The sequence below is a fragment of the Pigmentiphaga sp. NML030171 genome, from assembly GCF_002188635.1.
Taxonomy (GTDB): domain Bacteria; phylum Pseudomonadota; class Gammaproteobacteria; order Burkholderiales; family Burkholderiaceae_B; genus Pigmentiphaga; species Pigmentiphaga daeguensis.
The window spans coordinates 1-111937 of record NZ_NINX01000015.1; the positions used below are offsets into that span (position 1 = coordinate 1).

Below are 111937 nucleotides of genomic sequence, written 5' to 3' on the forward strand. Positions count from 1 at the left end.
TATTCGTCCCGATGCTCCTGAACCAGCCGTACCGCACGTTCACGTACTTCAGGGGAAAACTTGTTGTTCTTGCTCATGGCTCCATTTTCTCAAGAATTGGAGCCTCCTCAAAAACCGGTTCGATTCACAGCCTCCACATCGATACCAGCCGAGACAATCTTGGCTACTCCGACTTTCCCATTCCTTCAAGCCACCCCGACTTTCTCTCTCATTTCGAGGTGATCGAATATCTCGAGTCTTACGCAGAGCACTTCAAGGTAAGAGACAGGATCCGCTTCAACACGCGAGTTGAACACGTCGAGAAGAACCCCGACGGAACCTGGAGGGTCAGGCTCTCTACGGGCGAAAGCAAGAGATACCGTGCGGTGCTGGTGGCAAACGGGCACCTGTGGGATCCGAGATGGGCTCAGTTCCCGGGTACTTTCGACGGCATGAGCCTGCACGCTCATGACTACAAGGAACCAGAGCCATTCCTGGGGAAGAATGTCCTGGTGATTGGAATTGGCAACTCGGCAGTGGACATCGCGGTTGATGTCTGCAAGCTCGCAAAGAGCACTTTCATCTCCACACGCCGTAGCGCCTGGGTCATGCCCAAGTACATCATGGGACGCCCCACCGACCGCTGGTCTTCCTTTCTGGGCGGCAAGCTCGGGCTTCCGACTCGCCTGGTGCGGACGGCCATGCGTCACCTGATGTACCTATCCATCGGCGACCAACAACGATTCGGTGTGCCTCGGCCCAAGCATCCCATCTGGCGCGAGCATGCAACCCTGAGCCAGGAACTGTTGCCGTATGTCGGCCACGGGTGGATCAAAGTCAAGCCAAACATCAAGTCGTTGAAAACCGATCGCGTGGCTTTCGACGATGGCTCGGAAGAACAAATCGACGTGATCATCTATGCCACGGGCTACAAGACCACGTTTCCGTTCATCGACAAGCAAGTATTTCAGGTACGGGATGGCCAGGCCGATCTCTATAGGCGCATGCTTGTACTGCATCAACCAGGGCTCTACATGATGGGCCTGGTTCAACCGATCGGCCCCACGATTCCCCTGGTGGAGATTCAGGGACAGTGGGTCGCCCGGGTGCTGGCCGGGAAAATCCAGCTACCTGAACGCAAGGCCATGGAAGCGGAAATCGCCCGGCACCAGGCCACCATCTCAAAACGATACGTCGGTTCCGCTCGCTACACCCTTGAAGTCGACTTCAAGGAGTACGCACGCCAGATGCGAGAAGACATGCGGCGGGGAAAAGCGGGGAAGTAGACGTGGATACGACACATCAGTTGATGCTGAAGGCGGTACTGCCATGCGCATAGGCGTTCCCAAGGAAGCGGCAACGGGCGAAACCCGAGTGGCCGCAACGCCGGAGACGGTGAAGAAATACGTGGCGCAAGGCCATGTCGTGCGCGTGCAATCCCGTGCGGGAGTGGCCGCTGGCTTGTCCGACGAGGCATATGCCGCGGTGGGTGCCGAGATCACCGACGCGGACGGCGCACTTGGTACCGATCTGGTACTCAAGGTACGCGCTCCGAACGACGACGAATTGCGCCTCATGAAATCGGGCTCGACGCTGGTCGGCATGCTCAACCCCTTCGACAATGGCGGCCTGCAGCGCATGGCCGCTGCGGGGCTCACCGCGTTCGCACTGGAGGCCGTGCCGCGCACCACGCGCGCGCAGAGCATGGACGTGCTGTCCTCGCAGGCCAACATCGCAGGGTACAAGGCCGTGATGCTCGCAGCACACCGCTATCAGCGCTTCTTCCCCATGCTGATGACGGCGGCGGGCGCGGTCAAGGCCGCGCGAGTGATTGTTCTTGGCGTGGGCGTGGCTGGCCTGCAGGCCATCGCGACCGCCAAGCGGCTAGGCGCGGTCATCGAGGCTTCCGACGTGCGGCCAAGCGTGAAGGAGCAGGTCGAATCGCTGGGCGCCAAGTTCATCGACGTGCCCTACGAGACCACAGAAGAGAAGGAGGCGGCCGAAGGTATCGGCGGGTACGCACGGCCGATGCCTCCGAGCTGGCTGGAACGCCAGAAGGCAGAAGTGGCCAGGCGCGTGGCGCAAGCCGACGTGGTCATCTCCACCGCACTTATTCCGGGCCGCGCCGCCCCCGTGCTGATCACGGAGGACATGGTCAGGTCCATGAAGCCGGGCAGCGTGATCGTGGATATCGCCGCCGGCAAGGGCGCCCCCAATCCGGACGGCACGGTCGGTGGGAACTGCCCGCTGACCGTGCCCGACCAGACGGTGGTCAAGCACGGGGTGACGCTGGTAGGCGAAACCAACCTGGCCGCGCTGGTCGGTGCCGATGCCTCGGCCTTGTACTCACGCAACGTGCTCGAATTCCTCAAGCTCGTATTGCCAAAGGACGCGGCCAGCGTCCAGGTACCGATGGACGACGACATCGTGGCCGCTTGCCTGATGACTCGCGGCGGCGAGGTCAGGCGCAAATGAGCCGCGCGAGGCCAAGTAAGAGCCACCGCGCCTGCGAATCAAGGAACCCTGAAGCGGAAGTTTCCATGGAAGCCGTATCCCCTCTCATCCTCTACGTCATCATCTTCGTACTGGCCATCTACGTGGGCTACCACGTGGTCTGGAACGTCACCCCTGCCCTGCACACCCCGCTGATGGCCGTCACCAACGCCATCTCCGCCATCGTTATCGTTGGCGCCATGTTCGCAGCCGCGCTCACCGAGTCGTACCTGGGCAAGACCTTGGGTGTGACCGCCGTGGCGTTGGCCGCGGTCAACGTCTTCGGCGGCTTCCTCGTCACGCGGCGCATGCTGGAGATGTTCAAGAAGAAGGAGCGCAAGACACCGGCGGCCAAGGGAGCCCACGAATGAGCATGAACGCCGTCACGCTGCTATACCTCATTGCCAGCGTCTGCTTCATCCAGGCCCTCAAGGGGTTGTCTCATCCCACCACTTCCATCCGTGGCAACGTCTTCGGCATGACAGGCATGGCCATCGCCATGCTGACCACCTCCGCGCTCATCGTCGAACTGTCCGGAGGCAAGACACAGGGCATGGGCTGGGTGCTGGGCAGCCTGATGGCCGGTGGCTCCTTCGGCGCCCTCATGGCCAAGCGGGTCGCGATGACTAGGATGCCCGAGCTGGTAGCCTTCATGCACAGCATGATCGGCCTGGCCGCGGTCTGTATCGCGGTCACCGTGGTAGCCGAGCCCTGGGCCTTCGCCATCACCGCCAAGGGCTACCCCATCCCGGGCGGCAATCGCATTGAACTGGCGCTGGGCGCCTTCATCGGCGCGGTTACGTTCTCGGGCTCGGTCATCGCCTTCGGCAAGCTCTCGGGAAAATACAGGTTCCGCCTCTTCCAGGGCGCTCCGGTCACTTTCCCAGGCCAGCACAAGCTCAACCTGTTGCTGGGCCTGGCCACGGGCTTCTTCATATTCGGCTTCTGGCACTCGCAGAGCTGGCTCGACATCGTGCTGGTGATCGCACTCGGCTTCATCCTGGGCGTACTGATCATCATCCCGATCGGTGGAGCCGACATGCCGGTGGTGGTCTCCATGCTCAACAGCTACTCCGGCTGGGCGGCGGCCGGCATTGGCTTCAGCCTGAACAACGCGATGCTGGTCATCGCCGGCTCGCTGGTGGGCGCCTCCGGTGCAATCTTGAGCTACATCATGTGCAAGGCGATGAATCGCTCGTTCTTCAACGTGATCCTGGGTGGCTTCGGTGGCGAAGCCTCCCACATGGCGGCGGAAGGCGGCATGCAGCGCACGGCCAAGAGCGGCAGCGCCGACGACGCGGCCTTCATCCTGGGCAATGCCGAAACCGTGGTGATCGTGCCCGGCTACGGACTGGCGGTGGCACGCGCGCAGCACGCGGTGAAGGAACTGGCACAAAAGCTGACCGGGAAGGGAATAGCAGTGAGGTACGCCATCCACCCGGTGGCCGGCCGCATGCCCGGCCACATGAACGTGCTGCTTGCCGAGGCCGAAGTGCCGTATGACCAGGTTTTCGAAATGGAAGATATCAACGGCGAGTTCGGTCAAGCCGACGTGGCGGTCATTCTGGGCGCCAACGACGTGGTGAACCCGGCAGCGCTGCAGAAGGGCAGCGCGATCTACGGCATGCCGATCCTGGAGGCCTACAAGGCCAAGACCGTCATCGTGAATAAGCGCTCCATGGCGGCCGGCTATGCGGGGCTGGATAACGAGCTCTTCTACATGGACAAGACCATGATGGTCTTCGGCGACGCGAAGAAGGTCGTCGAGGACATGATCAAGGCTATCGAGTAGCTCCGTGTAAGAAAACCGCTTCGCCCCCGGGAGGATGGATTCTCGAAGCTACAGCACGCCTTGAGTTTCATCGCTCCATCAACCACGCTGCACCTCAGCGCCTAACAGCAGAGACAAAGATGACCTTCAAGCTCGTACACAAATCAAAGAACCCCGCAACTTCCATCGACCGCCGCCGTTTTCTGTTGAAAGCCACCGCCACCGTGGGTGGCGCATATCTCGTGCTGAACGGCACGCAAGCTTCGTCCAGCGAAGCATGGCCGCTGAAGCCGGTACGCATCGTGGTCCCGCTTGGTCCCGGCAGTGCCAGCGATATCCATGCCCGGATGGTCGCAGAGGAGTTGCAATCGGTATACAAGCAGCCCTTCATCGTCGAAAACAAGGCGGGAGCATCCGGCATTCTGGGCGCCGAGTTCGTTGCCCGGTCCGCCCCTGACGGCTACACCCTGCTTCAGACATCGAACACCGTCAGCTCAATCAACCCGTTCCTGTTCAACAAGCTGCCCTACCACCCCATTAAGGACTTCACCCCCATCGCCCGACTGAGCTTCATGCCGTTCGTGTTCCTGGTCCGCGCAGACCTGCCGGTCAGGAACCTCTCCGAACTGGTCGCCTATGCGAGATCCAGCAAGCAATATGTCAGCTACGGCTACGCCAACGCCACGGGCCAGGTGGCCGGCGCCATGTTGATCGCAAGAACAGGGCTCGACTGCGTTTCGATTCCCTACAAGGGAACGCCGGCGGCAATGACCGACCTTCTCGCTGGCCAGATTACGTTCATGACCGGTGACTTTGCTTCCGCAAGATCCTTCATCGAATCCAACAAGGTACGCCCGATCGCCGTGCTCACTCGACAACGGTCATCACTGGCCCCTGCGTTGCCATCGGTCGCCGAATCCATCGGCGCACAGGATTTCGACCTTCAAACCTGGCTTGGCGTCCTGGGACCGGCGAATGTTCCACCAGCCATCGTTCAATCGCTGAACACCAGGATCAACGCATTTCTCTCCCGCAAGGAAACCATTGACCGCCTTGCTTCGATAGGCGCCGAAATGGCCTCGGCAACGCCGCAGGAACTCGGATCGTACATGCAGCAGCAGCTGGACATCTCCCGCGAGAAGGTGAAAGAAGCGGGCATCAAACCAGATTGAATGCGAGGAAAGAAAATGGAGTCAACCTATCTGCATGGCATTCGAGTACTTGACCTCACGTCGATGATCGTCGGGCCCGCCTGCACCATGCGCCTGGTCAGCTACGGCGCCACGGTTACCAAGATCGAATCTGCGGACGGAGACCTCATCCGAACCTTGGGCGGCCCGTCACCAAGCGGCAGACATTCCGGCACCTACTTGCACCTCAATCGAGGAAAGCGCTCCGTTTGCCTGGACCTCAAACACCCGAAGTCAAAGGCGATCATGGAACGCCTCCTCGACGCCTCCGATGTCGTGGTTACCAACATGCGCCCCGATGCCCTTGCGCGTCTCGGGCTCGACGCCGAGAGCGTACGAGCAAGGCGCCCCGATATCGTGCATTGCACCTTGACCGGATTTGGTCCCGGAGGCCCGTATCGAGGGCGGCCGGCCTACGACAGCGTGGTGCAAGGCGCGTCGGGAATTGCCGGCCTGTTCGCAGAGCGCGACGAGGCTCCCTCCTACGTGCCGTTGATGATGGCGGACCACGTAGTGGGCGAGATCGCGGCGGGCGCGATATTGGCCGCACTGTGCCGCCGGCTTCAATCGGGCCAGGGGTCGGCCATTGAAGTCCCCATGTTCGAAACCATGGCGGCTATGGTCCTGCAAGAGCATCTCGGCCCCGAGACCTTTGTCCCAGCGCTGGACGAGGTGGGAGATCGAAGAATTCTGAGCGCGCACAATCGTCCGATGAGAACGGCCAATGGCTGGATCAGCGTAACGGCCAACACCGACGCACAGGCTCGGGGAATGCTCAAGGCGATCGGACGCGACGATCTGCTTGACGACCCACGTTTCGCAACGGCTTCAGCCCGATTCAGGAACATCGACGATTGGTTCTCCATTCGCACCGAGGCGCTAGCGACGGAGACCACGGAGAAGTGGCTCCAGACCCTCAATAGCTTCGATGTGCCATGCATGCCCTGCCATTCGCTGAAGTCGCTCCTGGACGATCCCCACCTAAGTGCGGTGCAACTGATAGAGCCTGTGGTGAAACACACCAGCGAAGGTTTCATTCGCAACCTTCGAAGCACCGTGCTGCAGGACGCGCGCCCTCTACCAACGGATCATCTCGCGGAGGCGGGCGCGGTCGGTCGCGATACCGAAGCCGTCCTCCGCGAGCTTTCGTTCAGCGCCGAAGAGATACTCGACCTGCTCGCATGCTCAGCCGCTGCCACTGAGGTCCGCTAGCCCAAAGCCTCGAAGCAGTCCCTTCGAATTCAAAGGAATCCAAATGCACGAAATCAAATTTCTCAACGAAGAGGTGGAGGAGCTGTCTCACCTCCTTGAGCGACTGTCCGCGTCCGACTGGGATCGTGTGACCGCGTTCAAACAATGGACCATCAACGACGTGGTTCTCCATCTGTACGCAAGCGACTACATGGGTATTGCGTCGACAACGTCGGAAGATGCCTTCAAGACTCTCAGAAGCGACATGATGAGAATCCGGAACGAAGGCCGCTCTCCCATCGAGGAATCGAGACTGAGATTTCCGGGATTGAAAGGTGCAAGCCTTTACACGAAGTGGATCGACCAGGCGCGAGACCTGAGCAACCGCCTGGCAGCGCGCAGTCCCGACGAAAAACTGCCGTGGGCCGGACCCAGCATGACAGTGCCTTCGTTCGCCGCTGCCCGACAGATGGAAAACTGGGCTCATGGACAAGAAATCTACGATGTGCTGAACCTCGAGCGCACCCCCACAGACAGGCTCAAGCCGATCGCGACGCTTGGCGTCAAGACTTTCAAATGGGCATATGTGAACAGGGCAATCGCCGTCCCGGGCATTCTTCCTCAGGTGCGATTGACTGCCCCCTCTGGCGAAGTCTGGACGTGGAACACCGATACGAAATCAGACATCATCGAAGGAGCTGCTGACGAGTTCTGCCAAGTGGTGACTCAGGTGAGGAATATTCGCGACACCCACTTGAGGGTAAAGGGAGCAATTGCCACCGAATGGATGTCCATCGCGCAGTGCTTTGCGGGCGCTCCGTCAGACCCACCTCCTCCCGGCTCCCGGCGAAAGGGTGTTTAGTCAGATAGTCGATGGTGCCCCGGGGCCGGAATCGAACCGGCCCGCCTTGCGGCGGAGGATTCTGAGTTGGGGATTTACCGTGTTTCTACAGGGAAATGGGGCGAATGCCAGCGTAGATTGAAACAGAAAACTATTTTCAAATCAGCAGGTTAGCGTATTTCAGCTGAATTAGTGGAAGCTGCTTGACCTGCCCCCCCTTACCGCTCCCCTTTCCCCCGCCACTCGCATTACTTCAGCTCTGGAAAGTCCACCACTGTGTCATTCGCACGATTGAACACGTTCGTGAACGTGATGACGGCGATGGCCAGTGCGATATCCACGACAGCCTCGTCCGGAAAGCCCGCCGAGCGCAAGACCGAAAGTTGCTCGGCGTCGAGGGTGCCCCGGCCTTCTTGAAGGCGCCGTACAAATTGAATCAGCGCATCGCGTCTTGAGTCGCCGGTCGGCTGCAGCGCCCTGATCGCGCGCACGGTGTCCACGGGCAGGCCGGAGGCCTTGCCCGCCAGGCTGTGGGCAGCGACGCAGTAGTCACAACCGGCAATCGCGCTCACCACCAGCTTGATGGTTTCGCGGTCCTGCGCGGAAAGAACGCCACGCGCAAGAACCGCGTCGGCGGACAACATCACCTTAAGCGCCGGCGTATTCAAGGCGCCAATGGCCGCATAGGCGTTGGGGACCATGCCCATCCCTTTGCGGATAGCGGCGAAAACGTCGGCGGTTTCGCCGGAGGCGCTAGCGGCGGCGGGAGTGTTGATACGGGAGACCATTATCTTGGGTCCTTTCAAAGGAGTTTTACTGGAATACGGGCGCGGCAGACCCGCGAATATCGAGAAATTCAAGCTCTTCGCGCTACGACGGCGTTCAGGCCCAAAGCGATCAGTTCCGCCATAGCCGCCACTACGCCAATTGCCCAGATGGCTCCAGCGCCCAACACGGTGGCCCCGAGGGCACTGCCGATTGAGAACCCGAAATACATTGTCGAGGTATTAAGCGCTAGCGCAACGGGCGCTTGCGACGAGATGCCCGCTCCGATAAGGCGTGCCATCTGTGCCGGAAAGAACGACCACACGGTGAAGCCCCACACGGCCACGGCGACCATGACCAGGCCCAGCGAAACTCCCGGTGGTAGCGCCGTTGCCATGGCTAAAGCCAGGAAGGACAGTACTAACAGCATGAGCGACCCGCGCACCACCGTGCCAGCCCCGAAGCGATCGTTGAGGATCCCACCTGTCATAACACCCGCTGCTGCACAAAGCCCCCAGAGCGAGACAGACGCGGTGATCTCCATTGGGCCGAAGGCCAACACGGCGCTTAGGTACTCGGCGATGTAGGGATAAGCGGCAAAGGCGCCGATCGACCAGAACAGGCTAACCGCCAGCAGACGCAGCACCGAACGCTGACCGACCACCGAGACACGTTCGCGCAAACTGGCCACTGCGATGCCTCGCCCAGCATCACGGTCGATGCCCGTCAAAATGCCTGCAATGGCCACGAGGCTCATCGCGCCGACGAGTAGAAAGGTGGCACGCCAGCCGAAGGCATGGCCGATGAATCCGCCAAGCGGCAGGCCCAGTGCGATGGCCAATGTTTGGCCCGCGCTGACAAGGGCAAGCGCACGCCCTCGCATCGTGGGTGGGACGATGACACCGGCGAGGCCATTGGCGGCCGGTACATAAAGCCCCGCTGCGATGGCCATCACTACGCGTGCGGCGATCAGCACGGCGAATGACGACGATAGCGCTGCCGCGACGTTGCCAATGGCGAACAAGGCCATCGCAATCAGCAGCACCCGCTTGCGCGCCATTCGGCCGGTCGCCACGGTGATCACCGGCGATGACAATGCCAGCACCAGCGTGAACACGATCACCAACAGGGCGATCGTGGGGACGGGCAGCGCAAAATCCTTCGCCATGACCGGTAGCAACGGCGCGATCATGAAGCCTTCGGTGCCAATTGCGAACGTTCCCAAGGCCAGGAATCCCGCCGGCAACAACACGGTGCGCGAATCGTCGGCAAGCGTTGCGGTCATGAGGTAACTCTCCTGAAAATGCAGTTGCGCGGGCGCGGGGCTCCTGAATCAGGCGCCTTAGACTGGGATGGGATTGGCGGCGATTTCAGTGTTGAAACCGTCAATCAGCGCATGTTCGTCAATGCCGGGGTTATCGCGCAGGGCACGAATGGCCTCAACAAATACTTCCGGTGCGTCGGTGGCCAGCCCCTTCATCGTTTCGGCGATAAAGGCATCGAGCGGCATGGCGCGAGGATCACCGCTCTTTTTGATCAGATCGGTGTCGACCCACGGAGGCGCGATTTCCTGGACGGACACGCTGGTGTCTTTGAGCATGAAGCGTTGCGACAAGGCATACGAGTGCAGCGCCGCCTTCGAGGCGGAATAGACGGCATTGGTGGCAATAGGCACATAGGCCAGAACCGAGGTGTTGTGAATGATCGTCGCGCGCGGCTGCGCCTTCAGGTGTTCGACCAGCGCAGAGGTCAGCCGGATCGGGCCAAGCAGGTTCGTATCGAGGATTTGGTGCGACACGGCATCATCGATCCTGCCCGAAGGATCGTCGAACGGCATGATCCCCGCATTATTGACCAGTACGTTCAGCGTCGGGTAGTCGCGGATCAGTTGCGCGGCAACGCGGTCGATGTCGGCGGCATCCGAGATATCCAGCGCGACGCCGTCGATCCCCGGATGGGCCGCGGCCACTTCATCCAGCAGGGCCTGACGGCGTCCGGCGATGATGACCTTGTTACCCAGGGAATGAAACTGCTCGGCGAGCGCTCGACCAATACCCGAGGTACCGCCCGTGATAAAGATTGTGTTGCCCGTCATTTGCATGATTTGTCCTTGTCTTGCGCCTGGATGGCGCCTTCGATGGACGTACTATGCGCGGTTCGGATCAAGTCTCAAATGTCATAGATCCGGCAAAAACGGACACGGACAATTAGTACGACGCCCCAAGTCAGTCAAGCGACGTCGTCTTGCATCGACATCAGGCCCCGCTTCACGCTGGCCGGGGGCTGGCCAAGGTTGCGCAGGAAGGCGCGCCGCATTCGGTCACGGTCGGCAAAACCCGCGTCACGCGCCACGATCTCCAAGGGGTGACGGCCGTCTTCCAGCATGACGCGCGCGGCCTCCAATCGCAGCATTTCCACGGCCTTGGCCGGAGACCGCCCGGTTTCCTCGCGGAATACCCGGCTGAACTGACGCGCTGACAGGTTGGCAGCTTCGGCCAGCTCCTCGACAGACAAGGGATTGCGCAGGTTTTCACGAGCGTAGGCCAGCGCGCGTTTTACCCGATCAGAGCGAGGCTCTAGCGCGAGCATCGCCGAAAATTGCGATTGCCCCCCATGGCGACGATGGTAGACGACCAGTTTGCGAGCCAGTGCCCGAGAAAGCGCAGACCCATGGTCGTCCTCGATCAGCGCAAGCGTCAGGTCGATGGCCGATGACATTCCCGCCGACGTCCAGATGTTCCCGTCACGGACGAAAATACGGTCCTCTTCGACCCGGACCTTCGGAAAGCGCGCCTGAAGCGCTCGCGCATGCGCCCAATGCGTGGTGGCGGTGCGGCCATCAAGCAGACCGGCGTGCGCCAGCACAAAAGCGCCTGTGCATACCCCAGCTACCCGGCGGGCTTGTTCCCCCGCACGGGCGAGATACGCACGCAGCCCGGGCGAAATATCCTGAGGCGCCAATTGGCCGGCAACCATCAGCGTATCGGGTATCACACCTAGCGGCGTCGTTTCGATACCTGCGTTCATTGAGGACCTGATCGTGCCGCCCTTTTCGGATAGCACCGTCAACCGATAGCCCATATCGCCCAGCTCAGTATTGGCGAATTCAAAGGCAGAAAGCGCCGCCAAAGCCATAAGCTGGAAGCCATCTTCCAGGATCAAACCAACGTGCCGCATCATGCTTCCTATTCAGGCTGTGTAGGATCAGCTTAATCTGGTACGGGGACGGCATCCACGTCGTTGACAAAAATCGGCCCACTTTATTGCCATTTTGGTGTCGGAAGCCGCCCTTCGTTAATTCTGTTTCCGACAATCGCGCAACAGCGCGTACACTCCCGCCGTGCCAAAAGCCGCCATACCCAAGCCCACGCTGACGAACAGCCCGGTCTGCATGGCGGCGATCAGTCCCCCACCCAACGCCACCACCGTGCGCGCCAACGCGCCTACCAACGGTACCGCCATCTTGCCGGTGCCTTGTGTGGCGCAGTACTGGGTGAAACCAAGGCCGAAGAAACCAAAGAAGGGGCCAACATGGCGCAGGTAAACGCTTCCCGTCGCCACGCTTTGAGCGTCGTCAAAAACGCGTTGAGCCATAACAGCTAGCCGATCTTGCGATCGTAGCCATGAGTACTCCGTATGAGGCGAGCGCCGCAGCACTGTACCTGACCACAATTCTAGGAAAATCCCCCCGGTGCGGGGCTTGTATTGCGAAATCCTCTAATGGCTTGAATTAGAAGATTTGGAGATGGTGCCCGAGGCCGGAATCGAACCGGCACGCCTTGCGGCGGGGGATTTTGAGTCCCCTGCGTCTACCAATTTCACCACTCGGGCAGGTTCTTCCGGCGCGAAGGGCCGAAAGGAAGGGAGCCGCAAATTATACCCGTAATTTGCGGTACTCTGCTTCCTCTTATCAAGGAGCAAATCATGGCCCATGCCAGCGCCCGTCACATCCTGGTCTCCACCGAGGCCCAGTGCAACGAACTGAAAGCCGCCATCGAAGGCGGTGCCGATTTCGCGCAGGTCGCGCGCGAGCACTCCAACTGCCCGTCGCGCGCCCAGGGCGGCGATCTGGGCACCTTCGGCCCCGGCCAGATGGTGCCGGAGTTCGACCGGGTGGTGTTCAGCGCCCCCGTCAACGTCGTCCAGGGCCCGGTCAAGACCCAGTTCGGCTATCACCTGGTGGAAGTGACCAGCCGCCAGGACTGACCCGCACCGCCCGCGGCCACGCCGGGGGTTCACCCCTCAGCCCGCCGCGACGACCCGTTGTGTCTGGGACCCCAGCACGCCGCCGCCCAGCGTGACCACGTCACCCGCTTCCAGGTAGCGCGGCGGGCGGGCTCCCATCCCCACCCCGGCCGGGGTGCCGGTGATGATGACGTCGCCAGGTTCGAGCGTCATCACGCGGCTGCACTCGCTGACTAGGCGGGCGCAGGAAAAGATCATGTCGCCGGTATGTCCTGTCTGCCGGCGTTCGCCATTGAGTTCCAGCCACAGTTCCAGGTCCTGCGGGTCGGGCACTTCGTCCGCCGTGACCAGGTAGGGCCCCAGCGGGCCGAAGCTGTCGAAGCCCTTGCCCTTGCCCCACTGGCCGCCGCCGCGGTCGATCTGGTATTGGCGTTCGGACACGTCGTTGGCCAGGCAGTAGCCGGCCACGTGGCGCAAGGCGCCGGCCTCGTCGACGGCCCGCGCGCGGCTGCCGATGACGATGCCCAGTTCCACTTCCCAGTCGACCCGGGTGCAGCCGGTCGGAATGACGATGTCGTCGTCCGGGCCCGAGATGCAGCTGGTCCATTTGCAGAACAGCGTGGGTTCGGCCGGAATGGCCATGCCGGCCTCGGCCGCATGGCGCCCGTAGTTCAGCCCGACCGCGACGAATTTGCCGATGCCGCGCCAGGGCGTACCCAGGCGCGGCGCGCCGTCCACCACGGGCAGGCGCTGCGGGTCGAGCGCGGCCAGCGCTTGCAGGGCGGCCGGCGACAGGGTGTCGGGCCCGAGGTCGGCCAGCAGGCCGGACAGGTCGCGGATCACGCCGCCGGCGTCGAGCAGGCCGGGCCGCTCCAGGCCCGGCGGGCCGTATCTCAACAGCTTCAAGGAAACTCTCCGTATGGACGCGTTCAGTTGGGGGTGATGTCGGCCAGCTTGACCGCTTTGCCGAACTTGTCGAGGTTGTTGCGGATGTTGGCGGCATAGCCGTCAGGGCTGCTGCCGATGGCGGTGGCGCCCATGGCCTTCAGGCGGACGACGGTATCGGGCTGCTTGAGCGCCCGTGCCACGGCGGCCGAAAGCCGCTGTACCACGGTCTGCGGCGTGCCGGCCGGCACCACGATGCCCATCTCGGAACTGAAGTCGTAGCCGGGCACGGTCTCGGACACGGCCGGGATGTCGGGCGTCATGGCCGGACGGTCGAGCGTGGTGACGGCGATGAATCGCGCCTTGCCGGTCCTGACGTATTGCTCCAGCGCCGGATAGGCGGCGATCACCAGGGAGGTCTCGCCGCCCATGAAGGCGGGCACCGACTGGCCCGACCCCTTGTACGGCACGTGCACGACGTTGATGCCAAGGCCGTGCAGCATCGATTCCATGGCGATGTGGTGGATGCTGCCTATGCCCGACGAGCCGTAGGTCAACGCCCCCGGCCTGGCCTTGGCCAGGGCGACGAGCTCGGCCAGGTTGTGCACGTTCAGCGACGACTGCACGGCGATATAGAGCGGAATGGTCGCGGCCAGGGTCACGGGCGTGAAGTCCTTGTCGGCGGCATAGGGCAGCTTCGCGAACAGGTAGGGGTTGATCGCAAGCTGTTGGATGTCGGAGAAGAACAGCACGTGGCCGTCCGGGGCGGCGCGGACCACGCTTTCGGCCGCGCCGATGCCGCCCGCGCCGGGCCGGTTCTCGATCACGAACTGTTGCTTGAAGAACTCCGACAAGCCCGGCGCCAGCGAGCGCGCCAGCACGTCCGGCGCGCCGCCGGGGGCGTACGGCACGATCATCCGCACGGGGCGGGTCGGATAGTCATCGGCCTGGACGGCCGGGGCCGCGGACGCCAGGATCGACATACAGGCCAGCACGCGGCCGATGCGCAACAGGGATTTCATCGTGAACCTCCAGGGGCAAGAGCGCCGATGCGCATCCTCAGAACGGCTGGGTCAGTTGCGGGAAGCTCTGGTCGCAGTTGGTGAGCCGCACGCACTTCTGGACGATTTTCAAATGCGTGCCGTCGAACCGCAGCGTGTGCAGATAACGTCCGCCGTACACGCGGCGGTCGGCGCCTGGCCGGTCCTCCAGCATGATGAACTTGCTGCGGACGCGGAAACGGTCACCGTCAGCGGCTTCCAGACCGAAGTTCGACAGCACGCGCACCGTCGTCGAAGGCGGGTCCTGGCAATGGATCATCGGGTGCTTGAGCCGCGCCACACGCGTCTTCATGGTGTGTTTCTCGTCATAGTAGAGCGACACGTGACTGATCCAGTCGGCCTGGTCCTGCGCGGCCGGCGCCCAGTACACGGCATCGTCGCTGTACAGGTCCAGCCACTCGTCGAAGCGGCGGTTGTCCAGCAGATCGGCCTCGTGTTCGACAAAGTCGCGCAGGGTGTCCAGGGACGGCGCGGCATGGCCCGCGGGGGTGAGTCTTGCAAGCGTGTTCATGGTGGCTCTCTGGTGGAATCAGGCGCTCATCAGGTCGCGCCAGGCATAGTGTTTGGCGCGCTGGCCGACTTCGCTCGAACGCGCGCCGAACAGCACGCCGTCGCCTTCGTCGACCTCGGCGCCCATGCCGCGCGCGACCAGCACCCAGTCGCTGCCCTGCGCCTTCAGTCCTTCCTGGCAGCGCTCGAAGGCTTCGAGATCGTCGGTCTGGATGAACGACGACGCGGAGTGAGTCATGTTGACGTACTTGACCAGATCGTCCGAGATCACGGCCGGCGCGCCCGCCAGCCGGACCGGCCAGATCTCGACCTCGGTCAGGTCCACCGCGATCGGCTTGACCACGCGCACCGAGGTCTGGGCGATCAGGATGTCCAGTGTCGGAAACAGCGTCAGGCTGTGCCGGCGGTTCTTCAGGATGTCGGCGGTGCGTTCCTCGCCGTAGCGCGCGACCATCAGGGCACGGTAGTCGTCCCAGACGCCGCCGGCCTGCTCCTTGTCGAACAGCGACTGTTCCGAACTATGGCCATGCGGGAAGCCGCGCACGCCCAGCTGCGACACCACCGCCTCGCCGTTGGGCGCGAAGAACAGCGCCGCTCCGCCCTGGTCACCCGCACGCCGCTGGAACTGGCGACCGTCCGGACCGACGGTCGAGCCGTGGGCGGCCGCGGGGTGGTAGGTGTCGGCCATGTTGTCCATCTGCAGCTTCCAGTTGCCGCGGAAGTGGTAGCGATGGCAGCCGGCCGCGAACTCGACCCGCCCTTCGGGCGAGCGGTCGACCAGTTCGTCGATGCCCTTGCGCGCCTCGCCCAGGAAATCGAGCAGCGGCATCACGCCGGGATCGAGCGAAGCGAATACGAAGCCGCGATAGCTGTCGACACGCGGCAGCGGCTCCATGCCCGCGCGCGGCTCGCGCAGCGCTTCCTCGGGAAAGTCGGCGCGCATGGGCACGCCCGCCAGCTCGCCGTTGGGGCGGAACGCCCAGCCGTGGTACATGCAGGAAAATACGCGCGCGTTGCCGCGCGTGCGGGACAGCACCTTGGCGCCGCGATGGCCGCAGCGGTTGTACAGCACGTGTACCGAACCGCTCTCGTGGCGGCTCAGCACCACCGGCTGTCCGGCCAGCGTCGTGCAGTAATAGTCGCCCGGATTGGGCACCAGGCTGTCGTGGCCCACATAGACCCAGACCTTGCCGAACACTTTGGCCATCTCGGCCTCGAACACGGCCGGATCGGTGTAGTAGGCCCGGTGCACGCGATCCGCCTGGACCAGGCCGGCGAGTTGCTCTTTGCTGTACGTCATCGAGTTTCCTGCTGGAGAATGAAGAAGGGTCAGCGCCGCAGGACGCCGTGGCCGGCTTCCTGGTCGTAGTGGAAAATGCCATTCAGGAACATCTTGTGCCGTTCGTAGTGCATGGGCCTGCGCGGCGCGGGCGGCGTGCGGTCCACCGGGTGCCCGGCCTTCAGGATGAGGTCGAAGCGCGACGGTTTCTGCAGCAGCCCGATGTCGGCCAGCGGATCGCCGTCGACCACGATCAAGTCGGCATAGCGTCCGGCCTCAAGCTTGCCGACCCGGTCGCCGAAGCGGCGGAACAAACGCGTGGCGCCCAGCGTGCCCGCATGCAGAGCCTGCCCGGGCGACAGGCCCAGGTCGTCCACGAATATCTGCATCTCGCGGGCGTGCCACTGGCCGTAGGGCACCGGCGACCAGCCGCTTTCCGACCCAGGCACCAGCGGAACACCGGCACGGCTGGCGCGGGCCAGGTTGGTCAGCGCCGCGTCGACCTCGCGCTGGAACCCGGCATTGGCCGGATTGGCCGACCCGCCCGTGGCCTCGATCGCGTTGACCAGCAAGGGCAGCGTCGGCACGATCACGCAGCCGTTGCGCAGGCACAGATCGATGCCTTCGTCGTCGATGAACGACGCATGGAAGATCACGTCGAAACCGGCGCGCGCGGCATCGGCCACGGCATCGCGGGAACGCGCGTGCACCGTGCACATGCGGCCGAGCCGGTGGGCCTCGTCGGCCACCATCCGGTATTCGTCATAGGTGAAGGCCGAGCCGTCGAGCGAATCAGGGGTGATGAAGGAATCGTTCGATCCCGACACCTTGATGGCATCGACGCCGTCCTTGACCTGGTAGCGGATCTGCTCGACCAGTTCGTCGCGGCTGCGGATCAGCACGCCCGCCTGCCCCGGCGGGAATTCCATCCAGTTGGGGAAGGAATCCTCCAGCCCTTGGTGGGAAGTCAGTTGCCGGCCCGACACCGCAAGGCGCGGCCCCTCGAACATGCCGCTGTCGATCGCGTCGCGCACCGACTGCGCGATGTTGAACGTGGTCGCGGCATCGAAGGCGCTGGTCACACCCGCCTGCAGCACCTTCTTGGCGTTCCACACCGCCTTCAGCGTGCGGAACTCCACCGGCGTGTACAGCGCCAGTTCCTCTTCCGAGCGCGCCTCGCCGAACGAGATGTGGATGTGTCCGTCGACCAGGCCGGGCAAGATGCTGCGGCCGGGCAGGTCGACCACCTGGGCGCCGGACTGCGCGTAGCGCGGCGGCAATGCCGCCGCCTCGCCCACCCATGCGATCTCCTCGCCCTGCGTCACGACCGCACCGCGCGCGATGGGTGCATCGAGCGTGCCGTCGATCACCTTGCCCTTCAGAATGTAGGCCGGCTCACCCATGCGCCACCCCGGTGAAGAACGGGACGGCCAGCGCCAGGAACTTCTCCGGCCACTCGAAGGCGACCGAATGGCCGCAGCGGCTCAGCAGGTGCACGTCGGCCCGGGCGATGAATCGCGACATCGGGAGCGTAAGAACATCGGCGGGGAAGCCGCGATCGTCGCGGCCGTGCAGCATCAGTACCTCGCAGCCGATGGCGCCCAGCTCGTCCGCCGTCAGCGCGACGGCATCGATGAAGCGCTGCTTGTCGCCCGCGAACATCTGTTCGAAACGCCGGCCGTGATCGCCCTCGCGCAGGATGCGCTCGCGACCGTCCAGATAGGCCTCGTCGATCAGCGCCGGATCGTGCACCAGCAGGCGCGAGGCCCGCTTCAGCGCCTCGCGGTCGCCGGGAAAGCTCCAGGCGGTTTCCGTGGCGGGATTGGCGGCGAACGACGCGCCCATGGTCGCCGTCGTCATCACGCGCGCCACACGCGGTTCGCAGGCCGCCAGACGCAGGGCCAGGGTGCCGGACAGGGAATGCCCGATCACGCCTATCCGCTCTCCCGGCATGCGCGCGATCATTTCGCGGCACTGGCGCAGCCACAGGGCATAGTCGAAATGCGGCCCGGCGGACTTGGCGCCCGACCGGCCGAAACCGATCAGGTCCATCGCATGCACGTGGTGCAGCTCGGCCAGCCGCGGCAGTACGCGCTGCCAGTTGCCGTGGCTGGACGCGCCGGCACCCGAGCCATGCAGCAATAGCAGCGGCAGGCCCGCGCCGCCTTCGGCGTAGTGGACGGGGATGCCGTCCAGCTCGAACCTGCCCTCGCGCAGACGCGAACTCATAGCGCCGCGACCGCCTGCACTTCGATCAGCAGATCCTCGCGCACCAGGCGATCGATCATCAGCAAGGTGTTGGTCGGATAGGCGCGGGTGCCGAACATGCCCGGAAAGGCACGCTCGCGGTAGGCGCCCAGCCTGGGAATGTCCTGCGAGTGCACCAGGTAGGTCGTGAACTGCAGCACGTTCTGCCAGGTGGCGCCCACTTCCTTCAACGCGATGTCGATGTTGCGGAAGACCTGCACGCACTGGGCATCGAAGTCGCCCGCGCCGACGGTGTTCCCGTGCTGATCGGTCGCGACCTGCCCCGCGATGAAGACGAATTCCGAGGCCTTGACACGGGCCACCTGGGAATACTGGGCAAGCGGGGTACCAAGGCCAACGGGATTGAGGATCTGGATATCGGGCATGGCGTGTCCACGGGTGGTTTTTCAGATTAGACGCACTAACTTGATGCATCCGGAAGATGGCTTGGGCGCGGAATATGGCGCTCTTGTTTGCAGGTCACTATAGGCATGCCCTTCAGGCCTGTCACACGAATTCTCTTCCCATATGAAGTTAGAAAAACTAATCTAAAAACATGAGTCATCCACTGCCTCCCCTGACCGCGCTGAGAGCCTTCGAGTCGGCCGCCCGCCACCGCAGCCTGAAGAAGGCCGCCGAGGAACTGAACGTCACGCCAGCCGCCGTCAGCCACCAGATCCAGACCCTGGAGGACATGCTGGGCGTGCGTCTTTTCCGCCGCGTCCACCGCGGCATCGAACTGACCGCCAGCGCCGAGATCTTCTTTCCCAAGCTGGAAGAAGGCTTCGACTGCCTGCGCCAGGCGGTGGGACGGCTGCGCGACCACCGCGGCGCCGACGTGCTCGAGGTCGGCGCGCCCCCGTCCTTCATCTCCAACTGGCTGATGCCGCGCCTGCATCGCTTCGTGACCGCCTTCCCCGACATCGACGTGCGCGTCTCCACCCGGGTGCGGCAGTTCCCGCGCCTGCCGCGCGGACCGCGCGGGGACGTCGCCAGCGTGATGGGCTGGGTGGACGAGGTCGACGTGCTGGTCGTGTTCGGCAACGGCGGCTACCCGGGCATGCGGGTCGACCAGTTGATGCCGCTGACCCTCACCCCGCTGTGCAGCCCCGCCCTGCTCGAAGGCGACAACCCCCTGCGCGAGCCCGACGACCTGCGCCGCCACGTGCTGCTCCACGACGATCGCGGCGTGCTGTATGAAGGCCCGTCGTTCTGGGACATGTGGCTGGAGAAAGCCGGCGTGGAGGGCATCGACACCTCGCGGGGGCCTCACTTCTGGCACTCCATCCCCGCGATGGAAGCCGCCGTCGCCTGCAAGGGCGTGGTCGCGACCACCAAGGAACTGGCCCGCCTGGACCTGGCGACCGGCCGACTGGTGGCACCCTTCCCGCTGGAAATCCGGCTAGCGTCCAGCTACCACATCGTCAGCAACGAACCGGCCTCGAAACGCGAGGTCGTCAAGCAGTTCCGGGAGTGGCTCAAGAAAGAAGCGCGGACAGCGTGACCCGGTGCGGCGCATTGGCATTGAAAACTAGAACGACATGGCCAGGCGCATGCCGGAGCTGATCGCACGCAGCGCGTCGATCTCTGCCGCCGTATGGGCACCGCCGATCAGATGTGCCGGAAAACCTCGCGCAATGAGTGCGTGGTAAAGGTCGTTGACCGGCTCCTGTCCCGCGCAGATCACGACGGTATCGACTTCAAGGCAGCGCAGGTTTCCTTCGACCCGGACATGCAAGCCGGCATCGTCCATGCGCTCGTAGGTACAGCCCGCGACAAACTCGACGCCGGCCCGTTGCAGATTTCCTTTCAAGACCCATCCGGTTGTCAGACCCAGCGTCCGGCCCGGTTTTTCGAGACGCCTCTGCAGCATGATGACCTGCCGTGCCGGGGCGGCGGATAGCGGTGTGGCCAATCCCCCTTTGGCGCGCAAGCTGGGGTCTACGCCCCAGTAGGCTTGAAACTGGCGTATTGCCTGGTCTCCTTCGGCAGGCCACTGCTGACCAAGAAGGAACTCCGCTACGTCAAAACCGATGCCGCCCGAGCCTATGACCGCCACACGGCGGCCAGCCTGCGCTTTACCATCGAGCAGGTCGGCATAGGTGATGACCTTCGGATGCGACACGCCGGGAAAGTCGGGAATACGAGGGCGAACGCCTGTCGCGACAACGATCTGGTCGTAGTCTTGCGCGGCCAGTTCCTCATCCGTTGGCGACGCCTGCAATCTCAGGTCGACGCCCAGCACGTCGAACCGCCGGGCGAAGTATCGCAACAGCTCCCTGAACTCCTGCTTTCCAGGCACCGCCTTCGCGTAATTGAGCTGCCCCCCCAGGCGCTTCGATGCCTCATAAAGCGTGACGTCATGACCCCGCTCCGCCGCCGTGACCGCGCAGGACATCCCAGCGCCGCCGCCCCCCACAATGGCAATGCGCTGCCGCCGGCGCGAGGCATGCCATTCGGCATAGTCAAGCTCCCTGCCAGCCCGTGGATTGACCAGGCAGGTCACCGGCTTCCCTTTGAAGATATAGTCGAGGCAGGCCTGGTTGCAGGCAATACAGGTATTGATCTCGTCCGCGCGGCCCGCCGCGGCCTTACTGACGAAAGCCGGATCCGCCAGAAGAGGACGGGCCATGGAAATCATGTCGGCCACGCCCTCGGCCAGGATCTGCTCCGCGACTTCGGGCGTATTGATGCGGTTCGAGGCAACGACCGGAATCCCGACGACGCCTTTGATCGCGGCGACGGCGAATCTCCAGGCTCCCCGGGGAACGGCATACATGATGGTCGGAATGAGCGACTCGTGCCAGCCGATCCCGGTGTTCAGAATGTCGGCACCGACACTTTCCACCGCCTGCGCCAATTGAACGGTTTCCGTCCGGGAAGCGCCGTCTTCAACCAGATCGACCGCCGAGATCCGGTACATGACCAGGAAATCCGGCCCCAGCGCCGCGCGGATCCGGCGGACGATCTCGACCGGCAGCCGATGCCTGTTTTCCATGCTGCCGCCGAATACATCGCTGCGAGGGTTCGTGCGCTCACTCGTAAACTGATTCAGAAGATAGCCTTCCGAACCCATGATTTCGACGCCATCGAAGCCGGCCGCCCTCGCCAGTTCGGCGCAGCGGACGAAACCCTCGACCGTCCCCCAGACCTCCCGGGTATCGAGTGCGCGCAGGGGACGCCTGTTGATGCGTGACGGACGCTCCGAGGCTCCCACAGGCCGGGCGATGCGGGCATACCGCCCCGCATGAAGGATTTGCAGGAGTATCTTTCCGCCTTCCCGGTGGACCGCGGCGGTGATGGGCTTGAGCTTCTCTGCGTCGATCGGACTGGCCAGAACGGGCGCGGACTCGTCCATGCGCCCATCGGGGTGGGGAGCAAAGCCGCCGGTGACCATCAGGGACACCCCCTCTCGCGCCCGGGCGGCGTAGAACAACGCCAGACGCTCCGTGTGACGGTCGAGAAGCTCCAGCTGCATATGCATCGCTCCCATCAGGACACGGTTCCCCAGCAGATGGGTGCCGGCCCGTAGCGGCGACAGCAGTATCGGGTAGCGGGTCGGCGTGCAGAGAGTCATAGCCTTCTCGAAAAACGGGGAATCGACGGCGGCTCCGGGCCGAGTTCTTCACATTTCGGGGTAGTTCGGACCGCCGCCGCCCTCGGGCGCAACCCACACGATGTTTTGCGTCGGATCCTTGATGTCGCAGGTTTTGCAATGCACGCAGTTCTGAGCGTTGATCTGCAGGCGTTCGCCATTGCTTCCCGGTTGCGTATCGTTTTTCACGAACTCATAGACCCCTGCCGGACAATAACGCGATTCCGGGCCGGCATACCTGGCCAGGTTGATGTCGACAGGAACCGACGGGTCCTTGAGCGTCAGGTGCACCGGCTGGTTCTCTTCATGAGCCGTGTTCGAGATGAACACCGAAGAAAGGCGATCGAAGCTGATCTTGCCATCCGGCCTGGGATAAGTGATCGGCCTGAAATCCGAGGCGGGCTTCAGGCACTCGTGGTCGGCGTGCCTGCGGTGCAAGGTCCAGGGCACCTTGCCGCCGAAGAGCTTCTGCTCGATACCCACCATCATGGCCCCCGCGTACAAACCCTTGCTCATCCACTGCTTGAAGTTTCGCGCGCGATTCAGTTCCGAATAGAGCCAGCTGCGCTTGAACGCTTCCGGATAAGCCAGGAGTTCGTCCCGCGCGCGGCCGGCGCCGATGGCATCGAAAGCAGCCTGGGCCGCCAGCATGCCGGTCTTGATCGCGGCGTGGCTACCCTTGATGCGCGAAGCGTTCAGGAACCCCGCATCGTCGCCCACCAGCACGCCGCCCGGAAAGATCAACCTGGGCAACGAGAGCAGGCCGCCGGCGGTCAATGCGCGCGCGCCATAGGCGAGCCGCTTGCCATCCTCGAAGAAGGGCTTGATCATCGGATGCAGCTTGTAGCGCTGGAACTCGTCATACGGACTGAGGTAAGGATTCTGATAGGCCAGGCCGACAACGAAACCCGCGGCCACCAGATTGTTTTCCAAATGGTAGAGAAAAGAGCCGCCATAGGTATCGCTTTTCAGAGGCCAGCCGGCGGTATGGATTACCAGGCCCGGCCTATGTCTGGCCGGATCGATCTCCCACAATTCCTTCAGGCCTATGCCGTAGGCCTGCGGATCCGCCCCTTTGTTCAGATCGTACTTGGCCATCAGCCTTTTGCCGAGGTGACCGCGGCACCCTTCGGCGAACACGGTGTACTTGGCAACCAGCTCCATGCCCTCCTGGAAGCCGGCAGTTCGCTCACCATCTCGACCCACGCCCATATTGCCGGTGGCCACGCCGCGTACGGCGCCTCCCTCGTCATAAAGAATCTCGGTGCCGGCGAAGCCGGCATAGATCTCCACGCCGAGTTCCTCGGCCTTGGAGGCAAGCCAACGGCACACGTTTCCCAGGGAGACGACGTAGTTGCCATGGTTCTGGAAGTTTCCGGGCAAGGCGAAGCCGGGTACTTTGAAACCGCCGGACTCGGACAGGAACAGGAACCGATCCTCCGTAACCGGCTGGTTCAGCGGCGCACCGTCTTGCTTCCAGGCCGGCCATAGCTCGTCAATGGCTATCGGATCCATCACCGCGCCGGAAAGGATATGGGCACCGATCGTCGAACCTTTTTCGATCAGGCAGACGCTGATCTCGCCGCCGCTCTCCAAGGCAAGTTGCTTGAGCTTGATCGCCGCGGCCAGTCCCGCCGGACCGCCGCCAACGATCAGCACGTCATACTCCATTACTTCCATGGTCATGCTTTCCAGTCGTTTCCAGTCAATAGATGGTCGATTCGAGGTGGCGCCACGTTCCCACCGTCTCTCGAAAACTCGGGGCATGTTCCAGGGCGCCGATCGCGCGGCAGAAACCGGCAACCCGGCTCGCTTCGCAACGCCCTGCGGTCAACTTCCCGAACTTGGTCCGCAGATCGCCGAAATCCATCGGATTGTCCGCATGGCCCTTGGCCGAATCGATCCGGACATCGAAACGGTCACCGCTGGCAAGACGCACCGATAGTCTGCAAGGCGCGGATTGCGGATACCCGTCGGATAGTGCCGGGTCGACGGTAACCCGGGTTTTTCTCATCAAGCCCGCCAGTACCGCATCGTCGAGGCGCGCATCATTGAATGAATCCCTATCCACGTCGCCGTAGACGAGCATGGTCGCGACGACAAAGGGCAGGCTGTGATCGGCGGTTTCCGCGGTTCTCGGCGCCCACTTCAATGATTCACTCGCCATTTCATTGAACGATTGCTGATACGTCGCCACGTCGATACTTTCGATCTGATCCGGCCGGACCACACCGAACAGCCGTTGCGCCGCCCAGGCGGCAGCTTGTCCGTGGTAGCACAATGGGAAACTCTTGAAGTTGACCCGCGCGATGCGGTTCGACTCGCTGGCGATCGACGGCAAGTCCCAATCGAAGGCTCCGGTTATTTCGAACAAACCATGCGGTCCCTCAAACACCTCTTCGGGACCGGTATACCCCTCCCTTGCCAACAGGACGGCGAACACACCATTGCGGGCGGCGTTCGCTCCCGCACAGTTCTTCCAGCTCGAAAGACTCCCACGCCGGGTTTGCAGCAATGCAAGATTGGGGGCCAAGGCAAGGGACAGCGCCTGCCCCATTTGTTCCCTGTCCAGACCGAACAACATGCCCGCCCCCATCGCCGATGCGACCACGCCGTAGACGGGCTGGTCCCATCCAAGGGCGTTCAAATCGACGGCATCGCAGCAGGCGCAGTAGATCTCGTACGCCGCAATAGTCGCCGCGATGACTTCCGCGCCGCTCGAGTTACAGGCATCCGCCGCGGCGGCGATGGCGGCAACGACGTCGCTGGGATGTCCGCCGCATTTTTTCCTGTAGGCGTCGCTCAGATCGAGCAGGCGTAGCATCACGCCGTTGGCATAAGCCGCCATCTCCACGCTGGCGGTCCAGTCGCAGCCCCAGACCTGGGCGGCCGGCTGCCCCCCCTTGTAGCGGCCGGCGGTATGGCGGGCTTTGTGCGCCAGGGGCGTATCAAAAGCCCCCAGCGCGCATGCGAAGGTATCCACCAGACTGCGTTTGCACGCATCCACCGCGGAGGCGGAAAATGAAGCGTCTCTGGCGGAGATCGCGAAATCGACGATTCTGGACGAGGTCTTATCCATTCCCTGCCCGGCCGCTTGCGCGGATCGGGTCATCGATGATTGCAGGCCCTAGACCTGGATGCCGCTCGCCTTGATGATGGGAACGAATCGGGCGACCTGCTCTCGAACGAACCTGGCAGTGGACTCCGGCGTCGAATCCGTGACCGGGTCGATCGCAAGGCCTTGCAGGTCCTTCTGGAACGCCACGTCGCTCATGATCTTGTGAGACTGATCGCCAAGATAGCCCACGATGGCCGCCGGCATGGCGGGAGGCCCGAAAAGCGCGTTGAACGTGTAGGACAGCAGGTCGGGCATCCCGCTCTCGACCGCCGTCGGCACTTCGGGGGCAATCGGCGAACGCTTGTCCATCGTTATGGCCAGAATGCGGACTCGCCCCATGCGCTGCGCGGCCTCGACCGACGAGAAGGTCGCCATCAGGACCGGAATCTGTCCGCCGATCAGGTCTTGCACGCTGGTCCCGCTTCCCTTGTAGGGAACATGGGGGAGTTCCAGCCCCCCGGCCTGGGTCTTGAACATTTCGCCGGTCAAGTGGTTGATGCTGCCGACACCTGCGGAACCATAGGCATACTTGCTCGGATTGGCCTTGATCAACGCGATCAACTCTTGAAGATTCCTGGCTGGAACACTCGGGTGCACCGCGATCACCATGGGAATGATGCCGAGCAGGGCAATGGGCGTGAAATCCTTCACCGGATCATACGGCGGCTTGCTCATGATGAACGGACTGATCGCGTGGGTCGACGACGTCCCGATTTCCAGCGTATATCCGTCCGGCGCCGCGCGAACGACCTCCAGGCTGCCGATCGTGCCCCCTGCCCCGCCTTTGTTTTCCGGCACGATCGACTGGCCTGCGGCGGACTCCAGTTTCTGTGCAAAACGGCGGCCCAGGATGTCGGTCTGGCCTCCCGGCGCAAAGGGGATGATCAAGCGTACGGGACGATTCGGATAGGTGCCTTGTGCCAGCGCAAGCCTTGGTGCGACAAGAGATTGCCCGGCAGCCATACCTGCCGTGGCGAGAAAGACGCGGCGATCCATGAGTGTCTCCTAGGTTGTATGACGCTTGCTCAGGGCACAGAGATGGCTCATTTGGCGTCTTTTGTGAAACCGGATTTGGTTCGGCGATTCAACCACCACCCATACTGCTTGGGCATCAACGAAAACTCGGCGTCGTAGCCCAGGGCATGGGCTGCGTGGGCGGCCCAGAACGGGTCATAGAGCATTTCGCGGCCGATTGCGATCAGATCGGCCTGCTGCCGTCGAAGAATCTCGTCCGCCTGCGGCCCATCGATGATCAGGCCCACCGCGGCAGTAGCGATGCCCGCGTCCCGTCGTATCGCTTCGGCATACGGCACTTGAAATCCGCGATTGGCGACATTGCGCGAAGCAGTCGGAGAGCGGATCGCAATGCCGCTCGCCGAGCAGTCGACGAGATCCACGCCGCACTTCTTCAGTTCCCTGGCCAGTACGATGGAGTCCTCGATCGTCCAGCCGCCCTCGTCGACCGAAGAAACACGGAAGAACAGCGGTTTGCCTTCCGGCCAGGCCTTGCGCACCGCCCGCGAAATTTCCAGGGCGAATCGCATCCGGTTTTCCAGACTGCCGCCGTATTCATCCGTTCGATGGTTGGAGGCCGGGGACAGGAATTGATGGATCAGGTAGCCATGCGCGCCATGAACCTCGAGAATGTCGAATCCGGCCTTCTCGGCACGCTGCGCCGTGGCGACCCATGCATCGACCACATCGGCTATGTCGCTCTTGGACATGGGACGGGGGATGGGCCATCCTTCCAGGTAGCTTGTCGCACTGGGGCCGATCACCTCCCAGTGCTCCTCGCCTTCAACTGGCATCGAACGATCGAGCGGACCGAATCCGTCCCACGGCTTGAGCGTCCCCGCCTTGCGCCCCGCATGATTGACCTGGATCGCGGGAACCGACCCCTGCGCACGGATGAACTGCGTGAGGCGCTTGAGCGGCGCTATCTGCTCGTCCTTCCACAAGCCCATGTCACCGACGGTGCCCAGGCCCCGACGCTCGACTTTGGTCGCCTCCACGAAGACCAGCCCCGCACCGCCCATGGCGAACTTGGCGAAATGGGCGAAATGCCAGTCCGTGATGAAGCCGTCCACCGCGCTGTACTGGGCCATGGGGGACACCATCACGCGATTCGGAATCGTGACGTCACGAAGGGTCAACGGGGTAAACAGCAGAGGGATTTTCATTGGGGCAAGAGTTTCATATCCGATCGACAAATGACCAGCGCCTTTCCTATCACTCGGCGCTCGCGAACATCTTCCAAGGCCTCTTTCGCCTTCTCCAGCGGATACTCGGAAGCAATGGCGGGAAGCAGCTTTCCGCCGGCGATGGCTTCGGCCAGTTCCCGGATGTTCCGGGCCCCGCCTTCCGGGAATTTCCTGGAATACGTGTCCCATGACACGCCGATCACGGAAGCGCCTTTCAGCAGGGGAAGATTCAGTGGCAGGCGCGGAATCTCCCCGGCCGTGAAACCCACCACCAGATGCCTTCCGTTCCAGCCCAGACTCCTGAAGGCTGCCTCCGTATACCTGCCCCCGACCGGGTCGAGCACGACATCGACACCACGTTCGCCAACAATCGCCTTGATCGCGCTACGCAGGTCGTCTTTCTCGTAGTTGATGGTGTAGTCGGCGCCGCACTCGGTGCACCGTTTCAGCTTGTCGTCCGATGACGCGCAGGCAATGACCGTGGCCCCCAGCATCTTTCCAAGTTGGACGCCGGCGATGCCCACGCCGCCGGCGGCGCCAAGAACGAGCAGAATGTCCCCTCGGGCAAGCTGCGCACGGTCTTTGAGCGCGTGGTAGCTGGTGCCATAGGCCAACGGGAATGCAGCGGCATGCCGCATGTCCATGCCCGCGGGAAGCTTCCAGAATCGATCGGCGGCAACCACGGCCGACTCGGCAAAGCCCCCCGAGCGCGTAATGGCGACACCGGCATCGCCGGGTTCGATACCCGTCACGCCGGGCCCGATCTTTTCGACCACGCCGGAAAATTCATAGCCTGGAATGAACGGCAGGGCGGGACGATGCTGGTACAGATTGTCCAGCATCAAGAGATCCGGAAAATTGGCGGACGCGGCGTGCACCTGGACAAGCACCTCGCCCGCCTGCGGCACGGGTGTCTCGACATCACTCACCGCCAGGGACGCAGGCGAATAAGACCCGCGTTCGCCGGAGCCATGCTCTCCAAAGGCCGTACAGACAAGGGCACGCATCATCAGGCCTTCTTCTTGCGGTCCAGAAATGCCGCCACACGCTCGCGGTGGTCGGGCGTCTCGCGCAGGATGGAGGTATGGGACGACACCATGTCCAGATGCGATGCGAGCGTCATCGTCATGCCCTGGTAGATGGAGCGTTTGTAGGCACGCACCGCCTCGAAGGGCTGCGCCGCGATGGTCCGCGCAAGTTCTTTGGCGGCGTTCAATGCCTCGCCTTCCGGGACGACGCGATTGACCAGGCCGATGCGCTCGGCCTCGGCCGCATCGATGACACGGCCGGTCCAGCACAACTCCAGCGCCCGGGCGGTTCCGATCAGGCGCGGCAAGTACCAGGTGCCCCCGTCCCCCGCGATCAGCCCGACGTTGATGTAGCTCTCGGCCATGGTTGCCGTCTGCGCCATGATGCGCAGATCGCACATCAGCGCCATATCCATGCCTGCACCGCGCGCGGTGCCATTGACCGCGGCAATAACAGGCTTGTCCATTCGTTCAAGCGCGAAGGCAATCTTGTGCACGTGGCGAAAAAGAAAATCCTTGCGTTCGAGCGCATCGTTGTTCGCGCGCTCTTTCTGGGCATTGACGTCGCCGCCGGTGCAAAACGCCTTCCCGGCGCCGGTCAGGATGATCGCCTTCACCGCCGGGTCTTCGGCCGCCTCTTCGAGGATCGCGTTCCACCGGATGATCATTGCCTTGGTGAAGGCGTTGTACTTTTCTGGACGATTCAGGGTCAGCACGGCAATGCCGTCCGTATCGACCTCGAACAAGATCAGGTTGTCTTCGCTCATGACTCGGTCTCTTCCGCAGTAGGTCGGGTACTTGCGCGTGCCGCGCATTGTTTGATTTGCGCGGGCGCATATCCCAGCAGTCCGCCCAGGATTTCCTGGCCGTGCTCGCCCAGCTGCGGGATGTGCGGCTTCGGCGCCGCATCCGTACCGGGCATGGCGAACGGGGCATTGGGGATCAGGTAGCTGCCCGCCGGATCCACCACTTTCGTCATGGAACCCCGGTAGACGACCTGGGGATCGGCGATCGCCTCCGCGACGGTCATATAGCGGCTGCACGGCACGCCGTCGGCCAGAAGGTGGTCCTCGCATTCAAGGCCGGTGCGGACCTTCGTCCATTCTCCGATCAGATCCATCAGTTCGCCCCAGTGCGCCTCCCTGGCGCGCGTACGGGAGAACCGCGGATCTTCGATCCACTCCGGATGGCCCACGGACCGGGCCAGGAGCTCGAAGTTCTTTTGGCTGGTGGGAGCCAGCACGATATGGCCGTCGATGGTCTTGAGAGGTTGGTAGACACGCACCTTCTCGTTGGTGGGCGCTTGCGCTTCCTGAACTTCATAGACCAGGATGTTCAGCATACCGTCGAATAGCGAAACGTCCAGGTATTGGCCCCTGCCCGTGCGCAGACGCTGGATGTACGCAGCCTGGACGGCGCTGAAGGCGGATATCCCGCCGAACAAATCGCCGGTAAAGGTGGCGGTGTTGGCCGGCTGATCCGCCTTCTGGTAACCCATTTGCGCATGATCGAAGCCGGAGGCCGCATGCACCATGGGAGCATAGGCCGGGCGCAATGATTTGGGGCCGGTCTGGCCAAAACCCGAAATGGAACAATAGATCAGATCGGATCGCCCCTCGGAAAGCGCCTTGTAGCCGACGCCAAGACGGTCGGCAACACCCGGCCGCCAATTCTCCACCACGATGTCGCACTTCTGCGCCAGGGCTTTGGCGGCGGCAACGCCCGCAGCGCTCTTGAGATTGAGCACGACGCATTTCTTGCCGGCGTTCAACTGCCCGAAGAAGCTGCTGTAGCCATTGCGGACAGGACGCCTCGAGCGATTGTGATCGCCTTCCGGTGGCTCGACCTTGATGACTTCTGCACCCAGGTCCGCAAGCAGACGGGTGCAATACGGCCCCGACATCATGTTTGTGAAATCAAGAACTCTCACCCCCGCAAAGGGACCGGGATGAAGAGTGGGTTGCGTAGCTGCTGACATGAGGACTTCGGCTCCGAAAATTCCTATTTGGAAAACGGCGCGGGAATGGGGGCGATCACGCTCCAAAGCGCCTCGCCGCCCAGCGTCGCGACATGCCGTCCAATCCACTCGGCCCATTCGCGCTCGTCTCCGAATTCCTCGCGCCAGGACCAGACGCGCCGGGTCGACAGGTGCAGCGCGTGCTCCTTGGTGAATCCCATGGCCCCGTGAATTTCGTGGGCGATGGCGCTGACGATGCCGGCGGCTTCGGAAGCCCGGACCTTGGCGACCGCAATGGCGAACGGAGAGGCCTGTTCGGTCAGGCCCTCGACGGCGGCTTGCACAGCCGCAGAGGCGGCTGCCACTTCACCTGCAAGAACGGCCGCCTGCTGTTGGATAGCCTGGAATTTCGCAATGGGTTTGCCAAACTGGATCCGCTCTTGGGCATAAGTAACCGAACTATCAAGAATGGTCTCAAGAGCGCCGGAAATGGCACATGCCCGCGCCAGCGCGCCAAACGCGTGGACTTCGCCGGGCGACATCCCGCGCTCGATCGCCACATCGCCTTCGTCAACGATGGCATCGCCGAAATCCACGGTATCGCGCGGCTCGTTGGCAAAATTCTCCGCCTGGTGCCGGACGGCCGGCTTTCTGACCACGACGGTCGCCGGCTTTTGCTCATGCATCGCGGTAAGGACGACAGAAGAGGCATGCCGCGCCCAGGGAACGCGGTGCGCCACCCCGCTGAGTCGCCACTGCCGATTCACCCTGTGCAATTGCACCTGTGCTCCCGCTGGCGTGGACGCAATCGTGGCCGGCCCCTCCACGGGCGGCAGGCCAGCCGCCGACAGCAGCATCTCGGCCAGCAGCGTTTCAGCCAAGGGGGCATGCAGGGAATAGGCGCCGGCGACTTTCAACAAGGAGAATGCATCGGCCAGGTCGCACCCCGGTCCGCCGCGCGCTTCCGCCGTGGCCGCAAGAGTCAGTCCGGAATCTTCGAGAGCCGTCCAGACAGCTTCTGGCCACCCTCCTCGTTCTGCCGTTTCGATGGCCTGGCGGGTGCAGTAATCCCCGAAAAGACGTCTTGCGGGGTCCAATAACAGTTCGCGTTCGGTAGTCATCGGGTGCCGTCTCAGCGAAGTCCAAGCCCACGTGCGATGATCCCGCGGAGAATTTCCGCAGTACCCCCGCGTATCGTGTGCGACGGGGCATAGAGGATGGCCCTGGCGAGCATGTCGTGGAAACCGTCGGCCGGATCCAGGCTGGCCCTCGCCCACTCGGGGACGACGCGGCGCGCCACGGCGGGAATCTCCTGGTCCAGATGAGTGCCCAGGTCCTTGACCAGGGCCGCTTCCACCATGGGCGATTCGCCCCGCTCCAGGAGCCCCGCGATGGAAAAAGACATCTGGTGCAGTGTGGAGAGGTGGGCAACGAGACGTCCCACTTGCTCGGCATCGTATTCGGTCGCACCCTTCCCGATGTGATCCACCAATGCAACGAGAAGACCGTAGGCGTTCATCCATCGCTCGGAGCCGCTGCGCTCATGGGCAAGTTCGCCGGTGACCTGGCTCCATGCGCCGTCTACTTTGCCGATCACGGCATCCTCCGGCAGGAAGACCCGGTCAAAGATGACTTCGTTGAAATCGTGGTCATCCGCGAGGTTGTAGATCGGGCGAATAGTGATGCCTTCGGTCTTCAAGTCCACCATGAACTGTGTGACACCCGCGTGCCGATCCGCCTCGGTTCGCGCGCTCGTTCGTGCAAACAGATTCATCTTGTGTGCCATATGCGCATAACTGGTCCAGACCTTGGTGCCTTCGACCAGCCACCCGCCATCGACCTTGGTCGCTTTGGTCCGGATGGAAGACAGGTCGGAACCCGAATCCGGCTCGCTCAATCCGACACAGATGTAGCACTCTCCCTTGGCGATCAGGGGCAGGATTTCGCTTTTCTGCTTCTCGGTCCCCACGGCAAGTAGCAGCGGTCCTATCTGGCGATCGGCCAGCCAATGCGCGCGCACCGGCGCACCGGCGGCGAGCAACTCCTCGGCCACCACATAGCGTTCCAGGTAGGAGGACTCCTGGCCACCATATTGCCTTGGCCACGTCATCCCGATCCAGCCTTTGGCGGCGACTTTGCGGCTGAACGCGGGATCGTAGCGATCCCATCCGGCAGCTGTACGGGTATAGCCGCCCGATGCATGCTCGTCCGCGAGAAAGTCGCGGGCCTGTCGGCGCAGGGCGGCCAGCTTCGGCGCCAGCTCTGCGATTGGCGGAATGAAGTTAGTGAGTTTCACGTGTTTCGTACATCGGCGTTGCCGGGGGTACGGCTCCGCCGAAATGTCTCCGAAAAAATTCTTCTGGAAAGCTTGCCAGGCGTTCATTCGTTCATATTTATGAACGTTGTTCATATTATTAAATCTAACGAGCACCCTGTCAACAGAAACCAGGCCACCGGCGGAGATTCCTGGATGAGAGGACGGAGGCGACGGCATGCCCGCCCGACAAGGCGGAACTTATTCCTTGCCTTCGTAATATTTCCGGAACTCGGGTTTCCTCTTTTCCAGGAACGCCCGCACACCCTCATGCGACTCTTCCGTACCGTAATAAAGGCTGAGCGCCTGCATGCCGAGTCCCCCGATACCGCGAATCGAATCGGAGTCAGCATTGAACGAGCGCTTCGCGATGGAAATCGCCGTCGGGCTCAAGGCCAGGATCTCGTCACACCAACGCTTCACCTCGGCATCCAGTTGATCCGCCGGCACGACCGCGTTCACCAACCCCATTTCCAAAGCCTGCGCCGCCTGGTAGCGACGGCATAGAAACCAGATCTCGCGCGCACGCTTCTCGCCGACGACTCGGCCAAGGAGCGCAGTGCCGAACCCTGGATCCACCGAGCCGACCTTGGGGCCGACCTGGCCGAAGATTGCGGTCTCTGACGCAATGGCCAGATCACAACACGTGACCAGCACGTTGCCGCCGCCGATCGCATAACCGTTGACTCTTGCGATCACGGGCTTGGGCACTTCGCGGATCAACCCCTGCAGTTCCTCGACAGGAAGCCCGATCATGCCTCGGCCGTCATATCCGCCATCGTGCGCCGACTGGTCGCCGCCAGTGCAAAACGCCTTGTCTCCCGTCCCCGTCAGGACGATCACGCCGACCGACCTGTCCCACCCGGCGCGGTTGAAAGCGTCGATCATCTCGTCGCAGGTCTTGCCTCGAAAGGCGTTGTATTTCCCGGGACGGTTGATCGTGATCGTCGCAACGCCGTCGTCCTGACGGTAAATGATGTCGCTGTACTCGCCCATGTCTGCTCCTCGGTTGTCGTGGCAAAAAATATTCAACGAATCATGGCATAGAACCTTTCGTCAGTGTATATTTACGAACATCGTTCATATATAAGAACGAATCAGGAATAGTCCCCCGCCCCGGACAGTGCGGCCGCCCCTCGGAACAAAGCCCTACTCACATCGCAGATAGACATGGCTGGACCTCTCTCACATCTCCGCATCCTCGACCTGACGCGCGTCCTGGCCGGCCCCTGGTGCACCCAGATGCTTGCCGATCTGGGTGCCGACGTCATCAAGGTGGAACGCCCCGTTGCAGGCGACGACACGCGTCATTGGGGCCCGCCGTGGACCAAAGACGGCCAGGGCGACAATACGGAGGACTCTGCGTACTTCACGTCCACCAACCGAAACAAACGTTCGATTGCGGTCGATCTCAGCACGAAAGAAGGCCAGGCGCTGGTTCGCACCCTGGCGGCGAAGTCGGACATCCTGGTGGAGAACTACAAGGTCGGAGACCTCAAGCGCTACGGCCTGTCGTATGAAGACCTGCGCGAGGTCAATCCCAGGCTGATCTACTGTTCGGTCACGGGCTATGGACAGACCGGCCCCTACGCGTCGCGTCCTGGCTACGACTTCGTCTTCCAGGGCGAAGGGGGACTCATGAGCATCACCGGCGAAGCCGATGACAAGCCCGGAGGCGGCCCGATGAAAACCTCGATCGCGGTGGCGGACGTGCTCACGGGATTGAACGCCGCGATCGGCATTCTTTCCGCGATAGAGAGTCGCCACGAAACAGGTCGTGGACAGCATATAGACATCGCGCTTCTCGACACGATCGTGCATTTCGGCTCGAACCAGATCGTCAGCTACTTCACCAGCGGCAAGATTCCCCGACGCTGGGGGAACGCCCACCCCAACCTCACGCCTTACCAGATCTTCAAGACTGCCGACGGCCACCTGATCGTGGCTTGCGGCAACGATGCCCAATACCAGGCGATCTGCTCGATCCTGGGACGCGACGACCTGGCGCGGGATCCTCGATTCCAGATCATGTCGGGCCGCAATGAAAACCGGGCGGCGCTGGTCCAGCAGCTTGAAAAGACTTTTTCAGAACATACCACCGAGGAATGGCTCAAGCGTCTCGAAAACTGCGATGTCCCGACCGGTGCGATCAACACTTACGACAAGGTATTCCAACATCCCCAGGTGGTCCATCGCCAGATGAGAGTGGACATGCCGCACGTAGCGGGAGGCATGGTGAGCACCGTGCGCAACCCGATCCGGCTTTCGGGAACGCAGATCGAATACCGGTATGCGCCGCCACAGCGCGGCCAGCACACCGACGAAATTCTTGGCGAGATCCTGGACCTCGCCGCCAGCGACCTGGAAGCACTGCGCAAGAAGGGCACGATTGAATGAAGCGGGGCGCAAAGCGCCCAAGGAACCCGCACAAATGACCTACGAACTTCAAGAGGATCAACGCCAGGTCCAGGATCTCATCCGCCGCGTCGCCAGGGAGCGCGTCGCTCCACGCGCGCAGGAAATCGACCGGACTGCCGAATACCCTCACGACATGTTTGCCCTGCTCAAGGATCTGGGACTGTTCACCTTGCCTTTTCCCGAGGTCTATGGCGGCGCCAACAGCATGCTGTCCGCATGCGTTGCCATCGAGGAACTGGGACGTGTCTGCTACAACACCGCCTACCTCCTTCTCGTCCAGTGGGTGCCTTTTGGAGCAATCCTCGCTGGCGGCACCGAGGCCCAGAAACAGCGCTTGCTGCCCGGCCTGGCTGCCGGAGAGATCCGCGGCGCGTTTTCCACCACCGAGGCGCAGAGCGGGTCCGATGTCGGCAGCATCCGCTGCCGCGCCGTAAAGGTGGAGGGCGGCTACAGGATCAATGGCGCCAAGATCTGGTGCACGAACTCCGACATCGCGGATTTCGTCCTGGTGGCGGCCAAGTACAACGATGGCGACAAGGACGGAATCAGCCTGTTCATCATCGAGAAAAACGCCGAGGGATTCACGGTCGGAAAGAAAGAAGACAAGATCGGCGCACGCGGCGTTCCCTCCTGCCCGCTCTTCCTCGACAACGTATTCGTCCCCGACGAAAACCTGCTCGGAGGCGGCTTCCGCGCCGTCATGGAAGCCTTCAATGCCAGCCGTCCGCTGATCGGCGCTCGCGGTGTCGGACTGGCCCAGGGCGCCATCGACCACGCCATCGAGTTCATCACCAACCGCAATGCCTTCGGCCAGTCCATTTCGGAATTCCAAGGCATCCGATGGATGCTGGCGGACATGGCGATCCAGACCGAGGCCGCGCGCAACCTGGTCTACCGCGCCGCATCGATGGTGGATGCCTGCGAACCCGCTGCCGCGCTGGCGCCGGTCGCCGCCATGGCCAAGTGCTTTGCCACGGACACCGCGATGCGTGTGGCAACCGACGCGGTGCAGATGTTCGGCGCCGCCGGCGTCTCGTCGGAGTACCCGATCAACCGATACTTCCGGGACGCGAAAGTTCTTCAGATCATCGAAGGCACCAATCAAATCCAACGCAACATCGTCGCCAACGGGTTGCTTGGCCGTCCTTCCCGCCGATAGACGGACGCCAGGCACCGCCAACAGTAAAGGTAAAACCATGAGTGAAGAAGACATCCCCACCGTCGGTCTTGGCCTGTACTTCGAGGATCTACCGCTCGGGAGGAAATTCAAGACGCTCGGCCGCACCGTCCAGGACGCCGATATCTGCGCATTCATCAACGTCATTCACATGACGGAGGTGCTGTTCACCGATATGGAGTTCGTCAGGAACGAGTCGGACATCAAGGGCCGTATTGCCCCGGGGGCGTTCATCTACGGCATGGCCGAAGGCCTGCTCGCCCAATCGACGATGCAGAAGACGGGCTACGCGTTCATCAACATGGAGCTTACCGTCCATTCGCCAGTGTTTGCCGGCGACACCTTGCATGTGGAGTGCGAGGTCATCGAATCCCGCCGTTCGAATAGCCGGCCGGGCCGTGCACTGGTCCGTACCCGCAACAAGGTCGTCAAGCAGGACGGCACGGTCGCCTTGACCTACACCCCGCTGCGGATGCTGAAGTGCCGAGACGCAGCGAGATAGCAACTTTTTTGCAATGGAGAAAGCCATGCGAGGACTCAAGGACAAAGTCGTCATCATTACCGGCGGAGCCGGCGGCATCGGCGCGGCGCTTTCTGCAAGATTCGCCGCCGAAGGCAGCAAAGTCGCCATCTTCGATCTCAACGCGGCCAGTGCCGACGAAGTCGTGGAAGGGATCAAGACGAACGGAGGAACAGCCATCGGCTGCGCGGTCGATATCACCGATCACGATGCCGTCAATGAAGCGGTCGCCAGGATCGAGGCCACGCTCGGCCCCGTCGACGTGCTCGTGAACAACGCCGGCTGGGATCACGCGGACCGCTTCGTCAACACCACGCCGGCCCTTTGGCAGAAGCTGATCTCCATCAATCTCGTCGGCCCGCTGAATCTCCATCATGCGGTGCTCAAAGGTATGCTCGAACGCGGTCATGGACGCATCGTGAACATTGCCTCCGATGCCGGCCGGGTCGGCTCCTCGGGAGAATCCGTCTACTCGGCATGCAAGGGCGGCATCATCGCCTTCACCAAGACCATCGCCCGCGAGACCGCGCGCAAGAAGATCAACGTCAACGTTGTCTGCCCGGGGCCGACCGACACCGCACTGTTCAAGGATTTTGCCGGGGAAGGCGAAAGCGGAGACAAGCTGCGCGGTGCGCTGGAAAAAGCGATTCCGTTTGGCCGCCTGGGCCAGCCGGAAGATGTAGTCGGTGCCGTCTGCTTCCTGGCCTCGGACGATGCGTCCTTCATTACGGGTCAGGTGATTTCGGTCTCGGGTGGGCTGACGATGGCGGGCTAGCGCCGTCCGCCCCCTTTCACCTGGCAGCACCGGTTCCCAATGAATGCGAGACAAACGGCATGAAGACGATTCTCAAGACGGTTCCCCTTCTCCTCCTCATGGCGTCCAACGCCGCCCACGCCGAAGAAACCTATCCGTCGCGCCCGATCCGCCTGGTCCTTGGATTTGCCGCCGGCGGAGGGACCGATGTCATTGCCCGCGGCATTGCCCAGAAAATGGGCGATGCCATGGGAGGACAGGTCTTCGTCGACAACGTGACCGGCGCCAACGGCAATATCGGCAGCGACCAGGTCGCGAAATCCAGGGCTGACGGCTACACGCTCCTCTACAACACGTCCGCCCTGATCCTGAGTCCTTCGCTGTACACGAAGCTTCCGTACAGCTACAAGGATTTTCAGCCCGTTGCTCTCACGGCCAGCCTCCCGATCATCCTGGTGGCATCACCGAAGAGCCCGTACAAAAGCGCGTCGGACCTCATCGCCGCCATCAAGGCGAATCCGGGAAGGTTGAACTACGCGTCCGCCGGGAACGGCAACATCACCCACCTCTCCGCACTGCTCCTGCTACAAGCGATCGGGGGGTCCGCAACTCACGTTCCCTACAAGGGCGAAGCCCCCGCCGTCACCGACGTCGCAAGCGGACAGGTGGATTTCTATGCGGGCACCTCCGCGGGAGTGATCCCATTCATCAAAGACAAGCGCCTGATCGCCCTGGCAGTGGGCACGGAAAAGCGCATGAGCGGGCTGCCGGATGTCCCCACCCTCTCCGAGGTTGTCGGCAAGCCGTTGGAACTTGGCGCCTGGTCAGGCATCGTGGCCCCGGCGGGCACCAAACCCGAAATCGTCGCCAAGCTCAACGCGGCCATTCAAACGGCCCTGAACGACAAGGATCTACTGGTTCGCCTTGCAGAACAGGGAGCCGAACCGAAGCACGGCACGCCAGTCCAATATGGCAGGTTCATCGCTGACGAACATGAGCGATGGGACAGGATCATCAAATCCAACAACGCACGCATCGACTAGCCCTGCAAGATCGAAGAGGAAGCATGCAATGGCTATCGACACCCTGGAACAAATGCAGGCGATCGTGGACCGGTCACCCTTCAATCGATGGATCGGCGTCAAAGTTGCCCATCTGGGCCCCGATGGGCTCATGCTGGAGGTTCCCTGGCGTCTCGACCTCGTATCCAGTCCGGAACGCAACTCGATACACGGCGGTGTCCTGGCATCGCTCATCGATACGGCCGGCGACTACGCCATTGCAGCACGCCTTGGCTATCCGGTCCCGACCATCGACCTTAGCGTGGACTATCACCGGGCCGCCAGCTCCGGGGTCTTGCGCGCCAGTGCGCAGGTCGTTCACATGGGGAAGCAATTGATCACTGCGGAAACGCGCATTGCCGATGACCAAGGCCGCCCGATCGCCAGCGGTCGAGGACTCTATTTCGACAGCGGCCCCCCTCGGGCGGTAGCCAAGACGACCGGCGCCGGACAGCAATGACAACGACGACCGGTATTGCCAGCGGCCCCTTGAAGGGAATCAGGATTGTCGAATTTGCGGGCATAGGCCCGTCGCCGATGGCAGCCATGACCCTCGCCGACATGGGCTCGACGGTACTGAGGATAGATCGGCCGGTCCCGCCTGGCCTGGGCATCGAGCGACCGCTCGAATACAACCTGCTCTTGCGCAATCGCCAAAGCATCGCACTCGACTTGAAGGATCCGGCGAGCAAGGAGCTGGTGCTGGAACTGCTTGAAACAGCGGATGCCCTGATCGAAGGCTTTCGTCCCGGCACGATGGAGCGGCTGGGATTGGGGCCGGAGATCTGTCTTGCCCGCAATCCACGCCTCGTATACGGCCGGATGACGGGCTGGGGGCAAGACGGTCCCCTGGCTCGAGCAGCCGGACATGATCTGAACTACATCGCTCTGACCGGCGTATTGAGCTGGATCGGGCGCGAAAAGCAACCGCCCACGCCGCCGCTCAATCTGGTGGGAGACTATGCGGGCGGCGGACTCTATCTGGCGTTGGGAATTCTTGCTGCCATCCTCGAGGCACGCAATTCCGGACAAGGACAAATCGTCGATGCCGCGATTGTCGATGGCACGGCCGCCCTGGCAACCTCCGTTTTCGGCATGCATGAAGCGGGCATGCTCGGTCCCCGGGGAGAGAACATCCTCGATTCCGGCGCCCCCTACTACGACGTGTATGAATGTGCCGACGGATGCTGGGTGTCGGTCGCGCCGATCGAAGACAAGTTCTATCAAGATCTTCTCGAGCGTCTGGAGATCGATGCAACGACGCTCGGCCGCCGGGAGGCTCCCGATTATCGTCGACGGGCGGCGGCCGCCTTGAAGGCCAGATTCAAAAGCCAGGATCGCGACTATTGGTGCAGGCTGCTGGAAGGTACGGACGCTTGCTTCGCGCCGGTCCTGAGCGCCAGCGAGGCGCCGGAGCACCCCCACCTCAAGGCTCGCCGGACCTTCGTGACGGTGGACGGAATCACCCAGCCGGCGGCGGCGCCGCGATTCTCTCGTACCGGCAACGGGCTTCCCGTTCCGCCGGCGAAACCGACCAAAGAGACAGGCAGGGCAGTTCTTGCAGAGTGGCTGGGCGCCGAAAAGGCGCGATCAAGAGAGGAATTGCTGAAAGGATGATCGACGCCGGGCCTGCTGCCTCAATTGCGAACGTCGCGCAGTACGTCGGAGGCTCGCGGTGCGACCTCCAGCATCAGCCTCTTCAAATCAGGAAGAGCCTTCTGGAAACGCTCGGTAGGGCCGGCAATCATCAACGCATGCGTCGCCGTGCCATCGTTGGAAACAATGGGCGCGGCAATACCGGAAGCGCCAGAAACCGCTTCCCCGAGACTGATGGCGATACCTGTGCTTTGGATCCGCTCGAGCTCGTCCCTGAGCCAGGCCTTGTCGATAGCGGCCTTGGTCACCGGACCGACCATCTTGGTCGACTTGATGTACCGGTCACGCCATTCCGGCGGCTGGAAAGCCAGCAGGGCGCGGCCGGCGGCAGACACGAACAGGGGCCGGGAGGTACCCGCGGGGACGGCATAGCGAACGGCTTCCTGGCTCTCGATCATTTCCACGTAGTTGCACAGACCGACCGTGCGGTCGATGGTGGCGAGGTAGACACTTTCGCCGCTCCTCTCGGCAAGCTCCAGCAGAAACGTGCGTATCAGTTTGGAGAAGGTACGGACAGAAAGTATGTCGAGCGAAAGCTGGAACGCCTTCGGCCCCAGGCTGTAACGGCCCGTGGCTTGCGTCAAGAAGCCACTTTGCACCAATGGCCTCAGGAGAGAAAGCAGGCTGCTCTTGGGAGAGACCAACGCGGCGCTCAACTCGGCAAGCGACATGCTATCGCCGGATTTGGCCAGGGAGTGGAATATGTTCAACAGACGCATCAGGGACCGGGGCCCCGACGATCCTGCCTCGCCAGGCATCACATCTTCACGCTTTGGATTTTTTCCAGTATTCGTCAACTGCGTCATGTCCCGTGTCGAATCCAGAGAAGATGCGGATATGCAGAGCGATCTCAGTTTAACGCGTTTAAGTCGCCCACACCCCCTTCTTCCGCCTTGCCGTGAACATTGAAAGTCCCTTTTTTCGCTTTGGAGACGCACATGCTGGTTACCCTTGAGTATCGTGGAGCGATTGCGATCGCAACGTTGAACCGCCCGGAGGCCCTCAACGCGTTAAGCCTTGAACTGCTGTCCGATTTGAGGGATGTCATCGGGCAGATCCGGCAATCCGCGGCGCGCGGATTGCTCATCACCGGCTCCGGCGGCAAGGCTTTCTGCGCTGGCGCCGACATCAAGGAAATGATGGAACGCTCTGCTTCTGCAAGCAGGAAGGCCATTGCGGAAGCGCAAGCCATCATCAGCAGCGTCGGCACGCTCCCCATCCCCTCTGTCGCCGTGATCAACGGCTTTGCCTTCGGGGGCGGACTCGAGATCGCCCTGGCGTGCACGTTCCGGGTCGCGATGAAGCAAGCACGGATGGGCTTGCCGGAGATCAAACTCGGCCTCATACCCGGATACGGCGGCACGCAGCGACTCCCGCGCCTCGTCGGCGAATCGCGCGCGCTCGATCTGATTCTTTCCGGACGGACGGTCGATGCCGACGAAGCCTATCGCATGGGGTTGGTTGACCGGCTGTCGGAAGGCAGCGACCCGATCGAAGCGGGCGTGGATTTCCTGGCTTCGTTCACGGGCTTCAGCCTTGCCGCCTCCGCCCTCGCCCGGGAAGCGGTCGCGAGAGGGGCGGAGCGCGGCCTGGACGATGCGCTCAGGATCGAAGGCGATTTGCTGACGCTCGCGCTTCAAACCGGCGATGCCAAGGAAGGCATGCTGGCGTTCATCGAAAAGCGCAAGGCTTGCTTCAAGGATGAATGAGTTGGCGGGGAAGGGCCGGGGGCAAGCGTCGCCTATCGCCGGTTCCCCACTGCCCGCCGGCCTGGCGGCCGTCCGGACAGGCGCCGATTCCAGGCTATGATGGTGGGTTGCCGTGCGCTTTCCCAACCCTGTCTTACCCGTGCCAGATCTCACTCTCGACGATTTCGACTACGAACTTCCGCCCGAGTTGATCGCCCAGACCCCCGCCGCCGACCGCACCGCCAGCCGCCTCCTCCACCTGGATGCGCAAGGCGGGCTGCACGACCGCCGGTTTGCCGACCTGCCCGGCCTGCTGCGCCCGAACGATCTCCTGGTCTTCAATGACACCCGGGTGATCAAGGCGCGCCTCTTCGGGGAAAAAAGCAGCGGCGGCAAGGTGGAAGTGCTGGTCGAACGCATCACCGAACCCGACCGCGCGCTGGTGCACCTGCGCGCCAGCAAGTCGCCCAAGGCCGGCGCGACGATCCGCCTGGCGGGCGCCTTCGACGTGACCATGCTGGGCCGCGAGGGCGACCTGTTCGACCTGCGCTTCCCCGGCCCGGTGCTGGAACTGCTGGCCGAGCACGGCCAGACGCCGCTACCCCCCTACATCACGCACACGCCGGACACCGGCGACGACGCCCGCTATCAGACGGTGTACGCCCGCGAACCCGGCGCGGTGGCCGCCCCCACGGCGGGGCTGCACTTCGACGATGCCCTGCTGGCGACACTGCGCGCCCAGGGCGTGCGCACCGCCTTCGTGACGCTGCACGTGGGCGCCGGCACCTTCCTGCCGGTGCGGGTGGACAATCTGTCCGAACACGTGATGCACAGCGAACTCTATACGCTACCCCAGGCCACCGTGGACGCCATCGCGCAGGCCCGCGCCGCGGGCGGCCGGGTGGTCGCCGTGGGCACGACCAGCGTGCGGGCCCTGGAGTCGGCCGCCGCCACCCACTGGCCGCTGCGCGAGACGCGCGGCGACACGCGCCTGTTCATCACGCCCGGCTTCGAGTTCCGGGTGGTGGACGCGTTGATCACCAATTTCCACCTGCCCAAGTCGACGCTGATGATGCTGATCTCGGCGTTCGCGGGCATGGACCCCATCCGCCGCGCCTATGCCCATGCCGTGGCCCAGCGCTACCGCTTCTTCAGCTACGGCGACGCGATGTTTATAGAACGATGAACGGACTCAAATTCGAACTCCTGGCCACCGAGGGCCAGGCCCGCCGCGGGCGCGTGACGCTGAACCACGGCGTGGTCGAGACGCCCATCTTCATGCCGGTGGGCACCTATGGCACGGTCAAGGCCATGGCGCCCTACGAGCTGGACGAGGTCGGCGCGCAGATCGTGCTGGGCAACACCTTCCACCTCTGGCTGCGGCCGGGCACGCAGATCATCGATGCCCACGGGGGCCTGCACGGCTTCATGCAGTGGCACAAGCCCATCCTGACGGACTCGGGCGGCTTCCAGGTGTTCAGCCTGGAGGGCCTGCGCAAGATCACCGAGGAAGGGGTGCGCTTCGCCTCTCCCATCGACGGCGCGCGGCTGATGCTGACGCCCGAGGAATCGATGCGCATCCAGCGCAGCCTGAATTCGGACATCGCGATGGTGTTCGACGAGTGCACGCCCTACGCCATCGACGGCCGGCCGGCCACCGTGGACGAGGCGGCCACCTCGATGCGGATGTCGCTGCGCTGGGCGCGCCGCTCGCGCAATGAATTCGACGCGCTGGAGAACCCCAACGCGCTGTTCGGCATCGTCCAGGGCGGGATGTACGAGACCCTGCGCGACGAATCGCTGGCGGGCCTCAAGGACATCGGCTTCCATGGCTATGCCATCGGCGGCCTGTCGGTGGGCGAGCCCAAGGAAGACATGCTGCGCATCCTGGCCCACGTGGCGCCCCGGCTGCCGCAGGACGCCCCGCGCTACCTGATGGGCGTGGGAACGCCCGAGGACCTGGTGGACGGCGTGGCCGCCGGCGTGGACATGTTCGACTGCGTGATGCCCACGCGCAACGCCCGCAACGGCTGGCTGTTCACCCGCTACGGCGACGTCAAGATCCGCAACGCGCGCTATCGCGACGACACCCGTCCGCTGGATGAAACCTGCGGCTGCTATACGTGTCAGAACTTTTCCCGCTCGTACCTGCACCATTTGTTCAGGTCGAACGAGATCCTGGGGGCGCGGCTCAATACCATCCACAACCTCCACTATTACCTGCAGCTGATGCAGGAAATGCGCGATGCCATCGCCGGCGGCGTTTTCGCGTCCTGGCGGGCGGAATTCGCCGCCAACCGGGCCCGTGGCGTCTAGAATTCCACCTCCCGGCCCCGTCGTGGCCAACCAGGAGCTCGCGGCCACTGGTCAGCACGGCGGATCCGGCCGGGGTTATCCCTAGAAGAGGCCGGGTTCCGCCCTGGGCGGGCTGGGCTACAATTTTGAGTTATTTTCGACGCAAGTCATTGATTCTGGAGAAGAAATGCTGACATCCAACGCGCTCGCCAATGTCCTGGCGCAAGCTCCTGCGGCCGGAGGCGAAGGCGCCCTGATGGGGATGCTGCCCATCGTCCTGATGTTCGTGATCCTCTATTTCCTGATGATCCGGCCTCAGATGAAGCGCCAGAAGGAGCACAAGAACATGGTTGCCGCCCTGGCCAAGGGCGACGAAGTCGTCACCGCCGGCGGCATCCTGGGCAAGGTCGTCCAGGTCAACGACACCTACGTCTCGCTGGAAGTCTCGCGCGAAGGCGACAAGGCGGTGGAAGTCCTGGTCCAGAAGACCGCGGTCCAGACCGTCCTGCCCAAGGGCACCATCAAGGCTCTGTAAGCCGGGCGCTCGCGTCCATGCCGCTCGCGCGGCATCGATGCACTGCCGGGGGCTGGCGCCGGGCGCCGCCCCTTTTTCGCGTTCTGCGGCCTGGCCCGCTGCGGGCACCGGCGCCGATGCGCCAGCCTTCCGAGGTTTGATTACCGATGAATCGCTATCCTCTCTGGAAGTACATCATGATCGCCGTGGTGGTCGTGATCGGCTTCATCTACACCCTGCCGAACTTCTTCGGCGAGTCCCCCGCCGTCCAGGTCTCCAGCGCCAAGGCGACCGTCAAGGTCGACAACTCCATGATGGAGCGCGTGGACCAGACCCTGCAGGCCGCGGGCATCTCCAACACCGGCCTGTACTTCGAGCAGAACGGCCCCGTGGGCACGGTGCGGGTGCGCCTGAACACGCCGGACCAGCAGCTGCGCGCGCGCGACCTGCTCGAGAAGTCGCTGAATCCCGATTCGTCCGACCCCAGCTACGTGGTCGCGCTGAACCTGCTGTCGGCCTCGCCCGCCTGGCTGCGCGCACTGCACGCGCTGCCCATGTACCTGGGCCTGGACCTGCGCGGCGGCGTGCACTTCCTGCTGCAGGTGGACATGAAGGGCGCGCTGACCAAGCGCTACGACGCCATGACCGGCGACGTGCGCTCGCTGCTGCGTGACAAGAACATCCGCCACAACGGCATCGACCGCGTCGGCCAGAGCATCGAAATCAAGTTCCGCGACGCCGCCACCCGCGACGCCGCGCGCGACGTGCTGCGCAACGGCCTGCCCGACCTGCAGCTGACCGACCAGGACGCCGGCGGCGACTTCAAGCTGATCGGCGCCCTGACGCCGCAGGCCATCAAGACCGCGCAGGACAACGCGCTGCGCCAGAACATCACGACGCTGCACAACCGTATCAACGAACTGGGCGTGGCCGAGCCGGTCATCCAGCAGCAAGGCGCCGACCGCATCGTGGTCCAGTTGCCGGGCGTGCAGGACGTGGCCAAGGCCAAGGACATCCTGGGCCGCACCGCCACGCTGGAAGTGCGCATGGTGGACGACTCGCCGGAAGCCACCAGCGCGCTGGCCAGCGGCACCGTGCCCTTCGGGCTGGAACGCTACACCGACCGCGACGGCCGGCCGGTGCTGGTGCGCCGCCAGGTCGTGCTGACCGGCGAGAACCTGCAGGATGCCCAGGCCGGCTTCGACGGCCAGACCCAGCAGCCCGCCGTGCACCTGACGCTGGACGCCAAGGGCGCCCGCATCTTCCGCGACGTGACCCGCGACAACGTGGGCAAGCGCATGGCCATCTTGCTGTTCGAGAAGGGCAAGGGCGAGGTCGTGACCGCGCCCGTGATCCGCACCGAGATCAGCGGCGGCCGCGTGCAGATCTCCGGCAGCATGACCACGGTCGAGGCCAACGACACGGCCCTGCTGCTGCGCGCCGGTTCGCTGGCCGCGCCCATGGACATCATCGAGGAACGCACCATCGGCCCCAGCCTGGGCGCCGACAACATCCAGAAGGGCTTCCACTCGGTGGTCTACGGCTTCGCCGCGATCGCCATCTTCATCATCCTGTACTACGGGCTCTTCGGCGTGTTCTCGGTGATCGCGCTGGCGGTCAACCTGCTGCTGCTGATCGCGCTGCTGTCCATGCTGCAGGCCACGCTGACCCTGCCGGGCATCGCGGCCATCGCGCTCACGCTGGGCATGGCGATCGACGCCAACGTGCTCATCAACGAACGGATACGCGAGGAACTGCGTAACGGCGCCGCGCCCCAGCAGGCCATCCACCTCGGCTTCGAGCGGGCCTGGGGCACCATCCTGGACTCCAACGTCACCACGCTGATCGCGGCGGTGGCGCTGCTGGCCTTCGGTTCGGGCCCGGTACGGGGCTTCGCCATCGTCCATACCATCGGGATCCTGACCTCGATGTTCTCCGCCGTGGTCGGCGCCCGCGCGCTCGCCAACCTCTGGTACGGCCGCCGCAAGAAACTCGCCAAGCTGTCGATTGGCCAGGTCTGGAAACCCAAAGAGGTCTGAGCAACATGGAATTCTTCCGCATCCACAAGACCATCCCGTTCATGCGCCATGCGCTGGTGCTGAACCTCATCAGTCTGGTCACGTTCCTGGCGGCGGTGTTCTTCATCGCCACCAAGGGCTTCCACCTGTCCATCGAGTTCACCGGCGGCACGGTCATGGAAGTGGCCTACCCGCAGGCGGTGGAACTGGACAAGGTACGCGGCACCATCTCGCAGAAGGGCTACAACGACTTCCAGGTGCAGAACTTCGGCACCTCGCGCGACGTGATGATCCGGCTGCCCAACATCGAGGGCAAGACCTCGACCCAGCAGAGCAACGAGGTCATCGAGGCCCTGAAGGCCACCGACCCCGGCGTCGAGCTGCGCCGCGTGGAATACGTGGGCCCGCAGATCGGCAAGGAACTGGCCCACGACGGCCTGCTGGCGCTGCTGTTCGTGGTGGTCGGCATCATGATCTACCTGGCGTTCCGCTTCGAGTGGAAATTCGCCGTGGCGGGCGTGGTGGCCAACCTGCACGACGTGGTCATCATCCTGGGCTTCTTCGCCTTCTTCCAGTGGGAGTTCTCGCTGCCGGTGCTGGCGGCGGTGCTGGCGGTGCTGGGCTACTCGGTGAACGAGTCCGTGGTCATCATGGACCGGATCCGGGAGAACTTCCGCAAGCAGCGCAAGGCCTCGGTGCGGGACGTGATCGACAGCGCCATCACGGCCACCATCTCGCGTACCATCATCACTCACGGATCGACGCAGATGATGGTGATCGCGATGCTGATCTTCGGCGGCCCGTCGCTGCATTATTTCGCGCTGGCGCTGACCATCGGCATCTGGTTCGGCATCTACTCGTCCGTGTTCGTGGCGGCCGCCATCGCCATGTGGCTGGGCGTCAAGCGCGAGGACCTGGTCAAGCCGGCCAAGAAGGATACCGGCGAAGTCGTGGGCTGACGCCCGCGCCGTCCCAGACGACGTCCCGAAGCGCCCGGCTCCGCCGGGCGTTTTTGTTTGTCATCGGGCCATCCGACCCGACGGAGCACTTCCATGAATCCGCGATTCGATCTGCTGACCCTGCAACTGCTGCGCAAGGTCGATGAAACCGGCAGCGTGGCGCGCGCGGCCGAGACCATCCACCTGACGGCCTCGGCCGCCAGCAAGCGCATCCTGGAGCTGGAATCCCAATTGGGCATCGCCCTTTTGACCCGGCGGCCGGAGGGCGCGCGCCTGACCGCCGCCGGCCAGGCGGTGGCGCGGCGCACCGAACGGGTGCTGGAGCAATTGCAGGGCTTGCAGCAGGACCTGGCGGGGTTCGCCGACGGCACCTCGGGCACCGTCAGGATCGCCTCCAACACCTCGGGCATGTGCGCGGGGCTGGCCGACCTGATGGCCCGGTTCTCGGCGCAATACCCCGGCATCCGCATCTCGGTTCGGGAAGCCACGAGCGCGGCGGTGCTGGAGGCGGTGGCCAACGGGTCGGTCGATCTCGGCATCGCCCACGCCGGCGCCCAGGCGGAGCATCTGCAAAGCCTGCCCTATACGCGCACGCCGCTGGTCCTGGCGGTGCCCGCCGGCCATGAGCTGGCCGGGCGGGACGCCGTGTTCTACGAAGAAACGCTGCGGTTCCCGCACATCGCACGCTCGGCCGGCAGCGCGCTGGCGCAGTTCTCGGGCCAGGACGGCCCGGGCACGCCGCACCCGGCCGCCGTATCCACCCAGGTGACCAGCTTCCCCGCGGTGTTCTCGCTGGTCAGCGCGGGGCTGGGCGTGGCCGTGGTGCCCGCCGCGCCCGCCGACTGGCACGTGCCGGCCAACATCCGGCAGGTGCCGCTGGCCGACGACTGGGCCAGCTTCGAACTGCGCCTGGTGGTGGATCCCGGCGTGGTCCCCACGCCCGCGGTGTCGCGCCTGCTGGAAGCGCTGTTGTCGCAGGCCGCCTAGTCGATGCTGACCGAGGCGTCGCGCACCACCTTGCCCCACTTGACCTTGTCCGAGGCGATCAGGGCCGAGAAAGCATCCACCGTGTCGGACGCGGGCTCGTAGCCGTTCTCGATCAGCTTCTGTCGCACGGCCGGCCTGGCCACGTAGGCCCGCATCGCCGTGTTCCACTTGCGCACCACGTCGGCCGGCGTGGCCCGGGGCGCCGCGACGCCCCACCACTCGTCGGCCACGTAGCCGGGCAGCCCGGCCTCGGTCACCGTGGGCACATCGGGAAAGCTTGCGGCGCGCGCGGCGCCTGTGGTGGCCAGCAGCTTGACCCGGCCCGACTTGATGTAGGGCGTGGCCGGCCCCAGGATGGCGAACATCATGGAGATCTGGCCGCCCAGCAGGTCGTTCAGCGCCGGGCTGGTACCACGGTAGGGAACGTGGCGGATGTCGATCCCTGCCATGGACTTGAACAGCTCCCCAGGCAGGTGGCCCGCCGCGCCGTTGCCCGCCGACCCGAAGGTCAGCATGCCCGGCTTGCTCCTGGCCAGCGCGATCAGCTCGCCGATGGAGTTCACCCCCAGCGAAGGATGCACCAGCACGCCGAACACGGTCGAGGCCACGCGGCTGACCGGCGTGAACTGCTTCTCGGGATCGTAGGGCAGGGATTTGTACAGGCTGGGGTTGATGGCCGACACGCCCGCCGTCGTCATCAGCATGGTGTAGCCGTCGGGCTTGGCCGTGGCCACAGCGGCGGCACCGATGGCGCCGCCCGCGCCGGGGCGGTTCTCGACGACGACCGGCTGGTGCCATTGCTGATCCAGCTCGCGCGCGAGTTCGCGCGCCAGGATGTCGGTGCCGCCGCCAGCGGGGAAAGGCACCACCAGCCGGATGGGCCCGGCCGGGTAGGCATCGGCCGCCTGCGCGGCGTGTGGCCCGGCGAACGCGAGGCAGGCGGTCAGGAGAACACGGAACGGTTTCATGCGAGCACTTCCCTTGCAGACTCGGCGGCGGACGCTTCCAGCGTCGCCTCCGGAAAATAGACGGTGCCGGCGTACAGGCGCCGGGCGGTGCGAAGCAGGCTGGCCGATCGGATCTCGATGCCGGCGGCGCCCTGGCTCGCGTCGATCCCCACGCGCAGCGTACCCGCGGGGTGCTCGATGGCGACCTCGGCCGCCTCGGCCCGATCGGCGATCCGCGCGGCGACGGACCCCGGCACCTGCACGGCCGCCGCCAGGCACACCGCGCCGGTCACGGCGAACGAGGTATGGCAGGTGTAGGGCATGAAGTACCGGGCATTGATCGTACCGCCCCCCACGGGCCGCGCCACGGTCACCAGCTTGGGCATCTCCAGCCGCGACACGTCGCCCAGCCCCATGGCTCGGCCGGCCGCGCAACGCACGCGCTCGACACGAGCCAGCAGATCGTCGCGGGCATTGATCTCGTCGGCAGTCTCGTAGCCCGTCATCCCCAGCTCGGCGGCCTCGACGATGGCCATGGGCACGGCCGCGTCCACGCAGCTGACGCGCACGCCTTCCATGGTCTCGACGGCCTGGCCGGTGGGCAGCAGCTTGCCGGTCTTGGCGCCGGCCACGTCGCAGAAGCGCAGCCACACCGGCGCGGCGGTGCCAGCCACGCCGTCGATGGCCGCCTCGCCCGCATAGACGGCGCGGCCGGCCCGGGTTCGCACGGTGGCGATGATGCGCTTGCCCGTGTTGACATTGAAGATGGCCACGTCGGTGGAGGCCCCCGCGGCGGCCTTCACCAGGCCTTCGTCGATGGCGAACGGGCCGACCGCGGCCAGCATGTTGCCGCAGTTCACCGAATAATCGATGGTGTTCTTGTGGACGCAGATCTGGGCGAACAGATAGTCCACGTCCACGCCCGGCCGGGCGCTGCGCGAGATGATCGCGACCTTGTTGGTAAGCGAATCGATGCCGCCTATGCCGTCTATCCGCCTCGGCTCCAGGGCCCCCATCAGCCTGAGCAGCGCGGCGTCGCGCCGCGCGCCGGCCGGCGGCAGGTCCTCCGCCAGGAAAAACGGCCCTTTGGACGTACCGCCGCGCATCAGTACGCAGCGCAGCCCCAGTTGATCGGAAAATGTCTGCATGGCTTTCCTCCTTGCGGGGCAAGTCTGGGCCGCCCGGCCCGAGCGGGCAAACGACGAATCGGCGCGGGGGGCGCGAAAAAAATTCAGGTCTCTGCGGACACCGTCCCGCCGCATACTGGCGGCCATGCGACACCTGGACTATTCCCGACTATCGGCGGGCGAGATCGCCGCCCGCCTGCGTGACAACCTCCTGCTGCCGGCCGACGTCGCCCGCGGCGTGATCGAGCAGCACGCGCGGCTGGAACCGGCCCTGGAGGCCTGGAGCTGGTTCCAGCCGCGCGAGGTCGAGCGCGCCTACCGCGACGGCCCGGCGTCCACCGATCCGCGCCCGAGCCTGCTGGGCGTCCCCGTGGGCGTGAAGGACATCATCGACGTGGCGGGCATGCCGACCGGGCTCGGTCTGCCCGGCGCGGCCGCCCCCGCGTCCCGCCATGCGGCCTGCGTCGAGCTGCTGCGCGCGGCGGGCGCGGTACCGGTCGGCAAGACCGTCACCGCCGAGTTGGCCTTCTCGCATCCGGGTCCGACGCGCAATCCTCATGCGCCCGGCCACACGCCCGGCGGGTCGTCCAGCGGCTCGGCGGCCGCGGTCGCCGCTGGCATGGTGCCCCTGGCGCTGGGCACGCAGACGGGCGGCTCGGTCATACGACCGGCCGCCTACTGCGGCGTGGTTGGCATCAAGACCTCGCTGAACGCGGTCCCCACGGCCGGCGTCGCTCCGGTGGCCGGCAGCCTGGATTGCCTGGGCTGGTTCACACGTTCCGTGGCGGACGCCATCCTGGCCGCGAGCGTCCTGCTTCCCTGGCGGGACCTCGCACCCCTTGCTCCCGGGCACCGGCTGCGCATCTGGATGCTGGACGCCACGGAACTGGGGCCGCTGGCTCCTGAAGCGCGGCAGGCGCTGGACGATGCGTCCGCCGCGATGCGCGAGGCGGGCTGCGCCGTCGTCGAGGCGCCCCTGCCCGGCCTCCTGCCCGCGCTGGCCGAATGCCACCGCCGCATCATGCTGCACGAGCTGGCCCGCTCGCTGCTGCCCATCCTCAACGCGCGTCGCCACGAGTTGAGCGCCGTCATGCTGGCGGCGATCGAGGCGGGACAGGCCATCACGGCCAGTCACTACCAGGAGGCCCGGGACCGGGTGCGGAACGCGCGCGCCACGCTTGCCGCCCACATGCGGGACGTGGACCTCATCCTGACTCCCAGCGCGGCGGGCGCTGCACCGGCGGGCCTGCACCATACCGGCGAATCGACCTTCAACCGGATCTGGTCGGTGCTGGGCTGGCCCGCTGTCCACCTGCCGACGGCCTGGTCCCCGCGCGGCCTGCCGGTGGGCGTGCAACTGGTGGGCGGGCCGGGCGAAGACGAGACGCTGCTGCGACACGCCCAGGCCATCCACCCCCTGATCGACCGGCGCGGACCGGCACCGCGCGGCCAGGCACCGATGGCACAATAACCATTCTCCCGCTTCCTCGGTGGCTGCCCCATGCCCAACCCAAGCAAGATCCGCGTCTGGGACCTTCCCACCCGCCTCTTCCACTGGCTGCTCGTCATCTGTGTGGCCGGGGCCTTCGCCACCATCAAGGCCGGCGGCCTGTGGACGGAATACCACCTGCTGTTCGGCTACGCGGTGCTGGGGCTGATCCTGTTCCGCATCGTCTGGGGATTCGTGGGCAGCAGCCATGCCCGCTTCGCGCGCTTCGTGCGCGGGCCGCGCGCCATCGCCGCCTACCTGGGGGGCACCATGCCGCGCACGCCCGGCCACAATCCGCTGGGCGCGCTGTCGGTGGTGGCCATGATCCTGCTGCTGGGCTACCAGGCCGTCACGGGGCTGTTCGCCAACGACGACATCTTCACGGAAGGGCCGCTGGCGGGCCTGGTCGGCAAGGACTGGTCGGACCGGCTGACCGGGCTGCACAAGCTCGATGAGCTGCCCATCCTGATCCTGGTCGGGCTGCACCTCCTGGCGATCATCTGGTATCGGGTCGCGAAGAAGCAGAAGCTGACCCGCGCCATGGTGACCGGCGATGCTCCGGCCGAGGAATTCACCGCTGGCGCCGACTCCGCGCGGGATACGGCGGGCACCCGCCTGCTGGCGCTGGTCATCGCGGCCGTGGTCGCCGCGGTGGTCTACGGCATCGTGTCGCTGCGGCCCGCCGCCATGTTCTGATCCGTCTCGGGCGTGCCGGTCAGCGGCCGCCGTGATGACCGCCGCCTCCGCCGCCGGCCATGCCCACGCTGCCGCCCCCACGGCCTTCCCCGCCACGGCCTTCACCGCCATGGAAGCCGCCGCCCCCGCGGCCGAACTCGCGTCCACCGCCGAACTCGCGGCCGCCCTGCGGACCGCTCCAGCCCCGGCCCGCTCCGGGGCCAGCCTGAACTCCGCCGCCTTCGCCACGGCCACCGGCCCATTCCCGGCCGCCGGACGGACGCGAGGGCATGCCCGCGGCGCCGCGCGGGCCGTCCTGGCCCGGACGCGACGCCTGGGGCCGCTGCCCGCGCCCACCCTCGGCTCCCGGCATCCCCGCACCGCCACCGGGCATGCGGCCCGGCATCGCGCCCGGGTTACCCGTCTCGCGGCCGCGGCCGCCATCGGCCCTGGGGCCGCTTCCCTGTCCATCGAAACGGCTGCCGGGCGTGCCGCGGTCGCCCGCCGCTCCCGGCCGCCCGCCATCGAAGCGGCTACCGTGGCCACCGTCGAACCGGCTGCCGTGGCCTCCGTCGAAGCGGCTGCCGTGGCCTCCGTCGAAGCGGCTGCCGAAATCCCTGCCGGGATCGCGCAGCGATGCGCGGTCGATATTGGGCAGGTCGCGCCGCCAGGCATCGGCCCGGGCGCGGTACGCCTCGCGCGCGGCGAAATGTCTGGCCGGATCGCCGCCGTAGAACTGGCGGCCGCGCCCGGGATCACCGTAGCCGACGTTGCGGCGGTGGTAGGGATCGTGCTGCCAGTCGACGTGGCTGAAGCGTGTGCGGTTGAAGTTGTTGTAGTTGTAGATGTTGACGACGTTGACCCGGTGCGCGTGCCAGTCGTAGCCGCCCCACAGCGCATGCCCGATGAACAGGCCCACGCCGAACGAGAACACCGCGCCGGCGGCCACGTAGCCCGGCGGGTACCAGTAGAACGGCGTGTAGGCCGGATACAGCCACGGCCCGTAGACGACCGTGGGGTTGTAGACCGGCACGTAGACCACGTCCGGCCGCGCGGGCTCGATGCGGATGACGGTGGTGCCGCCCGAGGACGGCACGGTGGTGACCGTCTGCTCCGGCCCGGAGGTCAGGTTGCCGGCCGCCTGGGCCCGCGACCGCAGCACCTGGACCTGGTCCATCAGCGCATCCTGTTGCGACAGGAAGACGTCGCCCAGGCGCGTGGTCCAGCTCAGGCGTTCGTTCATCATGTCCAGCACGTTGGGGAAGGCGACCAGCGACTTGACGCTGGGATCCCAGTCCTGGTTCTGCATCGCGCCTTCCAGGTCCGCGCCCGTCACGTTGGGATGGTCCTTCTGCCAGCGGGCAGCCTCGACCACTTCCAGCGGATAGGTGGAGGCCATCAGGATCTGCGACAGCAGCGCGTCGGGATACAGCGCGATGGGCGCGACCAGTTGCTCCAGCTCCGCGGGTTGCGCGACGCCGTTGCGGGTCGATGCCGTGGTCTGGGCCGCGACGGGAACCGGCAGGCCGGCCACGGTGGAAAAGGCGGCGGCCATGCACAAGACGATTTTCGATACGGAAGCCATGACGGGCCCCCCATTTGGCGGAAATACACAGGTATTCGACCGCCGGAAAACGAAAAAAGCCAGGGTGGACCTGGCTTTTTTTTGAAACAACGGGCTTACAAGCCCTGAAACCTATTTCGATCGATTACCGGTTCCGGAAATTGTCGTGACAGGCCTTGCAACTGGCGGCGGCCGCGCCGTACGCGGTCCGCACCTGGGCCAGATCGCCGGTGTCGGCCGCCGCCACCAGCTTGTCGATATCGCCGTGCAGACGCTCCTGGCCCTGCTTGAACCTGGCGTTGTCGGACCAGACCGCGGGCTTGGCGCCGCCGCCTTCGGTTCCCGGGCCGAATGCGCTCCACGGCAGTTTGGACATCATGGCCACGATGGCCACGTCGGCCTTCACCTGGGCCGGGTCGTAGGGCTGCTGGCCGCGCACGACCGGCGCGATGCGGCCGAAGTGGTTGGACATCACGGTAAGCGCCGACTGGCGATACTTGACGGCGTCCTCGGGCTTGGCGAACTGGGCGGCGGCGGTGGCGGGCAGCAGCATGGGGGCGGCGGCGATACAGGCGACGGACAGTACGCGCAAAAGTCTCTTCATCAGGGGCTCCTGGGTAGGACGGACGGGGGAGGGTCTACCGGACGATAGACCGGTCGGACAACGATTCCAACGTGTTCGATGCGCGCGGCGCGCCAGGGTTCCCGGGATGTGGGCGCCGGCGCCCACATCCCGGCGGGCTACGACAGCTCGCGGGCGAGCTTGGCCGCCAGGCCGATGTAGTTGCGCGGGGTCATCGCCAGCAAACGGGCCTTGGGCTCGTCGGGCAGGTCCAGCCCCAGGATGAATTCGCGCAGCGCCTCTTCGCTGATGCCCTTGCCCCGGGTCAGCGCCTTCAATTGCTCGTAGGGCTGCGGCAAGCCATAGCGCCGCATGACGGTCTGCACGGGTTCGGCCAGCACTTCCCAGCAGGCGTCCAGGTCGGCGTCGATGGCCGCGCCGTTGATCTCCAGCTTGTCGAGCCCGCGCACGCAGGCGTCGTAGGCCACCAGGCAGTAGCCGAAGGCCACGCCCAGGTTGCGCAGCACGGTGGAGTCGGTCAGGTCGCGCTGCCAGCGGGAAACGGGCAGCTTGTCGGCCAGGTGGCGCAGCGTGGCGTTGGCGAGCCCCAGGTTGCCTTCGGAGTTCTCGAAGTCGATGGGGTTGACCTTGTGCGGCATGGTGGACGAGCCGATCTCGCCTTCCTTCAGGCGCTGCTTGAAATAGCCCAGCGCGATGTAGCCCCAGATGTCGCGGTTCACGTCGAGCAGGATCACGTTGGCCCGCGCCACGGCGTCGAACAGCGCGGCCATCCAGTCGTGCGGTTCGATCTGGATGGTGTGGCGGTTCTGCGTCAGGCCCAGGCCCTGGAGCACCTTGGCGCTGAAGGCTTCCCAGTCGATCTCGGGATAGGCGGACAGGTGGGCGTTGAAGTTGCCGGTGGCGCCGTTGAGCTTGGCCAGCGGCTCCACGCGCTCGATCTCGGCGATGGCCCGGCCCAGGCGCGCCGCCATGTTGGCGAATTCCTTGCCCATGGTGGTGGGACTGGCGGGCTGGCCGTGGGTACGCGACAGCAGCGGCTGGTCGGCATGCTGTTCGGCCAGGGCCGCCAGCTTGTCGTAGGCCTTGCGCAGCGCCGGCACGAGGGCCTGGTCGCGCGCGGCGCGCAGCATCAGCGCGTGCGAGGTGTTGTTGATGTCTTCCGACGTGCAGGCGAAGTGGATGAACTCGGCCGCGGCGGACAGCTCGGCGTTGTCGGCCACTTTTTCCTTGAGCCAGTACTCCACCGCCTTCACGTCATGGTTGGTGGTGCGCTCGATGTCCTTGATGCGGGCGGCGTCGGATTCGGAGAATTCCGCCACCAGTTCCGCCAGCCGCTGGCGCGCGGCAACGGAGAAGGGTTGCAATTCGGGCAGTCCCGCGTCGGACAGCGCCACCAGCCACGCGACCTCGACCTGCACCCGGTGATGCATGAAGCCGGCTTCGGACAAGAGCGGGCGCAGGAGCGCGCCGCGGCTGGCATAGCGGCCGTCCAGCGGCGACAATGCATTGAGGGGGGTCAGCTGGTCGGAAGTCTTCATAAGCGCTTGAAAGTAAAAAGAAATTGTAGCACCGCACCTTATCCGGGGACGGGTCCGGATGGTATACTCCGCGGCCCATCCATGCCCGCCGGCCGGCCCTGATTTTAGGACCATCCGGCTCTCGCCCTATGAAACTTATCGGCTCGTTGGCCAGCCCCTTCGTCCGCAAAGTCCGCATCGTCCTGGCAGACAAGAAACTCGACTACCAGTTCGAGCAGGAAAACGTGTGGGCGGCGGACACCCGCATCCAGGACTCCAACCCGCTGGGCAAGGTCCCCTGCCTGATCATGGAGGACGGCGGCGCGGTCTTCGATTCCCGCGTCATCGTCGAGTACCTGGATACGATCACGCCCGTCTGCCGGCTGCTGCCCCCCTCGGGCCGCGAGCGCTCCGAGGTCAAGTGCTGGGAAGCCCTGGCCGACGGCCTGCTGGACGCCGCCGTGCTGATCCGCGCCGAATATACCCAGCGCCCCGAGGCGCTGCGCAGCGAGAGCTGGATCGCGCGCCAGCAGGGCAAGATCGACGCCGCCTTGGATGCCATGGAAACCGGCCTGGGCGAAAAGCCCTTCTGTGCCGGCAACAGCTACACGCTGGCCGACGTCGCGGTGGGCTGCGCGCTGGGCTACCTGGACTTCCGCTACCCCGAGCGCGACTGGCGCGACGGCCATCCGAACCTGGCCCGCCTGGCCGAAAAACTGGCGCAGCGCCCTTCCTTCGCCGACACCGATCCGCGCCGGGGCTGATCCCGGCCCGTCCGCTCCGCGCTGCTATGCTTGACTCCGTTGCAGCCCCAAGGAGTCTCGCATGTCCTGGTTTACCCCCCGATACACCACGTTATGGCTGGCCGTCCTGGGCACCGCGGGCTTCGGCCTGCTGGCCGCGGACGACGCGGACTGGGGCATCCCGGCGCTGATATTCGCGGCGCTGCTGGCGCTGGGTATCGTCGATCTCCTGCAGCGCAAGCACGCCATCCGCCGCAACTATCCCATCCTGGGCAACCTGCGTTTCCTGTTCGAATTCATCCGTCCCGAACTGCGCCAGTACTTTTTCGAGGACGACACCAAGGCCGCGCCGTTCTCGCGCAACCAGCGCTCCATCGTCTACCAGCGCGCCAAGCAGGACATCGACAAGCGCCCGTTCGGCACCCAGGAAGACGTGTACGAACGCCGCTACGAATGGATCAACCACTCGATGGCCCCGGTGCACATCGAGAACTTCGATTTCCGCGTGGCGGTGGGCGGACCGGACTGTACCCAGCCCTACAGCGCCTCGATCTTCAACATCTCGGCCATGAGCTTCGGCGCGCTGTCCGCCAACGCGGTGACGGCGCTCAACACCGGCGCCCGCAAGGGCAATTTCGCGCACGACACCGGCGAAGGCGGCATCAGCCGCTACCACCGCGCGCCGGGCGGCGACCTGGTCTGGAACATCGGCTCCGGCTACTTCGGCTGCCGCGACGCGGACGGCAGCTTCAGCGAGGAAGCCTTCGTGGCCAACGCCACCTCGCCGCAGGTGCGCATGATAGAAATCAAGCTGTCACAAGGCGCCAAGCCGGGCCATGGCGGCATCCTGCCGGGCGCCAAGGTCACGCCCGAGATCGCCGAGGCGCGGGGCGTGCTGGTGGGCGTGGACTGTAATTCTCCCTCGCGCCACGGCGCCTTCTCCACGCCCATCGGCCTGATGCAATTCGTGGCGCGCCTGCGCCGGCTCTCGGGCGGCAAGCCCGTGGGCTTCAAGCTGTGCGTGGGCCATCCCTGGGAATGGTTCGCCATCGTCAAGGCCATGCTGCAAACCGGCATCACGCCCGACTTCATCGTGGTGGACGGCGCCGAAGGCGGAACCGGCGCGGCGCCCGTGGAATTCACCGACCACGTCGGCGTGCCGCTGCAGGACGGCCTCCTGCTGGTCCACAACACCCTGGTCGGCGTGAACCTGCGCGACCGGATACGCATAGGCGCCTCGGGCAAGATCATCACCGCCTTCGACATCGCTCGCACGCTGGCGCTGGGCGCCGACTGGTGCAACAGCGCGCGGGGCTTCATGTTCTCGCTGGGTTGCATCCAGGCCCAGGCCTGCCATACCGACCGGTGCCCCACGGGCGTCACCACGCAGGATCGGCTGCGACAACAGGCGCTGGTGGTGCCGGACAAGGCCGAGCGGGTCTACAACTTCCACCGCAACACCCTGCGCGCCCTGAGCGAACTGGTGTCGGCCGCGGGCCTGGACCATCCATCCAAGCTGAGCGCCGAGCACATCGTGCGCCGGATATCGGGCAACGAAGTCAAGCTGCTGGCCAGCCTCTTTCCCTTCCTGAAGCGCGGCGAGCTGCTGGCCGGCACGCCGCCCTACGAGGTCTACCGGAAATACTGGCCCATGGCCCAGGCCGAGTCCTTCGAGGCCATGCTGTCCCAGACCCAGGCCGCTTCCTGACCGCGGCCGCCTACCCCTCGCTCCCCTTCCGGCCGCCCGGCAGGAAGGCAGCGACGGTCTCTGATGAAAATGAAAAAGCCACCTGAACGGTGGCTTTTTTCATGGCGTCGCAGCTACGGATATCAGGCTTCGGCCGTGACCGGGTTGCGCAGCAGGCCGACCTTCTCGATCTCGATCTCCACCACGTCGCCCGGCTTCATCCAGACCTGCGGATTGCGTGCCTGGCCCACGCCGGCGGGCGTGCCCATGACGATCACGTCGCCCGGTTCCAGGGTCAGCACTTCGGTCAGCAGCTCGATGGTCTCGGGGATGTCGAAGATCATGTCGCTGGTGTTGGCATCCTGCATGACCTGGCCGTTCAGGCGGCACTTGATCGACAAGCCCTTGGCGGCGGCAGGCAGCTCATCGGCGGTGACCAGGTGCGGGCCGAAGGCGCCCGTGGCGTCGAAGTTCTTGCCGATGGTCCACTGCGGCGTGCGCTTCTGGTAGTCGCGCACCGAGATGTCGTTGAAGCAGGCATAGCCGAACACGAGGTCCATGGCCTGGTCGCGCTTGACGTGGCGGCCGGCCTTGCCGATCACCACGGCCAGCTCGGCCTCGTAGTCGAACTTGTCGGACACGCGCGGACGCACCGTGGGTTCGCCATGGGCCAGCAGCGAGGTGGCGCCGCGGAAGAAGAACCAGGGGTATTCGGGCTTGTCGCGGCCGCCTTCCTTGGCGTGGTCGAAGTAGTTCAGGCCCAGGCAGATGATCTTGCCGGGGCGGGGCACCACGGGCGCGTAGGCGATCGAGTCGGCCGGCAGGCGCGGAGCCGACGACGCGATGGCGGCCTTGGCAGCGGCCTGGAGGTCGACGCCGGCCTGCAGCGCGGCACCCAGGTCCGCCGGGACCTGCGGCTGGGCCTGGTTCAGGTCGATGATGCCGTCATCGGCCAGGACGCCCAGGCGCACGGCGCCATCTTTGCGGAAACTCACGAATTTCATCTCTAACTCCGATAGTGGGGTGAAAACGCGCGTGCCTGCACGCGCAAAGACGCCTGCCCCGCGGGGCGGTCATTCCTTCGGCTTCGCCATTTTATATACATTTTCTCGGAACGCAATTTTTTATACATATTTTCTTCCAAGACGGTGTTTTATACACTTTCATATAAAATCCACCGGCCGGCACCCACGCACGGCCGCCCCCGCAACGGGCTTCATGGAGTTCTCGTGGCTAAGACCCCCGCCCCACCGGCCGATCCCGGCGCCCCCGCCACCCTGGCCACCTCGCTGTACGACCGCATGCGCGCCGATCTGCTGGCGGGCCGGTTGCTGCCGCCCGGGCGCAAGCTGCAGATCGAATTCCTGAGCCATCACTACGGCGCCGGCCAGACCCCCGTGCGCGAGGCGCTGAACCGGCTGACCGCCGACGGCCTGGTGGAGCAGCGCGACCAGCGCGGCTTCGCCGTGGCGGCGGTCAGCCCCGCCGACCTGGTGGAGATCACCAATACCCGCTGCTGGCTGGAAGAGATCGCCCTGCGCAAGTCCATGGCATCCGGCTCCGCGCAATGGGAAGAGGACCTGGTCCTGGCCTTCCATCGCCTGTCCAAGACGCCACGCTCGCTGCGGGACGACCGCTTCGAGGCCAACCCGGAATGGGAACAGCGCCACCGAGCCTTCCACCGGGCGCTGATAGGCGGGTGCGGGTCGCGCTGGCTGATCGGCTTCTGCGAACAGCTGGCGGACCAGTTGTACCGCTATCGCCAGTTGTCGGTGCAGAAGATCTTCCCGGACCGTCCGATCCAGGCCGAACACGAGGCATTGATGGAAGCCATCACGGCGGGCGACGCCGATCGGGCCGTCGAACTGCTGACCGAGCACTACCAGAAGACCGCGCGGATCGTGCTGGATGACCCCGAGGCCTTCGAGGGATAGCCGGCCGCGCCGGCGCCCCCCTTTGATAAAATCCCCCATGGATCCGAACGAGTACCCTCCATGGTCTGGACGCCCCGAGTCACCGTCGCCGCCGTGATCGAGCGCGACGGCAAGTTTCTGGTCATCGAGGAAGACACCGGCGACGGCGTCAGGCTGAACCAGCCGGCCGGCCACCTCGAAGCCGGCGAGTCGCTCGAGTGCGCCGTCAGGCGCGAAACCCTGGAAGAGACCGCGCATCCCTTCGTACCGTCGGGATGGTTGGGCACGTACCTGTGGCGCCCCGAAGCCGCCGATGCGCCGACTTTCCTGCGCTTCGCTTTCGTGGGCGAGGCAGGCCAGCCGATTCCCGGCCGCGCCCTGGACGAAGGCATACGCCGCGCGTTCTGGATCTCCGCCGACGAACTGCGCGCCCGGCAGGCCGAGCACCGCAGTCCGCTGGTCATGCGCTGCGTGGACGACTATCTGCGCGCGCGGGCGTCGGGCCGGCCGTGGCTGGCGCTGGACGCGCTCTACACACATACGGCAATCGTGGATACGCATCATGGCAAGCAGTAAGGGACGCATCGTAGTGGGCATGTCCGGCGGCGTGGATTCGTCGGTCAGCGCCTGGCTGCTGAAACAGCAGGGCTACGAGGTGGTCGGCCTCTTCATGAAGAACTGGGAGGACGACGACGATTCCGAGTACTGCTCGACCCGCCAGGACTGGCTGGACGCCGCCAGCGTGGCCGACGTGATCGGCATCGACATCGAGGCGGTGAACTTCGCCGCCGAATACAAGGACCGCGTGTTCGCGGAATTCCTGCGCGAATATTCGGCCGGCCGCACGCCCAACCCCGACGTGCTGTGCAACGCCGAGATCAAGTTCAAGGCCTTCCTGGACCATGCCATGCGCATGGGCGCCGAACACATCGCCACCGGCCACTACGCGCGCGTGCGCCGCGTCGAGTCGGGACCGCAGGCGGGCCGCCATCAATTGCTCAAGGCCCTGGACGGCACCAAGGACCAGAGCTATTTCCTGCACCGGCTGAACCAGGAACAACTGTCGCGCACGGTGTTCCCGCTGGGCGAGATCCGCAAGACCGAGGTGCGGCGCATCGCTCATGAGCTTGGCCTGTCCAATGCCGCCAAGAAGGACTCCACCGGCATCTGCTTCATTGGCGAACGCCCGTTCCGCGAGTTCCTGAACCGCTACCTGCCCACCCAGCCCGGCCCCATCCTGACGTCCGAAGGCCAGCGCGTGGGCCGGCACGTCGGGCTGTCGTTCTACACGCTGGGCCAGCGCAAGGGCCTGGGCATAGGCGGCGTGAAGGGCCGCCAGCAGGAGGACGGCACCGCGGACGCCTGGTACGTGGCGAAGAAGGACCTGGCGTCCAACACGCTATACGTGGTGCAGGGCCACGACCATCCCTGGCTGCTGAGCCACGCCTTGCAAGCCCAGCAAGCCTCCTGGATCGCCGGCGAGCCCCCCGCCCCCGGCACCTACGGCGCCAAGACCCGTTACCGCCAACCCGACGCCGCCTGCACGCTGCAGCACGCCCAGGGCGAAGCCTTCGAGCTGGGCTTCCCCGAAGCGCAGTGGGCCGTCACCCCGGGCCAGTCCGCCGTCCTCTACGATGGCGAAGTCTGCCTGGGCGGCGGAATCATTGCCCTCCCCTCTTGCCCTTCGGGCGCCCGCTGAAGGGGGCGGCGCAAGGGGCTACCTCAACCCCGGCATGTCGAAGCCCAGTTCCTCCAGCTTGCCGATCAGCTCCGCCTCTTGCTCCCCCGGCAGCTCGGTCAACGGCGGCCGCACGGCGCGCCAGGCCTGGTCTTGCGCGAAATAAGAGATGATCGCCTTCAGCGCCGGGATCATCGAATACTTCTGCACCAGTTCGCGAGTCTGGGTGACCTTCTGCTGCAGCGCTTCGGCGTCGGGACCCTGCCAGTTGGCGTAGAGCTGGCTGATGGGACCCGGGTTGATGTTGCCGGTGGCCGTGATGCAGCCCTTGCCGCCCGCGCGCAGGCCGCGCAGCAGCAGTGTTTCGCTGGCGGGGAAGACGTCGAAGCCGGTCGAGGCGAAGGCGTCGATGACGGACTTGGAGTAGTTCCAGTCGCCGGACGAGTCCTTCAGGCCCACGACGGTGTCGGGATAGGCCTTGATCAGGCGCTCGATCAGCGGCAGCGAGATCGGCACCTGCGACACGGGCGGGATGTGATACAGGTAGACGCGCAGCGCCGAGTCGCCGACGTTCTCGATGACCTGGCTGTAGTAGCGGAACAGGCCCTCGTCGGGCACGCTCTTGTAGAAGAACGGCGGCAGCATCAACACGCCGGCCGCGCCGTGCTTGACGGCGGCGGCGGTCAGTTGCGAGGCCTCGGGCACCGAGCAGGCGCCGGTGCCCGGCATCAGCTTGGCGCCGGGGATGCCGTCGGCGACGAGCCTGCCCATCAATTCGATCTTCTCGGTGGCCGACAGCGAGTTGGCCTCGCTGTTGGTGCCGAAGATGGCCAGGCCGGCGCAGCCGCTGTCGAGCAGCCACTGGCAATGGCGGGCGAAGCGGTCGGCATCGGGCAGCATGTCGGGCTGGAACGGCGTGACGACCGGGGCAAGCAGGCCTTGCAGGCGGGGAGGTGCGGACATGTCTCTCTTCCTTCTTACGGGGGGTTGATCATTCATGGGGCTGGGCGCCACGTTGGTCGATGAAACGGCAACCCCTCCAGGGCACAGCGGATCCGGCTCCGCCGGGCCGCCAGTGCCGCCCCTCGAGGGGCGCGCGCAAGCGCGTAGGGGTGGGCTCCATCCTCAGTGGGCTTGGATGCGTTGCAGGCGGGCCATCGCGTTGCTCATGTGGGCATGGGCGGCCTGCCGGGCGGCTGCGGGGTCGTGCGCGGCGATGGCCTCGTAGATGGCTTCGTGTTCCATCGTGATGTCGGTCAGCCAGCCGGCCAGCTCGCAATTGCGGCGGCTGATGGAAAGCTGGTTGCGGGTATGGCGTTCCAGGAACTCGAAGAAATCGTCGTAGACCGGGTTGTTGGCGGCGCGCGCGATGGCCCGGTGGAACAGGATGTCTTCCTCGACCCCGTCGCCGCCGCGCAGGCTGGCCTGGTTCAGGACTTTCAACGCCTGGCGGATCTCCTTGACCTGCGCCGGGGTCGCGCGGGCGGCTGCCAGGGCGGCGGCCTCGGTCTCCACGCCTATCCGCAGCTCGAACACCTGCTGCACGACGGCGTTCGCCTCTTGCCGCTCGCCGCCGATGCGGAACGGCCGGCCCGCTGGTGTGGCCGCGACGAAGGCCCCCAGCCCCTGGCGCGTCGTGACCAGGCCATCGGACTTCAGGCGCGCGATGGCCTCGCGCACCACGGTGCGGCTGACGCCGAAATCGGCGGCCAGGCGTTCTTCGGTGGGCAGGCGGCTGCCGGCCTCGCGCTCGCCCGACACGATCTGCGTGGCGAGCACTTCGCTGAGCTGCTCGGCCAGGTTGCTGCTGCGCAAGGGAGTCGATGACATGCGAAGGCGTGACCGGGGAAGGTTCAAAGCACACATATTGCCCGGTTATCATACAACCCGTCAACCTGGGGACAGCCGCCGGCCGGTGCTGCCGGCCCTGCCCGGCGCGGCCGATTTGACCGGGCATGCTAGGATGCTCCGGGCGACGCGAGGGGAATCGCAACAGGCCGCGCAAGACGGCAACGCCCTTGCGTTCGACCGCCACAACGCAACGAGGAGAATCTCATGAAGATTGGGGTCCCGACTGAAATCCGGCCGGGGGAGACACGTGTTGCCGCAACGCCGGAAACCGTGAAGAAAATGTCGGCAGGCGGCAACCAGGTACTGGTGCAGGCCGGCGCCGGACGGCTGGCCAGCTTCCCCGACGAAGCCTATGCCGCCGCGGGCGCCACGCTGGTGCCCGATGCCGCGCAGGTCTACGCGCAGGCCGAACTGGTGCTGAAAGTCCAGGCGCCGCAGGAGTCCGAGCTGGCGCAACTGCGCGCGGGCCAGATCCTGCTGGGCATGCTGAACCCCTTTGACGCCGAAGGCCTGGAGAAACTCGCCGCCACCGGCGTGACCGGCTTCTCGCTCGAGGCCGCGCCGCGCATCACGCGCGCGCAAAGCCTGGACGTGCTGTCCTCGCAGGCCAACATCGCGGGCTACAAGGCGGTCATCGTCGCGGCCGACCACTACGGCCGCTTCATGCCCATGCTGATGACCGCCGCCGGCACCGTCAAGGCCGCGCGCGTCGTCGTGCTGGGCGCCGGCGTGGCGGGACTGCAGGCCATCGCCACCGCCAAGCGGCTGGGCGCGGTGGTCGAGGCCTCGGACGTGCGGCCCGCCGCCAAGGAACAGATCGAATCGCTGGGCGCCAAGTTCATCGACGTGCCCTACGAGACCGACGAGGAACGCGAGATCGCCCAGGGCGTGGGCGGCTACGCCCGGCCCATGCCGGCGGCATGGATGGCGCGCCAGGCGGCGCTGGTGGCCGAACGCTGCAAGCAGGCCGACATCGTCATCACGACCGCGCTGATCCCGGGCCGCCCCGCGCCCGTGCTCGTCAGCGAGGAAACCGTGGCCGGCATGAAGCCGGGCTCGGTCATCGTCGACCTGGCGGTGGAACGCGGCGGCAACTGCCCGCTGTCCCGGCCCGACCAGGTGGTCGAGGCGCACGGCGTGAAGATCGTCGGCTACACCAACCTCGCCGCGCAGGTGGCCACCGACGCGTCCGCCCTGTACGCCCGCAACCTGCTGGACTTCCTGAAGCTGGTGGTCGCCAAGGATGGCGCCCCCGCCATCCAGCGCGAAGACGAGATCGTTGCCGCCTGCATGGTGTGCGATGCCAACCGCGTGCTGAGGAACAAGTAATGGAACTCATCGACCACACCATCATCAACCTCATCATCTTCGTGCTGGCCATCTACGTGGGCTACCACGTGGTCTGGAACGTCACTCCCGCCCTGCACACCCCGCTGATGGCCGTCACCAACGCCATCTCCGCCATCATCATCGTCGGCGCCATGCTGGCCGCGGCGCTGACCGACACCGGCCTGGGCAAGGCCATGGGCGTGCTGGCCGTCGCGCTGGCCGCGGTCAACGTGTTCGGCGGCTTCCTGGTCACGCGGCGCATGCTCGAGATGTTCCGCAAGAAGCCCAAGGCCGCGCCGGCCGAGGCCGCCAAGCAGGAGGCCCGCTGATGCTATCGCTCAACGTCGTCACCCTGCTCTACCTGGTCGCCTCGGTGTGCTTCATCCAGGCGCTCAAGGGCCTGTCGCACCCCACGACCTCGCGCATGGGCAATACCTTCGGCATGGTCGGCATGGCCATCGCCGTGCTGACCACCGCCGCGCTGATCGGCAAGCTCGCCGCCGAGCCGCTGGCCGGCCTGGGCTGGGTCGTGCTGGGCCTGCTGGTCGGCGGCACCGCCGGCACCATCATGGCCAAGCGCGTGGAAATGACCAAGATGCCCGAGCTCGTGGCCTTCATGCACAGCATGATCGGCCTGGCCGCGGTGTTCATCGCCATCGCGGCGGTGGCCGAGCCGCATGCCTTCGGCATTGCCGATCCGGGCATCCCCATTCCCACCGGCAACCGCATCGAGCTGTTCATCGGCACCTTCGTGGGCGCGATCACCTTCTCCGGATCGGTCATCGCCTTCGGCAAGCTGTCGGGGCGCTACAAACTGCGCGTGTTCCGTGGCGCGCCGGTGGTGTTCGCCGGCCAGCACATGCTGAACCTGCTGCTGGCCGTCGTCATGGTCGGATGCGGCATCTGGTTCGCGGTCACCCAGGAGTGGACCCCGTTCGTCATCATGACGGCCATCGCCTTCGTGCTGGGCGTGCTCATCATCATCCCCATCGGCGGCGCCGACATGCCCGTCGTGGTGTCGATGCTGAACAGCTACTCCGGGTGGGCGGCGGCCGGCATCGGCTTCTCGCTCAACAACCCCATGCTGATCATCGCCGGCTCGCTGGTGGGCTCGTCGGGCGCGATCCTGTCCTACATCATGTGCAAGGCGATGAACCGGTCGTTCTTCAACGTGATCCTGGGCGGCTTCGGCGGCGACGCCTCGGCGGCCGGCGCGGCGGGCGAACAGCAGCAGCGCAGCGTCAAGTCGGGCAGCCCCGACGATGCCTCCTTCATGCTGACCAACGCCGAGACCGTGGTGATCGTGCCGGGCTACGGCCTGGCCGTGGCGCGCGCACAGCATGCGCTGAAGGAACTCACCACCAAGCTGACCGAGAAGGGCGTGAACGTGAAGTACGCGATCCATCCGGTGGCCGGCCGCATGCCGGGGCACATGAACGTGCTGCTGGCGGAAGCCGAAGTGCCGTATGACCAGGTGTTCGAAATGGAGGACATCAACTCCGAGTTCGGCCAGGTCGACGTGGTGCTGGTGCTGGGCGCGAACGACGTGGTGAACCCCGCCGCGAAGAACGATCCCAAGTCTCCCATCGCGGGCATGCCCATCCTCGAGGCCTACAAGGCACGCACCATCATCGTCAACAAGCGGTCGATGGCGGCGGGCTACGCGGGCCTGGACAACGAGCTGTTCTATCTCGACAAGACCATGATGGTGTTCGGCGACGCGAAGAAGGTCGTCGAGGACATGGTCAAGGCGGTCGAGTAGTACCCGCCGTCCTGCCGCCCTGAAAAAGCGCGCGCAGGACGGCAATCAACGCCATCGGCTGGTCCAGCATCAGGTAATGGTGGGCCTGTGGCACGACCACGGGCCCACGCCCATGCCGCAGATGCGCCACGATGCGCTCGGCGTCCTCCTGCCGGATGACACTGCTGAATTCCCCCCGCACGTAGTCCACGGGAATCTCCAGGCCGGCGAGCAGTTCCGACATGTCTCCCTCGTGCGGGCCCGGCGGCAGGTGGGGATCGAATTTCCACAGCCAGCCGCCCTGCTGCCGCCTGAGCGCATGGCGGGCGACGTGATCGACCAGGAACGCGTTGTCGCAGGGTTGCGGCGGCGTCAGCCGGTACCGGGCGCGCGCGCTGGCGAAGTCCGGATACGGTTCGAGCCGGGGACGCCTGGGCGGCGCGGCGTGGCTGGGTGGACTGTCGGCCAGGCGGCAGATGCTGTCCACCGCCACGACGTGCCGGATCCGGTCGGGAAAATCCGCGGCGGCGCGCAGGGCGCGTGCGCCGCCGAAGCTATGCCCCACCACGACCGCCGGCCCCAGCGCCGCATGCTCGATCACGGCGCCGATGTCGGCCGCGAAGCCCTGCGCGGTGTAGGCGGCACGGTGGCCGCTGTCGCCCATGCCCGACAAGTCCATGGACACGACCCGGAAGGCGTCGGCGAAGTACGGGGCGATGAAATCCCAGTAGCGGGCGTGCGCGCGGTAGCCATGCACGAACAACAGGCCGGGCTTGTGGGTGTGCTCGAGCCCCCAGGCCAGATAGTGCAGGCGCGCGCCATCGGCCATGACCCAGCATGATTCGGCCGGCCGGGCCATGGCGCGCAGATACCAGTCGGGTCCGGCCGAGGGCGCCGCCGCTTCGCTCGCCTGCACCGCTCAGTCCAGGCGGGCTCGGGGTTGCGCGCCGGCGGCATTGAGGACGGATGCATGGCGGCTGGACGCGGCGATGTCCAGGCGGGCCTGGGCGACCTCTTGCATATGCCGGGCGATGGTGGCGCGGCGCTCGGCCAGCACCAACCGCTTGGTCAGGCGATTGGCATGGAAGGAATTGCCTGCCAGCTTGCGCGCCAGCGCCAAGGCTTCGGCATAGGGATCGGCGGCGACCCGGTTCACCAGGCGGATGGCCTGCGCTTCTTCGGCCGAGTAGGCCCGGCCGGTCAGCATGATCTCGAGCGCGGCCGCTTCGCCCACCAGGCCGGGCAACGTGATGTCGCTGATGCCGGATAGCATGCCGTGTTCGACTTCGGGGAAGGACAGGCGCGCGTCCGGGCCGGCGATGCGCAGATCGCAATGGATGGCCAGCGTCAGGCCAAAACCGATGACATAGCCATGCAGGGCGGCGACCACGGGCTTGGTGAGTTCCACGCCCACGGACGGAATCGCGTTGGCCAGGATGTCGGTGCCGACGGTGCCGCCGGTCTCTTTCATCGCCTTGAAATCGGAGCCGGCCGAGAATGCCCGGGGGCCTGCCCCCCGCATCACCACGGCCCGGACCTCGTCACGCGCCTCGGCCTGCCGCCATATGTCCGCCAGCGCCTGCTTGTGCGCGGCGTCCAGCGCATTCAGCCGCTCGGGACGATTCAGCGTGACGACGAACACGCCATCGCCCATGCCTTCGAATTCGATGCTCATCGATTGCTCCGCCGTGCCCCGGTTGCAAGGCACATCCTGGACGATTTTAGGAAGAGTTTGTATAGAGCACAACTTGTGTTTATTATGAACATATCGCCCTTCATCGCCCGCCATGAGCATCCCCGCGCTTCTCGAACAAGCCCGCCGGGCCTGGCCCGACCGCTGCGCCCTGATCGACGCGGACAGCGGCCGAAGCTACGGCTTTCCCGAACTGGTGGGCGAAGTGTTCGCCTTCTCGCACCGGCTGCTCGCGGCGTTCGACACCCGGCCGGGCGACCGCGTCGCGCTGCTGGGAGACGCCACGCCGGCTTTCCTGTTCGCCGACTATGGCGTGATGAGCGCGGGCCGCGTCCGGGTATCGCTGGACCCTGCCCTCGACCCGGCCGAACACCTCGCCCAGTTGCACGACTCCGGCGCGAAGGTGCTGCTGTACTGCCCGTCGCACGCCGACCGGGTGCAGGCGCTGCGACCGGGCCTGCAGGACTGCGGCATCGATGCCCGTCCGCTCGACAGCCTGGCGGGCGAAGCCGGGGCGGCCACGACCGGCCTGCATCCACCTGTCCCATGCGAACCGGACCGGATCGCGGCGCTGAACTACACGGGCGGCACCACGGGCATGCCCAAGGCCGTCGTGCATACGCACGGCAGCTATGCAGCGGCCCTTCACAACATCGTGGCGGCGCGCCGGCCATGGACGGGCGACCGGATGCTGAACATGCGGCCGCTCTGGCCGATCGCGGCGATATCGCTGCTGGCCCATCTGCTGCAAGGCGGCACGCTCATCCTCGGCGGCCATTTCGAGCCCCGGCGCTTTCTCGAGCTGGCGGCGCGATACCGGCCGACCTGCACATCGCTGGTCCCCACGCACCTGGTCCGCATCCTCAGGGTGCTGCCCGACGTGCACGTCGATCTCGGCTCGCTGGCCTGCATCGAAATCGGCGCCGCCGCCATGCCGCCGGAACTGTTCGAGCAGGCAGTGGCCGCCTTCGGTCCCGTTTTTTCCGTCATCTATGGGCTGACCGAAGCACCGTGGACCTGCTATCGGCCGCCGTCCGCCGCCTCCGAACTGCTGGCCGATCCGGCCGGCACGCTGGGACTGGTCGGCCCCACGACCGACCGCGCCGAAATCGCCATCGGCGACGGCCGTACCGTCCTGCCCGCGGGCACGGTCGGCGAAGTGCTGATACGCGGCGGCCACGTCATGCAAGGCTATTGGAACCAGCCGGAGCTGACGGCTGCCGTGCTGGACGGCGCATGGTTCCACACCGGCGACCTGGGCTGTCTCGACGCCCGGGGCCGATTGCGCATACAGGGACGAGCCAAGGCCATCATCCGCACGGGCGGTAAATCGGTGCAGCCGGCCGAGGTGGAGCAGGTGCTGTGCAGCCATCCTTCGGTGCTCGAAGCCGCGGTCGTCGGCATCGCGGACCCCGAGTGGGGAGAAATCGTCGCCGCCGCCATCGTCGCGCGGCCCGGCTCCCGCCCCAGCCACGACGAGCTGGCGGCGTTCTGCCGGGAACGCCTGTCCGCGCACAAGCGCCCCAAGCGCACGGTGTTCATGGACGCCCTGCCGCGCTCCCATTACGGTAAAGTGTTGACCCGGAAGGTCCAGGACGCGATCGCCGCCGCCCGCCAAGACTGAACTCCCTTTAGCGTGAACAGGCCCTAGCCTTGCAGACGACGCCAGAACACCGCCAGCCGGATGCCGACAGCACCGGACGGGTGCAATCCATAGACCGCGCCTTCATGGTGCTGCGCGAACTGGCCAGCACGCCCCAGGGCGCCACGGCGCTGGACCTGTCGCGCCGCACGGGCATAGAACGGACCACCGTCCATCGCCTGCTCAAGACACTCGTGCACTGGGACATGGTCACGGCCGACGACGGCGCCTATGCCTTGGGCCCCGAGTGCCTGCTGTTCGCCACGGCGCACGCCAGCCGGCTCAACGTGCGGCGCGCCGCGCTGCCCTACGCGGTCGAACTGCAGGAGAAAGTCCTGCACGGCCGTTCCGCGCTGGTGTCGATCTCGGTGCCGGCGCGCGACCGGGTCATCATCGTCGAACGCATCTGGACGCCGCGCACGCCGATGAACGTCATCATCGATATCGGCAACCAGTTCCCCATCGACGATTGCGCCAGCGGCAAAGCCATCCTGTCCACGTATGCCGACGACCTGTGCCTGGCCACGCTGGGCCAGGCCCGTTTCGACAAGGTCCGCCCCGCGCTGCGGAAAATCCGCCAGGCAGGGGGATTCTGCGCCACCGTGGGCCAGTACAAGCGCGGGCTGGCCTCGCTCGCCTGCCCCTTCCACGGACGGAGCCCGGCGGCGCTCGGCGCCATCGTCGTCTCCGGACTGGACCTGAATGACTGCCTGGACACGGGCTCGTCGCTGGCACAGCACCTGTACCGAGCGTGCGAGAACGTCTCGTCCGCGCTCCAGCACGGCTGACGCCGCGCGGCCGTCAGGCCGCCGGGTAACGGCGCGGCCGCAGTCCCGCCTGGAACCAGTTGATCAGCGATACGCCGTCGAACACCGGAATGCCGAAGCGCTCCGCGATGTCGGCGCTGAACGGCGTCATGTTGGCGCACTCGGACACGATGGCGCCGACGTCCGGATGGCGGTCCAGCAGCCGCTCGGCGGCCTGGAGCACCTCGACACGCATCGTCTCGTGGCGCGGCACGACATCGCCCGACTTGATGGCGGTGACGAATACCGAGTCGGCCGGCATGCCCTCGACGGGCGTGCCGGCATCCACGCCCACCGCCTCCAGGTGCGAGGCATGCAGGCTCTCCTTGCTGAAGGTCAGTATCCCCACCCGCTTGTCCGGCGCGATCAGGCGCTGCGCCAGCGGAACCTGGAGCAGGCTGCTGGAGGCCACGGGCACGCCGCAGGCCGCCGCCAGTTCCCGCTGGTACAAGGCCAGGAAACCGCAAGTCGTGGCGATGCCGTCGACGCCGCCGGCGACCAGGTCCCGCGCCGCGGCCTTGAAGTCGTCCAGCAACCCCGAGGATTCCAGCGCCATCATCTTGTCCGGCGTCGCGCCTTCGACGATGCGGTACTGCACGGGGAAGTCCCAGGTACCCGCATGGCCGACATCGCCCGGCAGGCGGCAAAACCCGGTCTTGACCATCAGGATGCCGACGGTCACGCCGTGGAAAGTCTTCTTGCGTCCAGCCACCGTTGTTCCCCCGTCCCGATCACTTGGGTTCGATCTTCGCATCCGCGACAGCCTGCGCGTACTTCTTGCTTTCCTGCCGGACATAGTCGCCGAACTGCTTGCCCGTGACCGTGCCGGCAACCATCCCCTGCTTGTCCAGCCAGGCCTTGAATTGCGGCGATCCCAGCACCTTCGTCAAGCCAGCCTGGATACGCCTGGACACGGCTTCGGGCATGCCGGCGGGGCCCCACATGCCGTACCACGAGACGAAGTCCATGTCGGGCACGCCAGCCTCGCCCAGGGTGGGCACCGAAGGCAACAGCGCGCTGCGGCGCTCGCCCGTGACGGCGATGGCCTTCAGGCGGCCGGTACTGACGAAGGGCAAGGTAGTCAGCACGGGATCCATGATCGCGCTCAACTGGCCGCCCACGATGTCCGTCAGCGCGGGGGCGGACCCCTTGTAGATCACCATCGGGATCGACGTGCCCGCCCGGACGTTGAAGGTTTCCATGGCCAGGTGGCCGCCGGAACCGAAGCCCCCCACGCCAAAGTTGATCTTGTCCGGATGCGCCTTGGCCTCTTTGATGAAATCGCCGACCGTGGCGATGCCGCTTTGCGGCGACACGACGAAGACCAGGGGTGTGCTGGCCACCATGCCGATAGGCGTGAAGTCCTTGTGCAGATCGAAGCGCTGCTTCTCTTTCATCACGAGCGGGTTGACGATGACCGTGCTGGCCGTCAGCAGCAGCACATGGCCATCGGGCTCGGCGCCGGCGACATATTCCGCGCCGATGTTGCCGGAGGCTCCCGCCCGGTTCTCGACCACCACCTGCTGCCCGAACTCCTCGGACAACTGCGCGGCAAGCGCGCGCGACAGGGCATCGACCGTTCCACCCGGAACATAGGGCGCGACGATTCGCACCGGCTTGACGGGGAACCCCTGCGCCGATGCCGTGCCCGCCGCAAGAGCAAGGACAGCCGCCGCGCCCGCCGCCATTCTCTTCATCATCATCATGAACGCTTCCTCTGGCCGATGGAAGGAGCCGGAGCATCTGCGGGGATGCATGCCGGCACCCTCGGTTGATTGTTCGCAATATGGACAATATGTGCGAATCACGGCTAGGTTATGCGCGACGCTCCGTCCGGTCAACGAATTTTTAGGAAGAGATTCATGGCGTCCGGAAATGAGGCGTCACGGCTCGGCCGACGTCGCGGGCAACAAGGCCGACAGCGTTTCCAGCGTGTCGGCCTCTTCCACCGGCTTGTCCTGCCGCCAGCGCAACATGCGCGGAAAGCGCACCGCGATGCCGCTCTTGTGGCGCGTGCTGCGCGCGATCCCTTCAAATCCCAGTTCGAACACCAGGGTCGGCAGTACGCTGCGGACCGGGCCGAAGGTCTCCTGCGTGGTCTTGCGCACGATGGCATCCACCTGGCGGATCTCGTCGTCGGTCAGGCCCGAATAGGCCTTGGCGAACGGGACCAGGCCGCGTCCGGGCGTTCCCGGAGGCGCGTCCCAGACGGCGAAGGTGTAGTCGGTGTAGAGGCTGGCGCGGCGGCCATGCCCCTTCTGGGCGTAGATCAGCACGGCGTCCACCGAATAGGGATCCACCTTCCATTTCCACCACAGCCCCACGTCCTTGCTGCGCCCCACGCCGTAGCTGCCGCCGGCCTGCTTGAGCATCATGCCTTCCACGCCGCGCTCGCGCGAGCTCTCGCGCAGCCGGGCGTAGTCTTCCCAGGAGCTCTCCAGCAGCAGCGGACTGGGCAGCAACCCGGCACTTCCGGCGTCGGCCAGCAATGCGTCCAATGCGGCGCGGCGCTCGCGCTGGGGCCGGGCGCGCCAGTCCTGGCCCTCCAGCTCCAGCAGGTCGTAGGCCAGCAACGCCACGGGTATGTCGCGCAGGATGCGCGGGGTCAGGGTCTTGCGGCCGATCCGCTGCTGCAATTGCGCGAAGGGCTGCACCCTGCCCTCCTTGTGGACCACGATCTCGCCGTCCAGGACGGTCCCTTCGGGCAAGGCCGCCGCGGCCTGGAGCAGCTCGGGAAAACGGTCGCTGACCAGTTCCTCGCCGCGCGACCACAGCCAGGCTCCGCCCGCGCGTCGCACCAGTTGCGCCCGGATGCCGTCCCATTTCCATTCCACCAGCCAATCGGCGGGCGGGCCCAGCAGCCGCTCGAAGTCGGCGATATCCGCCTGCAAGGGATGGGCGAGGAAGAACGGATACGGCATCCCGCTTTCCTGGCGGCCGGCAGGCGCCTCGGCCGCGATCAGCGCCAGATAGCCCTGGGCCGAGGGCAATGCGTTCAGGTCGGTATAGCCCACCATGCGCTGCGCGATCTCCTTCGCGTCCACGCCGGCCAGCTCGGCCAGCACGCGCGTCACCAGCAGCCGCGACACCCCCACGCGGAAGCTGCCGGTGATGAGCTTGGTGAAGACCAGCCGGCCACGCGTGTCGAGCCGGCTCCAGGCCTCCAGCAAGCGGGGCTTCAAGGGTCCGGGGTCCATGCCGCGCAGCGGCAACAGGCTGTGCTCCATCCAGGCGGCCAGGCTGGCATCGTCAGCGTGCGGCGTGTCGGGCAGCAACAAGGCGATGGTCTCGGCCAGGTCTCCCACGGCCTGGTAGCTTTCCTCGAACAGCCACTCGGGAACGCCGGCGGCCTCGCGCGCATATTCCTTCAGCAGCTTCGCGGGCACCAGTTGTCGCGGTTTGCCGCCGGCCAGGAAATACACCGCCCAGGCGGCATCGGCCGGCGGCGCATGGCGCAGGTAGTCGAGCATGGCCGCCCGCTTGCCCAGGCTGGAGGTCGTGGCGTCGAGCGCGGCATAAAGATCGACGAAGGCTTTCATGCGTCGTCCGCCGGTGTCGCCGGATCGCCGATGTCGCCATCCTCTTCGTCGCCATCCTCTTCGTCGCCGTACTCGGTGGCGAAGGTCTCGGCATCCAGGCCGCGCTCGCGCAGCCAGCGCACCATGGCGTGCGCGCTGCCATGGGTCACGAAGACCCGCTGCGCCCCGGTGGCCTCGATGGCGCGCTGCAAGGCCGGCCAGTCGGCATGGTCGGACAGCACGAAGCCGCGGTCCACGCCCTTGCGTCGCTGGTTGCCCCGCACCCGCATCCAGCCGCTGGCATAGCCGTCGGAATGATCCCCGAAGCGCCGGAGCCAGGGCGAGCCCTGGGCCGAAGGCGGCGCCAGCACCAACGCCCGCCGCAGCATGGACCGGTCGGCAACGTCGGTCACGCGCGGCGCGGCGGGCAAGTCGACGCCGCTGCGGCGATACGCGTCATTGAGCACGGCCACGGCGCCATGCGCGATGACCGGCCCGATGGCCGGGTCCACGCTGGCCAGGACGCGCTGCGCCTTGCCGAAGGCGTAGCAGAACAGCACCGAGGCGCGTCCCGCGTCGGCGTTCCGCCGCCACCAGTCGTCGACCTCGCTGAACAGCGCCTCGCGGCCAGGCCAGCGATAGATGGGCAGGCCGAAGGTCGATTCGGTGATGAAGACATGGCAGCGCACCGGCTCGAAGGGTGCGCAGGTGGGATCGGCCTCGAGCTTGTAGTCGCCCGATGCCACCCAGACCTCGCCGCGATACTCGATGCGCACCTGGGCCGAGCCCAGCACGTGGCCGGCCGGATGCAGGGAAACCCTGACCCCGTTCATCTCCACCGCCTGCCCATAGTCCAGCGTCTGCAGCGGGATGTCGCCCAGGCGGATGCGCAGCACCTGTTCGCCCGCCGCGGCGGCCAGGTAGGCGCCGTGCCCCGCGCGGGCATGGTCGGCGTGGGCATGGGTGATCACCGCCCGTTCGACGGGGCGCCACGGATCGATATGGAAGCGCCCGGGCGGGCAGTACAGCCCGTCGCGGGTGGCGACGACGAGATCCATCGGCGGTTTCCGCATAAGCCAATAACCGGAAGATATGAGCGCCGCCGGGCGTACACAAGCCGGGGGTCGCAAGCGGATGGTTCGGTTCGTGAGCAGATGTGAACGAGCCGCTTGTACGCCGAGCTTCTGAGCAAATGCGAATTTCTTGGTTGGGTTCCGCGGATGGCTGGCTTATGGTGACAGCCTCGACATTCGGCAGCCCGCCATGCACTCGATACTGACCATTACCGGCAGCCCCTCGGCCGTCTCGCGCTCGACCCTGCTGGCCCAGACCCTGGACGCGCACCTGGAACAGGCGGGCTATGCCACCCGCTCGCTGAACGTGCGCGACCTGCCCGCCCAGGCCTTGCTGTCGGCCGACACCACCGACGCCCATATTGCCGCCGCGCTCCGGTCCCTGGCGCCGGTCGATGCCGTGATCATCGCCACGCCCATCTACAAGGCGGCCTACAGTGGAATACTGAAGACCTTCCTGGACCTGCTTCCCCAGACCGCGCTACAGGGCAAGGTCGTCCTGCCGCTGGCCACGGGAGGCTCGCCGGCCCACCTGCTGGCCGTGGACTATGCCCTGCGGCCCGTGCTGAACGCGCTTGGGGCGCGGCACATACTCAGCACGGTGTATGCCGCCGATGCGCAGATCACCGGCGACTCGGTCACAGGCTATCAACTCTCGCAGGACATCGCCGCCCGGCTGCTGGGCGGCTTGCGCGAGCTGAACGCAAGCCTGGGCGTGCGCGTCCCGCGCATCCAGCCGGTGGAAGTGCGGGAACGCCTGTACGCCTGACCCGTCACGGCGGGATCAATCGCCGACGATCTTGCGGTCCCGGATGATGGCGCCGAAACGCTTGGCGTCGTACTCGGCACGCTCGTGGAACTGCTCGGGCGTCATGGGCGCGGGGTCGCCGCCCAGGGCCACCAGGCGCTCGCGGAAGGCGGGCGTGCTCACGATCTTGTTGATCTCGGTATTGAGCTTGGTGACGATGTCCTTGGGCGTGCCGGCGGGCGCGTAGAAGCCGAACACGGTGTCGGCATCGAAGCCCTTCAGGCCCGCCTCGTCCAGCGTGGGCACGTTGGGGAACATGGGCGAGCGCGTCAGGCTGCCCACGGCCAGCATGTTGAGCTTGCCCGACTGCACGTGCTGCATGGCAATGCCCGGGTCGAAGGCGAAGTCGATCTGACCGGCCAGCAGGTCCACCAGCGCGGGCGCGGCGCCACGGTACGGGACATGGACGGCGCTCACGCCGGCCTGGCTCTGGAACATCTCCGCGGCCAGGTGGGGCGAGCTGCCATTGCCCGGCGTGCCGTAGGTCAGCTTGCCGGGATTGGCCTTCAGGTAGCCGATGAACGACTTGACGTCGGTGGGCAGCTTGCCCGGCTTGACCACCAGGAACACCTTGACCTTGGCGGCCGCGGCCACGGGCGCGAGGTCCTTGATCGGGTCGAAGGACATCTTGGGATAGATGTAGGGGTTGACTGACACCATGCCGCCGGAACTCATCAGCAGGGTGTAGCCGTCGGGCGCCGAACGGGCGACCGCCTCGCCGCCGATGTTGCCGCCCGCCCCGCCCTTGTTCTCGACCACCACGGGCTGGCCCAGCGCCTCTTGCAGGGGACCGGTGATGGCGCGCGCGATCTGGTCGGCGGCGCCGCCCGGCGGGAAGTTGACCACGACCTTCACGGGCTTGGTCGGATAGGCTTGCGCCACGGCGCCGAAGGCGACCGCGCATCCCAGCGCGAGCGCGCTCCACCTGGCCGCGAGGGCCGCTTTGCCTGCTTGACGGTTCATGTCTGTCTCCTGTTTTGTCATGAACGAACACGGATGCCCGCGTCCGCGCCCGGCCGCGACGGGCGCGAGCGGAGCGATCAGAACGGGTAGTGGCGCGGCGTGGTCTGCACGGTGATCCAGCGCAGTTCGGTGAACTCGTGGATGCCGGCGTTGCCGCCGAAGCGGCCGATGCCGCTGGCCTTGACACCGCCGAACGGCATCTGCGCCTCGTCGTGCACCGTGGGGCCGTTGACGTGGCAGATGCCCGACTCGATGCGCTTGGCCACTTGCATGGCACGCGCCACGTCGCGCCCGAACACGGCCGAGGACAGGCCGTACTCGGTGTCGTTGGCGCTGTTGATGGCGGCCTCGACGCCATCAACCCGCACTACCGCCTTGACCGGCCCGAAGGATTCCTCGCCGTAGATGCGCATGTCGGGCGTGACGCGGTCCAGGATGGTGGCGGGCATGAGCGTGTTTTCGGCCTTGCCGCCGCACACCAGCACCGCGCCCTTGGCCAGCGCGTCGTCGATCATGGCGTTGCAGCGTTCGACGGTAGCCATGTCGACCACCGATCCCAGCACCGCGGGCCCCTTGCGCGGATCCTGCAGCGGCAGCGACTTGGCCTTGGCGCCGAAGCGCGCGACGAATTCGTCGGCGATCTTCTCGTCGACGATGATGCGCTCGGTGGACATGCAGATCTGGCCCGAGTTGGCGAAGGCGCCGAAGGCGGCGGCGTTGACCGCCGCGTCCAGGTCGGCGTCGTCCAGGATCACCAGCGGCGCCTTGCCGCCCAGCTCGAGCACGACCGGCTTGAGGTACTTGGCGCAGGTCTGCGCGATGATCTTGCCCACGCGCGTCGAACCGGTGAAGTTCACCCGGCGCACGGCGGGATGCGAGACCGCGGCCTCGACCACCGCGCCGGCATCCGCCGGGTCGTTGGTGACGAAGTTGACCACGCCCGCGGGAAAGCCCGCTTCGTTCAAGGCCTCGACGATCAGCCCGTGCGTGGCGGGGCACAGTTCGGAGCCCTTGAACACGACCGTGTTGCCGCAGGCCAGCGGCACGGCCACCGATCGCACGCCCAGGATCACGGGCGCGTTCCACGGCGCGATGCCCAGCACCACGCCCGCGCCCTGGCGCACGGCCATGGCCAGGCTGCCTGGCACGTCGGACGGAATGACCTCGCCGCTGATCTGGGTGGTCAGGGCGGCGGCCTCCTGCAGCATGCCCGCCGCCAGGTGGACGTTGAAGCCGGCCCACATGGCCGATGCCCCGGTCTCGGCGGCCATCGCCTCGATGAAGGCCGGCGCCTTGGCTTCGAGCGCCTGGGCGGCCTTGAGCAGCAGCGCCCGGCGCTCGCCCGGGCCGGTCTCGCGCCAGCTCGTGAACGCGCGCGCGGCGGCGTCGACCGCCTTGGTCATGTCCTCGGGGGTGGCGGCCGGCGCCCGGGTCGCGACCGAGCCGTCGAGCGGATTGCGGCGCTCGAAGGTCGCCTTGCCGGAGGCCTCGGCGGATTGGCCGTCGATCAGCATGGTCAGGGTTTTCATGTCAGTCTCCTGCTCTGGAAGAATGGGGATAGTGACGGCGGAATCAGGCGATTTCCACGTCCACCAGGATGGGCACCGGCGATGCCAGCGCTTCGCGCAGCACACCGGCCAGCTTGGCGGGGTCCGACACCCGGATACCCTGGCAGGCATGCCCGCGCGCCAGCGACACGAAGTCGAGATCGGGCAGGTCGGTGCCGGCAAGCGGGTCTTCGGGCTTGAAGCCGAAGGTCGGGGCGAACTCCGTCAGGGCAGCATAGCGCCGGTTGTTCAGGATCACGAAGGTGATCGGCAGCTTGAGCTGCGCCGCGGTCCACAGCGCCTGGATGGAGTACATGCTGGAGCCGTCTCCGATCAGACCGATGACCTTGCTTTGCGGCTTGGCCAGCGCGACGCCCACGGCGGCCGGCATGCTGTAGCCCAGGCCGCCGCTGCACATGGTGTAGAAGGTCTCGCTTTGCAGCATGGGCAGGTACTTGTGCATGACCGGCCGCGCGCTGGGCGACTCCTCGACCACGATGGAAGCGGGATCGCGCACCTCGGCCAATGTCTGCAGCACGTAGGCCACCGACATGGGCGAGGACGGCTCGGCGCGCGGCAGCGGCGCCCGCGGGGCGGGCAGTTCGCGCGCCGGCGGCGAAGCCCGCGCCAGCAGTTCGCGCACGCCCAGGCTGATGCTGCCCACCGCCGCGGTGCCCACCGGCGCCCAGGCCGCGACCTGCGGATCGTCGGTGAGCTGGACCAGCTTCGCGCCGGGCGGCAGGTGCGGCCCGAAGCCTTCGACGTGATAGGTGAAGGCCGGCGCGCCGATCACGAAGATGCAGTCGTAGCCACCCAGCATCGAGACGATCTTCTCGCGGATGGCGGGCAGGAAGCCCATGAACTGGCGATGGTCCTCGGGGAAGCCGCAACGGCCCGACATGGGCGCGACCCACACGCCCGCCTTGTGGCGCTCGGCCAGTTGCACCACGTCGTCCCAGGCGCCGTCGCGGTCGACGGAGGCGCCGATGACGAAGGCCGGACGCCGCGCAGCGTCCAGCGCGCCGGCGATCTCGGCCATGACGTCGGGATCGGGCCGCAGCAGCTTGCCGACGCGACGCGCCTGGACCGGCTCGCACTCGCGCGACCAGTCGTCCGCGGGCACCGAGATCAGCACCGGACCGCAGGGCGGCTGCATGGCGATGTAGTAGCCGCGCGCGATCGCCAGTGGAACGTCCTCGGCCCGCGCCGGCTCACAGCTCCACTTCACGTAGGGCTTGGGCAGCTCGGTGGCCTGCGCCGAATGCAGGAAGGGATCGAAGGGCAGGATGGAGCGCGACTGCTGGCCGGCGGTGATGACCAGCGGCGTGCGGTTCTTGTAGGCGGTGAAGATGGTGCCCATGGCGTTGCCCACGCCGGCCGCCGAATGCAGGTTGATGAACGAGGCGTTGCGGCGCGCCTGCGCGTAGCCGTCGGCCATGGCGACCACCACGCCCTCGTGCAGCCCCAGCACGTAGTCGAAGTCGCTGGGGAAGTCCAGGAAGAGCGGCAGCTCGGTGGATCCCGGGTTGCCGAAGATGGTGGTCATGTCGAAGGCGCGCAGCAGGTCGAGCACGGCTTCGCGGACGGTGGTCATGGGTCTCGTCTCCGCGGTGTGATGGTGTGCGGGCCGGGGTCCGTTTCCTGAGCCCGGCGAATCCCGAGAGTATGGCCAGCATACCCTTGCCTGAACATTGCTTTTTCAGGAAAAAGTCATTACCTTTTGGCATGACTTTCGACATACGCCAACTCAACGCCTTCCTGGCCGTGGTCCAGCACGGAACGCTGGGCCGGGCGGCGCAAAGGCTGAACATCACCCAGCCCGCCCTGAGCCGCACCATCCGCCGGCTGGAAGAACAGATCGGCGCCCCGCTGTTCGAGCGCTATGCGACCGGCATGATGCTGACCAGCTTCGGCCAGGCGCTGCTCCCCCACGCCACCCTGCTACAGCGCGAAGCGGAACAGGCCACCGAGGAAATCGACGCGCTGCGCGGCCTCTCGCGCGGCACCATACGCGTCGGCGCGGTGGCCAGCGCGGTCAGCCTCGTGCTGCCCATGGCCATCGGACGCGTGCTGGCCCAATGGCCGAACCTGCAGGTCCATCTGCTCGAGGGCGTGGGCGACCTGCTGACCGACGCGCTGCTGACTCACGACATCGATCTCGCCATAGGCGTGTCGATGCCGGACACGGCGGACATCTGCGTGATCCCCGACTGCGAATGGCACGACACCAGCCAGATCATTGCCGCGTCCACGCATCCGCTGCGCAGGCGCGCCCGGCTGCGCCTGGAAGACACGCAAGGCCACAAATGGGTGCTGCCGCCGCGCGGCACGGCGCCGTTCGACGAACTCATGCACCTGTTCGCCTCGCGCGGCCTGCCCCCGCCCGACATCGTGGTGGAGACGCGCTCCATCATCGCCATCAAGAGCATGGTGGCCCACGCCGGCTTCCTGAGCTGGATGCCTCACCCCATGTTCGAGGCCGAGCGCGGCGCGGGGCTGGCCGACACCCTGCCCATTCCCGGCGCGGCCCTGCAACGCCGGCTGATGGTGTTCCGCCGCACCAAGGGCATTCTTCCCCAGCCGGCCGTCAAGCTGCTGGACGAACTGCGGCTGATGTGGGCGTCTCCTACCCGCTGACGCGCTTGCCGGCCAGCGCGGCGTCGACCGCTTCTATCCAGTGCACGACCGGGGTGTCCGTGCCGGCCTGCAGATGCGCCAGGCAGCCGATGTTCGCGGACAGGATGAGATCGGGGCCGGCCCTGCCCAGCTCGGCGAGCTTGCGGTCGCGCAGCTCACCGGCGATCTCGGGCTGCAGCACCGAGTAGGTTCCCGCCGATCCGCAGCACAGGTGGCTTTCCGAGAACGGCTGGAGCGCGAAGCCCAGGTCCGCCAGCAGGCGCTCGACCAGCGGCCTCAGGCCCTGCCAATGCTGGAGCGTGCACGGCGGATGGAAGACCGGCCGCGCGGCCAGCCGGCCGGCCAACCGCGGAGCCAGCTCGCCCGCGTGCGGCGCCAGCACCTCGGCGATGTCGCGCACCATGCCCGACACCCGCGCCGCCCGGCCGGCATAGGCCGGATCGTCGCGCAGGTGGTGCGCGTACTCGCGCACGGTGGCGCCGCAGCCCGAGGCATTCATCACGATGGCCTCGATGCGGCCCGCTTCGATGTCGGGCCACCAGGCATCGACATTGGCGCGCATCTGCGCCAGCGCCGCCGCCTGCTGGTTCAGGTGGAAGCGCGCCGCGCCGCAGCAGCCCGAACCCGGCGCGACCGAGGCCGAGATCCCCACGGCATCGAGCACGCGCAGGGTGGCCGCGTCGATGGCCGGCATCATGGAAGGCTGCACGCAGCCCGCCAGCATCAGCACCTGGCGCTCATGGCGGCGCCGCGGCACCTGGCCCGCCGGCCGCCGCGGCGGCACCTTGGCCGCCAGCGCGGACGGCAGCAAGGGGCGCAGCGCCTGCCCCAGCCTCATGGCCAGCCCGAAGGCCGGCGTAGCCAGCGTCCTGCCCAGCACCGCGCGCTTGAGCTGGTCGCCGGGCGCCCTTTCCACGCGCGTCTCGACCATCCTGCGGCCGATGTCGATCAATTGCCCGTATTCCACGCCGGACGGACAGGTCGTCTCGCAATTGCGGCAGGTCAGGCAGCGATCCAGGTGCAACTGGGTGCTGGCCGTGACCTCGCCCCCCTCAAGCATCTGCTTGATCAGGTAGATGCGGCCGCGCGGGCTGTCCAGTTCGTCGCCCAGTACCTGGTAAGTGGGACAGGTCGCGGTACAGAATCCGCAATGCACGCACTTGCGCAGGATGGCCTCGGCCTGCCTGCCATCGGGGGTGTCCTTGATCGACTCCGTCAGCCGTGTCTGCATGGAATGGGTGGTTCGTGTCTAGAGGTCGGGATACATGCGGCCGGGATTGAACACCCCTTCCGGATCGAATTCGTTCTTCAGGCGCCGATGGATGGCGGCCACGGGCGTCGACAGCGGATGGAACACGCCCGACGCCCGCGCCTCGTCCACCGATGCGGCGCGAAACAACGTGGCATGCCCACCCGCCAGCGCGGCCGCCTGGCGCACGCGCTGCGCCGGCACGGGCCCGCTCAGCCATCGCTGCGCGCCGCCCCATTCGATCAGCGTGGGCCCCAGGCCCAGCGGCCGGGTCACCGACGGCAGCGACAGGCGCCACAGCGAGCGCACGGCCAGGAAGGGATGCGTATGGTCGCGCAGCGACCGCCACCATGCCTGGGCCTCTTCGTCCGGCAACGCCTCGCCGCCCAGCGCCGCGCGTGCCGCCGCGATCGCGGCCTGGGCGCCCGACAGCCGGACGGTCAGGCATCCGCCGCACCAGGCCGTGGCGCTGACCGGCAACGCCTGGCCGCCCCAGGCATTCATCCGGCGCAGCGCCGTCGCCTCGTCCATCTCAAAACGCAGCGTGGTCTCGCAGGCGGGCCGGGGCAGCACCTTCAGCGACACCTCCAGGATCGCGCCCAGCGTACCCAGCGAACCGGCCACGAGGCGGGACACGTCATAACCCGCCACGTTCTTCATGACCTCGCCGCCGAAACGCAGCACGCGCCCCTGGGCATCCAGCAGGCGCACGCCCAGCACGAAATCGCCGACCGAACCGGCGCTGGCCCGGCGTGGTCCGGCCAGCGCCGTCGCGATGCAGCCGCCCAGCGTGGCGCCGGCCGAGAAATGCGGCGGCTCGAAGGCCAGCATCTGGCCCTGCTCCGCCAGCATTTCCTCGACTTGAGCAAGGGGCGTACCCGCCCGGGCGCTCAGCACCAGCTCGCTGGGCTGGTAGTCGATGACACCCGCGTAGGGCGACAGGTCGAGCACGGCATCGTGGTCCACCGGCAGCCCGTAGAAGCCCTTGGTGCCGCCGCCGCGGATGTACAGCGACTTGCGGCCCACATGGGCCATCAGCACGCGGGCGCGAAGATCGGATAACAGAACGTCCATGGCCGGGAATCAGAAGCGGGGGATCTCGGGAAAGCGGATGGCATCGCGGTGCACGTGCCGGCGTCCGTATTCGTTGCACCGGGCCAGCGTCGGGATGGCCTTGCCCGGATTGAGCAGGCCGGTCGCGTCGAAGGCGTGCTTGATGCCGAAGAAGACGTCCAGCTCCTCGCGCGCGAACTGCACGCACATCTGGTCGATCTTCTCGGCCCCCACCCCATGCTCGCCGGTGATCGTGCCGCCGACCTCCACGCACAGCTCCAGGATCTCGGCGCCGAATTGCTCGGCCCGCTCGACCTCGTCGATGTCGTTGGCATCGAACAGGATCAGCGGATGCAGGTTGCCGTCGCCCGCATGGAACACATTCGCGCAGCGCAGGCCGTACTTGTGCTCCATCTCGGCGATGGCCGACAGCACGCGCCCCAGGCAGCGGCGCGGGATGGTCCCGTCCATGCAGTAGTAGTCGGGAGAAATCCGCCCCGCCGCCGGAAAGGCATTCTTGCGGCCGGCCCAGAACAGCAGCCGCTCGGCCTCGGAACCGGAAACCTGCAGGCGCGTCGCGCCGCACTGGGCGAACAGCGCCTCGATCCGGCAGATCTCGTCGGCCACTTCCTCTTCGGTGCCGTCCGATTCGCACAGCAGGATGGCCTCGGCATCGAGGTCGTAGCCCGCGCACACGAAGGGTTCCACCATGTGCACGGCGCGCCGGTCCATCATTTCGAGTCCGGCGGGAATGATGCCGGCCGCGATGACCCGGGCGACGGCATCGCCGGCCGCCTCGACCGACGCGAAACTCGCCATGACCACCCGCGCCACGGCCGGACGCGGGATGAGCTTGACCGTGACCTCGGTCACGATGCCCAGCATGCCCTCGGAGCCGATGATGATGGACAGCAGGTCCAGGCCGGGCTCGTCCAGCGCCGACGAGCCGAGCTCCAGCACCTCGCCGTCCATCGTGACCACGCGCGCCGCCAGCACGTTGTGCACCGTCAGGCCGTATTTCAGGCAATGCACGCCGCCCGAGTTCTCGGCCACGTTGCCGCCTATGGTGCAGGCGATCTGGCTGGAGGGATCGGGCGCGTAGTAGAGCCCGTGGGGCGCGGCGGCCTCGGAGATGGCCAGGTTGCGCACGCCCGGCTGCACCACCGCCAGGCGCGCCTCGGGGTCGACATGGACGATGCGGTTGAACTTCGCCAGGCCCAGCAGCACACCCTCGGCATGCGGCGTCGCGCCGCCCGACAACCCGGTGCCCGCGCCGCGCGCCACCACCGGCACGCCCATCCGCTTGCACAACCGCAGGACCTGCCGCACCTGCTCCTCGGTCTCCGGCAGCACCACGACCATGGGCAACTGGCGGAACAGCGACAGTCCGTCGCATTCGTAGGGACGCGTGTCCTCTTCCCTGAACAGCACACAGTAGTTGGGAAGCACAGCGCGCAATGCCTGCACCACCTCTACCTGGCGCTCGGCCGCGATCGGGTCCAGCCCGATTTCTGTTGGGGCGTTCATGCACATCTCCAGTAACTTCTGAAGATAGCGTGCCCCCGCTTTCCCCAATAGTGGTATTACCCCCCGGGAAGCCCACCCCCTACCCGCTACGCGGGCCCCCTCAAGGGGGCGATGCGGGTGGACCGGCGGAGCCGGATCCACCGCATCCTGGGTCTAGTACCTGTTTCTTGAGGGGTGGCACCGGTGCTATCGCTGGCCGCCAGCGATAGCACCGATGATTCGGTCCAAGATAACCTCCCTAGACCCAGGAAACCGCGGATCTGGCTTTGCCAGTCCGCCGGTTTCGCCCCCTTGAGGGGGCGCCCGAAGGGCGTAGGGGGTGGGCTTCCCCTCAGCGCGTAGGGGGGGGCAACACCTTCCCGGGATTGAGGATATTCAACGGATCGAAAGCCTGTTTCACCTGCCGCATCAGCGCCAGCGCGTCCTCGCCGTGCTCCTCGGCCAGGAATTGCATCTTGTGCAGGCCCACCCCGTGTTCGCCGGTGCAGGTGCCGTCCATGTCCAGGGCGCGGCGGACCATGCGGCGGTTGATGGCCTCGGCTTCGGCCCATTCGGCCTCGCTGTCCGGGTCCAGCAGCATCTGCACGTGGAAGTTGCCGTCGCCCACGTGTCCGACCACGCAGGTGGGGAAGCTGGCCTGGGCCAGGTCGGCGTTGGTTGCGCGGATGCAATCGGCCAGCCGGGAAATGGGCACGCAGACGTCGGTGCTGGAGGCGCGCGCGCCGGGACGCAGCTGCAGGGTGGCGAAATACGCGTTGTGGCGCGCGGCCCAGAGACGGTTGCGGTCCTCGGGATGCACGGCCCATTCGAAATCCATGCCGCCGTGCTCGCGCGTGATCTCCTGCACCGTCGTGGCCTGTTCCTCGACCCCGGCCGGGCTGCCGTGGAACTCGAACAGCAGCAGCGGCGTCTCGCGCAGGGTCAGCTTGCTGTAGAGGTTCAACGCGCGCACGGTGGCGGTGTCCAGCAGTTCGACCCGGGCGACCGGGATACCCATCTGTATGGTCTGGATGACCGCGGCCACGGCCGCATCGACGCTGGGGAAGTTGCAGACCGCCGCCGACACGGCCTCGGGCTGGGGATACAGGCGCACCGTGACCTCGGTGATGATGCCCAGCGTGCCTTCGCTGCCGATGAAAAGACGGGTCAGGTCGTAGCCCGCCGAGGATTTCTTCGCGCGCCGCGCCGTGCGGATGACCTTGCCCTGGGCCGTGACCACCGTCAGGGACACGATGTTGTCGCGCATCGTGCCGTAGCGTACCGCGTTGGTTCCCGACGCCCGCGTGGCGGCCATGCCGCCCAACGAGGCGTCCGCGCCGGGGTCGATGGGAAAGAACAGCCCGGTATCGCGGATTTCGTTGTTGAGTTGCTTGCGCGTGACGCCGGCCTGCACGGTAACGGTCAGGTCGTCGGGGTTGACCGACAGGACGCGGTTCATGCGGGACACATCCAGCGTAATGCCGCCTTCGATGGCCAGCACATGCCCTTCCAGCGACGATCCCGAACCGTAGGCGATCAGCGGCACGCCGTGCGCGGCGCAGGCCTGGACGGCCGCCACCACGTCCTCGGTGCTTTCGGCGAACACCACGGCGTCGGGCGGCACCGCCGGATAGGGCGACTCGTCGCGGCCGTGGTGTTCCCGCACGGACGCATTGAGCGACAGGCGGTCGCCGAAATGAGCGGCCAGCGCATCGAGGCAGGCCTGGGGCACCGGACGGCGCAGCGAGGAAAAATCGGGGGCATTCATGAATCGACAGCCTGAGGGTGGATCCCCCCGATTCTACGCCCTGCCCCCCAATCAGGCCCGCCGCACCGCCGGCGGCACGAAGGCCGTGACCGGCGGCGCGTCGTCAACGCGCTCGATCTCGACCAGGGCGGTCTGCGCCATCGAGCCCTGCGCCAGGCTCGACGTGCCCTTGTCGAGCGTCACCATGTTCGGATTGCCATGCTTGTCCAGCGAACCGGGCTCGCCGCCTTGCAGCGGGTCGTACCAGGCCCCGGTGGCGATCTGCGCGACGCCCGGCATCAGGTGCCCGGCCAGCACGGCTCCCGCCAGGAAGGCCCCGCGGTCGTTGAACACGCGGACCACGTCGCCTTCCCGGATGCCCCGCGCGGCCGCGTCGTCGGGATGCAGGGCGATGGGCTCGCGCCCGGCCACCTTGCTGGCGCGGCTGGCCTGCGCCGGATCGAGCTGGCTGTGCAGCCGGGTGGCCGGCTGGTTGGACAGGAGGTGCAGGGGATAGCGCGCGGCCTGCGCGCCGCCCAGCCATTCGGCCGGCTCCAGCCATGCGGGATGGGCCGGGCAGTCCGCGTAGCCATAGCCCTCGATCGTGCGCGAATGGATCTCTATCCGGCCCGAGGGCGTGGCGAGCGGATGGCCCCCGGGATCGCGGCGGAAATCGTCCAGCAGCACGCAGCCGGTCTCGGGCTGGGGAAAGGCGAATTGGCCGGCCTGCCAGAACGCATCGAACGCCGGCGGCGCGTAGCCCGACTCCCGGGCCCTGGCGGCGGCGACCTCGTACATGTGGCGCAGCCAGCCCATCTCGTCGCGCCCTTCGGTATAGGCCGCCTCGAAACCCAGGCGCCCCGCGACCTCGGCCAGGATGTCGAAGTCGTTGCGCGCCTGCCCCACCGGCGGAATGACCTGCCGCATGGCCATCCAATAAGGGGAGTTCTCGTGCGCCAGGATGTCGTTGCGCTCCATGGTGGAGGTCGCCGGCAGCACGATGTCGGCATGCCGGGCGGCGGGGTTCCACCACGGCTCGTGGACGATGACCGTTTCCGGCGCCTGCCAGGCGCGCAGGAAACGGTTCAGGTTGGTGTTGTGGTGGAAGGGGTTGCCGCCTATGGAATAGATCAGGCGGATGTCCGGGAACGTGATGGCCCGGCCGAAGCACTCGATCTGCTTGCCGGGATGCAGCAGCATGTCGGCGATGCGGCCCACCGGCACGTAGGTCTTGATCGCATTGGGCCCCAGCGGCAGCGTCGGGCGCGGCATGCCCTCGACGCGTGGCGCCGTCATGCCGTTGACCGCGCCGAAGCCGATGCTGAAGCCGCCGCCCGGCAGCCCGATCTGCCCCAGCATCGCGGCCAGGGTGACCAGCATCCACACCGGCTGCTCGCCGTGATCGGCGCGCTGCACCGACCAGCTCAGGTTCACCATGGTGCGGCTGCCCGCCATCCTGCGGGCCAGCGCGCGGATCTGGCCGGCCGCAATGCCGGTGATGGCCGCCGCCCACTCCGCGCTGCGGGGCGGCCCGCCGTCGCGGCCCAGCAGATAGGCCTCGAAGCGCGCGTAGCCTTCGCAATGGCTGGCCAGGAACTCCCGGTCGTGCAGGCCTTCCGAGGCCAGCGTATGGGCGATGCCGAGCATCATCGCGGTATCGGTATGCGGGCGGATGGGCATCCATTCCGAACGGGACGCGGGCGGCTGGTCCGCGCGCGACGGACTGATGGTCACGAACACGGGCCCGCCGCTTCCTGTGTTCCGGTACCAGTCGGGGTTGTCGTGCACCACCGCGCCGCCGGGGTCGAGCTGGGTATTCTTCAGGGCGGCGCCGCCGAACATCACCATCAGTTCGGTCGAGGCCATGACTTCCGGCCACGATGCCACCAGATTGGTGATGTCCGAGCGCCCCAGGACGTAGGGCATGATGCCCAGCGCGGCGCCGAAGCTATGGTTGCCGCGCTTGTCCACGTAGCCGCCGTGCAGGCCCAGGAAACGCTTGAGCACGCTGGGCCCGTGGTGCAGCCGGCCGGCGCTGGCCCAGCCATACGAACCGCCGTAGATGGCCTCGTTGCCGTGCTCGGCCTTGACCCGGGCCAGCTCGTCGGCGACCAGGCCCAGGGCCTGGTCCCAGCCGACGGGCACGAAGGCGTCGCCGCCGCGCCCCTGGCCGTTGCGATGGCGCAGGTAGCCCGCCCGGACATAGGGCTGGTCGATCCGCAGCGGCCCGCGCACGATCTCGGGCAGGCCCCGCACGAAGCTGGCCGGATGCGGGTCGGCGCGGAACGGCACGGTATCGACGATGGCGCCTTGCTCGTCGGTCACCACGTCGTAGACGCCCCAATGCGAGGCGGTCTGTATGGTTCGGGTCGCCACGTGTCCTCCTGGGAAGATGGAACGATCGCCGGCCGTCAGTCGGCCTGGATCTTCAATTCGTCGATCAGCCGCCCCAACTGCCGGTAGTCGGCGGCCACCCGGGCTCCGAGCTTTGCGGGCGAGCCCCCCGCCGGCACGGCCGACCATGCCGCCAGCGCGAAGAACGCGTTCCAGGCGCACAGGCGCACGTCGGGAAACCCGGACTCGGCGATGGAAGGCACATTCGGCAGGAACGGCGTGCGGTCGGGATCCGCCACCGCGATGGCCGTCAATTTGCCTGCCTTGAGATACTGCCTGACCGGCCCGATCGTCACAAGCGCGACCGGAATGTGGCCCGCCACGACGTCGGTCACGGACGGCGCGACGCCCTTGTAGGGACGCGCCATGACGTCGGTGTCGCTGCCAGGTGGATAGGCGACCACGATGGTGATAGGCTTTTCAGCATAGCGTTGCGCGTGGCCGGCCGCGCTCCAGCCCCCCCCCCCGCGACGGCCAAGGCCGCGCCCAACCGCCGACGAGTGATTTTCGACATGACGTTCCTCCGTGGAATCCCCGGCACTATAGGAATCGCCCGCTTCTTCCACTGGCGAGAAACCGTCAGTTTTCGGCGAAGAACCGACATATGACGCTGCTGCCCGTGCCCCTGCCCGTCGACATGGCGGGCGAGCCGCTGCGCGTCGTCGTGCGCGAAGGCCAAGCCGGCGAAACCTCGCTCCACACCCACGCCTGCGGACAACTGCTGTATCCCGAGCGTGGCGCCACGCTGCTCCAGACCGGGCACCACCTGGTCCGGCTGGGCCCCAGCCGAGCCGCCTGGATCCCTCCCGACCTTCCCCACGCGGTGCTGATGGAGCGCCCCTACCGGTACCACAGCGTGTATATCGATGCGGCCGTATATGCCGAGCCGGCCTTTGCCGTGACGGGAATCAGCCCCCTGCTCAGGGAACTGATCTTCGACGCGGGACGCTGGGACGCTTCGCACGCCGATGCCTCATCGCGCCATTGGAAGACCCGGGTGATCCTGGACGAGATCCGCCGGGCCCCGCGCGTGGCAGCCGGCCTGCCCATTCCCGAGGACGCGCGCATCGCCCAGATCTGCCGGGCGCTGGAGGCCGACCCGTCGGATGGCAGGACGCTGGCGCAATGGGCGGCGCAGGCCGGAGCCAGTGAAAAGACGATGCAGCGCATCTTCGTGAAGCTGACCGGACTGTCGTTCCAGCAGTGGCGCAATCATGCACGCATGACACGCGCGCTCGAGCTGCACGGCCAGGGCCGCCGGATGCTCGATATCGCGGTCGAGCTGGGCTATTCCAGCGAAGGCGCCTATTCCCACGCTTTCAGGCAATTCTACGGATACTCGCCCAGCCAGTTGAAGAGAAGGAAAGCGGAAACGCCCTGACTACAATCCACGCACGGCGATGCCCACAGGGGCATGCACAGGGACCCTGATCATGGAGCATTCATGGGACATCGATTGAGCGTGATCGCCACGCGCACCGGCGACGACGGCACCACCGGCCTGGCCACCGGACCGCGCGTGGCCAAGGACTCGCCGCGCATCGCGGCCATCGGCGACGTGGACGAACTCAACAGCGCGGTGGGCCTGCTGGCGACCGAAGCCTTGCCGCAGGACATCGCGCACGACTTGCTGGACATCCAGCACGATCTGTTCGACCTGGGGGGAGAACTCAGCATGCCCGGCCACGTCCTGCTGACTGAGGCGCGCGTGGCGCACCTGGACGGCCTGCTGGCCGATTACAACGCCCGGCTGCCGCCGCTGCGCGAATTCGTGCTGCCCGGCGGAAGCCGGCCGGCGGCCCTGGCCCACATGGCCCGTACCGTATGCCGCCGGGCCGAACGCAGCGTGGTGGCGCTGGCCGGCGTCGAGACCGTCCATGCGCCGCCGCGGCAATACCTGAACCGCCTGTCGGACCTGCTGTTCGTACTGGCCCGCGCCATCAACCAGGATGCCGGCGCGCCGGAAGTCCTGTGGCGCTCGGGCCGTACCCGAGGCCTCTAGCCGCGGCCTACTTGCCGCTGCTGGTCGCCACCAGCCGGCGCGCCTGCACCGCCTGGGCCAGGCGCTCGAGCACCTGCACCGAGGTATCCCAGTCGATGCAGCCGTCGGTGATGCTTTGGCCATAGACCAGCGGCTTGCCGGGAACCAGGTCCTGCCTGCCGGCCGTCAGGTGGCTTTCCACCATCACCCCGATGATGCGGTTGTCGCCCGCTTCCATCTGGCGCGCCACGTCGTCCAGCACCTGGGGCTGGTTCTCGGGCTTCTTGCTGCTGTTGGCATGGCTGGCATCGATCATCACGCGCTGGGCCAGGCCGGCCTTGGCCATGTCCTGGGCCGCGGCTTCCACGCTGGCGGCGTCGTAGTTGGGCGCCTTGCCGCCGCGCAGGATGACGTGGCAGTCCTCGTTGCCGTTGGTGGACACGATGGCCGACACGCCGCCCTTGGTCACCGACAGGAAATGGTGGGGCTGGGACGCCGCCTTGATCGCATCGACGGCGATGCGGATGTTGCCGTCGGTCCCGTTCTTGAAGCCCACGGGACACGACAGGCCGGAGGCGAGTTCGCGGTGGACCTGGCTTTCCGTGGTGCGCGCGCCGATGGCCCCCCAGGAGACGAGGTCGGCGATGTACTGGGGCGTGATCATGTCCAGATATTCACACCCCGCAGGCAAGCCGAGGGCGTTGATCTCCAGCAGCAACTGGCGGGCGGTGCGCAGCCCCTTGTTGATGTTGAAGCTGCCGTCCAGGTCGGGATCGTTGATCAGGCCCTTCCAGCCGACCGTGGTGCGCGGTTTCTCGAAGTACACCCGCATCACGATCTCGAGCTCGCCGGCGAAACGGTCGCGCTCGGCCTTCAGGCGGGAGGCGTATTCCAGGGCGGCCTTGGTGTCGTGGATGGAACACGGCCCGATCACCACCACGAGGCGGTCGTCCATGCCGTGCAGGATGCGGTGCAGCGCCTGCCGGGTGGAGTAGACCGTCTCCGAGACGTTGGTGGTGCAGGGAAACTCGCGCATCAGGTGCGAAGGCGGAGCCAGCTCCTTGATTTCACGAATGCGCAAGTCGTCGGTGTTGTGGGACACGATCCTCTCCTGGATTTCAATGATGTCTGGTATGCATGTCTTGGGGGGGTTCGCCCCACCGTTTCGTCCAGGCACAAAAAAAGCCGCCAGGACGCTGGCGGCTTTTTTGGGGCAGGAATCCGTTAGATACGACGCTTCCTTTCCTCCGCCAGCGGCTTTGGAAATCCAAAAAAGTAAAAGTAAAAATACGTGGAAGCGTAGTTCATAAAATATATCGTAGCAGGGGCCGGCCGCTTCGGCAAGTAGCGGGCACCGTTCTTGCGGACGGCGGAAACCATGGCCACGCCCGCTTCCCACACCTGGATGCCGCCCCGCCGGCGGCGCCCCCGGCTGCTTGCCTGGACGCTGGCGGCCGCGGCGCTGTGGCTGGGCTGGCCCGTCGTCCGCCCGGCACTGGAAATCCCCCTGTACGGACTGAGACTGGCGGCGATGCCCGCCCCCTCGCGCCTGCCGGTGCCGGTCGAGGGGGTGCGTCCGCGCGACCTGCGGGACACCTGGAACGCCCCGCGCGCCGACGGCCGGCACCACGAAGGCATAGACATTTTCGCCCGCCGCAACACCGCCGTGCTGTCGGCCACGGAAGGCATCGTGACCCGGATCGGCACCAATACGCTGGGCGGGAACACAGTGTGGGTCATGGGCCCGGGCCGGCAGATGCACTACTACGCCCACCTCGAACGCTATGCCGACCTGCGGGCGGGCCAGCGCATCCAGGCCGGGATGCCGCTGGGCTATGTGGGCAACAGCGGGAATGCGCGCGGCACGCCCACCCACCTGCACTACGGCATCTACGAGGTCGGTGGCGCCATCAATCCGTATCCACTGCTGACCGGGCGTTGAGGGCGCCTTCGTGCGTGCTCAGCCGAAAAAGGCCAGCAGCATCCGGTTCGTCGCCTCGGCCTGCTCGAACTGCACCCAGTGCCCGGCATGGGGAATCACGCGCCACTGGCGCTCGGGCCGGCCGTCGACCCACCACGGCCCCACCCGGTCCGGATACGCGGTCACGTCGTGCTCGCCCCAGGCGAACAGGATGGGCATGGAAAAGCCGTCCAGGATGCCCTTGGTGGGGCCGCTCTGCGACAGGGCCTTGCTGCGAAAGCGCGTGGCCTCGCAGGCCTGGCGGTGCACCGCGACGGCCAGCGCGTCGATGCTGCTTTCGTCGTGCAGCATCAGGGCGCGCAGGTTGTGGCGCAGGTCCTCGACCAGGGCCGCCTCGCCGCTTGCCAGCCGCCAGTTGACCATCGCGGCCTTCTGCCGGCGCGGCGTGCCATGGCCGGCTGCGCCCAGCAGGGCCAGGTGCGCCACGCGCCCGCGCCGCGCGGCCAGGTGGGCCGCGCACAGGCCGCCGAACGAGAAGCCGGCCAGGTCGATCGGCGTGTCCGCTCCCACGAGCTGGTCCAGCGTTGCCGCAGTGGTCGCCACCAGGTGGGGCAGGTCGGCGGGCGGCGTCAGCGTGCCGGATTCGCCGAACGACGGCATGTCGGGCACCCATACGGTGTGGCGTTGCGCGAGCGCCCCCAGGTTGCGTATCCAGTGCCGCCAGCTGCCGTGCCCGCCATGCAGCAGCACCAGCGGACTCCCCTGCCCGGCCGAGCGCCAGACGACGCGCGTGCCGGCATGCTCGGCCTCGTGGCGGACGGTGGCGGCATCCATGGCGGCGATGGCCGCCTCGGCCTGGGCACGGTCGTCGTTCGGGAACAGGATGGGATCGATGTCGCTCATGACGGAGGGGCGGAAGCTGGCCGACAAAGGCGCAAGCTTAACCCGTCGCGGCGGCGGCCACGGTCCCATCCACTACACTAGCGCCTCTGCACCGATTCTTGACCGTGGCCAGCATGTCCGAACCCGTCCGCCTATCCAAACGCATGTCCGAACTGGGACTCTGCTCCCGCCGGGAGGCGGATGAATGGATCAGCCGCGGCTGGGTGCGCGTGGACGGCGCGGTGGTGTCGGTGCTGGGCAGCAAGGTGCTGCCGAACCAGAAGATCACCATCGAACGCCAGGCCAGCGCCGAACAGGCGCAGCGGGTCACCATCCTGCTGAACAAGCCGGTCGGTTATGTCAGCGGCCAGGCCGAGGACGGCTACCAGCCTGCCGTGACCCTGGTCAAGGCCAGCACGCGATGGACCGGAGACCGCTCGCCCATCCGCTTCCAGCCCAGCCAGTTGCGCAGCCTGGTGCCGGCCGGACGGCTGGACATCGATTCGGTGGGCCTCTTGGTACTGACCCAGGATGGCCGCATCGCCAAGCACCTGATCGGCGAGGACTCCACCGTCGACAAGGAATACCTGGTCCGCGTGCAATACACCCGTCCGGGACGCCTGCCCGACAGCGACCTGAAGCGGCTCAACCATGGCCTGTCGCTGGACGGCAAGCCGCTGCGGCCAGCCAAGGTTCGCTGGCAGAACGACGACCAGTTGTCCTTCACGCTGCGCGAGGGCAAGAAACGCCAGATCCGCCGCATGTGCGAACTGGTGGGCCTGAAGGTGGTGGGACTGAAGCGCGTGCGCATCGGCGGCGTGGCGCTGGGCGACCTGCCGCCGGGGCAATGGCGCTATCTTCGGCCCGACGAACGGTTCTGATTCAGTCCAGCGACGCGCCCGATTCCTTGACCGCCGTGGCCCACACCTTGTTGTCGTCGGCCAGCTTGCGGGCGAACTGCTCGGGCGTATTGCACAGTACCGATACTCCGATGGCCGCCAGCTTCGCGGCGAACCCCGCGTCCTTGCCCGCTTCCGCCAGCGAGCCGGCGATGCGGTCGATCACCTCGCGAGGCGTGCCCGCCGGCGCGGCGATGCCGTTCCAGGTTTCCGTGGAAAACCCGGGATAGCCCTGCTCGGCCACCGTCTTGACCGAAGGCAGGTCGGTCGACCGGCGCTCGCCGGATACCGCCACGACGCGCAGCTTGTCGCTCTTGACGTAGGGCAGGACCTCGGCGACGTTGGCGAAGTACATGGGCACCTGCCCGCCCACCACGTCGGCGATGGCCGGCGCGCCGCCGCGATACGGGGCGTGGATCATCGACAGGCTGGCGCGCTTGACGAACATGGCCATCGTCAAATGGCTGACCGAGCCGCTGCCCGCCGAGGCATAGGCGACCTGGCCCGGCCGCGCCTTGATGTAGTCCACCAGTTCCGGCAGGCTCTTGGCCGGGAAGCCGGGATGGACCGCCAGCGCGAACTCGTTGGTGGCCACGATGGACACCGGCGCGAAGTCCTTGATGGGATCGTACCGGACCTTCTGCAAGGCCGGAACGATGGCCATCTGCGGCAAGGTGGCCATGAACAGCGTGTAGCCGTCGGGCCGGGCGCGCGCGACGTAGTCCGCGGCGATCGCGCCGTTGGCCCCCGGGCGGTTGTCGACCACCACGGTCTGCTTGAGCTGCGTGGTCAGCCATTCGGCGGTGATCCGCGCGATGCTGTCGGTATTGCCGCCGGCGGCGAACGGCACGACCAGCGTGATCGCGCGCTCGGGCCATGCCGCATGCGCGGCCCCCGCCATGGTCAGCGAAAGAAGAACCCCTGCAAATCGCCACTTCATTTTCATGCCATTCCCCGACGTGCGTGGTTGAAAAATCAGGCTGCGTGATTCATTTCCCGATAGACGTCGCGTGCCTCGGTTTCGGCCGCCTTTACGTGCGCCACGGCCACGGCGCGCGCCTCGCGGGCATCGCCCTTCTCCAGCGCGCCATAGATGGCCTCGAGCTCGCGCACGCTGTGCTTGGCGCGGCCGGGGCTGGCCATGGTCCGGGCCCGCAGGAAGTTGATGCGTGTCAAGAGGCCGTGCAGTACCTCGCCCATGACCGCGTTCCCGCAGCATTGGATGATCACTTCATAGAAATCCGCCGTGGCCGAGATGCGCGTCTTCCAGTCCTGCTGGTCGACGGCGGCGGCAAAGATGTCGAGCGCCTCGCGCATGCGGCGCAGGTCGTCCTGCTTGACGCGCCCGGCCGCCAGCGCGGCGGCCTCGCCTTCGAGCAGCGCGCGCAGGTGATAGATGTTCTCGGCCTCTTCCCAGCTCAGTTCGGCCACCGACGGCCCCTTGTTGGGCACGATGGTGATGAGCTTTTCCGTCGCCAGCACCCGCAGCGCCTCGCGCACGGAAGTGCGGCTGACGCCCAGCAGGCTGCACAGCTTGGCCTCGACCAGCCGTTCGCCCGGCTTGAAGTAGCCGCTGGTGATGGCTTCGCGGACCAGGCGCACCGTTTCCTGTTGCACCGAGCGCGGAGAGATCTTCAGGTCCATGGGATCGTGTCTCCGGTTACAGCGGCGGCAGTTGCCGGGCCTGGTGGCGGTCGAACAGGTCGTATGTCCCCTTGAACCAGGGCTGAGCGGCGAGGCGCTCGCGCCAGGGCGTGGCGCGGGCCTTCGCGCGGGCCGGCGACTCCAGCGCGCCGACGTCGTCCAGGTAGTGCAGCGCCAGCCGGTTGTAGCGGCCCGGCTCGCCGTCCTTGACATGGAAGCGCCGCACCGTCCGCCACTGGGGGCATTCCAGCAGCAGCGGCACGTGATCCTGCTCGTACCAGGCGTCGAAATCGTCCAGGTGTTCCGTGGGCACGTTGAACCACACGGGATAGAGCACCGGGGCATTCAGGGCTTCGGGCGAGGCGTCGCCGGCGCTGCCGATTTCCTCGCACAGGTAGCGGGTGAATCCGGAGACGTTGCGCAGCATCCACGCCGTTTCCTCGGAAGGATGCTGCTTGATGGCCTGGTAGGCGACGGTGCGCAGCGCGGCCAGATCGTCCATTTCATAGACGGCCAGGTAGTTGCGCTCGGGCGCGGCGTACCGCTGGGCGCTGACGAAACCGCGCAGGCCCATGCGGATGGGGATGTGCTCGGTGTCGTACCAGTGGTTGAACCTGTCCTCCCACTCGGGGGCCGGTTTCATTTCCGAGAACAGAATGGCGCGTCCGCGCATGGCGTCCTCCTGACCTTCATTGACTTTATGATTGTATGACAATAACATCGTCGAACATTCGGTTCAACAAGAATTTGAAACCCTCGCCGAGGGTGGCTGACGTCAGGAGCGACACATGCAATTGAAAGTACGCAGGTGGCAGGCGATCGTGGAAGAGAAGCTCGAGGAAGCCGGCCGGCCGGCCGACGGATCGCTGCGCAAGGCGGCCATCGTGGCCTTCGTGGAAAACCCCTACGCCGGCCGATATGTGGAAGACCTGTCGCCCATGATCGAGGCCAGCCCCGAACTGGGCGCCCGCATGGCCGCCCGTCTGCGCGCGGCCTATGGCGACCATCCGATCCTGTCGTACGGCAAGGCCGGCGTCGTGGGGCTGGGCGGGGAACAGGAACATGCCAACGCGCTGCTGACGACGGCGTCGGCCGAACCCCTGCGCAAGGAGATCGGCGGCGGCAAGGCCTGGATCTCGTCGGTGACCAAGATCGGCGGACCGGGCACGGTGCTGGACGTGCCGCTGGCCTCCAAGGATGCGCTGTACGTGCGCTCGCTCTATAACGCCATGACGCTGTATTTCGCCGACGGCCCCCTGCCCGACGAAATCGCGCTGGTGTTCGCCGTCTCCAACCGCGAGCGGCTCAACGCGCGCGTGGGCGGCCTGCGGCTGCGGGACGTGCAGGGCAAGGACGGACTCGTTTGAGGAGCACACGATGAAACTCGCCATCGTCAACCTGGGCCGGATACTGACCGGCGAATGGCGCGAGCCCTATGCCTCGGGCGACGCCATCCTGATGCAGGACGGGCTGATCTCCAAGGTCGGCACGCTGAGTCCTGCGGAAGTCGAAAGCGCCGACGTGGTCATCGACGCGGCCGGCACCACCGCCATTCCGGGCCTAATCGACTCGCAGGTGCACAACACCTTCGGCGACTACACGCCGCGGCAGAAGACCGTGGGCTTCCTGGAAAGCTACGTGCACGGCGGCGTCACCACCGGCATCACGGCCTCGGAAGTGCACACGCCCGGCCGCCCCAAGGATCCGGCCGGCGTCAAGGCGCTGGCGGTGGCCGCCCAGCGCTGCTTCCAGGACTACCGTCCGGGAGGCATGCGGGTATATGCGGGCTCCATCATCATCGAACCCGGCCTGGTGGAACAGGACTTCGCCGACATCGCCGCGCAGGGCGTCTGGCTGGCCAAGGCCGGCTTCGGCGCGGTCAAGACCCCGTACGACTACGTGCAGGCCATAGGCTGGGCCCGCAAGCACGGCATGATCACCACCGTGCATACCGGCGGCTCGTCCATACCCGGTTCGTCGGGCATCTGGGCCGAGCACCTGATCGCCATGAACCCGCATGTCTCGTTCCACGTCAACGGCGGCCCCGTGGCCATGCCCGACGAGGGTTTTCCGAAGATGGTGTACGAGTCGGAGATCGCGCTGCAGGTCTGCACCGCGGGCAACCTGCGCACCACGCTCATGCTGGGCGACATGGTGCGCAAGGCCGACCAGTTCGACCGTTTCCTGATCGCCACCGACACGCCCACCGGCAGCGGCATCATGCCGCTCGGCATGATGTACACGATCACCCACCTTGCCAGCCTGACCGACATGCCGGTGGAATGGGCCATCGCGGCGGCAACCGGCAACAACGCCCGGGTCTACGGCATCAACAGCGGTTTCCTGAAGCCGGGCAAGGATGCCGACGTGGTCCTGCTGGACGCCTGCGTGGGCGGATCCAAGGACGATCCGCTCGATGCCCTGCGCAACGGCGACATCGCCGCGGTGTCGGCCGTCGTGACCGCCGGCGTTCCGCGCTTCGTCGGCAAGAGCCGCAACACCCCGGCCGGCAACCGCCCGGTCCGCGTGGCCCGCTGCGACATTCCCCAGGACTACTCCACCGGAGGCCATTGAATGAGCAAGCACATCGCCATCGTGGGCGCCGGGCCGGTCGGTGTCGTCGCGGCGCTGGCCGCCGTCCAGCAGGGCTTCCGGGTCTCGCTGTACGAAGCCGAGTCGCGCGTGGACGACAGCCCCCGCGCCGCCACCACCCATAGCTCGACCCTGGAGATGATCGCCCGCGTGGGGCTGATCGACCGCTTCGTCAAGGAAGGCCTGACGGCGCGCTACTTCCAGTTCTGGGACCAGGCCGCGCAGTCCATGGTGGCCCAGTTCGACCACGAGATCCTGAAGGACGACACGCCCTACCCCTTCGTCGTGCAGACCGAGCAGCACAAGCTCGGCAACATGGGCATCGAGAAACTGCGCACGTACGCGGACGCGGCGGTCCACTTCGAGCATCGCATCACGGCGGTCGCGCAGTCCGGGGACGGCGTGACCCTGACCGCCCAGGCCCCCGGCGGAGAGGTACGCATCGAGGCCGACTACGTGATCGCGGCCGACGGCGGCCGCAGCGCGCTGCGCAAGGCGCTGGACATCCCGTTCGAAGGCATGACCTGGCCCGAGCGCTTCATCGTCATCACGGTCAAGGACGACTTCGAGCGCCTGATGGGCTGCTGCTACCGCAACTACCTCGCCCACCCCGACGCCTGGACGAACCTGTTCAAGATCTCGGGGGACGACATGCAGGGGCGCTGGCGCGCGGTGTTTCCGTCCGGCGTGGACGAGACCGACGAAGAGGCCCTGAGCGACGCCGCGGTGGCCCGCCGCCTTGCCCACGTGTTCCCCAGGGCCGAGCCCTACGAGGTGCTGCACCGTAACATCTACCGCGTCCACCAGCGGGTGGCGGCGCGCTTCCGGCAGGGCCGGGTGTTCCTGGCGGGCGACGCCGCGCACGTCAACAACCCCATCGGCGGCCTGGGGCTGAACTGCGGCATCCACGACGCCATGGAACTGGTCGACATGCTGGCCGCCGTCGAACGGGGCGAGGAAGACGCGTCGGTCTTCGATCGCTACGAGCGCCGGCGCCGGCAGATGAACATCGAGTTCGTGCAGCAGCAGACGGTCAACAACAAGAAGCGCCTGGAGGAGAAGGATCCCGCCGTGCGCGCGCAGGCGCTGGACGACATCCGCAGGATCGCCGACGATCCGCAGCGGCACCGGCAGTTCCTGCTGCGCAGCTCGCTGATCGACAGCGTGCGCAAGGCCAGGACGATCGCCTGAGGCGCCCGGGCCGGTTCGCCGGCCCTATCCCGCCGCGCAGTACGGCGCCGGGCCGCCGCCCGGCACCGCGCGCACGCTGGCGGCGATGGCATCGGCCACCAGGGCGACCAGCCCCTGGTGGGCCGCCACCACGTCGGCGACCGACCCGCCGGCCGCGGCCTGCTCGAAGCGGCCCAGGCAGACCTGCCCCGCGCCGCCGGCCGACGGCTTGACCGACCAGGCCACGGTGGCCTCGACCGGTCCGCCCAGGCGCGCGTCCAGGCGCGAGAACTCGACGTTGATGCGATAGGCGGGCTTGCCCGCCACCCCGCCCTTGGCCACGTCCACCGCGTGCAGCCGGCCCTGGAGCGCCGAGGACAGGGCATCCTGCAATTCGTCGCCCAGCGTGGCGGACCACCGCTGCCCTTCCAGCATCTGTACCTTCGCGCCATCCTCGCGCAGCACGATCTGGCGACGGCGCAGGCGCTCGGGCAGCGCCACCGGGGCGAGGTCGATCACCATGGCCGGTCCGGCCGAGGGCGCGGCGGCCGCGTCCCGGGGCGGGGCCTGCAGCGTGTAGACGTCGGGCGCCACCGGCGCGGCGCAACCCGACAGTCCCGCGGCCAGCGCCGCCGTGGCCAGCACGAATGTCTTCATCGTTCTTCCTTGGGCTTTCCACGCAGCAGCGACTGCGGGTTCTCTTCCAGATAGTCGGTCAACTGGCGCAGCGAATTGGCCGTGCGCATCAGTTCCCGCAACGCGCGCCGCAGGTCCTGCTGCATGGGGGCATCCGCCGAGAACGTGCCTTCGGCCGCCTTGAGCGTCTTGCGCGCGTCCTCCATCGTCGCCACGATCTCCGGGGCGACCTGGCCGTCCAGCCGCTTCACCAGCTTGTCGGCGGACGCCATGGTCTCGCGCATGCCGGCCAGCGCCGCCGTCAGGTCACGGCCGATGGCGTCGAACGGCACCTTGCCGATCTTGTCCACGATGTCGGCCAGCTTGCCCTGCAATTCATCGAAGGCGCCCGGTATCGTCGGGAATTCGTCCAGGCCGTGGCTGCGGCCCATGTTGGCCGGCGGCGGCGCACCCTTGAAGAAATCGATGGCGACGTACATCTGACCGGTCAGCAGGTTGCCGTTGCGCAGTTGGGCGCGCATGCCGCGGCGCACCAGCGCGTCCGTCAGGCGGCGCTCCGCGTCGGCATCCAGCGCGCCCGGCTCGCCGGGCCGGCGCAAGCCCAGGCGCGAGGGATAGAAGTCCACCACCACCGGCAGCCGGAAGGAATTGGTGGACCGGTCGAACTCGATGCCAATGGAGCGGACGGCGCCTATCACCACCCCGCGGAAGTCGACCGGCGCACCGGGCGACAGGCCCCGGACCGATTGCTCGAAGTACATCACCACGCTGGTCGCCGGACCGTCGTCGACCTTGAGCGCGTCGTCCTGGTTGCCGGCAAGCTGGAACACGGCATCGTCCTGCGCCGGCTGCCCCGGCGGCAGGTGGGGCGAGTCGATGAACGAGACGCCGCCCAGCAGCACGGTGGAGATCGATTCGGTCTGCAGCTTCAGGCCGTCGGCGTCCAGCTTGAGGTTGACGCCGCTGGAATGCCAGAAGCGGGAACTGGTGGTGACGAAGCTGTCGTAGGGCGACCGGACGAATACCCGCACGGTCACGCCCTTGCCGTTCTGGTCCAGGTCATAGGCCACGACCTGGCCCACGTTGACGCGGCGGAAGTACACCGGCGAACCGATGTCGAGCGAGCCCAGGTCGCCGGCGTGCAGGACGAACTGCTTGCCCGGCGTGTCGGCCGTCACGATGGGCGGCACTTCCAGGCCCGTGAACGAGTCCTCGCGCTCCTGCGAACGTCCGGCGTCCACGCCTATGTAGGCGCCCGACAGCAGCGTGCCCAGGCCGCTGACGCCGCTGGCGGCGATGCGCGGCTTGACCACCCAGAAGCGGCTGTCCTCGACGGCGAAGTTGGCGGCATCGGAGGTCAGCTCGACCTCGACGATGACGTGCGACCGGTCTTCGGCCAGGCGGATGGATTTCACCTGGCCGATGTCCACGTCCTTGTAGCGGACCTTGGTCTTGCCCGCCTCGATGCCTTCGGCCGAGCGGAAGGTGATGTCGATGGTCGGCCCGCGGGCATACCAGCTGTTGACCGCGAACGAAAGGCCGGCGATGGCCGCGACGATGGGAATCAGCCAGACCAGCGACGGCAGCCACCGGTTGGGCCGGCGGCGCGCCGGCTCGCCCGGCGTGGCGTCGGCGGGAGTATCAGGCTTGGTTGTCATGGGCGTCTATGGGGTCCCAGATAAGGCGAGGATCGAAGCTCATCGAAGCGAGCATGGTCAGCACGACCACGGCACCGAACGCGATCGCGCCGGGCTCGGGCCGGACGGTGGCCAGCGCATCCAGGCGCACCAGCGAAGCCAGCAGCGCGACGACGAACACGTCCACCATGGACCAGCGCCCCACGGCCTCGACCATGCCGTACAGCCGGGTGCGTTCGACCGGCCGCCAGGTCGAACGCGCCTGGGCCGTGATGACGAGCATCAGCAATACGACGAGCTTGAAGATGGGGATGACGATGCTGGCGCAGAAAACCACGGCGGCGACGAAATAGGAGCCGTCCTGCCACAGGTAGACGACGCCGCTCAGGATGGTGTTGGTCTGCGAGCCCAGCAGCGTGCCGGTGGTCATGATGGGCAGGATATTGGCCGGCAGGTACAGCGCCATGGCGGCCAGCAGGAAGGCCCAGGTGCGGCGCAGGCTGTCGGGCTTGCGCAGGTGCAGCGCCGCGCCGCAGCGGTCGCACGCGGAGCCGCCGCGCCGGCGGGGATGGATGGCCGAGCACTGCGGGCACTCCATCACGCCCGCCTGTGCCGCGGTGCGCACCGGGCTCATGGCCGGTGCTCCGCGGGAGACGGATGGCCGGCCTCGATGGCCTCGGCATGCTCCCACAGGTCGGCCGGATCGAAGCTGACCACGATCGCCAGCAGCACCGTCAGCGCCCCGAACGCCCACAGCGCCACGCCGGGGATCACGATCGCCATCGCGGACAATTTCACCAGCGATGCCACGATGCCCAGCATGAAGACCTCGATCATGCCCCACGGCCGCCCCAGCCGGACAAGGCGCACCACCGGGCCGAAGCCGGCCGGGATCCGGCCCAGCCACAGCGGCACCAGCAGGTAGGCCAGCAGGCCCAGTTCGACCAGCGGCATCAGGATGGTCGTGACGAAGACCAGGGTCGAGACCGACAGCATGTCCTCCCGCGCCAGTACCCGGACCGCGCCCCAGACGGTGGTGCGCGTGCTCAGGCCCTGGATCTCCATCGTGACGATGGGGAAGGCGTTGCAGCAGACGAAGACGATGAGGCTGGCCAGCACCACCGGCAACAGGACTCCGTAGCGCCGTTCGTTGTTCCGGTAGAGCTCGGACCCGCAACGTGGGCAATAGGCCCGCTCGCCCGGGTCGAGCCGGATCCGGCGGAACACGGCATCGCAGTGTTCGCACAGCTTCAGCGACGTGTCGGCGCGAGGATCGGAATAGTTGGACATGAAGAGGGCTGTCCGCTTCCGCCGCGGGCGGATTGGGCAAGAAGACACTTACAGACAAGACTGTATGTATATGCCTGCGCCATGATATCGCAGATTGCCGCGGCCGCGCATCGCCTCACGGCGCCTGGGACAGGGCCCGGGCCTCTTCCTCCAGGCATTCGACCAGGGCCAGCATGGCGGGCGACGGTTCCAGGCTGTCATGGCGTATCACCCCGATGGGGCCGAACACCGGTGGCAACTCCACCGCCAGGATCGCCAGCGCATGCCGGCGCGCATGATAGGCGGCCACCGCGCGCGGCATCACCGACAAGGCCTGGCTGTTGTCCATCAGGACCATGTTGTTCAGCACCGAGGCCGATTCCACCCGCGAGGCCGGACGGACGTCCTCGCGCTGGAACAGCATGTCCAGCCCCGCGCGCACCGGGCTGCCGCGCGGCGGCAGGATCCACGGATAGGCCGCCAGGTCCTTACAGGACGGCCGTTTCCTGGATGCCAGCGGGTGGCTGGCCGACCCGCATACGCACATCGGCTCTTCACCCAGGATGCGCGTGGAGAGTCCGGCACCGGCCGTGCCCGCCCCCAGCCGCGCCACCACCAGGTCCAGCTTGCGGGTCTGGAGATCGGGCAGCAGCGCCTCGATCGAACCTTCTCGCACCAGCACGTTGACCCCCGCCGTCCGGCGCTCGAGCCGCAACAGCGTGCGCGGGACCAGGAAGGCGGCGGAGGACGAGTTGATGCCCACGCTCAGGGTCTCGACGCCCAGGCCGCCGGGCTCGGACCATTCCCGTCCCATGCGTTCGAGGTCGCCCAGCACCCAGCGCGCGTGCCGGATCATCGAGGCGCCGTGCACCGTCGGGAAGGTCCCTTTCGAGGTGCGCTCGAACAACCTGGCCCCGACCATGCCCTCGAGCTCGGCCAACATCCTGGAGACCGCCGGCTGGGTCGTGGCCATGCGGCGCGCGGCCTCGCCCACGTTGCGCACGTCGTCCATCACCACCATCAGGCGCAGGTGGCGCAGCCGGAGCCGGCCGCGCAGGTACCAGTCCGCGCGCAGCGCGGTCTCGGAAGCGTCGGGCATTACATACCAACTTTGATATGGCGATGGCCAAATATATCATTGGACCGCAATGATCGAGATCGGCCATCATCTGCCGCAGATGAAACGTCCGCCGCCAGGAACGGGCGTGTCGAAGGAGACAACCATGCTGAAATCCGCGACCGGCCTCGTGGCCGCCCTTGCCCTCGCGGCCGGTGCCCAGGCCGCCTATCCCGACCGCCCCGTCACGCTGGTCGTGCCCTCGGTGCCCGGCGGCGCCGCCGACATGGTGGGCAGGCTGGTGGCCGAGCAGCTCGGCAAGCAGTGGAACGTGCCGATCATCGTCGAGAACAAGCCCGGCGGCGCCACCATCATCGGCACCCAGGCGGTGATCAAGGCCGCGCCCGACGGCTATACCCTGCTGCTGGGCATCGACGCCTCGTTCGCCGCGGTGCCTTTCCTGATGGAGAAGATGCCCTACCAGCCGCAGAAGGACCTGGAACCGGTCGCCACGCTGTCCACCCTGCGCTATGTGCTGGTGGCCTCGCCCACGGCCCCGTTCAAGTCGGTCGAACAACTGCTGGCCCAGGCACGCGCCCGCCCCGACACGATCACCTATGCCAGCGGCGGCGAAGGTTCCACCCACCACCTGGGCATGGCGCTGTTCGAGCAGGAGGCCGGCGTGTCGTTCAAGCACGTGCCGTACAAGGCGGCGCCGCAGGGTTTCGTGGACGTGATGGGCGGGCACATCGACATGATGTTCCTGGCCGCCAGCACGGCCATCCAGCCGGTGCGGGGCGGCAAGGTGCAAGGGCTGGCCAACACGGCCGCCACGCCCATCCCCGATCTGCCTGATCTGCCCATGCTCAAGGACAAGGTGAAGGGCTTCACCTTCGACAGCTGGTTCGGCCTGTTCGCGCCGGCCGGCACGCCGGCGGCGGTGATCGACAAGCTGACCGCGTCCGTCCAGGCGGTGCTGCGCAATCCGCAGGTGCGCGACAAGCTGCAGGCCCAGGGCCTGGCGGCGGGCGAAGGCGGCCCGCGCGAGCTGCGCGAGCGCATCGCCGCGGACACTCGCCGCCTCGTCCCCGTCATCGCCAAGATCAAGAGCCAGCAAAGCAAGCCATGAAGCGCCCCAACATCCTGCTCATCACCACCGACCAGCACCGGGGCGACTGCCTGGGCTTTGCCGGACGGCGCGTGAAGACGCCGCACATCGACGAGCTGGCTCGCACCGGCACGCACTTCTCGTCGTGCATCACGCCCAACCTGGTATGCCAGCCATCACGGGCATCGATACTGACCGGCCTGCTGCCGCTGACCCACGGCGTCTGCGACAACGGCATCGACCTGGACGAGCGCACGGGCGAAGCCGGCTTCGCCGGCAGCCTGGCCGCGGCGGGATACGCCACCGGCTTCATCGGCAAGGCACATTTCTCCACGCACCACACATTCGCCCGCACCGGCCGGCCCGAGTGCCAGCACACCGAGGCCGAACTGGGGCCCGACTGGTCGGGTCCCTACATGGGCTTCGGCCACGTGGAACTGGTCGTCGAAGGCCACAACTACTGGCTGCCCACGCCGCTGCCCGGCGGCCTGCACCATTCTCGCTGGTACTACGGCGACGGGCTGGGGGACATGCGCAACCGCCTCTACCAGACCGACCTGGGACCACCCAGCGGCGCGCCGCAAACCTTCAACTCGGCCCTGCCCGTGGCCTGGCACAACTCGACCTGGATCGGCGACCGGACCATCGAATACCTGCGCGCGCATCGCGACGAGCCCTTCTGCCTGTGGGCCTCGTTCCCCGATCCGCACCATCCCTTCGACTGCCCCGAACCCTGGTCCCGGCTGCATCATCCGGACGACGTGGACCTGCCCCGCCACCGTTCCACCGACTACGATCGGCGCCCCTGGTGGCATCGCGCCGCCATGGAAAGCCGGCCGGTGGGCAGCGCCGAGGTCCAGGCATTGCGACAGAACTTCTCGCGCATCCCCACCCAGCCCGATGCCCAGCTGCGCAACATCATCGCCAACTACTACGGAATGATCTCGCTGGTGGACCACCAGGTAGGCCGCATCCTCAAGGCCTTGCACGAGTACGGACTGGACGGCGACACGCTGGTCGTCTTCACCTCGGACCACGGCGAATGGCTGGGCGACCACGGCCTGATGCTCAAGGGACCCATGGCCTACGAAGGCCTGCTGCGCGTGGCCATGGTGGCGCGCGGGCCGGGCGTGCAAGCCGGCGTGCAGGTGCGCGATCCGGTCTCGACCCTGGACCTCGCGGCCACGATGTTCGACTACGCGAACACCGCCGCGCTGGGGCCGCAGCACGGCCGGAGCTTGCGGCCGCTGCTGGAAGGCGCGGACGCCGGCCGGGACTATGCCCTGAGCGAATGGGACGTAGCGGCCTCGCGCTGCGGCGTGGAACTGAAGCTGCGCACGGTACGCACCCGGGACTGGAAACTCACGCACGAACAGGGCAGCGGCGCGGGCGAGATGTACAACCTGGCCGACGATCCGGACGAGATGGACAACCTGTTCGACGACCCTGGCTACGCGGGCCGGCGGCGGGAACTGCTGGACATGCTGCGCGAGCGGCCCGATGACCGGCGGCCCGAGCGGCTGCCGGCTTCGGGCGTGGCCTGAGACGGCGGCCCCAATCCTAGGGCTCCCGGGAAGACTCGGGCTTGAACCGGCCCAGCCCCCTGGAAACCTGATCGGCCGACTCGACCAGCCTGGCCAGATAGCGATCCACCGCCTCGACCGATGTCATCACCGACGAAAACCAGGTCAGACCCAGCGTGGCGGCGACGCCGCCATGGTGGAAAACCGGAACAGCCAGCGTGCAGGACTGCTGGCTGAGCTCGGGCACGCGCAGGGCGTACCCCTGCCGCCGGGTCTCCTCCAGCAGGCGCTCCAGCCCCTCGGGGTCATGCGCCAGCGCGTCTTCCTCGCGGCCCGTGCGGCGCACCACGTCCAGGATGAACTCGCGCTCCTGCGGATCGCAGAATGCAAGGTAGGCCAGGCCCAGCGCCCGCCCCACCAGGCTGCGCCGAAGGTTGATCGACGAATGCAGCAGCGACAGCGGCGACTGCGGAATGGTGCTGTAGCGCACCACCATCGCGTCGATGTCCAGCAGCGCCAGCGTGACCGGCCACTTGAATTCGCGCGTCAGCGCGTCGCACACGGGCGTAGCCACCTCGATCACCTGCGGCTGGTGGTTGTAGCCGCAGCACAGCGACGCCACGCCCGAGGCGAGGTAGTACGCGCCGAACCGCACCGATTGCGCCACCAGCCCCTTGGCTTCGAACGTGCGCAGCAGCCGTGCGATCGTGGACTTGGGTATGCCGGTGCGCCGGTGCAGATCGTCGATGCTCGATACCGACTGCCGGTTCAGGGCCTGCAACAGCTCGATCGCCCGCTCCACGCTGCGGATGCCGCCGCGGGCGCGTTCGTCCGGCGCGTCCGGATGCGGCCGGGTCATGCCGGCTGCGCCTCGGCGGCACCGGCCGCGGCGCGCGCCGCCATGTGCTGGCGATAGGTGCTGAGGCGGTAGCCAAGATCGGGCGAAGCCTCTTCCACATGCATGGAGATAGCAATGGGCAAACGGTCGGACAAGGGCTTGAATCGTGCGAGGATGGCAGCGAACAAGCGGTCGGTCGACGCCTTCTTTACCTGCGGATCCCGGCCAGGCAGCGTGCGCAGGACAAGATGCACGAAGACGTTGTCGGGGTGGGCGTCGGCGATGCGGTAGCGCCGGACCGGCACCGCGCGGGTACGCAGCCCGGCCAGCGGAAAGACACCGTCGGCCGCCACCTCGCGGTGTATGTCATCGAGCAGCGCGTCGACATCGACGTGCGACTCCAGGTTGTCGGAATACTCCATCCACAGATGCGGCATGTCTGTCCCCCTGGCTTACTGGATGCGCAACTGATGGCGCTGGATGAAACCTGCGATGTCCCGCGCCTCGCCACGATACTTCTTGCCGAAATCCGCAGCGCTCTGCACGTCCAGGATGATCCCCTCTTCGCCCAGCTTGCTCTGGACCGCGGGATCCCTGAGTGCGGCATTGATGGCCGTATTGAGGCGCTCGACCACCTCGGGCGGCGTGGAGGGCGGGGCGAACACGCCCAGCGCGCCGCTGGCATTGAAGCCCGGCGCGCCGCTGCGGGCGATCACCGGCAGCCTGGGAAAGGCGGGGCTGGGATCGGGCGAACCTATGGCCAGCGCCCGCACGGTACCGCTTTGCAGATGGCCGGCGGCCAGCGACGAGGAACCGAAGATGGCCTGCACCCGGCCGCCCAGCATGTCGGTCAGCATCTGGGCCGCGCCCTTGTACGGCACCGCGGTCATCTTCAGGCCAAAGGCCGCGTTCAGGTGCTCCAGCGCGAAATGGTTGGGCGAACCGATGCCGCTGGTGCCGAAGTTGTAGATGCCCGGCCGGCTCTTGACCAGCGCCACGAACTCCTCGAAGGTCTTGGCCGGAAAATCGGCGCCAACCAGCAACAGCGTGGTCGGCCGCCCCACCGAGGCCACCGGGAGCAGGCCGTTGACCGGATCGAAGCTGAGTCCCTGGTTGGTGGCCGCGGCGATCTGCAACGAGGTGTAGGCGGTGAAGAGGATGGTATGGCCGTCGGGTTTGGCCTTGGAGGCGAGGTTGGCGCCGACCAGGCCCGCCGCCCCACCCTTGTTCTCGGGCACGACGGCCTGGCCCAGCATGGGGGCCAACACGGCCGCCAACTGGCGCGCGACGGTATCGACGATGGCGCCGGGCGGATAACCGATCAGCATGGTCACGGGCTGGGTGGGATACGGCCCCTGGGCCTGCGACGGCGCGGCGGCCAGCAGCGCGAAAACGGCGCCCAGCAGGCGCGCGGCGGTACGGACGGCGCGTGGGCAAGCGCGCGCCGCCGAAAGCTCGGAACGGTACATGATGTCTCCAGGAATGAATCGTTATGGGTGGCGCGCCTCAGGCGCCGGCGGCCGGATCCTCGTAGTCGGCCGAGTTGCAGATCCAATGGTGCGCGATGAAATCGCGCCGTGGCGGTGAAAACACGTCGATCAGCAGGTGGTAGCCCGGTCCGACGCCCTCCGTGGTGTGGACCAGATTGACCGGGATCACCAGCAACGTGCGCGGATCGGCCTGCACATGCAGGTCGTCGCGCCAGCGCGTCGCGTCGTTGCCCCAGGGCGTGCGCAGGTGGTGCACGAACTCGCCCTCGATGGCCAGCGAGCCTTGCTCGAAGCGCGCGTGGCTGTGGGGGCTGAGCTGCGTGCGGTCGCGCGGACCGTCGTATTCGACCCAGTTGATGCTCAGGGTATCGGTCTGCAGCATCTTCAGGCGCTTCTTGTCGGGTGGCGCAATGATATCGTCGACGGGAATCACGACCAGCTCGCCGGCCTTGCGCACGCGGCGGAACGCCGGGGTCGAGGCGACGACGCGCGGATCGTGCTCCACGGCATTCAGGTAATCCTGCTCCGCCAGGTCCGGGCGCGAACTGGCGATCAGAATGCCCGGACCCGGCGCATCCAGCGTGACCGTGCAGCGCCCGGCCGGCACGATGCACAGCGAACGGCCGGGCGCATCGGCCCGTCCCCCTTCGTACTCGATGTGCGCGCCCGCGCCCGGCAGCAACAGCAGCAGTTCGTGCTCGCTGCGCGCCGCATGGGGCTGGGTGCTGTCTATCCATTCGACCGAGAAATTCTGGGCACGGCCGATGCGCCGGCCACCGGCCGTCAGCGGGTTGTCCAGGTCGATCAGGTCTGCGTCGCGCAGCACCGTGGAGTCGTTGTCGCTTGCCATGGCTGGATTCGTAGCGTGTCGTTCAGTTGAGCGGAGGGTTGGGGCGGGACAGCTCGACGAGTTCGCCGACGGAGGAATACTGCGAGCCGCCCAGACGGGTCAGCGGACGCGTGCGGGCGACGTCGAAATGGCCCTGTGCCGTCATGAACGCCTCGTCCAGGTGCACGCCGACGATGCGGCCGAATACCACCGAGCTGCGAGTCTCGCCGGGCCGCTCGGGCTCGATCTCGACGATGCGCAGCAGCGTGCATTCGAGATGGGCGGGCGAGGCGCCCACGCGCGGCGGGCGAACCTTGACGCTGG

The 111937-nt window shown here is 66.4% G+C and carries 108 protein-coding genes and 1 tRNA gene (1 of these 109 cut by a window edge); 46 read left to right on the forward strand and 63 right to left on the reverse strand.

The window, feature by feature from the left end:
- Positions 1–179 precede the first annotated feature (179 nt).
- From CDO46_RS02510 to CDO46_RS02540, 7 genes are all read left to right on the forward strand, one after another.
- Positions 180–1265 (forward strand): NAD(P)/FAD-dependent oxidoreductase, encoded by a 1086-nt coding sequence (locus CDO46_RS02510; RefSeq protein WP_254914550.1) that lies wholly within the window; start codon positions 180–182, stop codon positions 1263–1265.
- Between the two features lie 43 nt (positions 1266–1308).
- Positions 1309–2454: a Re/Si-specific NAD(P)(+) transhydrogenase subunit alpha gene (locus CDO46_RS02515; RefSeq protein WP_087836993.1), complete on the forward strand. Its 1146-nt coding sequence runs from the start codon at positions 1309–1311 to the stop codon at positions 2452–2454.
- Positions 2455–2519: 65 nt separating this feature from the next.
- Entirely contained in the window at positions 2520–2843 is a 324-nt protein-coding gene (locus tag CDO46_RS02520) for an NAD(P) transhydrogenase subunit alpha (protein WP_087836994.1), read from the forward strand.
- The gene (locus CDO46_RS02525) at positions 2840–4264 is read left to right on the forward strand and encodes an NAD(P)(+) transhydrogenase (Re/Si-specific) subunit beta (RefSeq protein WP_087836995.1); all 1425 of its coding nucleotides are present in this window, start codon (positions 2840–2842) and stop codon (positions 4262–4264) included. Before CDO46_RS02520 ends, CDO46_RS02525 begins: the two co-directional genes overlap by 4 nt.
- A 119-nt stretch (positions 4265–4383) precedes the next feature.
- Positions 4384–5415, forward strand: coding sequence for a tripartite tricarboxylate transporter substrate binding protein (locus CDO46_RS02530; protein WP_087836996.1), 1032 nt, complete (start codon positions 4384–4386; stop codon positions 5413–5415).
- Positions 5416–5430: 15 nt separating this feature from the next.
- Positions 5431–6645, forward strand: a complete 1215-nt coding sequence (locus CDO46_RS02535; protein ID WP_087836997.1) for a CaiB/BaiF CoA-transferase family protein — start codon at positions 5431–5433, stop codon at positions 6643–6645.
- Between the two features lie 43 nt (positions 6646–6688).
- Positions 6689–7486, forward strand: a complete 798-nt coding sequence (locus CDO46_RS02540; RefSeq protein ID WP_087836998.1) for a TIGR03084 family metal-binding protein — start codon at positions 6689–6691, stop codon at positions 7484–7486.
- A gap of 227 nt (positions 7487–7713) precedes the next feature.
- Here the strand turns inward: CDO46_RS02540 and CDO46_RS02545 are convergent, their stop codons facing one another.
- The 6 genes from CDO46_RS02545 to CDO46_RS02570 form a co-directional block, all read right to left on the reverse strand.
- Positions 7714–8253, reverse strand: coding sequence for a carboxymuconolactone decarboxylase family protein (locus tag CDO46_RS02545; RefSeq protein ID WP_087836999.1), 540 nt, complete (start codon positions 8251–8253; stop codon positions 7714–7716).
- Positions 8254–8321: 68 nt separating this feature from the next.
- Entirely contained in the window at positions 8322–9515 is a 1194-nt protein-coding gene (locus CDO46_RS02550) for an MFS transporter (RefSeq protein WP_087837000.1), read from the reverse strand.
- 57 nt (positions 9516–9572) lie between these two features.
- Positions 9573–10331 carry an SDR family oxidoreductase gene (locus CDO46_RS02555; RefSeq protein WP_087837001.1) on the reverse strand — a complete coding sequence of 253 codons (759 nt, stop codon included), beginning with the start codon at positions 10329–10331 and terminating at the stop codon, positions 9573–9575.
- Positions 10332–10459: 128 nt separating this feature from the next.
- Complete coding sequence (locus tag CDO46_RS02560) at positions 10460–11407, reverse strand: GlxA family transcriptional regulator (RefSeq protein WP_087837002.1); 948 nt, start codon at positions 11405–11407, stop codon at positions 10460–10462.
- Positions 11408–11524: 117 nt separating this feature from the next.
- Positions 11525–11824 carry a hypothetical protein gene (locus CDO46_RS02565; protein ID WP_087837003.1) on the reverse strand — a complete coding sequence of 100 codons (300 nt, stop codon included), beginning with the start codon at positions 11822–11824 and terminating at the stop codon, positions 11525–11527.
- Positions 11825–11976: 152 nt separating this feature from the next.
- Positions 11977–12061 (reverse strand) — tRNA-Leu (locus CDO46_RS02570).
- A gap of 93 nt (positions 12062–12154) precedes the next feature.
- On the opposite strand from CDO46_RS02570, the gene CDO46_RS02575 reads away from it, so the two are divergent.
- Positions 12155–12436, forward strand: coding sequence for a peptidylprolyl isomerase (locus CDO46_RS02575; protein WP_087837004.1), 282 nt, complete (start codon positions 12155–12157; stop codon positions 12434–12436).
- A gap of 36 nt (positions 12437–12472) precedes the next feature.
- Here CDO46_RS02575 and CDO46_RS02580 read toward each other — a convergent pair whose 3' ends face one another.
- The 7 genes from CDO46_RS02580 to CDO46_RS02610 are packed head-to-tail and all read right to left on the reverse strand — an operon-like array spanning position 12473 to position 18783.
- Positions 12473–13321, reverse strand: a complete 849-nt coding sequence (locus tag CDO46_RS02580; RefSeq protein WP_087837005.1) for a fumarylacetoacetate hydrolase family protein — start codon at positions 13319–13321, stop codon at positions 12473–12475.
- A gap of 23 nt (positions 13322–13344) precedes the next feature.
- Positions 13345–14322, reverse strand: coding sequence for a tripartite tricarboxylate transporter substrate binding protein (locus CDO46_RS02585; protein ID WP_087837006.1), 978 nt, complete (start codon positions 14320–14322; stop codon positions 13345–13347).
- 37 nt (positions 14323–14359) lie between these two features.
- A complete protein-coding gene (locus CDO46_RS02590) occupies positions 14360–14872 on the reverse strand; it encodes an aromatic-ring-hydroxylating dioxygenase subunit beta (protein ID WP_087837007.1) in 513 nt (170 codons plus the stop codon).
- 18 nt (positions 14873–14890) lie between these two features.
- Positions 14891–16171, reverse strand: coding sequence for an aromatic ring-hydroxylating dioxygenase subunit alpha (locus CDO46_RS02595; protein WP_087837008.1), 1281 nt, complete (start codon positions 16169–16171; stop codon positions 14891–14893).
- A 29-nt stretch (positions 16172–16200) separates the two neighbouring features.
- Positions 16201–17553: an amidohydrolase family protein gene (locus tag CDO46_RS02600; protein ID WP_087837009.1), complete on the reverse strand. Its 1353-nt coding sequence runs from the start codon at positions 17551–17553 to the stop codon at positions 16201–16203.
- On the reverse strand, positions 17546–18379 hold the full coding sequence (locus CDO46_RS02605; protein WP_087837010.1) for an alpha/beta fold hydrolase: 834 nt from the start codon (positions 18377–18379) through the stop codon (positions 17546–17548). The genes CDO46_RS02600 and CDO46_RS02605 overlap by 8 nt, the downstream gene beginning before the upstream one ends.
- The gene (locus tag CDO46_RS02610) at positions 18376–18783 is read right to left on the reverse strand and encodes a RidA family protein (protein ID WP_087837011.1); all 408 of its coding nucleotides are present in this window, start codon (positions 18781–18783) and stop codon (positions 18376–18378) included. Before CDO46_RS02610 ends, CDO46_RS02605 begins: the two co-directional genes overlap by 4 nt.
- 170 nt (positions 18784–18953) lie before the next feature.
- On the opposite strand from CDO46_RS02610, the gene gcvA reads away from it, so the two are divergent.
- Positions 18954–19901 carry a transcriptional regulator GcvA gene (gcvA, locus tag CDO46_RS02615; RefSeq protein ID WP_087837012.1) on the forward strand — a complete coding sequence of 316 codons (948 nt, stop codon included), beginning with the start codon at positions 18954–18956 and terminating at the stop codon, positions 19899–19901.
- Positions 19902–19928: 27 nt separating this feature from the next.
- Here the strand turns inward: gcvA and CDO46_RS02620 are convergent, their stop codons facing one another.
- From CDO46_RS02620 to CDO46_RS02670, 11 genes are all read right to left on the reverse strand, one after another.
- Entirely contained in the window at positions 19929–21974 is a 2046-nt protein-coding gene (locus tag CDO46_RS02620; RefSeq protein WP_087837013.1) for an FAD-dependent oxidoreductase, read from the reverse strand.
- A 48-nt stretch (positions 21975–22022) separates the two neighbouring features.
- Complete coding sequence (locus CDO46_RS02625) at positions 22023–23678, reverse strand: electron transfer flavoprotein-ubiquinone oxidoreductase (RefSeq protein WP_176400645.1); 1656 nt, start codon at positions 23676–23678, stop codon at positions 22023–22025.
- Between the two features lie 19 nt (positions 23679–23697).
- Positions 23698–25104, reverse strand: coding sequence for an MmgE/PrpD family protein (locus CDO46_RS02630; protein WP_087837015.1), 1407 nt, complete (start codon positions 25102–25104; stop codon positions 23698–23700).
- Positions 25105–25119: 15 nt separating this feature from the next.
- The gene (locus CDO46_RS02635; protein ID WP_087837016.1) at positions 25120–26106 is read right to left on the reverse strand and encodes a tripartite tricarboxylate transporter substrate binding protein; all 987 of its coding nucleotides are present in this window, start codon (positions 26104–26106) and stop codon (positions 25120–25122) included.
- Positions 26107–26153: 47 nt separating this feature from the next.
- Positions 26154–27290, reverse strand: coding sequence for an NADH:flavin oxidoreductase/NADH oxidase (locus CDO46_RS02640; RefSeq protein ID WP_087837017.1), 1137 nt, complete (start codon positions 27288–27290; stop codon positions 26154–26156).
- Positions 27287–28321, reverse strand: a complete 1035-nt coding sequence (locus CDO46_RS02645; protein WP_243724409.1) for an NADPH:quinone oxidoreductase family protein — start codon at positions 28319–28321, stop codon at positions 27287–27289. Before CDO46_RS02645 ends, CDO46_RS02640 begins: the two co-directional genes overlap by 4 nt.
- On the reverse strand, positions 28321–29106 hold the full coding sequence (locus tag CDO46_RS02650) for an enoyl-CoA hydratase/isomerase family protein (RefSeq protein WP_087837018.1): 786 nt from the start codon (positions 29104–29106) through the stop codon (positions 28321–28323). The genes CDO46_RS02645 and CDO46_RS02650 overlap by 1 nt, the downstream gene beginning before the upstream one ends.
- Positions 29103–30317, reverse strand: a complete 1215-nt coding sequence (locus tag CDO46_RS02655) for a CaiB/BaiF CoA-transferase family protein (RefSeq protein WP_087837019.1) — start codon at positions 30315–30317, stop codon at positions 29103–29105. Before CDO46_RS02655 ends, CDO46_RS02650 begins: the two co-directional genes overlap by 4 nt.
- Positions 30318–30340: 23 nt before the next feature.
- Positions 30341–31417 (reverse strand): acyl-CoA dehydrogenase family protein, encoded by a 1077-nt coding sequence (locus CDO46_RS02660; protein WP_087837020.1) that lies wholly within the window; start codon positions 31415–31417, stop codon positions 30341–30343.
- Between the two features lie 11 nt (positions 31418–31428).
- A complete protein-coding gene (locus tag CDO46_RS02665; protein ID WP_243724408.1) occupies positions 31429–32592 on the reverse strand; it encodes an acyl-CoA dehydrogenase family protein in 1164 nt (387 codons plus the stop codon).
- 219 nt (positions 32593–32811) lie between these two features.
- On the reverse strand, positions 32812–33606 hold the full coding sequence (locus tag CDO46_RS02670; RefSeq protein ID WP_087837022.1) for an enoyl-CoA hydratase-related protein: 795 nt from the start codon (positions 33604–33606) through the stop codon (positions 32812–32814).
- A gap of 174 nt (positions 33607–33780) precedes the next feature.
- Here CDO46_RS02670 and CDO46_RS02675 point away from each other — a divergent pair, with 174 nt between their 5' ends.
- From CDO46_RS02675 to CDO46_RS02705, 7 genes are read left to right on the forward strand one after another with little or no spacing between them, the layout of a single operon-like run.
- Positions 33781–35007, forward strand: coding sequence for a CaiB/BaiF CoA-transferase family protein (locus tag CDO46_RS02675; protein WP_087837023.1), 1227 nt, complete (start codon positions 33781–33783; stop codon positions 35005–35007).
- Between the two features lie 34 nt (positions 35008–35041).
- Complete coding sequence (locus tag CDO46_RS02680; protein WP_087837024.1) at positions 35042–36187, forward strand: acyl-CoA dehydrogenase family protein; 1146 nt, start codon at positions 35042–35044, stop codon at positions 36185–36187.
- 37 nt (positions 36188–36224) lie between these two features.
- Positions 36225–36707, forward strand: coding sequence for a MaoC/PaaZ C-terminal domain-containing protein (locus CDO46_RS02685; RefSeq protein ID WP_087837025.1), 483 nt, complete (start codon positions 36225–36227; stop codon positions 36705–36707).
- 25 nt (positions 36708–36732) lie between these two features.
- Positions 36733–37500 carry a glucose 1-dehydrogenase gene (locus tag CDO46_RS02690; protein ID WP_087837026.1) on the forward strand — a complete coding sequence of 256 codons (768 nt, stop codon included), beginning with the start codon at positions 36733–36735 and terminating at the stop codon, positions 37498–37500.
- A 59-nt stretch (positions 37501–37559) separates the two neighbouring features.
- A complete protein-coding gene (locus CDO46_RS02695; RefSeq protein WP_087837027.1) occupies positions 37560–38522 on the forward strand; it encodes a tripartite tricarboxylate transporter substrate binding protein in 963 nt (320 codons plus the stop codon).
- A 28-nt stretch (positions 38523–38550) separates the two neighbouring features.
- Complete coding sequence (locus CDO46_RS02700) at positions 38551–39000, forward strand: PaaI family thioesterase (protein ID WP_087837028.1); 450 nt, start codon at positions 38551–38553, stop codon at positions 38998–39000.
- Positions 38997–40157, forward strand: a complete 1161-nt coding sequence (locus tag CDO46_RS02705) for a CaiB/BaiF CoA-transferase family protein (protein ID WP_087837029.1) — start codon at positions 38997–38999, stop codon at positions 40155–40157. Before CDO46_RS02700 ends, CDO46_RS02705 begins: the two co-directional genes overlap by 4 nt.
- A 20-nt stretch (positions 40158–40177) precedes the next feature.
- Here the strand turns inward: CDO46_RS02705 and CDO46_RS02710 are convergent, their stop codons facing one another.
- On the reverse strand, positions 40178–41002 hold the full coding sequence (locus tag CDO46_RS02710) for an IclR family transcriptional regulator (protein ID WP_243724407.1): 825 nt from the start codon (positions 41000–41002) through the stop codon (positions 40178–40180).
- A 132-nt stretch (positions 41003–41134) separates the two neighbouring features.
- Between CDO46_RS02710 and CDO46_RS02715 the strand changes: the two genes are divergently transcribed.
- The 7 genes from CDO46_RS02715 (at position 41135) to CDO46_RS02745 (ending at position 48657) form a co-directional block, all read left to right on the forward strand.
- Positions 41135–41905 carry an enoyl-CoA hydratase/isomerase family protein gene (locus tag CDO46_RS02715; RefSeq protein WP_087837031.1) on the forward strand — a complete coding sequence of 257 codons (771 nt, stop codon included), beginning with the start codon at positions 41135–41137 and terminating at the stop codon, positions 41903–41905.
- Positions 41906–42044: 139 nt separating this feature from the next.
- Positions 42045–43070, forward strand: a complete 1026-nt coding sequence (queA, locus tag CDO46_RS02720; RefSeq protein ID WP_087837032.1) for a tRNA preQ1(34) S-adenosylmethionine ribosyltransferase-isomerase QueA — start codon at positions 42045–42047, stop codon at positions 43068–43070.
- The gene (tgt, locus tag CDO46_RS02725) at positions 43067–44200 is read left to right on the forward strand and encodes a tRNA guanosine(34) transglycosylase Tgt (protein ID WP_087837033.1); all 1134 of its coding nucleotides are present in this window, start codon (positions 43067–43069) and stop codon (positions 44198–44200) included. Before queA ends, tgt begins: the two co-directional genes overlap by 4 nt.
- 166 nt (positions 44201–44366) lie before the next feature.
- Positions 44367–44714: a preprotein translocase subunit YajC gene (gene yajC / locus CDO46_RS02730; protein WP_087837034.1), complete on the forward strand. Its 348-nt coding sequence runs from the start codon at positions 44367–44369 to the stop codon at positions 44712–44714.
- A gap of 146 nt (positions 44715–44860) precedes the next feature.
- Positions 44861–46732, forward strand: a complete 1872-nt coding sequence (gene secD, locus CDO46_RS02735; protein ID WP_087837035.1) for a protein translocase subunit SecD — start codon at positions 44861–44863, stop codon at positions 46730–46732.
- Positions 46733–46737: 5 nt separating this feature from the next.
- Positions 46738–47670, forward strand: coding sequence for a protein translocase subunit SecF (gene secF / locus CDO46_RS02740; protein ID WP_087837036.1), 933 nt, complete (start codon positions 46738–46740; stop codon positions 47668–47670).
- Between the two features lie 93 nt (positions 47671–47763).
- Positions 47764–48657: a LysR family transcriptional regulator gene (locus CDO46_RS02745; RefSeq protein WP_087837037.1), complete on the forward strand. Its 894-nt coding sequence runs from the start codon at positions 47764–47766 to the stop codon at positions 48655–48657.
- Here the strand turns inward: CDO46_RS02745 and CDO46_RS02750 are convergent.
- Both CDO46_RS02750 and CDO46_RS02755 read right to left on the reverse strand, forming a co-directional pair.
- Positions 48654–49625, reverse strand: coding sequence for a tripartite tricarboxylate transporter substrate binding protein (locus CDO46_RS02750; protein ID WP_087837038.1), 972 nt, complete (start codon positions 49623–49625; stop codon positions 48654–48656). The genes CDO46_RS02745 and CDO46_RS02750 overlap by 4 nt on opposite strands.
- The gene (locus CDO46_RS02755; RefSeq protein WP_087837039.1) at positions 49622–50752 is read right to left on the reverse strand and encodes a 4-oxalomesaconate tautomerase; all 1131 of its coding nucleotides are present in this window, start codon (positions 50750–50752) and stop codon (positions 49622–49624) included. Before CDO46_RS02755 ends, CDO46_RS02750 begins: the two co-directional genes overlap by 4 nt.
- A 124-nt stretch (positions 50753–50876) precedes the next feature.
- On the opposite strand from CDO46_RS02755, the gene CDO46_RS02760 reads away from it, so the two are divergent.
- Positions 50877–52202: an amidase gene (locus tag CDO46_RS02760; RefSeq protein ID WP_165963051.1), complete on the forward strand. Its 1326-nt coding sequence runs from the start codon at positions 50877–50879 to the stop codon at positions 52200–52202.
- A gap of 30 nt (positions 52203–52232) precedes the next feature.
- Complete coding sequence (locus tag CDO46_RS02765) at positions 52233–52916, forward strand: cytochrome b/b6 domain-containing protein (RefSeq protein WP_087837041.1); 684 nt, start codon at positions 52233–52235, stop codon at positions 52914–52916.
- Positions 52917–52935: 19 nt separating this feature from the next.
- Here the strand turns inward: CDO46_RS02765 and CDO46_RS28750 are convergent, their stop codons facing one another.
- The 3 genes from CDO46_RS28750 to purB form a co-directional block, all read right to left on the reverse strand.
- A complete protein-coding gene (locus tag CDO46_RS28750; RefSeq protein ID WP_217896293.1) occupies positions 52936–54480 on the reverse strand; it encodes a DUF3300 domain-containing protein in 1545 nt (514 codons plus the stop codon).
- 124 nt (positions 54481–54604) lie between these two features.
- Entirely contained in the window at positions 54605–55063 is a 459-nt protein-coding gene (locus CDO46_RS02775; RefSeq protein WP_087837042.1) for a cytochrome c, read from the reverse strand.
- A gap of 137 nt (positions 55064–55200) precedes the next feature.
- Entirely contained in the window at positions 55201–56580 is a 1380-nt protein-coding gene (gene purB, locus CDO46_RS02780) for an adenylosuccinate lyase (RefSeq protein WP_087837043.1), read from the reverse strand.
- Positions 56581–56708: 128 nt separating this feature from the next.
- Between purB and CDO46_RS02785 the strand changes: the two genes are divergently transcribed.
- Both CDO46_RS02785 and CDO46_RS02790 read left to right on the forward strand, forming a co-directional pair.
- Complete coding sequence (locus CDO46_RS02785) at positions 56709–57323, forward strand: glutathione S-transferase C-terminal domain-containing protein (RefSeq protein WP_087837044.1); 615 nt, start codon at positions 56709–56711, stop codon at positions 57321–57323.
- Positions 57324–57384: 61 nt separating this feature from the next.
- A complete protein-coding gene (locus tag CDO46_RS02790) occupies positions 57385–59010 on the forward strand; it encodes an FMN-binding glutamate synthase family protein (protein WP_087837045.1) in 1626 nt (541 codons plus the stop codon).
- Positions 59011–59132: 122 nt separating this feature from the next.
- Here the strand turns inward: CDO46_RS02790 and CDO46_RS02795 are convergent, their stop codons facing one another.
- Positions 59133–59993: a fumarylacetoacetate hydrolase family protein gene (locus CDO46_RS02795; RefSeq protein WP_087837046.1), complete on the reverse strand. Its 861-nt coding sequence runs from the start codon at positions 59991–59993 to the stop codon at positions 59133–59135.
- A 225-nt stretch (positions 59994–60218) separates the two neighbouring features.
- On the opposite strand from CDO46_RS02795, the gene CDO46_RS02800 reads away from it, so the two are divergent.
- From CDO46_RS02800 to mnmA, 3 genes are read left to right on the forward strand one after another with little or no spacing between them, the layout of a single operon-like run.
- On the forward strand, positions 60219–60923 hold the full coding sequence (locus CDO46_RS02800) for a GntR family transcriptional regulator (protein WP_254914546.1): 705 nt from the start codon (positions 60219–60221) through the stop codon (positions 60921–60923).
- A gap of 60 nt (positions 60924–60983) precedes the next feature.
- Positions 60984–61478, forward strand: a complete 495-nt coding sequence (locus CDO46_RS02805; RefSeq protein WP_087837047.1) for an NUDIX hydrolase — start codon at positions 60984–60986, stop codon at positions 61476–61478.
- A complete protein-coding gene (mnmA, locus tag CDO46_RS02810; protein WP_087837048.1) occupies positions 61465–62601 on the forward strand; it encodes a tRNA 2-thiouridine(34) synthase MnmA in 1137 nt (378 codons plus the stop codon). Before CDO46_RS02805 ends, mnmA begins: the two co-directional genes overlap by 14 nt.
- An 18-nt stretch (positions 62602–62619) precedes the next feature.
- On the opposite strand, the gene CDO46_RS02815 is transcribed toward mnmA, so the two are convergent.
- Complete coding sequence (locus CDO46_RS02815; RefSeq protein WP_087837049.1) at positions 62620–63543, reverse strand: dihydrodipicolinate synthase family protein; 924 nt, start codon at positions 63541–63543, stop codon at positions 62620–62622.
- Between the two features lie 162 nt (positions 63544–63705).
- The gene (locus CDO46_RS02820) at positions 63706–64410 is read right to left on the reverse strand and encodes a FadR/GntR family transcriptional regulator (protein ID WP_165963050.1); all 705 of its coding nucleotides are present in this window, start codon (positions 64408–64410) and stop codon (positions 63706–63708) included.
- A 225-nt stretch (positions 64411–64635) separates the two neighbouring features.
- Here CDO46_RS02820 and CDO46_RS02825 point away from each other — a divergent pair, with 225 nt between their 5' ends.
- The 3 genes from CDO46_RS02825 to CDO46_RS02835 are packed head-to-tail and all read left to right on the forward strand — an operon-like array spanning position 64636 to position 67522.
- Positions 64636–65760, forward strand: a complete 1125-nt coding sequence (locus CDO46_RS02825) for a Re/Si-specific NAD(P)(+) transhydrogenase subunit alpha (RefSeq protein ID WP_087837051.1) — start codon at positions 64636–64638, stop codon at positions 65758–65760.
- On the forward strand, positions 65760–66089 hold the full coding sequence (locus CDO46_RS02830) for an NAD(P) transhydrogenase subunit alpha (RefSeq protein WP_087837052.1): 330 nt from the start codon (positions 65760–65762) through the stop codon (positions 66087–66089). The genes CDO46_RS02825 and CDO46_RS02830 overlap by 1 nt, the downstream gene beginning before the upstream one ends.
- Complete coding sequence (locus tag CDO46_RS02835) at positions 66089–67522, forward strand: NAD(P)(+) transhydrogenase (Re/Si-specific) subunit beta (protein WP_087837053.1); 1434 nt, start codon at positions 66089–66091, stop codon at positions 67520–67522. Before CDO46_RS02830 ends, CDO46_RS02835 begins: the two co-directional genes overlap by 1 nt.
- Here the strand turns inward: CDO46_RS02835 and CDO46_RS02840 are convergent.
- Positions 67506–68417 carry an alpha/beta fold hydrolase gene (locus CDO46_RS02840; protein WP_207958590.1) on the reverse strand — a complete coding sequence of 304 codons (912 nt, stop codon included), beginning with the start codon at positions 68415–68417 and terminating at the stop codon, positions 67506–67508. The genes CDO46_RS02835 and CDO46_RS02840 overlap by 17 nt on opposite strands.
- 3 nt (positions 68418–68420) lie before the next feature.
- Positions 68421–69176 carry an enoyl-CoA hydratase/isomerase family protein gene (locus CDO46_RS02845; protein ID WP_087837054.1) on the reverse strand — a complete coding sequence of 252 codons (756 nt, stop codon included), beginning with the start codon at positions 69174–69176 and terminating at the stop codon, positions 68421–68423.
- A 112-nt stretch (positions 69177–69288) separates the two neighbouring features.
- Between CDO46_RS02845 and CDO46_RS02850 the strand changes: the two genes are divergently transcribed.
- Complete coding sequence (locus tag CDO46_RS02850; protein ID WP_087837055.1) at positions 69289–70818, forward strand: class I adenylate-forming enzyme family protein; 1530 nt, start codon at positions 69289–69291, stop codon at positions 70816–70818.
- A 29-nt stretch (positions 70819–70847) separates the two neighbouring features.
- Positions 70848–71624, forward strand: a complete 777-nt coding sequence (locus CDO46_RS02855; RefSeq protein ID WP_217896294.1) for an IclR family transcriptional regulator — start codon at positions 70848–70850, stop codon at positions 71622–71624.
- 13 nt (positions 71625–71637) lie between these two features.
- Here CDO46_RS02855 and CDO46_RS02860 read toward each other — a convergent pair whose 3' ends face one another.
- The 4 genes from CDO46_RS02860 to CDO46_RS02875 all read right to left on the reverse strand — a co-directional run bounded on the left by CDO46_RS02860 (position 71638) and on the right by CDO46_RS02875 (position 76218).
- Entirely contained in the window at positions 71638–72354 is a 717-nt protein-coding gene (locus tag CDO46_RS02860; protein WP_207958588.1) for an aspartate/glutamate racemase family protein, read from the reverse strand.
- 19 nt (positions 72355–72373) lie between these two features.
- Positions 72374–73348, reverse strand: coding sequence for a tripartite tricarboxylate transporter substrate binding protein (locus CDO46_RS02865; protein WP_165963049.1), 975 nt, complete (start codon positions 73346–73348; stop codon positions 72374–72376).
- A gap of 177 nt (positions 73349–73525) precedes the next feature.
- Positions 73526–75181, reverse strand: coding sequence for an ATP-dependent DNA ligase (locus tag CDO46_RS02870; RefSeq protein ID WP_087837058.1), 1656 nt, complete (start codon positions 75179–75181; stop codon positions 73526–73528).
- Positions 75178–76218: a ligase-associated DNA damage response exonuclease gene (locus CDO46_RS02875; RefSeq protein WP_087837059.1), complete on the reverse strand. Its 1041-nt coding sequence runs from the start codon at positions 76216–76218 to the stop codon at positions 75178–75180. The genes CDO46_RS02870 and CDO46_RS02875 overlap by 4 nt, the downstream gene beginning before the upstream one ends.
- Before the next feature lie 205 nt (positions 76219–76423).
- Between CDO46_RS02875 and ssuE the strand changes: the two genes are divergently transcribed.
- Entirely contained in the window at positions 76424–77002 is a 579-nt protein-coding gene (ssuE, locus tag CDO46_RS02880) for an NADPH-dependent FMN reductase (RefSeq protein WP_087837060.1), read from the forward strand.
- 15 nt (positions 77003–77017) lie between these two features.
- Here ssuE and CDO46_RS02885 read toward each other — a convergent pair whose 3' ends face one another.
- The 3 genes from CDO46_RS02885 to mdlC all read right to left on the reverse strand — a co-directional run bounded on the left by CDO46_RS02885 (position 77018) and on the right by mdlC (position 81145).
- Positions 77018–78004 carry a tripartite tricarboxylate transporter substrate binding protein gene (locus tag CDO46_RS02885; RefSeq protein ID WP_087837061.1) on the reverse strand — a complete coding sequence of 329 codons (987 nt, stop codon included), beginning with the start codon at positions 78002–78004 and terminating at the stop codon, positions 77018–77020.
- Positions 78005–78081: 77 nt separating this feature from the next.
- Positions 78082–79533: an aldehyde dehydrogenase gene (locus CDO46_RS02890; RefSeq protein ID WP_087837062.1), complete on the reverse strand. Its 1452-nt coding sequence runs from the start codon at positions 79531–79533 to the stop codon at positions 78082–78084.
- Between the two features lie 43 nt (positions 79534–79576).
- Positions 79577–81145: a benzoylformate decarboxylase gene (mdlC, locus tag CDO46_RS02895; protein WP_087837063.1), complete on the reverse strand. Its 1569-nt coding sequence runs from the start codon at positions 81143–81145 to the stop codon at positions 79577–79579.
- Positions 81146–81276: 131 nt separating this feature from the next.
- On the opposite strand from mdlC, the gene CDO46_RS02900 reads away from it, so the two are divergent.
- Entirely contained in the window at positions 81277–82188 is a 912-nt protein-coding gene (locus CDO46_RS02900) for a LysR family transcriptional regulator (RefSeq protein ID WP_176400646.1), read from the forward strand.
- Here CDO46_RS02900 and glcF read toward each other — a convergent pair.
- From glcF to CDO46_RS02930, 6 genes are all read right to left on the reverse strand, one after another.
- Positions 82178–83419 (reverse strand): glycolate oxidase subunit GlcF, encoded by a 1242-nt coding sequence (gene glcF, locus CDO46_RS02905; protein WP_087837065.1) that lies wholly within the window; start codon positions 83417–83419, stop codon positions 82178–82180. The two genes, CDO46_RS02900 and glcF, sit on opposite strands and share 11 nt — an antisense overlap.
- Positions 83420–83437: 18 nt before the next feature.
- A complete protein-coding gene (glcE, locus tag CDO46_RS02910; RefSeq protein ID WP_087837066.1) occupies positions 83438–84511 on the reverse strand; it encodes a glycolate oxidase subunit GlcE in 1074 nt (357 codons plus the stop codon).
- A 9-nt stretch (positions 84512–84520) separates the two neighbouring features.
- Complete coding sequence (locus tag CDO46_RS02915; protein ID WP_087837067.1) at positions 84521–86017, reverse strand: FAD-linked oxidase C-terminal domain-containing protein; 1497 nt, start codon at positions 86015–86017, stop codon at positions 84521–84523.
- Between the two features lie 331 nt (positions 86018–86348).
- On the reverse strand, positions 86349–87764 hold the full coding sequence (locus CDO46_RS02920) for an FAD-binding oxidoreductase (protein ID WP_087837068.1): 1416 nt from the start codon (positions 87762–87764) through the stop codon (positions 86349–86351).
- A 51-nt stretch (positions 87765–87815) separates the two neighbouring features.
- Complete coding sequence (locus tag CDO46_RS02925) at positions 87816–90119, reverse strand: molybdopterin-dependent oxidoreductase (RefSeq protein WP_087837069.1); 2304 nt, start codon at positions 90117–90119, stop codon at positions 87816–87818.
- Between the two features lie 35 nt (positions 90120–90154).
- Positions 90155–90541: a tripartite tricarboxylate transporter substrate binding protein gene (locus CDO46_RS02930; RefSeq protein WP_087837070.1), complete on the reverse strand. Its 387-nt coding sequence runs from the start codon at positions 90539–90541 to the stop codon at positions 90155–90157.
- A gap of 200 nt (positions 90542–90741) precedes the next feature.
- Here CDO46_RS02930 and CDO46_RS02935 point away from each other — a divergent pair, with 200 nt between their 5' ends.
- Together CDO46_RS02935 and CDO46_RS02940 are read left to right on the forward strand one after the other, a co-directional pair.
- The gene (locus CDO46_RS02935) at positions 90742–91518 is read left to right on the forward strand and encodes an AraC family transcriptional regulator (protein WP_087837071.1); all 777 of its coding nucleotides are present in this window, start codon (positions 90742–90744) and stop codon (positions 91516–91518) included.
- 63 nt (positions 91519–91581) lie between these two features.
- A complete protein-coding gene (locus CDO46_RS02940) occupies positions 91582–92139 on the forward strand; it encodes a cob(I)yrinic acid a,c-diamide adenosyltransferase (RefSeq protein ID WP_087837072.1) in 558 nt (185 codons plus the stop codon).
- A gap of 7 nt (positions 92140–92146) precedes the next feature.
- On the opposite strand, the gene aroG is transcribed toward CDO46_RS02940, so the two are convergent.
- On the reverse strand, positions 92147–93220 hold the full coding sequence (gene aroG, locus CDO46_RS02945) for a 3-deoxy-7-phosphoheptulonate synthase AroG (RefSeq protein ID WP_087837073.1): 1074 nt from the start codon (positions 93218–93220) through the stop codon (positions 92147–92149).
- A 276-nt stretch (positions 93221–93496) separates the two neighbouring features.
- On the opposite strand from aroG, the gene CDO46_RS02950 reads away from it, so the two are divergent.
- Complete coding sequence (locus tag CDO46_RS02950) at positions 93497–94060, forward strand: M23 family metallopeptidase (protein WP_343928120.1); 564 nt, start codon at positions 93497–93499, stop codon at positions 94058–94060.
- A gap of 18 nt (positions 94061–94078) precedes the next feature.
- Here CDO46_RS02950 and CDO46_RS02955 read toward each other — a convergent pair whose 3' ends face one another.
- Positions 94079–94942, reverse strand: a complete 864-nt coding sequence (locus CDO46_RS02955) for an alpha/beta fold hydrolase (protein ID WP_087837074.1) — start codon at positions 94940–94942, stop codon at positions 94079–94081.
- A 113-nt stretch (positions 94943–95055) separates the two neighbouring features.
- Between CDO46_RS02955 and CDO46_RS02960 the strand changes: the two genes are divergently transcribed.
- The gene (locus tag CDO46_RS02960; protein ID WP_087837280.1) at positions 95056–95802 is read left to right on the forward strand and encodes a pseudouridine synthase; all 747 of its coding nucleotides are present in this window, start codon (positions 95056–95058) and stop codon (positions 95800–95802) included.
- 1 nt (position 95803) lies between these two features.
- Here CDO46_RS02960 and CDO46_RS02965 read toward each other — a convergent pair whose 3' ends face one another.
- Genes CDO46_RS02965 through CDO46_RS28260 form a run of 3 tightly spaced genes read right to left on the reverse strand, consistent with a single transcriptional unit; the run spans position 95804 to position 98137 of the window.
- Positions 95804–96766: a tripartite tricarboxylate transporter substrate binding protein gene (locus CDO46_RS02965; RefSeq protein ID WP_087837075.1), complete on the reverse strand. Its 963-nt coding sequence runs from the start codon at positions 96764–96766 to the stop codon at positions 95804–95806.
- 29 nt (positions 96767–96795) lie between these two features.
- On the reverse strand, positions 96796–97464 hold the full coding sequence (locus CDO46_RS02970; RefSeq protein ID WP_176400648.1) for a GntR family transcriptional regulator: 669 nt from the start codon (positions 97462–97464) through the stop codon (positions 96796–96798).
- Between the two features lie 16 nt (positions 97465–97480).
- Positions 97481–98137, reverse strand: coding sequence for a DUF4286 family protein (locus tag CDO46_RS28260; protein ID WP_165963045.1), 657 nt, complete (start codon positions 98135–98137; stop codon positions 97481–97483).
- A gap of 115 nt (positions 98138–98252) precedes the next feature.
- Between CDO46_RS28260 and CDO46_RS02980 the strand changes: the two genes are divergently transcribed.
- From CDO46_RS02980 to CDO46_RS02990, 3 genes are read left to right on the forward strand one after another with little or no spacing between them, the layout of a single operon-like run.
- The gene (locus CDO46_RS02980) at positions 98253–98831 is read left to right on the forward strand and encodes an amino acid synthesis family protein (RefSeq protein ID WP_087837078.1); all 579 of its coding nucleotides are present in this window, start codon (positions 98253–98255) and stop codon (positions 98829–98831) included.
- Positions 98832–98841: 10 nt separating this feature from the next.
- Complete coding sequence (locus tag CDO46_RS02985; RefSeq protein WP_087837079.1) at positions 98842–100038, forward strand: amidohydrolase family protein; 1197 nt, start codon at positions 98842–98844, stop codon at positions 100036–100038.
- Positions 100039–101247, forward strand: coding sequence for an NAD(P)/FAD-dependent oxidoreductase (locus CDO46_RS02990; RefSeq protein ID WP_087837080.1), 1209 nt, complete (start codon positions 100039–100041; stop codon positions 101245–101247).
- Positions 101248–101271: 24 nt separating this feature from the next.
- Here the strand turns inward: CDO46_RS02990 and CDO46_RS02995 are convergent, their stop codons facing one another.
- The 5 genes from CDO46_RS02995 to CDO46_RS03015 all read right to left on the reverse strand — a co-directional run bounded on the left by CDO46_RS02995 (position 101272) and on the right by CDO46_RS03015 (position 105867).
- Entirely contained in the window at positions 101272–101883 is a 612-nt protein-coding gene (locus CDO46_RS02995) for a membrane integrity-associated transporter subunit PqiC (protein WP_087837081.1), read from the reverse strand.
- On the reverse strand, positions 101880–103520 hold the full coding sequence (locus CDO46_RS03000; protein WP_087837082.1) for an intermembrane transport protein PqiB: 1641 nt from the start codon (positions 103518–103520) through the stop codon (positions 101880–101882). The genes CDO46_RS02995 and CDO46_RS03000 overlap by 4 nt, the downstream gene beginning before the upstream one ends.
- Positions 103504–104133, reverse strand: coding sequence for a paraquat-inducible protein A (locus CDO46_RS03005; RefSeq protein ID WP_087837083.1), 630 nt, complete (start codon positions 104131–104133; stop codon positions 103504–103506). Before CDO46_RS03005 ends, CDO46_RS03000 begins: the two co-directional genes overlap by 17 nt.
- Complete coding sequence (locus CDO46_RS03010) at positions 104130–104789, reverse strand: paraquat-inducible protein A (protein ID WP_087837084.1); 660 nt, start codon at positions 104787–104789, stop codon at positions 104130–104132. Before CDO46_RS03010 ends, CDO46_RS03005 begins: the two co-directional genes overlap by 4 nt.
- A 115-nt stretch (positions 104790–104904) precedes the next feature.
- A complete protein-coding gene (locus CDO46_RS03015; protein ID WP_087837085.1) occupies positions 104905–105867 on the reverse strand; it encodes a LysR family transcriptional regulator in 963 nt (320 codons plus the stop codon).
- A 124-nt stretch (positions 105868–105991) separates the two neighbouring features.
- On the opposite strand from CDO46_RS03015, the gene CDO46_RS03020 reads away from it, so the two are divergent.
- Positions 105992–106954, forward strand: coding sequence for a tripartite tricarboxylate transporter substrate binding protein (locus CDO46_RS03020; RefSeq protein WP_165963044.1), 963 nt, complete (start codon positions 105992–105994; stop codon positions 106952–106954).
- Positions 106951–108477, forward strand: a complete 1527-nt coding sequence (locus tag CDO46_RS03025; protein ID WP_087837087.1) for a sulfatase-like hydrolase/transferase — start codon at positions 106951–106953, stop codon at positions 108475–108477. The genes CDO46_RS03020 and CDO46_RS03025 overlap by 4 nt, the downstream gene beginning before the upstream one ends.
- Before the next feature lie 16 nt (positions 108478–108493).
- Here CDO46_RS03025 and CDO46_RS03030 read toward each other — a convergent pair whose 3' ends face one another.
- The 5 genes in view from CDO46_RS03030 to CDO46_RS03050 are tightly spaced (at most 37 nt apart) and all read right to left on the reverse strand, a layout consistent with a single transcriptional unit that may run on beyond the window.
- A complete protein-coding gene (locus CDO46_RS03030) occupies positions 108494–109315 on the reverse strand; it encodes a DNA-binding transcriptional regulator (RefSeq protein ID WP_087837088.1) in 822 nt (273 codons plus the stop codon).
- Positions 109312–109731, reverse strand: a complete 420-nt coding sequence (locus CDO46_RS03035; RefSeq protein ID WP_087837089.1) for a 5-carboxymethyl-2-hydroxymuconate Delta-isomerase — start codon at positions 109729–109731, stop codon at positions 109312–109314. The genes CDO46_RS03030 and CDO46_RS03035 overlap by 4 nt, the downstream gene beginning before the upstream one ends.
- A gap of 15 nt (positions 109732–109746) precedes the next feature.
- Positions 109747–110763: a tripartite tricarboxylate transporter substrate binding protein gene (locus CDO46_RS03040; protein WP_087837090.1), complete on the reverse strand. Its 1017-nt coding sequence runs from the start codon at positions 110761–110763 to the stop codon at positions 109747–109749.
- Between the two features lie 37 nt (positions 110764–110800).
- Positions 110801–111634, reverse strand: a complete 834-nt coding sequence (locus CDO46_RS03045; RefSeq protein ID WP_087837091.1) for a hypothetical protein — start codon at positions 111632–111634, stop codon at positions 110801–110803.
- Positions 111635–111656: 22 nt separating this feature from the next.
- Positions 111657–111937 carry the 3' portion of a flavin reductase family protein gene (locus CDO46_RS03050; RefSeq protein ID WP_087837092.1) on the reverse strand. It continues 346 nt past the right edge of the window, so only the last 281 of its 627 coding nucleotides appear in the window; its start codon lies beyond the right edge, outside the window; its stop codon occupies positions 111657–111659.

Bases quoted from the DNA above. Each gene is read 5' to 3' on its own strand.
- CDO46_RS02850 (WP_087837055.1), top strand. From the start codon at position 69,289: ATGAGCATCCCCGCGCTTCTCGAACAAGCCCGCCGGGCCTGGCCCGAC.
- CDO46_RS02715 (WP_087837031.1), top strand. From the start codon at position 41,135: ATGCTGGTTACCCTTGAGTATCGTGGAGCGATTGCGATCGCAACGTTG.
- CDO46_RS02915 (WP_087837067.1), bottom strand. From the start codon at position 86,017: ATGAACGCCCCAACAGAAATCGGGCTGGACCCGATCGCGGCCGAGCGC.
- CDO46_RS02955 (WP_087837074.1), bottom strand. From the start codon at position 94,942: ATGAGCGACATCGATCCCATCCTGTTCCCGAACGACGACCGTGCCCAG.
- CDO46_RS03025 (WP_087837087.1), top strand. From the start codon at position 106,951: ATGAAGCGCCCCAACATCCTGCTCATCACCACCGACCAGCACCGGGGC.
- CDO46_RS02885 (WP_087837061.1), bottom strand. From the start codon at position 78,004: ATGAACCGTCAAGCAGGCAAAGCGGCCCTCGCGGCCAGGTGGAGCGCG.
- CDO46_RS02590 (WP_087837007.1), bottom strand. From the start codon at position 14,872: ATGAACACGCTTGCAAGACTCACCCCCGCGGGCCATGCCGCGCCGTCC.
- CDO46_RS03045 (WP_087837091.1), bottom strand. From the start codon at position 111,634: ATGGCAAGCGACAACGACTCCACGGTGCTGCGCGACGCAGACCTGATC.
- mnmA (WP_087837048.1), top strand. From the start codon at position 61,465: ATGGCAAGCAGTAAGGGACGCATCGTAGTGGGCATGTCCGGCGGCGTG.
- CDO46_RS02980 (WP_087837078.1), top strand. From the start codon at position 98,253: ATGCAATTGAAAGTACGCAGGTGGCAGGCGATCGTGGAAGAGAAGCTC.
- CDO46_RS02600 (WP_087837009.1), bottom strand. From the start codon at position 17,553: ATGGGTGAGCCGGCCTACATTCTGAAGGGCAAGGTGATCGACGGCACG.
- CDO46_RS02705 (WP_087837029.1), top strand. From the start codon at position 38,997: ATGACAACGACGACCGGTATTGCCAGCGGCCCCTTGAAGGGAATCAGG.
- CDO46_RS02845 (WP_087837054.1), bottom strand. From the start codon at position 69,176: ATGAGCATCGAATTCGAAGGCATGGGCGATGGCGTGTTCGTCGTCACG.
- CDO46_RS02815 (WP_087837049.1), bottom strand. From the start codon at position 63,543: ATGTCCGCACCTCCCCGCCTGCAAGGCCTGCTTGCCCCGGTCGTCACG.
- CDO46_RS02660 (WP_087837020.1), bottom strand. From the start codon at position 31,417: ATGACTACCGAACGCGAACTGTTATTGGACCCCGCAAGACGTCTTTTC.
- CDO46_RS02785 (WP_087837044.1), top strand. From the start codon at position 56,709: ATGAAACTTATCGGCTCGTTGGCCAGCCCCTTCGTCCGCAAAGTCCGC.
- CDO46_RS02790 (WP_087837045.1), top strand. From the start codon at position 57,385: ATGTCCTGGTTTACCCCCCGATACACCACGTTATGGCTGGCCGTCCTG.
- CDO46_RS02635 (WP_087837016.1), bottom strand. From the start codon at position 26,106: ATGGATCGCCGCGTCTTTCTCGCCACGGCAGGTATGGCTGCCGGGCAA.
- CDO46_RS02795 (WP_087837046.1), bottom strand. From the start codon at position 59,993: ATGAAATTCGTGAGTTTCCGCAAAGATGGCGCCGTGCGCCTGGGCGTC.
- gcvA (WP_087837012.1), top strand. From the start codon at position 18,954: ATGAGTCATCCACTGCCTCCCCTGACCGCGCTGAGAGCCTTCGAGTCG.
- CDO46_RS02750 (WP_087837038.1), bottom strand. From the start codon at position 49,625: ATGAAACCGTTCCGTGTTCTCCTGACCGCCTGCCTCGCGTTCGCCGGG.
- CDO46_RS02755 (WP_087837039.1), bottom strand. From the start codon at position 50,752: ATGCAGACATTTTCCGATCAACTGGGGCTGCGCTGCGTACTGATGCGC.
- CDO46_RS02605 (WP_087837010.1), bottom strand. From the start codon at position 18,379: ATGAGTTCGCGTCTGCGCGAGGGCAGGTTCGAGCTGGACGGCATCCCC.
- CDO46_RS02545 (WP_087836999.1), bottom strand. From the start codon at position 8,253: ATGGTCTCCCGTATCAACACTCCCGCCGCCGCTAGCGCCTCCGGCGAA.
- CDO46_RS02965 (WP_087837075.1), bottom strand. From the start codon at position 96,766: ATGAAAATGAAGTGGCGATTTGCAGGGGTTCTTCTTTCGCTGACCATG.
- CDO46_RS02515 (WP_087836993.1), top strand. From the start codon at position 1,309: ATGCGCATAGGCGTTCCCAAGGAAGCGGCAACGGGCGAAACCCGAGTG.
- yajC (WP_087837034.1), top strand. From the start codon at position 44,367: ATGCTGACATCCAACGCGCTCGCCAATGTCCTGGCGCAAGCTCCTGCG.
- CDO46_RS02655 (WP_087837019.1), bottom strand. From the start codon at position 30,317: ATGTCAGCAGCTACGCAACCCACTCTTCATCCCGGTCCCTTTGCGGGG.
- secD (WP_087837035.1), top strand. From the start codon at position 44,861: ATGAATCGCTATCCTCTCTGGAAGTACATCATGATCGCCGTGGTGGTC.
- CDO46_RS02935 (WP_087837071.1), top strand. From the start codon at position 90,742: ATGACGCTGCTGCCCGTGCCCCTGCCCGTCGACATGGCGGGCGAGCCG.
- CDO46_RS02950 (WP_343928120.1), top strand. From the start codon at position 93,497: ATGGCCACGCCCGCTTCCCACACCTGGATGCCGCCCCGCCGGCGGCGC.
- CDO46_RS02900 (WP_176400646.1), top strand. From the start codon at position 81,277: ATGACTTTCGACATACGCCAACTCAACGCCTTCCTGGCCGTGGTCCAG.
- CDO46_RS02530 (WP_087836996.1), top strand. From the start codon at position 4,384: ATGACCTTCAAGCTCGTACACAAATCAAAGAACCCCGCAACTTCCATC.
- ssuE (WP_087837060.1), top strand. From the start codon at position 76,424: ATGCACTCGATACTGACCATTACCGGCAGCCCCTCGGCCGTCTCGCGC.
- CDO46_RS02525 (WP_087836995.1), top strand. From the start codon at position 2,840: ATGAGCATGAACGCCGTCACGCTGCTATACCTCATTGCCAGCGTCTGC.
- CDO46_RS02595 (WP_087837008.1), bottom strand. From the start codon at position 16,171: ATGACGTACAGCAAAGAGCAACTCGCCGGCCTGGTCCAGGCGGATCGC.
- CDO46_RS02675 (WP_087837023.1), top strand. From the start codon at position 33,781: ATGGCTGGACCTCTCTCACATCTCCGCATCCTCGACCTGACGCGCGTC.
- CDO46_RS03010 (WP_087837084.1), bottom strand. From the start codon at position 104,789: ATGTCCAACTATTCCGATCCTCGCGCCGACACGTCGCTGAAGCTGTGC.
- CDO46_RS02575 (WP_087837004.1), top strand. From the start codon at position 12,155: ATGGCCCATGCCAGCGCCCGTCACATCCTGGTCTCCACCGAGGCCCAG.
- CDO46_RS28260 (WP_165963045.1), bottom strand. From the start codon at position 98,137: ATGCGCGGACGCGCCATTCTGTTCTCGGAAATGAAACCGGCCCCCGAG.
- CDO46_RS02560 (WP_087837002.1), bottom strand. From the start codon at position 11,407: ATGCGGCACGTTGGTTTGATCCTGGAAGATGGCTTCCAGCTTATGGCT.
- CDO46_RS02835 (WP_087837053.1), top strand. From the start codon at position 66,089: ATGCTATCGCTCAACGTCGTCACCCTGCTCTACCTGGTCGCCTCGGTG.
- CDO46_RS02650 (WP_087837018.1), bottom strand. From the start codon at position 29,106: ATGAGCGAAGACAACCTGATCTTGTTCGAGGTCGATACGGACGGCATT.
- CDO46_RS02940 (WP_087837072.1), top strand. From the start codon at position 91,582: ATGGGACATCGATTGAGCGTGATCGCCACGCGCACCGGCGACGACGGC.
- CDO46_RS02680 (WP_087837024.1), top strand. From the start codon at position 35,042: ATGACCTACGAACTTCAAGAGGATCAACGCCAGGTCCAGGATCTCATC.
- CDO46_RS02995 (WP_087837081.1), bottom strand. From the start codon at position 101,883: ATGAAGACATTCGTGCTGGCCACGGCGGCGCTGGCCGCGGGACTGTCG.
- CDO46_RS02555 (WP_087837001.1), bottom strand. From the start codon at position 10,331: ATGCAAATGACGGGCAACACAATCTTTATCACGGGCGGTACCTCGGGT.
- CDO46_RS02875 (WP_087837059.1), bottom strand. From the start codon at position 76,218: ATGGATCTCGTCGTCGCCACCCGCGACGGGCTGTACTGCCCGCCCGGG.
- CDO46_RS03035 (WP_087837089.1), bottom strand. From the start codon at position 109,731: ATGCCGCATCTGTGGATGGAGTATTCCGACAACCTGGAGTCGCACGTC.
- CDO46_RS02670 (WP_087837022.1), bottom strand. From the start codon at position 33,606: ATGGGCGAGTACAGCGACATCATTTACCGTCAGGACGACGGCGTTGCG.
- CDO46_RS03015 (WP_087837085.1), bottom strand. From the start codon at position 105,867: ATGCCCGACGCTTCCGAGACCGCGCTGCGCGCGGACTGGTACCTGCGC.
- CDO46_RS02865 (WP_165963049.1), bottom strand. From the start codon at position 73,348: ATGATGATGATGAAGAGAATGGCGGCGGGCGCGGCGGCTGTCCTTGCT.
- CDO46_RS03005 (WP_087837083.1), bottom strand. From the start codon at position 104,133: ATGAGCCCGGTGCGCACCGCGGCACAGGCGGGCGTGATGGAGTGCCCG.
- CDO46_RS02960 (WP_087837280.1), top strand. From the start codon at position 95,056: ATGTCCGAACCCGTCCGCCTATCCAAACGCATGTCCGAACTGGGACTC.
- CDO46_RS02610 (WP_087837011.1), bottom strand. From the start codon at position 18,783: ATGCCCGATATCCAGATCCTCAATCCCGTTGGCCTTGGTACCCCGCTT.
- CDO46_RS02970 (WP_176400648.1), bottom strand. From the start codon at position 97,464: ATGGACCTGAAGATCTCTCCGCGCTCGGTGCAACAGGAAACGGTGCGC.
- CDO46_RS02745 (WP_087837037.1), top strand. From the start codon at position 47,764: ATGAATCCGCGATTCGATCTGCTGACCCTGCAACTGCTGCGCAAGGTC.
- mdlC (WP_087837063.1), bottom strand. From the start codon at position 81,145: ATGACCACCGTCCGCGAAGCCGTGCTCGACCTGCTGCGCGCCTTCGAC.
- glcF (WP_087837065.1), bottom strand. From the start codon at position 83,419: ATGCAGACACGGCTGACGGAGTCGATCAAGGACACCCCCGATGGCAGG.
- purB (WP_087837043.1), bottom strand. From the start codon at position 56,580: ATGAAGACTTCCGACCAGCTGACCCCCCTCAATGCATTGTCGCCGCTG.
- CDO46_RS02640 (WP_087837017.1), bottom strand. From the start codon at position 27,290: ATGAAAATCCCTCTGCTGTTTACCCCGTTGACCCTTCGTGACGTCACG.
- CDO46_RS02920 (WP_087837068.1), bottom strand. From the start codon at position 87,764: ATGAATGCCCCCGATTTTTCCTCGCTGCGCCGTCCGGTGCCCCAGGCC.
- CDO46_RS02700 (WP_087837028.1), top strand. From the start codon at position 38,551: ATGGCTATCGACACCCTGGAACAAATGCAGGCGATCGTGGACCGGTCA.
- CDO46_RS02990 (WP_087837080.1), top strand. From the start codon at position 100,039: ATGAGCAAGCACATCGCCATCGTGGGCGCCGGGCCGGTCGGTGTCGTC.
- CDO46_RS02540 (WP_087836998.1), top strand. From the start codon at position 6,689: ATGCACGAAATCAAATTTCTCAACGAAGAGGTGGAGGAGCTGTCTCAC.
- CDO46_RS02625 (WP_176400645.1), bottom strand. From the start codon at position 23,678: ATGACCATGGAAGTAATGGAGTATGACGTGCTGATCGTTGGCGGCGGT.
- CDO46_RS03030 (WP_087837088.1), bottom strand. From the start codon at position 109,315: ATGACCCGGCCGCATCCGGACGCGCCGGACGAACGCGCCCGCGGCGGC.
- CDO46_RS02550 (WP_087837000.1), bottom strand. From the start codon at position 9,515: ATGACCGCAACGCTTGCCGACGATTCGCGCACCGTGTTGTTGCCGGCG.
- CDO46_RS02710 (WP_243724407.1), bottom strand. From the start codon at position 41,002: ATGACGCAGTTGACGAATACTGGAAAAAATCCAAAGCGTGAAGATGTG.
- glcE (WP_087837066.1), bottom strand. From the start codon at position 84,511: ATGGACGTTCTGTTATCCGATCTTCGCGCCCGCGTGCTGATGGCCCAT.
- CDO46_RS02520 (WP_087836994.1), top strand. From the start codon at position 2,520: ATGGAAGCCGTATCCCCTCTCATCCTCTACGTCATCATCTTCGTACTG.
- CDO46_RS02985 (WP_087837079.1), top strand. From the start codon at position 98,842: ATGAAACTCGCCATCGTCAACCTGGGCCGGATACTGACCGGCGAATGG.
- CDO46_RS02820 (WP_165963050.1), bottom strand. From the start codon at position 64,410: ATGTCATCGACTCCCTTGCGCAGCAGCAACCTGGCCGAGCAGCTCAGC.
- secF (WP_087837036.1), top strand. From the start codon at position 46,738: ATGGAATTCTTCCGCATCCACAAGACCATCCCGTTCATGCGCCATGCG.
- CDO46_RS02565 (WP_087837003.1), bottom strand. From the start codon at position 11,824: ATGGCTCAACGCGTTTTTGACGACGCTCAAAGCGTGGCGACGGGAAGC.
- CDO46_RS02645 (WP_243724409.1), bottom strand. From the start codon at position 28,321: ATGATGCGTGCCCTTGTCTGTACGGCCTTTGGAGAGCATGGCTCCGGC.
- CDO46_RS02825 (WP_087837051.1), top strand. From the start codon at position 64,636: ATGAAGATTGGGGTCCCGACTGAAATCCGGCCGGGGGAGACACGTGTT.
- CDO46_RS02765 (WP_087837041.1), top strand. From the start codon at position 52,233: ATGCCCAACCCAAGCAAGATCCGCGTCTGGGACCTTCCCACCCGCCTC.
- CDO46_RS02870 (WP_087837058.1), bottom strand. From the start codon at position 75,181: ATGAAAGCCTTCGTCGATCTTTATGCCGCGCTCGACGCCACGACCTCC.
- CDO46_RS02535 (WP_087836997.1), top strand. From the start codon at position 5,431: ATGGAGTCAACCTATCTGCATGGCATTCGAGTACTTGACCTCACGTCG.
- CDO46_RS02685 (WP_087837025.1), top strand. From the start codon at position 36,225: ATGAGTGAAGAAGACATCCCCACCGTCGGTCTTGGCCTGTACTTCGAG.
- CDO46_RS02585 (WP_087837006.1), bottom strand. From the start codon at position 14,322: ATGAAATCCCTGTTGCGCATCGGCCGCGTGCTGGCCTGTATGTCGATC.
- CDO46_RS02890 (WP_087837062.1), bottom strand. From the start codon at position 79,533: ATGAAAACCCTGACCATGCTGATCGACGGCCAATCCGCCGAGGCCTCC.
- CDO46_RS02695 (WP_087837027.1), top strand. From the start codon at position 37,560: ATGAAGACGATTCTCAAGACGGTTCCCCTTCTCCTCCTCATGGCGTCC.
- CDO46_RS02760 (WP_165963051.1), top strand. From the start codon at position 50,877: ATGCGACACCTGGACTATTCCCGACTATCGGCGGGCGAGATCGCCGCC.
- CDO46_RS03000 (WP_087837082.1), bottom strand. From the start codon at position 103,520: ATGACAACCAAGCCTGATACTCCCGCCGACGCCACGCCGGGCGAGCCG.
- CDO46_RS02620 (WP_087837013.1), bottom strand. From the start codon at position 21,974: ATGACTCTCTGCACGCCGACCCGCTACCCGATACTGCTGTCGCCGCTA.
- CDO46_RS02690 (WP_087837026.1), top strand. From the start codon at position 36,733: ATGCGAGGACTCAAGGACAAAGTCGTCATCATTACCGGCGGAGCCGGC.
- CDO46_RS02830 (WP_087837052.1), top strand. From the start codon at position 65,760: ATGGAACTCATCGACCACACCATCATCAACCTCATCATCTTCGTGCTG.
- CDO46_RS28750 (WP_217896293.1), bottom strand. From the start codon at position 54,480: ATGGCTTCCGTATCGAAAATCGTCTTGTGCATGGCCGCCGCCTTTTCC.
- CDO46_RS03040 (WP_087837090.1), bottom strand. From the start codon at position 110,763: ATGTACCGTTCCGAGCTTTCGGCGGCGCGCGCTTGCCCACGCGCCGTC.
- CDO46_RS02630 (WP_087837015.1), bottom strand. From the start codon at position 25,104: ATGACCCGATCCGCGCAAGCGGCCGGGCAGGGAATGGATAAGACCTCG.
- CDO46_RS02775 (WP_087837042.1), bottom strand. From the start codon at position 55,063: ATGAAGAGACTTTTGCGCGTACTGTCCGTCGCCTGTATCGCCGCCGCC.
- CDO46_RS03020 (WP_165963044.1), top strand. From the start codon at position 105,992: ATGCTGAAATCCGCGACCGGCCTCGTGGCCGCCCTTGCCCTCGCGGCC.
- tgt (WP_087837033.1), top strand. From the start codon at position 43,067: ATGAACGGACTCAAATTCGAACTCCTGGCCACCGAGGGCCAGGCCCGC.
- CDO46_RS02805 (WP_087837047.1), top strand. From the start codon at position 60,984: ATGGTCTGGACGCCCCGAGTCACCGTCGCCGCCGTGATCGAGCGCGAC.